This is a genomic window from Gimesia chilikensis, from assembly GCF_007744075.1.
Classification (GTDB): Bacteria; Planctomycetota; Planctomycetia; order Planctomycetales; family Planctomycetaceae; genus Gimesia; species Gimesia chilikensis_A.
Map to the genome: position 1 here is coordinate 2,182,501 of NZ_CP036266.1, position 115,343 is coordinate 2,297,843.

Annotated in this window: 84 protein-coding genes and 12 tRNA genes (1 of these 96 running past the window's edge); 60 read left to right on the forward strand and 36 right to left on the reverse strand. The window is 53.7% G+C overall.

The window, feature by feature from the left end; genetic code table 11:
• Positions 1-225: 225 nt before the first annotated feature.
• Positions 226-1,194 carry a DUF1559 domain-containing protein gene (locus HG66A1_RS08360; protein ID WP_315851635.1) on the forward strand — a complete coding sequence of 323 codons (969 nt, stop codon included), beginning with the start codon at positions 226-228 and terminating at the stop codon, positions 1,192-1,194.
• A gap of 169 nt (positions 1,195-1,363) precedes the next feature.
• Positions 1,364-1,768, forward strand: coding sequence for a carboxypeptidase-like regulatory domain-containing protein (locus HG66A1_RS08365; protein ID WP_145182034.1), 405 nt, complete (start codon positions 1,364-1,366; stop codon positions 1,766-1,768).
• A gap of 43 nt (positions 1,769-1,811) precedes the next feature.
• Here the strand turns inward: HG66A1_RS08365 and HG66A1_RS08370 are convergent, their stop codons facing one another.
• Both HG66A1_RS08370 and HG66A1_RS08375 read right to left on the reverse strand, forming a co-directional pair.
• Entirely contained in the window at positions 1,812-2,444 is a 633-nt protein-coding gene (locus HG66A1_RS08370; RefSeq protein WP_145182036.1) for a CDP-alcohol phosphatidyltransferase family protein, read from the reverse strand.
• 69 nt (positions 2,445-2,513) lie between these two features.
• Positions 2,514-2,804, reverse strand: coding sequence for a hypothetical protein (locus tag HG66A1_RS08375; protein WP_145182039.1), 291 nt, complete (start codon positions 2,802-2,804; stop codon positions 2,514-2,516).
• 202 nt (positions 2,805-3,006) lie between these two features.
• On the opposite strand from HG66A1_RS08375, the gene HG66A1_RS08380 reads away from it, so the two are divergent.
• From HG66A1_RS08380 to HG66A1_RS08390, 3 genes are all read left to right on the forward strand, one after another.
• Positions 3,007-3,942 carry a hypothetical protein gene (locus HG66A1_RS08380; RefSeq protein ID WP_232106778.1) on the forward strand — a complete coding sequence of 312 codons (936 nt, stop codon included), beginning with the start codon at positions 3,007-3,009 and terminating at the stop codon, positions 3,940-3,942.
• A 95-nt stretch (positions 3,943-4,037) separates the two neighbouring features.
• On the forward strand, positions 4,038-5,690 hold the full coding sequence (locus tag HG66A1_RS08385; protein ID WP_145182042.1) for a sodium:solute symporter family transporter: 1,653 nt from the start codon (positions 4,038-4,040) through the stop codon (positions 5,688-5,690).
• 6 nt (positions 5,691-5,696) lie between these two features.
• Positions 5,697-6,434, forward strand: coding sequence for a creatininase family protein (locus HG66A1_RS08390; protein ID WP_145182045.1), 738 nt, complete (start codon positions 5,697-5,699; stop codon positions 6,432-6,434).
• Positions 6,435-6,476: 42 nt separating this feature from the next.
• Here HG66A1_RS08390 and HG66A1_RS08395 read toward each other — a convergent pair whose 3' ends face one another.
• The 3 genes from HG66A1_RS08395 to HG66A1_RS08405 are packed head-to-tail and all read right to left on the reverse strand — an operon-like array spanning position 6,477 to position 9,520.
• Positions 6,477-7,271, reverse strand: a complete 795-nt coding sequence (locus tag HG66A1_RS08395; RefSeq protein WP_145182048.1) for a formyltransferase family protein — start codon at positions 7,269-7,271, stop codon at positions 6,477-6,479.
• Positions 7,268-8,209, reverse strand: a complete 942-nt coding sequence (locus HG66A1_RS08400; protein ID WP_145182051.1) for a polysaccharide deacetylase family protein — start codon at positions 8,207-8,209, stop codon at positions 7,268-7,270. Before HG66A1_RS08400 ends, HG66A1_RS08395 begins: the two co-directional genes overlap by 4 nt.
• 45 nt (positions 8,210-8,254) lie before the next feature.
• A complete protein-coding gene (locus HG66A1_RS08405; protein ID WP_145182054.1) occupies positions 8,255-9,520 on the reverse strand; it encodes a hypothetical protein in 1,266 nt (421 codons plus the stop codon).
• 376 nt (positions 9,521-9,896) lie between these two features.
• On the opposite strand from HG66A1_RS08405, the gene asnB reads away from it, so the two are divergent.
• The 14 genes from asnB to HG66A1_RS08475 all read left to right on the forward strand — a co-directional run bounded on the left by asnB (position 9,897) and on the right by HG66A1_RS08475 (position 25,633).
• On the forward strand, positions 9,897-11,735 hold the full coding sequence (gene asnB, locus HG66A1_RS08410) for an asparagine synthase (glutamine-hydrolyzing) (protein ID WP_145182057.1): 1,839 nt from the start codon (positions 9,897-9,899) through the stop codon (positions 11,733-11,735).
• A gap of 42 nt (positions 11,736-11,777) precedes the next feature.
• Positions 11,778-12,467: a sugar transferase gene (locus HG66A1_RS08415; RefSeq protein WP_232106779.1), complete on the forward strand. Its 690-nt coding sequence runs from the start codon at positions 11,778-11,780 to the stop codon at positions 12,465-12,467.
• Positions 12,468-12,672: 205 nt separating this feature from the next.
• Positions 12,673-13,995 carry an O-antigen ligase family protein gene (locus HG66A1_RS08420; RefSeq protein WP_145182060.1) on the forward strand — a complete coding sequence of 441 codons (1,323 nt, stop codon included), beginning with the start codon at positions 12,673-12,675 and terminating at the stop codon, positions 13,993-13,995.
• A 193-nt stretch (positions 13,996-14,188) separates the two neighbouring features.
• On the forward strand, positions 14,189-14,917 hold the full coding sequence (locus HG66A1_RS08425; protein ID WP_145182062.1) for an acylneuraminate cytidylyltransferase family protein: 729 nt from the start codon (positions 14,189-14,191) through the stop codon (positions 14,915-14,917).
• Between the two features lie 44 nt (positions 14,918-14,961).
• Entirely contained in the window at positions 14,962-16,113 is a 1,152-nt protein-coding gene (locus HG66A1_RS08430; protein ID WP_145182065.1) for a LegC family aminotransferase, read from the forward strand.
• The gene (locus HG66A1_RS08435) at positions 16,083-16,748 is read left to right on the forward strand and encodes an acetyltransferase (RefSeq protein WP_145182067.1); all 666 of its coding nucleotides are present in this window, start codon (positions 16,083-16,085) and stop codon (positions 16,746-16,748) included. Before HG66A1_RS08430 ends, HG66A1_RS08435 begins: the two co-directional genes overlap by 31 nt.
• Positions 16,745-17,752 carry an N-acetylneuraminate synthase gene (neuB, locus tag HG66A1_RS08440; protein WP_145038470.1) on the forward strand — a complete coding sequence of 336 codons (1,008 nt, stop codon included), beginning with the start codon at positions 16,745-16,747 and terminating at the stop codon, positions 17,750-17,752. Before HG66A1_RS08435 ends, neuB begins: the two co-directional genes overlap by 4 nt.
• On the forward strand, positions 17,749-18,909 hold the full coding sequence (gene neuC / locus HG66A1_RS08445) for a UDP-N-acetylglucosamine 2-epimerase (protein ID WP_145182070.1): 1,161 nt from the start codon (positions 17,749-17,751) through the stop codon (positions 18,907-18,909). The genes neuB and neuC overlap by 4 nt, the downstream gene beginning before the upstream one ends.
• A 76-nt stretch (positions 18,910-18,985) precedes the next feature.
• On the forward strand, positions 18,986-20,110 hold the full coding sequence (locus tag HG66A1_RS08450) for a nucleotidyltransferase family protein (protein ID WP_197997045.1): 1,125 nt from the start codon (positions 18,986-18,988) through the stop codon (positions 20,108-20,110).
• A gap of 40 nt (positions 20,111-20,150) precedes the next feature.
• On the forward strand, positions 20,151-21,152 hold the full coding sequence (locus tag HG66A1_RS08455) for an SDR family NAD(P)-dependent oxidoreductase (RefSeq protein ID WP_145182075.1): 1,002 nt from the start codon (positions 20,151-20,153) through the stop codon (positions 21,150-21,152).
• 29 nt (positions 21,153-21,181) lie between these two features.
• Positions 21,182-22,696 carry a murein biosynthesis integral membrane protein MurJ gene (gene murJ / locus HG66A1_RS08460; protein WP_197993892.1) on the forward strand — a complete coding sequence of 505 codons (1,515 nt, stop codon included), beginning with the start codon at positions 21,182-21,184 and terminating at the stop codon, positions 22,694-22,696.
• Positions 22,696-23,529: an aldolase/citrate lyase family protein gene (locus HG66A1_RS08465; protein ID WP_145182081.1), complete on the forward strand. Its 834-nt coding sequence runs from the start codon at positions 22,696-22,698 to the stop codon at positions 23,527-23,529. Before murJ ends, HG66A1_RS08465 begins: the two co-directional genes overlap by 1 nt.
• A 137-nt stretch (positions 23,530-23,666) precedes the next feature.
• The gene (locus HG66A1_RS08470; RefSeq protein ID WP_145182084.1) at positions 23,667-24,611 is read left to right on the forward strand and encodes a UDP-glucuronic acid decarboxylase family protein; all 945 of its coding nucleotides are present in this window, start codon (positions 23,667-23,669) and stop codon (positions 24,609-24,611) included.
• Positions 24,608-25,633, forward strand: coding sequence for an NAD-dependent epimerase/dehydratase family protein (locus HG66A1_RS08475; protein ID WP_145182086.1), 1,026 nt, complete (start codon positions 24,608-24,610; stop codon positions 25,631-25,633). Before HG66A1_RS08470 ends, HG66A1_RS08475 begins: the two co-directional genes overlap by 4 nt.
• A gap of 45 nt (positions 25,634-25,678) precedes the next feature.
• On the opposite strand, the gene HG66A1_RS08480 is transcribed toward HG66A1_RS08475, so the two are convergent.
• From HG66A1_RS08480 to HG66A1_RS08495, 4 genes are all read right to left on the reverse strand, one after another.
• Complete coding sequence (locus tag HG66A1_RS08480; RefSeq protein ID WP_145182089.1) at positions 25,679-26,500, reverse strand: purine-nucleoside phosphorylase; 822 nt, start codon at positions 26,498-26,500, stop codon at positions 25,679-25,681.
• A 152-nt stretch (positions 26,501-26,652) separates the two neighbouring features.
• Complete coding sequence (locus HG66A1_RS31890) at positions 26,653-26,931, reverse strand: hypothetical protein (RefSeq protein WP_197993893.1); 279 nt, start codon at positions 26,929-26,931, stop codon at positions 26,653-26,655.
• A 472-nt stretch (positions 26,932-27,403) separates the two neighbouring features.
• Complete coding sequence (arsS, locus tag HG66A1_RS08490; RefSeq protein ID WP_145182092.1) at positions 27,404-28,450, reverse strand: arsenosugar biosynthesis radical SAM (seleno)protein ArsS; 1,047 nt, start codon at positions 28,448-28,450, stop codon at positions 27,404-27,406.
• Positions 28,451-28,515: 65 nt separating this feature from the next.
• Positions 28,516-29,694 carry a methyltransferase domain-containing protein gene (locus tag HG66A1_RS08495; protein ID WP_145182095.1) on the reverse strand — a complete coding sequence of 393 codons (1,179 nt, stop codon included), beginning with the start codon at positions 29,692-29,694 and terminating at the stop codon, positions 28,516-28,518.
• Positions 29,695-29,929: 235 nt separating this feature from the next.
• Between HG66A1_RS08495 and HG66A1_RS08500 the strand changes: the two genes are divergently transcribed.
• Positions 29,930-30,673 (forward strand): TIGR04283 family arsenosugar biosynthesis glycosyltransferase, encoded by a 744-nt coding sequence (locus tag HG66A1_RS08500; RefSeq protein ID WP_145182098.1) that lies wholly within the window; start codon positions 29,930-29,932, stop codon positions 30,671-30,673.
• Complete coding sequence (locus tag HG66A1_RS08505) at positions 30,637-31,335, forward strand: TIGR04282 family arsenosugar biosynthesis glycosyltransferase (protein ID WP_145182101.1); 699 nt, start codon at positions 30,637-30,639, stop codon at positions 31,333-31,335. Before HG66A1_RS08500 ends, HG66A1_RS08505 begins: the two co-directional genes overlap by 37 nt.
• Here HG66A1_RS08505 and HG66A1_RS08510 read toward each other — a convergent pair.
• The 6 genes from HG66A1_RS08510 to tilS all read right to left on the reverse strand — a co-directional run bounded on the left by HG66A1_RS08510 (position 31,305) and on the right by tilS (position 39,136).
• Positions 31,305-32,156 carry a sulfite exporter TauE/SafE family protein gene (locus HG66A1_RS08510; protein WP_145182105.1) on the reverse strand — a complete coding sequence of 284 codons (852 nt, stop codon included), beginning with the start codon at positions 32,154-32,156 and terminating at the stop codon, positions 31,305-31,307. The two genes, HG66A1_RS08505 and HG66A1_RS08510, sit on opposite strands and share 31 nt — an antisense overlap.
• An 83-nt stretch (positions 32,157-32,239) precedes the next feature.
• Entirely contained in the window at positions 32,240-33,691 is a 1,452-nt protein-coding gene (locus tag HG66A1_RS08515; protein ID WP_145182108.1) for an MFS transporter, read from the reverse strand.
• 18 nt (positions 33,692-33,709) lie between these two features.
• A complete protein-coding gene (locus HG66A1_RS08520; RefSeq protein ID WP_145182111.1) occupies positions 33,710-34,660 on the reverse strand; it encodes a hydroxyacid dehydrogenase in 951 nt (316 codons plus the stop codon).
• A gap of 38 nt (positions 34,661-34,698) precedes the next feature.
• Complete coding sequence (locus HG66A1_RS08525; protein ID WP_145182114.1) at positions 34,699-35,928, reverse strand: threonine synthase; 1,230 nt, start codon at positions 35,926-35,928, stop codon at positions 34,699-34,701.
• Positions 35,929-36,213: 285 nt separating this feature from the next.
• Positions 36,214-37,779 carry an MFS transporter gene (locus tag HG66A1_RS08530; protein WP_145182116.1) on the reverse strand — a complete coding sequence of 522 codons (1,566 nt, stop codon included), beginning with the start codon at positions 37,777-37,779 and terminating at the stop codon, positions 36,214-36,216.
• 283 nt (positions 37,780-38,062) lie between these two features.
• Positions 38,063-39,136 carry a tRNA lysidine(34) synthetase TilS gene (gene tilS, locus HG66A1_RS08535; RefSeq protein ID WP_145182120.1) on the reverse strand — a complete coding sequence of 358 codons (1,074 nt, stop codon included), beginning with the start codon at positions 39,134-39,136 and terminating at the stop codon, positions 38,063-38,065.
• Positions 39,137-40,141: 1,005 nt separating this feature from the next.
• Between tilS and rny the strand changes: the two genes are divergently transcribed.
• Positions 40,142-41,689 (forward strand): ribonuclease Y, encoded by a 1,548-nt coding sequence (rny, locus tag HG66A1_RS08540; protein ID WP_145182124.1) that lies wholly within the window; start codon positions 40,142-40,144, stop codon positions 41,687-41,689.
• Here the strand turns inward: rny and HG66A1_RS08545 are convergent.
• Positions 41,686-42,309 carry an FMN-binding negative transcriptional regulator gene (locus HG66A1_RS08545; protein ID WP_145182127.1) on the reverse strand — a complete coding sequence of 208 codons (624 nt, stop codon included), beginning with the start codon at positions 42,307-42,309 and terminating at the stop codon, positions 41,686-41,688. The two genes, rny and HG66A1_RS08545, sit on opposite strands and share 4 nt — an antisense overlap.
• Positions 42,310-42,483: 174 nt before the next feature.
• Between HG66A1_RS08545 and HG66A1_RS08550 the strand changes: the two genes are divergently transcribed.
• Positions 42,484-42,849, forward strand: coding sequence for a cupin domain-containing protein (locus HG66A1_RS08550; protein WP_145182130.1), 366 nt, complete (start codon positions 42,484-42,486; stop codon positions 42,847-42,849).
• Positions 42,850-42,862: 13 nt separating this feature from the next.
• Here the strand turns inward: HG66A1_RS08550 and HG66A1_RS08555 are convergent, their stop codons facing one another.
• Positions 42,863-43,318 (reverse strand): VOC family protein, encoded by a 456-nt coding sequence (locus tag HG66A1_RS08555; RefSeq protein WP_145182133.1) that lies wholly within the window; start codon positions 43,316-43,318, stop codon positions 42,863-42,865.
• 212 nt (positions 43,319-43,530) lie between these two features.
• On the opposite strand from HG66A1_RS08555, the gene HG66A1_RS08560 reads away from it, so the two are divergent.
• A complete protein-coding gene (locus HG66A1_RS08560; protein WP_145182136.1) occupies positions 43,531-45,339 on the forward strand; it encodes an arylsulfatase in 1,809 nt (602 codons plus the stop codon).
• A 9-nt stretch (positions 45,340-45,348) separates the two neighbouring features.
• Here HG66A1_RS08560 and HG66A1_RS08565 read toward each other — a convergent pair whose 3' ends face one another.
• Entirely contained in the window at positions 45,349-46,227 is an 879-nt protein-coding gene (locus HG66A1_RS08565; RefSeq protein WP_145182139.1) for a MerR family transcriptional regulator, read from the reverse strand.
• Between the two features lie 248 nt (positions 46,228-46,475).
• Here HG66A1_RS08565 and HG66A1_RS08570 point away from each other — a divergent pair, with 248 nt between their 5' ends.
• The 7 genes from HG66A1_RS08570 to HG66A1_RS08600 are packed head-to-tail and all read left to right on the forward strand — an operon-like array spanning position 46,476 to position 53,117.
• A complete protein-coding gene (locus tag HG66A1_RS08570) occupies positions 46,476-47,423 on the forward strand; it encodes a sigma-70 family RNA polymerase sigma factor (protein ID WP_197997046.1) in 948 nt (315 codons plus the stop codon).
• 35 nt (positions 47,424-47,458) lie between these two features.
• On the forward strand, positions 47,459-47,869 hold the full coding sequence (locus tag HG66A1_RS08575) for a thiol-disulfide oxidoreductase DCC family protein (RefSeq protein ID WP_145182144.1): 411 nt from the start codon (positions 47,459-47,461) through the stop codon (positions 47,867-47,869).
• Positions 47,866-49,200 carry an NAD(P)/FAD-dependent oxidoreductase gene (locus tag HG66A1_RS08580; RefSeq protein WP_145182147.1) on the forward strand — a complete coding sequence of 445 codons (1,335 nt, stop codon included), beginning with the start codon at positions 47,866-47,868 and terminating at the stop codon, positions 49,198-49,200. The genes HG66A1_RS08575 and HG66A1_RS08580 overlap by 4 nt, the downstream gene beginning before the upstream one ends.
• Positions 49,116-49,913, forward strand: coding sequence for a DUF1365 domain-containing protein (locus tag HG66A1_RS08585; protein ID WP_145182150.1), 798 nt, complete (start codon positions 49,116-49,118; stop codon positions 49,911-49,913). Before HG66A1_RS08580 ends, HG66A1_RS08585 begins: the two co-directional genes overlap by 85 nt.
• Positions 49,910-51,220 carry an SAM-dependent methyltransferase gene (locus HG66A1_RS08590; protein WP_145182153.1) on the forward strand — a complete coding sequence of 437 codons (1,311 nt, stop codon included), beginning with the start codon at positions 49,910-49,912 and terminating at the stop codon, positions 51,218-51,220. The genes HG66A1_RS08585 and HG66A1_RS08590 overlap by 4 nt, the downstream gene beginning before the upstream one ends.
• On the forward strand, positions 51,217-52,011 hold the full coding sequence (locus HG66A1_RS08595) for a DUF1295 domain-containing protein (RefSeq protein WP_145182155.1): 795 nt from the start codon (positions 51,217-51,219) through the stop codon (positions 52,009-52,011). The genes HG66A1_RS08590 and HG66A1_RS08595 overlap by 4 nt, the downstream gene beginning before the upstream one ends.
• On the forward strand, positions 52,008-53,117 hold the full coding sequence (locus HG66A1_RS08600) for an SAM-dependent methyltransferase (protein ID WP_197997047.1): 1,110 nt from the start codon (positions 52,008-52,010) through the stop codon (positions 53,115-53,117). Before HG66A1_RS08595 ends, HG66A1_RS08600 begins: the two co-directional genes overlap by 4 nt.
• A gap of 10 nt (positions 53,118-53,127) precedes the next feature.
• On the opposite strand, the gene HG66A1_RS08605 is transcribed toward HG66A1_RS08600, so the two are convergent.
• From HG66A1_RS08605 to HG66A1_RS08620, 4 genes are all read right to left on the reverse strand, one after another.
• On the reverse strand, positions 53,128-57,261 hold the full coding sequence (locus HG66A1_RS08605) for a PAS domain S-box protein (RefSeq protein WP_145182158.1): 4,134 nt from the start codon (positions 57,259-57,261) through the stop codon (positions 53,128-53,130).
• Positions 57,262-57,550: 289 nt separating this feature from the next.
• Positions 57,551-59,851 (reverse strand): hypothetical protein, encoded by a 2,301-nt coding sequence (locus tag HG66A1_RS08610; protein ID WP_197997048.1) that lies wholly within the window; start codon positions 59,849-59,851, stop codon positions 57,551-57,553.
• Positions 59,852-59,974: 123 nt separating this feature from the next.
• A complete protein-coding gene (locus HG66A1_RS08615) occupies positions 59,975-60,313 on the reverse strand; it encodes a hypothetical protein (RefSeq protein WP_145182165.1) in 339 nt (112 codons plus the stop codon).
• The gene (locus HG66A1_RS08620; RefSeq protein ID WP_145182168.1) at positions 60,314-60,841 is read right to left on the reverse strand and encodes a DUF6790 family protein; all 528 of its coding nucleotides are present in this window, start codon (positions 60,839-60,841) and stop codon (positions 60,314-60,316) included. It abuts the gene before it with no gap.
• Between the two features lie 337 nt (positions 60,842-61,178).
• Between HG66A1_RS08620 and HG66A1_RS08625 the strand changes: the two genes are divergently transcribed.
• Complete coding sequence (locus HG66A1_RS08625; protein WP_145182171.1) at positions 61,179-62,555, forward strand: aspartate kinase; 1,377 nt, start codon at positions 61,179-61,181, stop codon at positions 62,553-62,555.
• Between the two features lie 17 nt (positions 62,556-62,572).
• Here the strand turns inward: HG66A1_RS08625 and HG66A1_RS08630 are convergent, their stop codons facing one another.
• Positions 62,573-63,337 (reverse strand): hypothetical protein, encoded by a 765-nt coding sequence (locus HG66A1_RS08630; protein WP_145182173.1) that lies wholly within the window; start codon positions 63,335-63,337, stop codon positions 62,573-62,575.
• Between the two features lie 306 nt (positions 63,338-63,643).
• On the opposite strand from HG66A1_RS08630, the gene HG66A1_RS08635 reads away from it, so the two are divergent.
• Complete coding sequence (locus HG66A1_RS08635) at positions 63,644-64,432, forward strand: hypothetical protein (RefSeq protein ID WP_145182178.1); 789 nt, start codon at positions 63,644-63,646, stop codon at positions 64,430-64,432.
• Positions 64,433-64,514: 82 nt separating this feature from the next.
• On the opposite strand, the gene HG66A1_RS08640 is transcribed toward HG66A1_RS08635, so the two are convergent.
• From HG66A1_RS08640 to HG66A1_RS08660, 5 genes are all read right to left on the reverse strand, one after another.
• Entirely contained in the window at positions 64,515-64,742 is a 228-nt protein-coding gene (locus HG66A1_RS08640) for a hypothetical protein (protein WP_145182181.1), read from the reverse strand.
• A 110-nt stretch (positions 64,743-64,852) separates the two neighbouring features.
• Positions 64,853-65,242, reverse strand: coding sequence for a hypothetical protein (locus HG66A1_RS08645; protein WP_145182184.1), 390 nt, complete (start codon positions 65,240-65,242; stop codon positions 64,853-64,855).
• A gap of 36 nt (positions 65,243-65,278) precedes the next feature.
• Complete coding sequence (locus HG66A1_RS08650; protein WP_145182187.1) at positions 65,279-65,629, reverse strand: hypothetical protein; 351 nt, start codon at positions 65,627-65,629, stop codon at positions 65,279-65,281.
• Positions 65,630-65,640: 11 nt separating this feature from the next.
• Positions 65,641-66,420 carry a hypothetical protein gene (locus HG66A1_RS08655; protein ID WP_145182190.1) on the reverse strand — a complete coding sequence of 260 codons (780 nt, stop codon included), beginning with the start codon at positions 66,418-66,420 and terminating at the stop codon, positions 65,641-65,643.
• Between the two features lie 102 nt (positions 66,421-66,522).
• Complete coding sequence (locus HG66A1_RS08660) at positions 66,523-67,572, reverse strand: hypothetical protein (RefSeq protein WP_232106780.1); 1,050 nt, start codon at positions 67,570-67,572, stop codon at positions 66,523-66,525.
• 178 nt (positions 67,573-67,750) lie between these two features.
• Between HG66A1_RS08660 and HG66A1_RS08665 the strand changes: the two genes are divergently transcribed.
• Positions 67,751-68,842 carry a prenyltransferase/squalene oxidase repeat-containing protein gene (locus tag HG66A1_RS08665; protein ID WP_145182193.1) on the forward strand — a complete coding sequence of 364 codons (1,092 nt, stop codon included), beginning with the start codon at positions 67,751-67,753 and terminating at the stop codon, positions 68,840-68,842.
• Between the two features lie 15 nt (positions 68,843-68,857).
• Here the strand turns inward: HG66A1_RS08665 and HG66A1_RS08670 are convergent, their stop codons facing one another.
• Both HG66A1_RS08670 and HG66A1_RS08675 read right to left on the reverse strand, forming a co-directional pair.
• Positions 68,858-69,757, reverse strand: a complete 900-nt coding sequence (locus tag HG66A1_RS08670; RefSeq protein ID WP_145182196.1) for a hypothetical protein — start codon at positions 69,755-69,757, stop codon at positions 68,858-68,860.
• Between the two features lie 78 nt (positions 69,758-69,835).
• A complete protein-coding gene (locus HG66A1_RS08675; RefSeq protein ID WP_145182199.1) occupies positions 69,836-71,188 on the reverse strand; it encodes a NosD domain-containing protein in 1,353 nt (450 codons plus the stop codon).
• 204 nt (positions 71,189-71,392) lie between these two features.
• Between HG66A1_RS08675 and HG66A1_RS08680 the strand changes: the two genes are divergently transcribed.
• The 13 genes from HG66A1_RS08680 (at position 71,393) to HG66A1_RS08730 (ending at position 73,793) form a co-directional block, all read left to right on the forward strand.
• A complete protein-coding gene (locus HG66A1_RS08680) occupies positions 71,393-72,139 on the forward strand; it encodes a creatininase family protein (RefSeq protein WP_145182202.1) in 747 nt (248 codons plus the stop codon).
• Between the two features lie 477 nt (positions 72,140-72,616).
• A tRNA-Glu gene (locus tag HG66A1_RS31895) sits at positions 72,617-72,689 on the forward strand.
• A 74-nt stretch (positions 72,690-72,763) separates the two neighbouring features.
• Positions 72,764-72,835 (forward strand) — tRNA-Lys (locus tag HG66A1_RS08685).
• Positions 72,836-72,855: 20 nt separating this feature from the next.
• Positions 72,856-72,928 (forward strand) — tRNA-Thr (locus HG66A1_RS08690).
• Positions 72,929-72,969: 41 nt separating this feature from the next.
• Positions 72,970-73,040 (forward strand) — tRNA-Gly (locus HG66A1_RS08695).
• Positions 73,041-73,054: 14 nt separating this feature from the next.
• Positions 73,055-73,129 (forward strand) — tRNA-Pro (locus tag HG66A1_RS08700).
• Positions 73,130-73,168: 39 nt separating this feature from the next.
• Positions 73,169-73,243, forward strand: a tRNA-Asn gene (locus HG66A1_RS08705).
• A 19-nt stretch (positions 73,244-73,262) separates the two neighbouring features.
• Positions 73,263-73,333: transfer RNA gene (locus HG66A1_RS08710), tRNA-Trp, on the forward strand.
• 13 nt (positions 73,334-73,346) lie between these two features.
• Positions 73,347-73,420 (forward strand) — tRNA-Leu (locus HG66A1_RS08715).
• A 14-nt stretch (positions 73,421-73,434) separates the two neighbouring features.
• A tRNA-Asp gene (locus HG66A1_RS08720) sits at positions 73,435-73,509 on the forward strand.
• Between the two features lie 9 nt (positions 73,510-73,518).
• Positions 73,519-73,596: transfer RNA gene (locus HG66A1_RS08725), tRNA-Leu, on the forward strand.
• Positions 73,597-73,613: 17 nt separating this feature from the next.
• Positions 73,614-73,694, forward strand: a tRNA-Tyr gene (locus HG66A1_RS31900).
• 16 nt (positions 73,695-73,710) lie between these two features.
• Positions 73,711-73,793 (forward strand) — tRNA-Leu (locus tag HG66A1_RS08730).
• Positions 73,794-73,796: 3 nt separating this feature from the next.
• Here HG66A1_RS08730 and HG66A1_RS08735 read toward each other — a convergent pair.
• Positions 73,797-76,310 (reverse strand): hypothetical protein, encoded by a 2,514-nt coding sequence (locus HG66A1_RS08735; protein WP_145182205.1) that lies wholly within the window; start codon positions 76,308-76,310, stop codon positions 73,797-73,799.
• A 21-nt stretch (positions 76,311-76,331) separates the two neighbouring features.
• The gene (locus tag HG66A1_RS08740; RefSeq protein ID WP_197997049.1) at positions 76,332-77,420 is read right to left on the reverse strand and encodes a peptidyl-alpha-hydroxyglycine alpha-amidating lyase family protein; all 1,089 of its coding nucleotides are present in this window, start codon (positions 77,418-77,420) and stop codon (positions 76,332-76,334) included.
• A 192-nt stretch (positions 77,421-77,612) separates the two neighbouring features.
• On the opposite strand from HG66A1_RS08740, the gene HG66A1_RS08745 reads away from it, so the two are divergent.
• The 4 genes from HG66A1_RS08745 to HG66A1_RS08760 all read left to right on the forward strand — a co-directional run bounded on the left by HG66A1_RS08745 (position 77,613) and on the right by HG66A1_RS08760 (position 81,382).
• A complete protein-coding gene (locus HG66A1_RS08745; protein WP_145182211.1) occupies positions 77,613-78,776 on the forward strand; it encodes a xylose operon transcription regulator XylR in 1,164 nt (387 codons plus the stop codon).
• A gap of 423 nt (positions 78,777-79,199) precedes the next feature.
• Complete coding sequence (locus HG66A1_RS08750) at positions 79,200-79,766, forward strand: 2OG-Fe(II) oxygenase (protein ID WP_145182214.1); 567 nt, start codon at positions 79,200-79,202, stop codon at positions 79,764-79,766.
• Positions 79,767-79,794: 28 nt separating this feature from the next.
• A complete protein-coding gene (locus HG66A1_RS08755) occupies positions 79,795-80,577 on the forward strand; it encodes a hypothetical protein (RefSeq protein ID WP_145182216.1) in 783 nt (260 codons plus the stop codon).
• Between the two features lie 28 nt (positions 80,578-80,605).
• Positions 80,606-81,382: an RNA ligase family protein gene (locus tag HG66A1_RS08760; RefSeq protein ID WP_145182219.1), complete on the forward strand. Its 777-nt coding sequence runs from the start codon at positions 80,606-80,608 to the stop codon at positions 81,380-81,382.
• A 72-nt stretch (positions 81,383-81,454) separates the two neighbouring features.
• On the opposite strand, the gene HG66A1_RS08765 is transcribed toward HG66A1_RS08760, so the two are convergent.
• Positions 81,455-82,894: a catalase gene (locus tag HG66A1_RS08765; RefSeq protein ID WP_145182222.1), complete on the reverse strand. Its 1,440-nt coding sequence runs from the start codon at positions 82,892-82,894 to the stop codon at positions 81,455-81,457.
• Positions 82,895-83,068: 174 nt separating this feature from the next.
• The gene (locus tag HG66A1_RS08770; protein WP_145182225.1) at positions 83,069-83,965 is read right to left on the reverse strand and encodes a LysR family transcriptional regulator; all 897 of its coding nucleotides are present in this window, start codon (positions 83,963-83,965) and stop codon (positions 83,069-83,071) included.
• Between the two features lie 317 nt (positions 83,966-84,282).
• Between HG66A1_RS08770 and HG66A1_RS08775 the strand changes: the two genes are divergently transcribed.
• The 6 genes from HG66A1_RS08775 to HG66A1_RS08800 all read left to right on the forward strand — a co-directional run bounded on the left by HG66A1_RS08775 (position 84,283) and on the right by HG66A1_RS08800 (position 96,603).
• On the forward strand, positions 84,283-87,420 hold the full coding sequence (locus HG66A1_RS08775; RefSeq protein WP_145182228.1) for a DUF1553 domain-containing protein: 3,138 nt from the start codon (positions 84,283-84,285) through the stop codon (positions 87,418-87,420).
• 78 nt (positions 87,421-87,498) lie between these two features.
• Positions 87,499-88,971: a DUF1501 domain-containing protein gene (locus HG66A1_RS08780; protein ID WP_232102166.1), complete on the forward strand. Its 1,473-nt coding sequence runs from the start codon at positions 87,499-87,501 to the stop codon at positions 88,969-88,971.
• 237 nt (positions 88,972-89,208) lie between these two features.
• Positions 89,209-91,452: a DUF1549 and DUF1553 domain-containing protein gene (locus HG66A1_RS08785; RefSeq protein ID WP_145182231.1), complete on the forward strand. Its 2,244-nt coding sequence runs from the start codon at positions 89,209-89,211 to the stop codon at positions 91,450-91,452.
• A gap of 90 nt (positions 91,453-91,542) precedes the next feature.
• Complete coding sequence (locus tag HG66A1_RS08790) at positions 91,543-93,816, forward strand: serine protease (protein ID WP_145182234.1); 2,274 nt, start codon at positions 91,543-91,545, stop codon at positions 93,814-93,816.
• A 2-nt stretch (positions 93,817-93,818) separates the two neighbouring features.
• Positions 93,819-95,243 (forward strand): DUF1501 domain-containing protein, encoded by a 1,425-nt coding sequence (locus tag HG66A1_RS08795; protein WP_145182237.1) that lies wholly within the window; start codon positions 93,819-93,821, stop codon positions 95,241-95,243.
• A 145-nt stretch (positions 95,244-95,388) separates the two neighbouring features.
• Positions 95,389-96,603, forward strand: coding sequence for an anion transporter (locus HG66A1_RS08800; RefSeq protein WP_145182240.1), 1,215 nt, complete (start codon positions 95,389-95,391; stop codon positions 96,601-96,603).
• 33 nt (positions 96,604-96,636) lie between these two features.
• Here HG66A1_RS08800 and cls read toward each other — a convergent pair whose 3' ends face one another.
• Positions 96,637-98,079: a cardiolipin synthase gene (gene cls, locus HG66A1_RS08805; RefSeq protein ID WP_145182243.1), complete on the reverse strand. Its 1,443-nt coding sequence runs from the start codon at positions 98,077-98,079 to the stop codon at positions 96,637-96,639.
• Positions 98,080-98,482: 403 nt separating this feature from the next.
• Here cls and HG66A1_RS08810 point away from each other — a divergent pair, with 403 nt between their 5' ends.
• The 3 genes from HG66A1_RS08810 (at position 98,483) to HG66A1_RS08820 (ending at position 102,450) form a co-directional block, all read left to right on the forward strand.
• Positions 98,483-99,190 (forward strand): hypothetical protein, encoded by a 708-nt coding sequence (locus HG66A1_RS08810; RefSeq protein WP_145182246.1) that lies wholly within the window; start codon positions 98,483-98,485, stop codon positions 99,188-99,190.
• A 125-nt stretch (positions 99,191-99,315) separates the two neighbouring features.
• A complete protein-coding gene (locus HG66A1_RS08815; RefSeq protein ID WP_145182249.1) occupies positions 99,316-101,124 on the forward strand; it encodes a cation:proton antiporter in 1,809 nt (602 codons plus the stop codon).
• Positions 101,125-101,265: 141 nt separating this feature from the next.
• Positions 101,266-102,450, forward strand: coding sequence for a sialidase family protein (locus HG66A1_RS08820; protein ID WP_197997050.1), 1,185 nt, complete (start codon positions 101,266-101,268; stop codon positions 102,448-102,450).
• Positions 102,451-102,471: 21 nt separating this feature from the next.
• Here the strand turns inward: HG66A1_RS08820 and HG66A1_RS08825 are convergent, their stop codons facing one another.
• Positions 102,472-115,343: the 3' portion of a Calx-beta domain-containing protein gene (locus HG66A1_RS08825; protein WP_145182255.1), read on the reverse strand. Its footprint extends 5,398 nt past the window's final position; only the last 12,872 of its 18,270 coding nucleotides appear in the window; its start codon lies off the right edge, out of view — the gene reads right to left on this strand; the stop codon is at positions 102,472-102,474.

Below are 115,343 nucleotides of genomic sequence, written 5' to 3' on the forward strand. Positions count from 1 at the left end.
CCATTCTTTCTTATTCGAGCAATAAAGACACTATCACGATTCTCTCATCAATTTCCATATTCCTCCGTTCTGGGCCAGCAATGGATTCTGCTCTCAGAACAGTCTCTGGAATATGCTGAAACTCCTGCAATTAACTCATAACTCACTGGAATGCGTCTCATTGATAAATTCAATCGAGTCCTGTTCCGCTAATTGCATTTAGCTTTTTTACTACAGGAGACTTTTGTGTTGAATTCTATGTCCCGTAAGCGTGGCTTCACCCTGATTGAGCTGCTCGTTGTGATTGCCATCATTGCGATTTTGATCGCGCTTCTGCTTCCCGCCGTACAACAGGCACGTGAAGCAGCCCGTCGCAGTACCTGCAAAAACAATCTGAAACAGCTGGGGCTCGCGTTTCACAATTATCATGATACGCACCGCGTCCTGCCCCCCGCAGCGATTAATCCTGGCAGTGCAAACTGCACGTCAGTTTTTTCCACTAATAACATCATGAATCACACCTGTTTCCAGATGATTCTGCCGTTCCTGGACCAGGCACCACTTTACAATCTCTATAACTGGTCGATTCCCAGTGGACCTGCCATGCATTCCAGCTGTGGACATACCGCGCCACCCACCACTGCCAATCAGTTTGGTCTGCTCGACTCAACGCTTTCGATTTTTATCTGTCCTTCTGAAAGCGGAAATCCCAAAGGCACCACGAGCACTGCCGGCAGCTACACGTCCAACGGTGCGCATCGCACCAGTTATGGTGTCGCCGCGAATCAGTATGACTCAGATAAAGTCAGCTCTTTCCAGGGAGACACCTATTCCAAAAAAGCCGCACTGGGCCTGAATGGATCAGCCAGAATTTCTGCGATCAAAGATGGAACCAGTAACACCATGCTGTTGATCGAAACTCCGTTTGAAAAAACGACCAGCGGATCTGACGTTTATGTCGGCTTCGGTCCTTACTGGGATACGTACACCCATACCAATTCCATCCGTCCCACCGGTCAGGGCATCAATCGTCCCCGGAATGCAGCCTATAGCCAGCGGGTTTATGGTTGGGGCGCTGGTAGTTCACACACCGGTGGCGTACATATTCTCCTGGCTGACGGAGCCGTCCGCTTCCTGAGTGAAAATGCCGACATGACTTCCGTCGTGCAATCGCTGATTTCTGCCAGCGGCGGTGAAGTCATCGGCGAATTCTAATATTCGAAATGCTTTATCAATGTCCCGCTGCACCGTTCTGATACGGAGGCAGCGGGATTTTCGATTCCACTCTCCCTGGACTGCCATGTTTTCGATGACTGGCACGAATCAACGACCATCGATCCGTTGACGAACGGGGAGCATATTCACTGAAAGACAGACGACAGTCATGAAACACAGAGCGATTGAGAAAAAAATCGTCGGCTGCCTGCTGGCAGTCGTAGCATTGACGGCTTGTTCCGGCGGCGAATCGCTGCCCGATCTGGCTACAGTAACGGGAACCGTGAGTCTGGATGGAAATCCACTGCCGGCGGCCAATGTACTTTTCCAGCCCCAGCAGGGAAAAACGGCCTTCGCGATGACCGATGAAAACGGAAAATTCGAACTGATGTATAACCAGGATGTCACTGGAGCAACTCCTGGAAATTATACCGTCAAAATTTCGAAAGAAAAAAATCCGGAAGAACCCGGCAATGAACTGCTTCCGGCCAAATACAACGAGAAGACGACTCTGACTGCCGATGTCAAAGCCGATCAGGAAAACGATTTTCAGTTTGATCTGAAAACCAAATAATCAGATTCGCGTTTCTATTTTTTACAGATCCGGATTCAGCTCGTCAGAGTTGTTTCCGGATTTTGTAAAATCCGGTGATCGATTTCCAGGCCAGGGGCAGCATGCATAACCAGAGCAGGTAATTCAGCGTGCCCGGCAGGAAGTAAACATCAATGGGAATCCATGCATAGACGATAAACCGGGGACGAACCAGCCAGCTGTAGGGAATGGCCAGCGAACTGCGAATCATCGCGAAAACCACGACCAGCGTATAAAACAGCAGATATAAGCCCCCGACAGTGGCATGGACCACATCAAAATGAATCAGTGTAATCGTCGTAAAAGCAACGACTAACTGGTCTGCGGTCGTATCGGTAAATGAACCGCGATTCCCCGCCGTTCCCATGAAACGGGCCAGGGGGCCATCAATGCCGTCCAGCAGCACATGCAAAAACAGCAGTCCCAGCGCAACCAGCCGCGCTCCTTCCCAGCTTTGCCCAAAAGTAAAGCAGAACCCGATGCCACACAGCAGTGAGAGGCCGGTCAGCAGATTCGGCGTGATCCCGGAGCGGACACACAGCTTCAAAATCGGCAGAAAAAAACGCTGCCTGCGTGCCTGTGACGCGTCCATCATTGATTGTTCGCCGCTGGCATAGACGGAGACGCGGGGCTGGGGGGCATTTTTATGAGAAATCATTTCTGTGCGTTTCCTGACCAGGTCGACATCACCCCCCTGGATTCTGTTCGCGCGATTCGATTCCCGGTTTCAGGTCTCCTCGCCTTCCTCGAACAGTTGATCCAGAGCGCCGGATGCTTTGACCTCTTCAAAATTACGTCGAAAAACTTTTTCAGATTCCGGGTCCAGCTGCGGTGGCTTGTCATGTTCCCGGATGTACTGGCTCATCTGCTCCAGAGTCGGATCCGCAAAGTAATGATCGCTCATGGCCAGGGACACAATCATTTCATCATCCGTCCGGGGCCGGGCCTGACACTGGTCGCAGGGCATGAACGAGCCAAATTTGATATGGCCGCATTGAAAGCAGACAGCTTTTGTCATGGAGACCTCAGACTTTCTCTGCTGGAATTTGAATTCAGGAGTGCATTGGGATGATAAAGGGAGCACTTAGTATAACAAAGTTCAGACAGAAATATCCTGAGATTTATTAAGTTTCCTTTTTATATGGTTCGTGTTTGATATGATAGATTCGTTTGAAGCGCGCAGAGATTGATATTTTTTTAATTTAAATTGAGAGGAAACCATGGATCCGCACTCGTTTCAAAATCGGGGAAAACGTCTGATCGTAGCGGCTCTGCTGCTGACACTCATTTCCGTTCCTGCAGGACAGGGACGGGCAGAAAAAAAGACGGAAACCAAACCATTTCCCGTCGTTCTCCAGAAACGCGTTGCCGATGACGCGGGAAAATATCGTCCTGTCAAAGAAACCTTTTACTGGAAACCGGAAGAGACCGCGATCATCGTCTGTGACATGTGGGACGATCACACCTGTAAGCAGGCCGCCAAACGGGTTGCCGAAATGGCGCCCGCGATGAACGAAACACTCAAAGCAGCCCGGGATAAGGGAGTCTTTATCATTCACGCCCCCAGCGGGCGCATGAATTTTTATGCCGATACCCCTCAGCGACAACGCGCCATCGACGCACCCTTTGCCCAGGCACCTCTGGATTTCAAATGGAAATACTGGAATGACGAAAAAGAAGGGCAGCCGCTCGACTTCGTCCGGGCAGGGGGCTGTGGTTGTAAAGTGCCCTGCAAAGGCTGGGTACCCGATGAAACCGGGCTCCGGCACTGGAAGGGTGAAAAAATTCCCTGGACCCGCCAGATCGCGACCATTGATATCGCCGACGAAGATGCGATCAGCGATAACGGCCAGGAAGTTTTTAATCTGCTCGAACAGCGGGGAATTAAGAATGTGGTTTTGATGGGTGTGCACACCAACCTGTGTGTCTGCGGCCGCCCCTTTGGATTAAGACAGATGGTCTACCAGGGAAAAAATGCGGTTCTCTGCCGGGATCTTACCGATTCGCTTTTCCAGCAGAATGATCCTCCCATCAGTCATTTCCGGGGGACCGAACTGGTCGTGGAACATATTGAGAAAAAAATCTGTCCGACGATTCCCTCAACTACGTTCACCGGCAAGTCAGAATTTCGCTTTGATGAAAGTGCCACTCACTGATTTCGTTGATGAGACGGCGGAATCCTGACTGGCAACCTCCCGGCAGCGAAACGAATCGCTGTCCTCCCTCCTGAATTTTCTGGACAGTCTGCAAGATGCATACGCTTGATTATGGTGTTATTCTGGCCTACCTGCTGGTCTCCGTGGGCCTGGGGATCTACTTCGGTCGCAATCAGACCCGGCAGGAATTTTTTGCCGCCGGAAATTCGATGGGCTGGCTGCCCGTCGGTCTGAGTGTGATGGCGACGCTGTTTTCCGCCAACAGTTTCGTGATGTACCCCTCCATCGCGTATGGCAGCGGTCTGCGGATCAGCCTGTTTCTGATTTCGATTTCACTGATGGCGCCGCTGGTGCTCTGGGTCTTCATTCCCATTTATGCCCGCCTCAAATGTCAGACCGCTTATGAATACCTGGAACGCCGCTATCATGTGTCGGTCCGTTCCCTGGCCAGCGGACTCTTTATTTTTCTCAGAATCGGCTGGATGGCTTCCGCAACCTATGCCGCCTCGGTTGTTCTGGCCAACGTGATGCAGGTCGATCAGACCATGGTCATCGTCGTCCTCGGTATCGTCTCCATTTTTTATACGATGCTCGGCGGTCTGCGGGCTGTAATGTGGACCGACGTGATGCAGTTCTTCATTTTCAGTCTTACAATTCTGCTGACACTCGGCCTGATTTTAAGCCAGACCGAAGGGGGCGTCTCGGGTGTCATTTCGACTTACTTCGAGGGACGCAGCAATGTGCTGATCGATTTCACCCCCTCGATGACACTCGAATACGGCAGTTGGGCGCTGCTCATCGGTCTCTTTCTGGAAGGACTTTCCGCATTTGGTGCAGACCAGGTTGCCGTCCAGCGCTACATCGCCGCCCGTTCCGAACGAACGTCCCAGATCGGTTTCATGATTAACATTCTCGGCATGTGGACCGTAGTCCCCGGCCTGCTGGCCATCGGGATCGGCCTGTACTCGCACTACCAGCACTTCCCCGAAGAGATGGTCTCGGTGCTTGCCACCGAACTGGATGGACAACTGCCCGACTGGCGGACTGATGGGGCACCCGGCATCTCGGTCCCCGAATACTATCAGTCGTATCCTCAATATGTGGCCGAAGACATTCGAGCCCTGAATAAGCAGGACCAGGCACTGCCGCAGTATGTCCGCCTGCATTTTCCTCCCGGGGTCATTGGTCTGTTTCTGGTAGCTTTGATGGCAGCCGTGATGTCGAGTATCGACTCGGGCATTCACTCTGTAACAACCGCGCTGATGGTTGATTTCCGCGATCGCCACCTGCCACACTGGAAACCGGAGAATAATAAAATCGAAGTTCTGCAGGACCGGGCACTGGTCGTGCTGATCGGAATTCTCTCGGTGTTCCTCGCCTGTAACGTTGGTGAGATGGGTGACGTGTTTGCGATCGGCAAAAAAATGACTGCCGGTTTTGGGGGACCGTTACTGGCGGTCTTCGTACTGGCCCTGTTTTTCAAGAATACGACGACCGCCGGCGTCTGGGTGGGAACCTTTGTAGGGGCGGTCATTACCATTGCCCTGATGTATCTTTACTCGGACTGGTTTTCGGTCTGGTACTGGCCCATCGGTTTTGGCTTGAGTCTGATCATCGGCCTGGGCGTGAGCCTGGTCTCCAACCTGATTCACGGATCTCCTTCCAGCAGGGACTCGGAAGAGGAACCGCTCACTTTTTGGAATGTTGTGCGAAGTCAACAGACGCTTTCTCAGGAATCCAGCGAGTAATCTGCCATGAAATTTCTAGAAATGACTGCCGTCGAACTCAAGAACGTGCCCCGCGAAGACACACTGGTGGTGCTTCCGATCGCCGCCGTCGAACAGCACGGCCCCCACATGCCGACCGGCACCGATGACTTTATCTGCACCGCGGTCGCGGAAGCGGTAGAACAGAACCTGCCTGAGTCGCTGCTGCTCCTGCCGACACAATGGCTGGGAGCCAGTCAACATCATCTTCGCTGGGGGGCAACACTGACACCCCGCGTGGAAAATTACGAAACGCTGCTCTACGAGATCTGCGAGTCGGTACTGAATGACGGCTTCCAGCGGATTCTGATTCTCAACGGCCATGGCGGAAATATCGGACCGATGCAGACCGCGCTGCGTCGTCTTCAGGTCCATTACCCGGACTGCCAGTTGCTCGCGGCTTCCTACTGGTCGATCGCCGAACAGGAAATTGCAGCGCTCATGGAAGGGGAATGCAAAACAGTCGGACATGCCTGCGAAGCGGAAACATCGCTGATCATGCATCTGCGGCCCGAACTCGTGCATACGTCCAAAATTGAGAATTTCAGCGATTACGAACTCGACCTGGTGGACGGCGTCTATCATTGTCGCGATATGTATCAGCGAACCAGCGCCGGGGCGACCGGCCGCCCCGATCTGGCCACACCGGAAAAGGGAGCCCAGATGTTTTCCGGAATCGTCGCGCGGGTGACTGAGGTAATCGCTTCCCTCACCGAGGTGCATTAACCGGGAATCTGTAAGCAGATTATATAACCTGATGGCTGACGTTCAGAACAGGTACGGGTGTAGAAAACGTTCCAGATCCCGCGCTGCCAACGCATGCGCTATGTCTGCTGCCGAGGGGGCAGCCTGTAGATAGGCAGCTGCCACTTCGTCGGTGAAATCACTGTTCCGCGTATATTTGAGCTCCAGCGATTTGTCCTGCACGACTGGCTCGAAATCGAAAATCTTGCCCGCCTGGAGATATTCAATCAGTCCGGTATGCGCGGCTTTGACGGCCCGCATGCCCAGTGGAAACGCTTCGATTTCCTGGGGCGCCGGCAGGGCATGAAACAGCATCGGTCCCGAGTCGAGCCCCTTGGACAGCATGTGAATCGTGGCGCCCACGTAATCGGGGTGCCCTTCCTGCAGTGCCCAGAAATTACAACTGCTGCCTCGGTAGTAAGGCGAAACACCCATGTGAATATTTAAAGCACGGTGATTGACCAGAAAATCGATCAGATCCCCTTTGATAAAACTGCTGCCAAACACCACGTAATAATCGCTCTCCAGCGCCGGCTGCAGGGTGGACATTTCCAGGCGGTTCAGGTCGCCCAGTTTCATGGACAGCGATCGCACGTTGGCTGGTGAAAAACGGGGCAGTCCGAAAATCTCCTTCTCGGCGGCGATAACATGGCTGAAGTATTCCTGCATCACTTCGGAACGTCGGAAAAAGTCCGCCACCTGTCCCGGGAAAATCGTGTTGCATTCCTGGATGGCAAAGACTTCATCTGCAATCGAAGCCAGGCCGGCGATCAGCGAAAGGTGTCGGGGCTGGTTACTGGTGAAAACCGTGATTTTCATGCTGCCATCTTTTCCATGATATTGGCGTGATCTTCGCGGGGAAATTCAAGCTGCGAAATCTGTTGCTCAGCCATGTTCGAACGGAAACCGACTTTGATCTGCAGGTCCCTGAGAATCTTAAGTGTTTCTGCGTTGTAGGAATTACAGGGATGTGACACGGTGTCCGGGGCTACTCTCAGGATCCGGTTCAGTGTTTCAAAGTTCGTCTGGTACTCCACCCGCTGCCCATCCGCGTCCAGCGCCGACAGTGCGGTTGGATGCGTATGTGAGTGCAGTCCGATCACATGCTGCTGCGCGTGCAGGTCGATCACCTGTTGCTCATTCATCCACAGGTCGCTGGTGAATTCCGGTAGATCAATCTTCTCCGCCTGCATCATCTGATCCAGCACTTCAGTGTAAATATTCGGGCCCAGAACCTGGTCCCGTACAAAGCGAAACTGCCGATCGGGTTCGGTATAGAAGGGGAACTGCTTGAGATACTCTTCGGGAATAAATCCTTTGAGTGCCGTCGCGACTGCTGACTGGTAAGGTGACTCGCAAATGGTCTTGTAAAAACACCGATAGAAATCATTGATCGTTTCGAAACAGACCGTGCGGAATTTACGATAGATCTCCAGCTTTTCATTGCCGCCGGTAATCACAGATGAGTATACAAACCAGAAAGCCGTCAGGTTAAAATGCTGTAATACGGGCAAAGCGACTTCGTACTGGCAGAGCAGGGCATCATCAAACGTCAGGCAGGCTTCGTGATCATCCAGCGTACCCTGATTTGCTTTTTCCAGCCATTCACGTGCAGGCAGGATCCGATGTGACTGCTGGTAAAATTCGATGATCTGAGCTAGTTCGTCGGCAGAGATTGCCCCCTGTCCCTGAATATGTTTTTCATTATGAAAATGATGAAACATGATGCCGTGTGGTCGGAGATCTGAAGTCTTCAAAGGTTTCCCATAATTCAATAATGAGTAGAATAAATATGACCGATATCAGGCAGCGTGGTGCTGCTGCCCCTCTGCAAGGGCTTGCGCGACAACGGCAGCGATCCGCACGTGGGACTGGCCATCGCAGTTCCAGGCAGCGCGTACTTTCGCACCGCGCTCGGCTTCTCGCTCCGGAGCTTCCTTTTTCCAGCGGGACAATGCTTCGATTGCCTCTGGCACGGAGATCGAAAACGTTCCCCAGCCAAACAGGTGTAAAGGGATTCCGTGCGTCGGGTAATCGTGGTTCGAATGCACCAGCGCGACCTGTTTACCCAACAGCGCCGCCTCCACTGATACCGTTGACTTGTGAGTGATCAGAGCATCGCAGGCAGTCAGTGCCTCTGACAATGGTGTGTTTTCATTCAGGAATGCGATCTCCGGCCCCAGTCTCTGAATCACATTCTGCGCGAGGACCGCGTCACTATTGGGATGCGGACGAACGACTACTTTCCAGTGCGGACGCCTGGGAAGCAATTGTTCCAGGCACTGGACGATCAACTCTTCGTGCTGATCCCAGTGGGGTTTCATCCCATACAGCACCAGCAGGTCACCTGGCTGCACGCCATGCCGACTCCGCCAGTCAGCGGACAGGTCTGCGCCGCCGATCAGTTCGTGGATCCAGTCAAAATTCGGGTTACCGGATACTGTGAGTGCTTCGGGTTTTAATCCCCGGTCTACGAGAATCGAAGTTGCCTGATGAAAAGGGACGCAGACCCGGTCTGCTGGAATGTCGTTATAAGGTTGCAGGCCGAACAGGTCGAGCACACCAACCGAAGGAATGCCCCGTTCAGCGGCAACTCGGATCGAGGCCAGTTCGGCACGAGGTGAATTTGTCGTCAGCAGCACATCCGGTTGAACCAGATCAAATAGTCGTCGCACAGGTCCCAGGGGGAGGAAGGCCTGTCTCCCTTGCTCGTTAAAAGCCTGTGCCGCTCCTCCCGCTCCATGCTGATCTTCCAGGTCAGCATAAGAGAGTCCGAGGTAAGCAATCGATTCTTCCAGGGAATTGACCTTGCTCCCCTGGTGCATCTCTCTTGCCAGTCGGGTGCCGTGTTCCTGTGCTCGGGTATCTTCCTCGTGGATCAGGTCTCGAAAGCCCAGAGGTTCAAAACCGGCTTTGCGCAACGATGCCGCGGCCGTGGTCAGGCCTGCGATCTTCACGTCGAAGCCCTGTGCTTCCAGCAGTTTGAGCACCGGGATCAGCATCAGCACATGACCGCCTCCATAGCAGACGGCCAAGATCCGTTTTCGTTGAGGAGGGGAGAGATTCATGGTTCATTCTGTCGCGAGAAGAGATCAGTCAGGTTGGCAGACAATGGATACCGGAACAGGCCCGGATTAACTGAGAAATAGCGATTTTTGTCAAGACGAGATCAGGGATGCGTGTGTTCAAAATCAGGAATGAGACGGATTTACGGGGAGCCCAAATGGGGAGCTTATACTGTGCGGATGAATATTTTCAAGGGAAGCATTCTACCTGGTACATTTACTTCTCATGAAAAATGCCTGATATCTTCGATAATCAGTCCGATATTCGCTTATTAGTGGAAAATTGATCTTTCGCTGAAACGCCACAATATCGAAAATACCTGACCATCATTTTTACAGGGAAGTATGTAGTCAGTAGCAGCAGACGAAAGGATTCGTAATGTGTGGGATTATCGGTGGGTATGATCGTGAGCGACGCCCATTCGGAACTGCATTAGCGGAACAGGCATGTGAACGGATGCGGCACCGCGGCCCCGATGATCGGGGCTGGTTCGAAGCAGAGGGCATGCTCGTCGGCAATCAGCGCCTCTCGATCCTCGATCTCGCGGGCGGACACCAGCCCATGTTTTCCGATGATCGGCAGATCGTCGTCGTGCAGAATGGCGAAATCTATAATTTCAAAGAGCTGGCCCAGGGACTGAACTGCAAAACCACCTGCGATACTGAAGTCATTCTGCGCCTCTACGAACGGGACGGGGAAGCTTTCGTCAAACAGTTGAACGGCATGTTCTCGATTGCCATCCTCGATCTCCGTAAACAGAGTCTGTTGCTCTACCGGGACCGCATCGGGCAGAAACCACTCTATTTATATGACGATGGCAAGCGACTGATGTTTGCCTCGGAAATCAAATCCCTGTTTGCGATGGGCGTCAAAGCCGAGATGAACTGGGAAGGTTTCGATGCCTACCTGACCTACAATTTCGTACCGCCACCGATCACACTCTATCAGAACATTACCCATCTCATGCCCGGGCAGATGCTCAAGATCAGCCCGCAGGGAACCGAACAGACTTGCTGGTGGAACCTGGCTGACAGCCCCGTTGAGTGTCGTACGGAAGAATCCTGGTGCGAAGAAATTATTGAAACCTTACGGTCGGCGGTTCAGATCCGCCTGCGGGCCGATGTACCTCTCGGGGCATTTCTATCAGGCGGTATCGACAGTTCTTCAGTCGTTTCGTTAATGAGTCGCGAACTGCCTCACCCCGTGCAGACCTTCTGTATCGGCTTTGACGATCCCCGTTTTGATGAATCCATTTATGCCCGGGAAGTGGCAGAACTCTGCGGAACCAGTCATACCTGTGAAGTGTTGAATCCCAACCTGACCGCCAGTTGGCCGTTGACCGTTTATCATAATGACCAGCCGCACGGAGATGTCTCCTTCATGCCGACACACCGCGTCAGTTCACTGGCCCGCAGATCGGTCAAAGTGGTGCTGACCGGAGATGGCAGTGATGAACTGTTTGCTGGTTACGACGTGCATCGCAATTTCTTCGCCGGACAGGACCTCACACTCCCCCGCGAACAGATTGAAAACGCGTATATCAGTGCGATCAGCCTGTTTCGTCCTTCGGAAAAACGGTCCCTGTATACCAGCGAAACAAGTCAGAAGCTTGCCTCCGCCGATGCGTCACAGTATGCCCGTACGCATCTGGCCGAGTTCCGTCATCTGGATCCCATCAGTCAGGCCCTGGCCCTCGATACCAAACTGCTGCTGCCCGGAAACAACCTGGTCAAACCCGACAAAATGGCGATGGCAGTCTCGCTCGAACCGCGGGCACCGTACCTCGATTATCGGATGGTTAACCTCGCCTTCCGGATTCCCGGTGCCTTGAAGCTCCGCAACGGAATGACCAAATCAATCCTGAAAAAAGCCTGCGAGAAAATACTGCCCCAGAGCATTATTTACCGTAAAAAACAGATGTTTACAGTTCCCATCGGCGAATGGTTCAAACGGGAACTGGCCCCCTTTGTGAATGAAGTTCTGCTCTCGCCACGTTCGCTGGAGCGGGGCATCTTTCAGCCGGATCGCGTCGGCGAAATGATCCGTGATCACCAGTCGGGGCGGATGAATCATACGCGCACGCTGCGGGCGCTGCTCGCGTTCGAAATCTGGCAGCGCACCTTTATTGATACCATGTTCGATCATGCACCGACGTATGCAGAACTGGGTATCCAGAGTTCGGTCGAGCTGGAGGCGGTACCTAAACAGGCCGCTTGATTCTCGTATTCAAACACCATTATTTCGGAACAGGTCAGACTCATGGATGAGCAACGCCTATCACAATCAACGAGTCACTCTGCTGCCCGCCAGTCAGGAGGTCCTCACTTTGATCCCCGAAACATGCCGGCAGAACCGGCCGTGGTTTCTCACGAGGTTCGCACGGGTTATTTCTGGAAACGCCCCGCAGATATCATGCTGAGTGGGCTGGCCCTGGTGGCATTGGCCCCGCTGTTTCTGGTGATCTCTTTGCTGATCAAACTCACTTCTCCCGGTCCGGTCTTTTTCCGTCAGCAGCGACTGGGGCTTAACGAACGACCATTCTCGATTTTCAAGTTTCGCTCGATGCGTGCCGGCTCCGATAAGACGGGAGCCCAGTTCACCTCTGCCAACGATGCCCGTGTGACGGGGATCGGTAGGCTGATTCGCAAGACCAGCCTCGACGAACTGCCTCAATTAATCAATATCTTTCGCGGGGAGATGAGCCTCATCGGCCCGCGTCCTTATATCGGATTTGAACTGGAAAACGCCACACCTGATGAACGCCGCAAACGGGCCAGTGTCCGTCCCGGAGTCTCAGGGCTGGCGCAGGTCTCCGGTCGCAGCAGCCTGTCTCAACAGGCGGTCATCGATTATGACCTGCAATACGTGGAGCAATGCAGTCTCAAGTTTGATATTCAGATCCTGATACAGACGATTCGCAAAGTGATTCGCTGTGAAGGAACTAACTGAGACTCGTAAAACGTTGATTACTGAGAAGAGCAGGATGCCGAGAGGAAGTTGTCTGCTGTTCAGGCGTGAAAAATTGGTATCGCACGGAATTTATATTCCTGCTATTGATAAATCTGAACTGCTGCAGACTATTGCCTCTCTGGACTTCTGGTGTGATTGTTCCTGATACGAAATTAATAGAAGCAGTCTGACGGAATCTGAATTTATGCATATTTTTGAGGGTCTTCCAAGCCAGTTGGACTCCAGTCCTGTGATGCAGCTGAAACGCTCTACGTTCCAGGAGCTCTCATTTCGCACCGGGCTCTGGTTCGCGCTGGGCGTCGGCTTTGCGATTCCGATCTCCACCAGTCTGACCTCAGCGTTCAGCGTGGGAGTTTTAATCTGCTGGTTTCTTTCGGGACAGTATCGGGTAACCTTCGAACTGCTCCGAACATACCGGGTCGCCACGGTTTCACTGATCCTGTTCTGCACCCTGGCAGTGGGTTTGCTCTACACGCCCCAGACCCTCTCACTGGCTACCAGGAACCTGTTTAAATACCGTCAGTTTCTGATGATTCCCATTTACCTCTCCTTCTTTCTCGACAGTCGAGTCCGCCTGCGCGGCATTCGCATGTTTGAGTTGGCCCTGCTGCTGACACTGGCCGTCTCCATGTTCTGCTGGATGTTCGGCATCGAATGGGATGTCCCTTCGCACGATCATGCGATCTTTAAAAACCGGATCACCCAGAACATTTTAATGTCCTTTCTGGTCTACCTTTCTGCCTGGCGATTTCTGGAGAAACCCCGCAAAAACTGGTTCTGGGGCGCTGTCCTGCTGATCGCGACCGTAAATGTTCTGTTAATCGTACCGGGCCGTTCGGGCTATCTGGCGGTCGGCGTGCTGATTGGCGTATTGATGTATCAGAAGCTGGGATACAAGGGGATTCTTCCCGCGGGCGCCTGCGTGCTGGTCATTGGCATGATCTGTTATCAGTCTTCGGACCGCTTTCAGAGACGCATCGATCTGGTGATTTCCGAGATCAGAAATTACCACCAGACACAGGATCATGCCAGTGGCGTTAACCTGCGGATAGAGTTCCTGTTAAATGGCCTCGAACTCGCGCAGTCCAGCCCGATCTTTGGTTCCGGGACGGGGAGTTTCGCCATGCGTTACCACCAGCTGATGGAGCAGAAGGGGCAGATGGTGACAGCGAACCCGCACAATGAGTATGTGATGCTGCTGGTCCAGAACGGGGCGATAGGAGTCGGTTTGTTTCTGCTGTTGTTCTGGTTTTGTTGGCGGTCTACCCGAGGCCTCTCCGGTCTGGAGCCAGCGTTCGCACAAGCGGTAGTGGGAGTGTACATGATCGTTTGTCTGGTAAATTCGCTGATGCTGGATACCACCGAGGGAGGGCTGTTCGGTTATCTGATGGGCCTGACCTGTGCAGCCGGGGTCTCCACGAGAGGAGCCAGCCTGGGAACGTCACCCGTTGAAACAGATGCCGACGCTCCGGACAGTCAGGCTGAAACCCTGCAAAATGCGGCCTGATCCCCGGCAAAACTCCTCTGCGCGACTCACGTCTCAAGCCGGGATCGTTTCCACCTTTACACAAAAAACAGGTTGAAATATGATCCCCGCGCAATGAATTCGCAGGAATTTTCAGACTGTCAGAGCCGTGGAATGGATGCAAAACACCGCGACTGCTCTGACTTGAAGCGCTAATCAGGAAGGGGGGCCAGGGATGGCCGGTGCAGTTGGCTTAATCACGGCTCGAGGAGGCTCCAAGGGAGTCCCCCACAAAAATATCAAGGAACTGGCAGGCAAGCCATTGATCGCCTGGACGATCGAGGCGGCGCTGGCCAGTCAGGAGCTGGATCGGGTTGTGGTCTCTACAGATGACAAAGAGATCGCCTCTATCGCGCGGCAGTATGGAGCCGAAGTCCCGTTTCTGCGACCGCTCAGACTGGCCCTCGATGACTCCAGCCACGCCGATGTGGTCTTACATGCGATTGACTGGCTCGAAGAGCACGACCAGTTCGTCGCAGAATATGTGGTCATGCTGCAGCCGACGTCTCCCTTTCGCATTGCAGCAGACATTGACGGGGCACTCGACTTCGCCCGGAAGAAAAACGCAAAATCCGTAATTGGAATGATGCACGCTCCCAGTCACCCGATCTGTCTGCGGGGGATGACTGAGGACGGACTGCTGGTCGAACTGACCGAACAACGGGATGAGTCACAGCTCCGCAGGCAGTTGCTGGAAGACGTCTATGCATTTAATGGCGCCGTGTATGTTGTCCAGACGGAAGCGTTTCGTGAATCAAAAACCTTTCGGCCGGAAGGTGAGACCTACGGTTACCTGATGCCGACCGAACGATCGTGGGAAATTGATACGGAGTGGGAATTCCTCGTCGCCAGCCTGTTGATGAAAAATCAGCTGCAGGTGGCACCCCGATCTAAAGCGGCCTGAATTCTGTTCTCCTCGCTGTTGCTTTTTTATGAATTGTGCGAGTCATGCGCGAAACGATTCCGTTATCGGTACCGAGCCTCACCGGCAATGAATGGAACTACCTGAAAGACTGCCTGGACACAGGCTGGGTCTCTTCAGTCGGCTCCTATGTGGATCGTTTCGAACAGTCGGTTAGTGAATACGTTGGAACGCAGTTCGGCGTCGCTACGGTGAATGGCACGGCGGCTCTGCATCTGTCACTGTTGGCATGTGGCGTTCAACGCGGTGATGAAGTGCTGGCCCCCAGCTTCACTTTTATCGCACCCATCAATGCCATTCATTACTGTGGAGCCGAGCCGGTTTTTATTGGATCGGATCCCGCGACCTTCAATCTCGATCCCGAAAAAGTACGGCAATTCCTGACTGAAGAATGTACCCGTGAGGCAGACGTTGTTTTGAACCGTCGCACCGGTCGCAGAGTCAGTGCGATTCTACCAGTGCACATTTTCGGTCATCCGGTCGACATGGACCCGCTGAATGCAATCGCAGCGGAGTTTCAACTGCCTGTCATTGAAGACGCCTCCGAAAGCCTGGGATCGGACTATCGCGAACGCAAAACGGGCGGACTTGCGAAGGTCGGCTGTTTTTCTTTTAACGGCAACAAAATTATTACCTGTGGCGGCGGAGGGATGGTCACTACCAGTGATGAAGCACTCGCCAGTCACATTCGGCACTTGAGTACCCAGGCCAACCGCAGGCCCTTTGAATACGAACACGATGAGGTCGGTTTTAATTATCGACTCACCAATATTCAGGCGGCGCTCGGAGTTGCCCAGCTGGAGCAGCTCGATGGCTTTCTGGAAGTCAAACGTCGTAATGCCTGTCTCTACCGTGAACTGCTGGCAGAAATTCCCCAGGTGGAACTGGCATGGGAAGAGCCCTGGGCGCGAAGCAACTTCTGGCTCTGTGCGCTGCTCGTGCCTCCTGCGGATCGAGGGCCGCTGATGGAGTATTTGCTCGAACGCCAGGTGCAGGTCCGGCCTGCCTGGAAGCTGATGCATACCCTGTCCATGTATCAGCATTGTCAGACATACCAGCTGGAAGAGACCGAAGCGGCCTATGCCCGCTGCATCTCGATTCCTTCCAGCGTGCAGCTCAGTGAAGCCGACATCCGGTATGTCGTGGAATGCATCAAAGCTTATTTCGAGTCGTCATGAACCAGAACCGCACACCACTCATTCTGCTCGGAGGCGGAGGACATGCCAGGGTCCTCATCGATCTCCTTCTGGAATGGGACAGCTATATGCCGGCAGGTATTCTGGATCCGGAACTCGCAGTGGGAAGTCAGATCAAAGGAGTCCCGGTGCTGGGAACCGACGAGGAACTTCGTACTCAGCAAGAGCAGGGGATCCAGCATGCCGTCGTGGCGGTCGGCAGCACACGCACGACCGCCTTACGACGCACTCTGTACGGTCAGCTCCGCGAACTCGGATTCGAACAACCCTCGCTGGTTCATCCCAGTGCGATTCTCTCATCGTCCGTGATCTTAGGCGAGGGAGCGCAGGTGATGGCCGGTGCGATAATTCAGACAGAGACCCGGATTGGAGCCGGGGCCGTGGTCAATACGGGAGCCCGCATCGATCACGATTGTGAAATCAAACAACATGCGTTTCTCGCGCCGGGAGTCATCCTCAGTGGTGGCGTCACCGTCGGCGAGAATGCATTCCTGGGAGCCGGTGCCGTGGTAATTCAGGGCACGCACATCGGTAACAATGCGGTCATCGCCGCAGGAGCCGTCGTGGTCCGGGATGTTGAGGATGGAGCCTTAGTAAAAGGAGTACCCGCGAAATGAGCGTATTCATCATCGCCGAAGCAGGCGTAAACCATAATGGCAGTGTCGAAACCGCGAAGAAAATGATCGATGCCGCCGTGCAGGCTGGCGCCGATGCAATCAAATTTCAGACCTTCAAAACGGAAAAGCTGGTCTGCAAATCAACGCCCCAGGCTGAATACCAGATGAAAAACAGCCTGAATGGGGAATCGGAGACCCAGTTTACCCTGCTCAAAAAACTGGAGATTAACCAGGAGACGCACCGCGAACTGTTCGATTACTGCGAGCAGTCCGGCATCGTTTTCATTTCGACCCCCTTCGATCTGGACAGCATCGATCTGCTGAAATCGCTGGGACTGCAGTTGATCAAGGTCCCTTCAGGCGAGATCACGAATTACCCCTACCTGAAAAAAGTCGCCCAGACATTTAACCAGGTGGTCCTCTCGACCGGCATGGCCGATCTGGGAGAGATTGAAGATGCACTCAATATTCTGATCAACAACGGCGTCTCCCGCGAAAACATTACCGTGCTGCACTGCAATACCGAGTATCCGACGCCCATTCAGGATGTTAACCTGCGGGCAATGCTCACCATCCGCGATGCCTTTGGTGTGAAAGTCGGTTATTCGGATCATACACTGGGCATTGAAGTCTCGATTGCCGCAACGGCCCTCGGTGCCACCGTGATTGAGAAACACTTCACACTCGATAAAAACATGGAAGGCCCGGATCATGCCGCGTCTTTGGAACCAGACGAACTGCTGATGCTCGTACGCGGGATCCGGAACACCGAAAAATCGCTGGGCAGTCCGCTCAAACGACCTTCTGCCTCTGAGTCCAAGAACAAACCAGTGGTCCGCAAAAGCATCGTCGCTGCCGGGGATATCAAGCAGGGAGACGTGTTCACAGAAGAGAACCTCTGCGTGAAACGACCGGGAACCGGAATCAGTCCGATGCAGTGGGATCAGGTCATCAACCAGGTGGCCCGGCGAGATTATGTCGAAGACGAAATCATTGAGTTATGAGTAACCGTGTCTGTGTTGTCACCGGATCACGGGCCGAATACGGTCTGCTAAGCCCTCTGCTGGAAGCGCTGCGCGCCGAGGAGAGTTTCGAGTTGCAACTGCTGGTGACCGGATCGCATCTGTCACCCGAATTTGGACTGACCTATCGCGAGATCGAAGCAGACGGATATACGATCGACGAAAAAGTCGAAGTCGTGCTCAGTTCCGATACCCCGGTCGGTATCTGTAAATCGATGGGCCTGGGACTGATCAGTTTTGCCGAAGCGTATGCCCGCCTGACCCCCGATCTGATTCTGGTGCTCGGCGATCGTTATGAAATATTCAGCGCCGTCTCCGCTGCACACATCAGTCGTATTCCCGTCGCTCATCTGCACGGAGGGGAAGTGACCGAAGGAGCATTCGACGATGCGCTGCGGCATTCGATCACCAAGATGAGCCACCTGCATTTCACCTCCACGGACGCCTATCGTCAGCGGGTGATTCAACTGGGAGAAGCCCCCGAGCGGGTTTTCAATGTAGGGGCGATCGGGTTAGATAATCTGCGTCGACTTCCTTTGCTCTCACGCGAAGATCTGGAACAGCAGCTGGGGTTTAAGTTTAATAATCACAATCTGTTATGCACATTTCACCCTGTGACGCTGGAGCACAATTCGTCTGAGCAGCAGATCCAGAGTCTGTTAAACGTGCTGGAGCAACAGGTGGATACGAGTGTCATTTTCACAAAGACAAATGCAGACACCGACGGGCGGATCATCAATCAGATGATCGATGATTTTGCCGCGAAAAACCCGGATCGATTCCATTCGCATGTTAGTCTGGGGCGATTGCGTTATTTGTCGATGATGCAGTTTGTGGATGCGGTCGTGGGGAATTCGTCGAGTGGCATCATCGAGGCACCTGGATTTCGAATCGGTACGATTAACATTGGCAACCGTCAGACAGGGCGGATCAAATCGGAACTGGTCATCGATTGTGAGCCCACGGAAACAGGTATAGCGTCGGCTTTTAAAACATTGTATTCTTCCGACTTCCAGAAGCGGCGTTCGCAGGCAAAGAACCCTTATGGAGCAGGGCAGACGACGTCGCAAATTATCAGTATTCTCAAGGAGCAATTTCCCCGTCGGACGACTCAGAAATCCTTTTATGATCTGGATTAAGCCCGACATCGAGAAGCTGGAATCAATCAGGGAGATGGAATCCCTGTTCGGATAAAGTGGGCCAGGGATGGACGTTATGAATGATTGTCTGATCAGCGCATCTGCAGATATCAAAGAAGCAATTCGCGCCATCGAGGCTGGCAAGAAGGGGATCGCCGTGGTTGTCGATCCCGCGCAAAAGCTGCAGGGTGTCATTACCGATGGTGATGTGCGTCGCGGTTTGCTGGCTGGTCTCCGCCTGCAGGATTCGGTGACCCGGATAATGAACTGCCGGCCGACCAGAGCCGATGTGGCTATGCCTCAGTCATCACTCGTGGAACTGCTCGACTCCAGCGGCCTGGAGGCAATGCCGCTGGTCGATGCCGAGAATCGTGTCGTCAAAGTCGTGCTCTCTGCCGAGCTGACCCGTCGGACCGACACCGGGCAGGCAACGGGATACAGCTGTGCTCTCATCATGGCAGGAGGAGAAGGGCGGCGGCTGTTACCACTCACAGAAAATCTTCCCAAGCCTCTGGTAGAAGTCGGTGGGATGCCATTAATCGAACGGCAGGTGCGTCGTCTGGCAACCGCGGGAGTGGAACGTATTTATATCGCTGTGAATTACCTTGCCGAGATGATCGAATCGCATCTCGGGGATGGCAGCCGATTCGGGACCGAGATCGTATTTTTACGCGAGCGGGAAAAACTCGGAACCGCGGGAGCCCTGTCTCTGATTGAAGAGACTCCCGCAGGACCTTTGCTGCTGATGAATGGCGATGTCTTTACGTCGATCAATTATCAGTCACTGCTCGACTTCCATTTGAAACATGAGTCACTGCTCACGGTCGCTGCCATCGATTATCACGTTGAAATCCCTTATGGCGTGATTAAGACAGAAGGACCTTTCGCAGTCCGCCTGGAAGAAAAACCATCCCAACAGTTTCTGTGTAATGCGGGAATCTATGCCCTCTCCCCGGAGGCCGTCTGTCAGGTCCCGCGAAATCAGCCCTATAACATGACCGACCTGATCGAGTCGAATCTCAACAGTCAACCGGGGGTCGCCGTGTTTCCGGTCCATGAATACTGGTCGGACATCGGAACTCATGCCGAGCTGGACAAGGCACGTACTGAACTCAAACTGGCCCGAGAAACCCTGGATGGGTCGGACCAGGATGACGAGAGTGCCGTCCATCTGCAGTTGAATCAGCGCCGGGCCGCCTGATCATCACCCAATCGTTTTAAACATCAAAAGAAACAAATCAATGTCAGAGTCGTTATCAGGAAAACAAACGCTGGTCACCGGCGCAGATGGCTTTATTGGAAGCCATCTGGTTGAGCAGCTCGTCCAGGCGGGAGCCCGTGTGCGTGCGCTCGTATATTACAATTCCTGGAATCAAATCGGCTGGTTGAATGATGTCGCTCCCGAGGTCCTGAAAGATGTGGAAATCATTCAGGGCGATATTCGCGATGCAGAACGGATTCAACTGGCAGTCGCAGACTGCGAATATGTGTTTCACCTCTCGAGCCTGATTGCAATTCCTTACAGCTACGTCGCCGCGCGGTCGTATGTGGATACCAATATCACCGGTGCCTTGAATGTGCTGCAGGCCTGTCGTAATTCAGACCGGCTCACACGACTTGTGCATGTCTCGACTTCCGAGGTCTACGGGACCGCTCAGACCGTTCCCATTGATGAGCAGCATCCCCTGGTGGGACAGTCACCTTATTCCGCCAGTAAAATTGGTGCAGACAAGATGGCCGAGAGTTTTTATCTCTCCTTCGAACTGCCCGTAGTGACTGCCCGACCTTTTAACACTTTTGGTCCCCGGCAGACCGCTCGCGCTGTGATTCCAACCATCGCCAGCCAGTTGCAGGCTGGTTGCAGTGAATTAAAACTGGGAGCCCTGACACCCACCCGTGATTTCAACTTCGCTACGGATACCGCGGCCGGCATGATCTCGCTGGCACTCTGTCCGCAGGCGGAAGGTGAGGTGGTGAATATCGGCAGTGGCGAAGAGTGGTCGATTGAAGAGACCGCGCAAATGCTGATGGAAGTCACGGGGAAAGAAGTTCCCATCATCTGTGACGAAGATCGGATTCGCCCCGAAAAAAGTGAAGTCAATCGCCTGCTGGCGGACAATTCCAAAATTCAAAAACTGACCGGCTGGCAATCGCAGGTCTCATTTAAAGACGGTCTGGCCGCGACCGCAGAATGGATCGGACGCAACTTACAATATTTCAATGCGGAACGTTATTCCATTTAAGTAATTCACCTCTTTCAGATAAGAAGACTATGTCACGTTCTGTTTCCATCTCAGCACTGTTTGTCGCCATCGCCATGATTCTCGGGCGGTTGACCGGCCTGCTGCGCGTGCTGGGACTGGCCACGGTTCTGGGGGTTTCCTATGCCAATGACCTGGCCGTATTGATTATTTCCGTACCAGACTTTTTGAATTCCATGCTGATTGGCGGGGCGATGGCAGCGGTTCTCGTTCCTGAAATTCATCGGCGAAATCAGGCGGACTCCGGTCAGACAGCCAGCCAGTTGATTGTACAGACGATGGTCGTTGTCGCTGCTATTTCCGGAATCCTGGCGCTGATTCTGGCAGCTCTGGCTCCCTGGTTTACCCAGGGGCTCGCATCCGGATTTTCGGTAGCGCAGATCAGTCAGGCCAGCCCACTGATTGTGGTCGTCTTGTGGGCCTTCCCGATCTCGGCGGTTACGGCGGTTACCGGCGCCGTCCTGCAGTCTCAGCATAAACCTCTGGTACCCGCGTATGGCAATCTGTTTTTTAACCTGATCGTCATTCTGGCGATTCTATTCTGGGTCAACGCGGATCAGCTTCAGATCCTGGCCTGGGCGGTGGTGGCCGCGGCCCTGTTCCGCCTGGTGACACAAATGGTTCCCTGTCTGTTCCAGGGCACCCTGCGGGGCGGGTTACAGAATTTACTGAAATTCGAAACGCTCGACCGCCGACTACTGGTCAAATATTTTCAGGCGCTGACCGCCATTGGTCTGGTGATCGCGTTCCCCGTCGTTTCACGCTCCTTCGCTTCTGCCTACACGGGGGGGATCAGCCTGTTCGAATATGCCCAGAAACTGGTGGAATTACCGCGGGGACTGCTGGGAGCAATTCTGACAATGGTCATTTTCCCTCGGTTAAGCCATGCTTTTGCTGAAGGGAAGTCAGCCGACGGTTCCCGCATGATCAGCCAGGCCTCGGGTCTGATCCTGCTGATCTCAATTCCAGTGACAGTAGTGATTTACGGCTGCGCTGAACCAATGATCTCTTTTCTGTTTCAGCGTGGTCAGTTCTCCGCATATGATGTCGCACGGACAGCAGAATTATTGCAGATCGCAATTTTAGCGATGCCGGCCCTGATCATGTCTATTTTGACGATGGATGTCTTCTATGCCCGTCACGAAACCATGATTCCTTTCCGGTTCAGCCTGATTTCTCTGGTATGTCTGGTGGTATTTTCGCTGATTTTACGTACTTTTATGGGGATTTCCGGCGTCATGCTCGCGTTCGTGCTGACCAGCTGGTTTCATTTTCTGATGCTGACCGTCGGGCTGTATCTGAAAATGCGGGTTTCTGTCATTGAAGGGGTCAATTTGAAACATTGTGCCGCATTGGTTCTGCTGACATTCTCAGGAATCACCTTTTCCGCTATGATGTTAAGAGTGATTACGGAACCGGTAATGCTGGTTATCTATTCGGGATTCGTGGGATTATTCTGCTTTGGGGCCGTGTTGGTGATCCTGAAGAATCACCTCCCGCGTTTCCACAGGAAGCTGTCTTTATAATGAAGTATCTATATATCACCGATTGCCCTGAGATCGCAAAGTACGTAGATCAGTGCGGGGTGGATCGTATATTCATTGACCTGGAACTGCTCGGCAAGGTCGATCGACAGGGAGACAGAGATACTGTCATTTCACATCATCGCGTGGAAAATATCTCTCGCGTAAAACAGGTGGTAAATCAGGCGGAAGTTTTGGTCCGGGTCAATCCGTTGAATCCCAATTCTGCCGAGGAGATCGAGCAGGTCATCGAGCAGGGAGCCGATGCCCTGATGCTGCCCATGTTCCGCTCGGTAGAAGAAATCGAGTGGTTCTGTGATCGCGTCAATTCACGGGCTCAAGTTGTGCCGCTCGTGGAGACCGTTGGTGCGATGGACCAGCTCGATCAGATCGTACAATTGCCGGGGGTCTCTCAGGTACACATCGGTCTGAATGATCTGCACCTCGACCTGGAGCTCAATTTCATGTTTGAGCTGATGTCCAATGGCATGGTGGAAGAAATGGCAGCCATCTGTCGCGAGGCGAATGTCCCCTTCGGAATTGGTGGGATATCGACCATGGACACCGGCCTGGTTTCCGGCCGCCTGGTATTATCCGAACATGCCCGCCTGGGTTCAGAGTGGGTGATTCTGTCCCGTTCATTTCATCAACTGGCGCACAGCCTGCAGGAACTTCAGGAAAAGATTGACCTGCCTCTGGAGCTGGAGAAAGTGGATCAGCATTTTGCAGAGCTGCTCAAGCGGTCTGATTTTGAAATTGAACAGGATAAACAGACACTTTACCATGCGATCAATCAGGTGGCACGCGATGAACTGTCCGAGCGAAACGCCTCCTGAGAGAGACTCACTCGCATGCTCCGCGAGTTGAAAATGTCACGTGCAGCAAAATTCGCCCCAGCCGGGGTTTCAACAAATCTGTGAACCTCCAGGTTCTCTAAGCAATTCCCATTCAAGCTGAAGGATGATAGCGACTGATGAATTCCGTATTAGTAACCGGCGGTGCCGGCTTTCTGGGAAGCCACTTGTGTGACCGGCTGATCGAGATGGGGAAGAATGTTATTTGTGTGGATAATTTCTTCACGGGTAATAAACGGAACATCGCTCATCTGATCGGCCATCCCCGATTTGAAGTGATCCGCCACGATATCGTGCATCCGATCTACCTCGAAGTGAATGAGATTTACAATCTCGCCTGTCCCGCTTCTCCGGTTGCCTATCAGTATAACCCCATCAAAACGATCAAAACCTCAACCGTCGGCATGGTGAACGTGCTCGGTCTGGCGAAACGCTGCCGGGCCAAAGTCCTGCACGCTTCCACGTCTGAAGTCTACGGTGATCCAACAGTGCATCCCCAGGTGGAAGAGTACTGGGGCAATGTGAATCCCCTCGGGCCGCGGAGCTGTTATGACGAAGGGAAACGCATCGCGGAATCCCTGTGTGTCAACTACCATCACGCCCACAAGGTTCCGATTCGCCTCGTTCGAATTTTCAATACGTATGGACCGCGGATGGATCCCAATGACGGTCGCGTGATCTCCAACTTCATCAACCAGGCTTTACGGGGCGAACCGATCACAATCTATGGTGACGGTCAGCAGACCCGTTCCTTCTGTTACGTCGATGACCTGATCAGCGGTTTTCTGAAGATGATGGAGCAGGAAGAGACCACCGGTCCGGTGAACCTCGGTAATCCGGTAGAGAACACAATGCTCGAACTGGCCGAAGCGGTCCTGGAACATGTGGATTCTTCTTCCAAACTGATCCATGAACCACTGCCTCAGGATGATCCCAAGCAGCGCTGTCCTGATATCACAAAAGCCAAATCGTTTCTGAAATGGGAACCGCAGGTTTCTCTGAAAGAAGGCCTGGGTAAAACCGTCGAATATTATCGGCAACTGATGGATCAGGAATCAGCATGAGTCAGATTCTGGTGACAGGTGCGGCTGGATTCATCGGATTCCATGTCACGTCTCAACTGCTCGCGCAGGGACATCAGGTTACGGGCATTGATAACCTCAACAGTCACTATTCAGTGCAGTTGAAGCAGGACCGTCTCCAGGTCTTACAGAAGTCCGATCAGTTCGAGTTCGCTGAAATTGACCTGGTTGACGTTGCCGCCTTTGATCAACTGTTTGAGCAGCAGCAGTTTGATAAGGTGATTCACCTGGCGGCAGAAGTCGGGGTCCGTAATTCCCTGCTCAAACCGCTGGAGTATGTTCAGAGTAATGTAGTCGGGTTTGTGAATCTGCTCGAGCATTGTCGTAAAGGTCAGGTGCAGCACCTGGTCTATGCCTCGTCCAGCTCGGTCTATGGTGCGAATAAAAAGACGCCGTATGCCACGCACGATCCGGTTGACCATCCGGTCAGTCTGTATGCCGCTACCAAGCGGGCTGATGAACTCATCGCTCACAGTTACAGTCATCTGTATGATCTGCCCACAACCGGCCTGCGGTTCTTCACCGTTTACGGACCCTGGGGCCGTCCCGACATGGCAGTGCACATTTTCACGAAAGCCATTCTGGAAGGCACACCAATCAAGGTTTTCAATCACGGGAACCTGAAACGCGATTTCACCTATGTCGATGATATCGTGGCCGGTGTCCTGGGCGTACTCGAACAGATTCCTGAACGCAGCACTTTTGCAGCAGAGCCCACTCCCCGGGAACGGGACCGGCAGACCGAAGCCCCTTACCGACTGTATAACATTGGTAATCACCAGCCGGTCGACCTGTCGCGACTCATCGATGTGATTGAGCAGCGTGTAGGGAAACCGGCGATTCGTGAAAATTATCCGATGCAGCCCGGCGATGTTCTGGAGACCTACGCTGATATTTCTGAGCTGCAGCAGGCGACGGGTTTCGCCCCTGCGACTTCCATTGAAGCAGGCATCGATCGCTTCGTGGAATGGTACCTGTCCTATTATGACACTCCACAGGGATAGCAGTTTACCGGGCGATCAGATGCAGGTCAGACGCTTCGCGTCAGTCTAGATCTGTTCGATAATCCGTGGAATCAATCGGGCGAGTTTTGCGCCACCCTCGGCAGCCACAGACAGAATCTTGCTGATGTCGACCGGCTCCAGGGCATCGGGCAGACACAGGTCCGTCACAACAGACAATCCCAGCACCCGCATCGATGCATGATTGGCCACGATGCATTCCGGCACAGTTGACATGCCGACACAGTCCGCTCCCATCAACCGCAGCATCCGGTATTCAGCCCGCGTTTCCAGGTTCGGCCCTGCGACCGCCACAAAGACACCGGTCTGCGTACGGATCTGCAGTTCCAGCGCTGTCTGCTCGGCGACCTTGATCAGTTCCTGATCGTAGGGAGCAGACATGTCCGGAAAGCGAATGCCCAGCCGGTCGTCGTTCACGCCTCTTAGAGGATTGTCACCCATCAGGTTGATCTGATCTTCGATGATCATGATGTCAGCCAGCCGGTACTGAGGATTCATTCCGCCGGATGCGTTGGTCACGATCAGTGTGTCCACTCCCAGAGCCTGCATCACGCGGACCGGGAAGGTGACTTCCTTCATCGAGTAGCCTTCATAGAAATGAAAGCGGCCTTCCATCGCCACCAGCGGTTTTCCATCCAGGCTTCCAAACACCAGCTGCCCGGCATGCGATTCAACTGTCGAACGCGGGAAGTGTGGGATTTCTTCGTAAGGAATGGTGACGTCCTGTTCGATCTGTTTGGTGAAGTCGCCCAGGCCGGTACCCAGAATCAGACCGATGCGTGGTTTTTGACTGATCCGGGTATTAAGAAAATCGATGGCATCGTTGACTTGTTCAACCAATCCCTGCATGTCATGTTCTTTCGGTGAAGGTCTTGAGGAGGCCGATTGAAGCGACGAAACTCGCAGGCTGATAGAAGAGTCAAATGCGTGCCGCTCTCTGGAAGGTAGCAGAGCCAGGCTCGCGGATCAACCACGAGCCTCCCAGCTGATTCAGAAACGACTTAGAACATATCGTCGTCATCATCGAAATCATCGTCTTCGAAGTCGTCGTCTTCGAAATCATCGTCTTCTTCATCATCGAAGTCGTCGTCTTCCTCTTCTTCATCGTCGTCGTCGAATTCATCATCGTCATCGAATTCATCGTCGTCGATATCTTCGAGGTCATCAAAGCCAATGTTTTCTTCATCATCGTCTAGCGAAAAGAAAACGAAGGGGAGCTTATCCGAGAACGTTTCAAGCTCTTCAGGGGATTCGGTATGAAGGGAATCAGCTAATAACACAGTTACATCCTCGTGATTTCGTTGTATGTGCTTTCCAGGTCTCTAAACGATTATTTAACGGTTGGGGGTCCGTTGTGAGTTACCCCCGGAGGGAGCAAGTCAACACACGGAAGTGCTGAACTGGCAGCGATTCTACGAAATCTGCCGGCCGCAATTATTCCCTTTATTTTATTTATTTTGCTTTGTCAAGTGCGAAAAAAATGAACTGAAAATATATAGAATTATTTCCGTCTGAGTGGTGGAATCACATGAGGAAAAAATCGTCGATTTGCACCTTCAGACCAAAAAATATGGCCCGGATACTGCCAGTTTCCGGGCGGGGAATCTGTAGTGATAACATGAATAGCGGGCGAAGCAGACCCTCCGTCAGCGGGGCCTGGATTCATCGAATCTTCAAATGAATTTCATACCCGTCTCCAGGCATGCTTTTGCCAGGCAAATCCGGTCGGGGGAGGTCTCGAGGACCCCCGTTTCAGCCCGGATTCAGAGCCCCGCCACAGCTCGATCCCGCCCCGGCCGTACAGCCAAAACAGTGCCGCTGAGTCACGATGGGGCGTTTCTCCAGAGATCCATAATCAAAATCTCGGATATGTCTCTGTCGGGGCGGTGAGACGGGAAGCGCAAGCATCTGGTTGAAATCACAGTCGTAGAGATAACCCTCCCAGTCGACCGAGATCAGCGAGCGGCACATGACCCCCGGGACTGTCTCCGGGTTAAATGCCTGGACCAGGCGAGACATGTACTCTTCCAGTCGCTCTTGTGCTACCAGATCACTTAAATACCGGCTGATAGGCATGTTGGTGATCGTAATCAGGTTCGTAAACTCGATGCCAAACCGCGATCGCAGTTGCTCCCGATAGGCGGATTCGAGCTGTCCCTGATCGGGGGGCAGGGAGTGCCCGACCGGGTTATAGACCAGCGTGAGTTTCAGGGGGGATTCGGGAGCCCCATAACCCACTTCATTGAGGCGTTTCAGGGCCTGGATCGATTTCTGAAACGCACCATCGCCCCGCTGAGCGTCGGTATTCTCTTCGAGGTAGCAGGGCAGGGAGGCGACAATCTCGACTTCGTGCTCCGCCAGGAATTCCGGCAGATCCCGATAGCCCGGCGCGAGCAGAATGGTCAGATTGCAGCGATCGATGATCCGCTTGCCCATCTCACGTCCACGTCTGACCATCAGCCGAAAATGGGGATTCATCTCCGGGGCGCCCCCCGTCAGATCCAGGGTCTGGAAGCCGGGATGTGCCAGGGCGCGTAGACAGTGCTCGATATTCTCAATCTGCATAATCTCCCTGCGGTCCGGACCGGCGTCCACATGGCAATGCTCGCACGTCATGTTGCACAATCGCCCGAGGTTGACCTGCAGCGTTTCCAGTGTCTGGGCCTGCAGCAGCGGGAGTTGATGCGATTCAAGCTGCGCATCAAACGTCGGCACCTGGTCCTGAGCAGCGAGAATCTTTAACTGCTCGCGCGGATCAGCCAGTTTGCTCTGTTGTCGCAGCAGGGTGAGTGAAGGCATAAACGTTCCCGATCTTCCGTTTTCGTCTCTGGGTTATATCTTCCATGGAGCAAGTCATCAGCCGCTCAGCAGCAGCCACCGTCCGGGGTACAGCAGGAGTCCAGAATCTGGGTGGTCAGGTCAAAACCCTTGCCTTTGGTTTCCCGGGGATCCCGAATCGCATTCCGACGACAGTCCATCTCGGTCGCCTGTTCCAGTGGAATATCCTGGTACGGTTCCACCGGCAGAAACTGTCCCGTATAAGGGGCCTGCTGCAACAGATTGAATGTTTTGTCGCAGACCGCGATCCGCTGTCCGCGGAAATAGAGATGACCGTCGTCGTCTTCCACTTTTTTGAACGGACCGCGATAAATCAAAGCCTGGTTACGCTCCAGGCAGGGCCCTTGTTTTCCTTTATAAGCAGAGACGGTGACCGAACGGAACTCAATTCCGTTGACGGTCTGCCAGGGCTGCTCTTCGCGTTTGAGAATTTCTATCCCATGGAAGCCAGCCGCTTCGAAAGCCGCCAGGAACGCATCTTCCCGAAACGCGCCCGAGATACAACCCGACCAGAGCGTCGGATCATCGCGCATCTCCTGGGGCACATCTTCATCGCAGACGATATCGCTGATGACCGCTTTCCCGCCCCGCTTCAATACCCGAAAGACTTCCTGCAGCAACTGAGCCCGGTCCGCTTCCCGCACCAGGTTCAACACGCAGTTGGAGACGACACAGTCGACACTCTCGTCCGCGATCAGGGGCGATTCACTGCGCAGTCGCTGTTCCAGGTCACGCAGTTCCAGCCAGCGTGCCTGGCTATCGATGGGGCTGTGGGCCAGTTCCTGGTTGAGCAGGTCGAGGTCCAGCTGCAGATCCTGAATCAGGCCGCAGCGAAATTCCACGTTCGCATATCCCAGTTCTTCCGCGACCGGCTGCTGATACTTTCGCGCCAGCGCCAGCATTTCTGCATTGCAGTCCACGCCGATCACCCGTCCCTCCGGGCCGACAATCTGGGAAGCGATATAACAGATCTTACCGCCCCCCGATCCCAGGTCGAGGACCGTGTCTCCCGGAGAAATGTAGGGTGACGGATCTCCGCAGCCGTAATCTTTTTCGAGAATTTCTTCCGGGATGATCGACAGGTAGGCGGGGTTGTATTGTACCGGACAGCAGAGTGATTGCTCGAGTTCCTGGGCGGCACTGGCATAGCGATTGTAAACCGATGCCTCTTCGGTTGACTGCTGTCGCGCATTGACTGAGTTCATAGCGTTGCGTTTTCCTTTCCGGTTCGCTGAATCAGCGAGAGGAAGTTCCAATCAGGGGGTGTACCTGTTTCTCAGGCTCCTACAGTATAATCGACGGCGGGAAATCGATAAACATTCCCTTTCCCCTCAACAGGCGACTTCTGGATGTTTCCAGCATGGACTATGATGACGTTCCGGGCTGTGAAGCACCTCACATTTTCCGATTCCTTCTTCAAAAAAGGGTTCATTCCGCACCATGGATTCTGCAGCAGCGCTTTCCGTCGTGATCCCGATACTCCAGGGGGATGCAACCTGGCGTGACCTGCTGCCCGATTTGAGTGCGTTTCCGGATTCAACCGAGTTTCTGTTTGTCTCAAATGGGCCTCCACCCGCTGACTGGGAGACGCTACTGCAGGCATTTCCACTCCGGCAGCAATGTCGCTGGCAGCAGACAGCAATCGGCCGAGCGGTGCAGATGAACCAGGGAGCCGCGCTGGCTCAAAAGCCCATTCTGCTGTTCCTGCACGCCGATTCACGTCTCTCTCCGCGTAGCGTTGAGAAACTGTTCGAGTCCCTGCAAAAGGCCCCTCAGGCACTACATTATTTTAATCTGCGGTTTGAGGATCAGAGCTTTTTCCTGATGCACGCCAATCGCTGGGGCGTCTGGTTTCGCTCGCATCTTCTGGGCATGCCCTTTGGAGATCAGGGGCTTTGCCTGGGGAAGGAAGTCTTTCATTCGCTGTGCGGATTTGACGAAACAGCGGCCTATGGTGAAGATCATCTGCTGGTCTGGAAAGCCCGTCAGGCGGGACTGCGATTGAAATGCACGGGGGCAGACATTGCCACGAGCGCCCGTAAATATCGGGAGCGGGGCTGGCTCAAGGTCACACTCCAGCACCTCTGGCTCACGGCCTGCCAGGCGACACCCCAATTCTATTTACTGATGAAAGCACGGATTCGAGCATGGTTTCACGGCAAGGCGCAATCGCCGTCTTTGTAAAGACTCCGGGGTATTCCCCCTTAAAGACGAGGCTGGCCGCCGACATCGGGCAGCAGTCAGCCGAGCAGTTTCATACACGTTCCGCCCGGGCAGTGCAGGCAGTGGTAGCAGCCGTCTCAAAGGAAAGACAGGTCGTTCCCTGCTGGGCGGTCGCGGAACCGACGGCTTGCGACGCGCCTCTCTGGAACGATTTCACAACCATCCCACAGGGAGCAGGGGGGCTCGGAGACAGACTGGCCCACATCAATCAGAGCTTGCTGGAGCAGCACGCGTTCGTGATTTTTCTCGGTGCAGACGCGCCCCAGTTATCGAAAGAGATCCTGCTGGAAGCAATTGATCTTCTCGACCAGCCTGCAGAACCTCCCCGGTTCGTCCTGGGACCTGCCGCAGATGGGGGCTTCTATCTGTTTGGGACGCGGGTCTGCCTGGACGAACAACTCTGGAACAGTGTGCCTTACAGCGTTAACGAGACCTCGTCAGTTCTTTGTGAACGACTGCAACTTTTGGGGGCCGTGCATCAACTGTCCCGGTTGACCGATGTGGATACGGTTACAGACCTGCCTGCGCTCATTCAGGAACTGTTGCAGCTGGAAACCCGGTTGCCTGCCCAGCAGCAGCTGCTGGAGTGGCTTCAGGGAGACGATTTTTCCGGGAAGGTCTGAATCTTCGGTTGTCCATCGCCCGGTTCAATGATTTCGACCATCGGAGGTTCATCTTCCGTAGGAACCGCCGGCTTGCCCTGGATCAGCATATACAGCGAACTGACCGCCAGCAGTAAGAGCAGGCACCGCTTAAACAATACCGGGTTAATTTTAGGCCCCAGCATCAGGCCCAGTTTGGTTCCCAGAAAGACAAAGGGAACAATCACCGCGGTCGTCACCAGCACGGGGAGTGTGGCGAAGCCCATCAGAGCCAGACCGATGGCCCGCGAAATGGAAATCATTATGAAGAAGCCGAAGATGAATCCCTTGTATTGTTCCTGCGTCCACGGCTGACGAATCGCATAGATCACGATCGGCGGCCCCGCGATACTCGTCGATCCTGCCAGGAAACCGCTGCAGAACCCGGCGAATGTGCTCCACACCGAAGAGGCTTTCTGCGGCCCTTCGTCCACGTGGGGGGCTTTCTGAAAGAAACCGTCGACCACGATCAGCAGGATCACCAGCCCGGTGCCTCGCACCAGGTAATCCAGATCAATCAGGGTGAATGTCAACAGCCCCAGGGGCAGTCCCACCAGCGAACCGATGATGGCTCCCGCCAGCAGTTTCAGGTTCGAATGCCTGCGGTAAGCCCAGAACGTCCAGATTACCGGCAGCACAATACTGTAAGCCACGAGCAGATTGGCTTCGCGAAAATTGAGCAATAGAGGCAGCACCGCCATCGCTACGATGGCATAACCGAAGCCAATAATTCCCTGGATCAATGCAGAACAGAAAACAGCAAGGAGGACGAATAACCACAACTGTGGATCAGAAAACATCATTAGATTTAGCTACGTAACAATGAGCCATGCTGCCAGCATGGCTCTGTCAGGCAAGAGTGAGCGCAGGCAGGGAGCAGACAGAACTATTCCAGCAGCTCGCTGCCTTTGGTTTCACGGGCAAAGTAGGGCAGAATCGCACCGACGATGTACAGCATGCTCAGAATTGTTGCTGTCTGTGCCAGTGAATAGCCCCAGTCCTTCTGCATCCAGCCCCCGATGAAAAGGATTGGTGCAGCCAGGATACGACCGGCATTAAAGCAGAAGCCGGTACCGGTGCCCCGCATGCGGGTGGGATAAAGTTCGGGGAAGTATATCGCATAACCGGCGTGCATGCCGAGTGTCAGAAAACCAAACACAGGCAGGAAGCAGCCGATCACGGTCGCATTATGAAATACCTGGAACAGCAGTAAGGAACTGATCAGCCCGCCTACGTGAAACAGGAAAAATGCCCCTCGGCGTCCGACCCATTCGCAGATCGGTCCGAATGCCAGCAGCCCCAGTCCACCGCCAGTCGTCGCCAGGAACATTCCCAGCATCTCCCAGCGTTTGAGGGGCGCCTTGATCGTTTCCAGGTATGCCTTGCTTTCATCGGGAGAGATTTCAGCCTGTCCGGGGAACTGTTCAGCCAGGTAGTCCGCCTGAACGGCATTCAAAAACGCATTCTTTCCATAGATGTGCACACCCCAGAACGTGGCCAGCCCGATCGCGGCCAGCAGCACCCCGATGCAGGTCCCCTTAACATACTCGGGTAACATCAGGTCCATGATGGAGCCCAGCTTCTTGCCTTCACCGTCGTGCGAAGCCTCCTGGGCCTGTTGCCAGGATTCCGGCTCGTGCATCGAACGACGGATCCAGATGATCAGGAATGAAGGCACGACCCCGAGTGCAAAACCAATCCGCCAGGGAAGACTGGGGTGACCTGCATTTTCGGCATAGGCCTGAATACTTTCATTCCCGATGATAAAGGCCCCCGCCAGAATCGCGAGGTAGGTTCCCAGCACACTGGAGGCGTGAAAGATACTCCCCACACGGGCGCGCGCTTTCGGGGGAAAAGTTTCCGCAACGAGGGTACTCGCCACCGCCCACTCGCCCCCTACACCGAGGGCCACGAGAAAGCGGAACCCGGCCAGTTGCCACCATTCCTGTGACAACGCCGAGAGACAGGTAAAGAACGAATAGAACAGAATCGTCAGCGACATCGTCTTTTTACGGCCGATGCGGTCGCTCAAAGCGCCAAAGGCAATCCCCCCCAGCGCACCACCGATCAGGAAGGCGCCGAGCGCGATATTGTTATAGAGCGCCTTCCGCCCCGAGATCTCTTTCTCGTGTGCCTCTACTTTCTGGGGATTCTGGAGTTCCTCCTCACTCAAAGGCTCAACCCGGATCAGTGAAGGCATCGCCTCGTTCATACTGGCGACGAAGATCTGGCCTTCGAACACATCGAATACCCAGCCCAGCGAGGCAATAATCAACACGAGCCACTGGTAACGGGAAATGCCGTGATACCATTTGTCTTCTTTGAGTTCGTCTTGCATCAGGCTGGTACTCTCAGTTTAAGATTGAAAAACATTGACGGCCGGTTTGCCGCTCAGTACGAGTCGGACGTCTTCGCAGACCGCGTCTACCACCCGCTCCTGGGCTTCCAGGGTGAAGGCGGCGATATGCGGTGTTAAGATCACGTTCTCCAGTTGATTCAGGGCGCTCTGGTGTGGAGGTTCCATTTCCCGCACGTCCAGTGCCGCACCGGCCAGCTTATGTTCCAGCAACGCCTGGGTCAGTCCCCGTTCGTCGACGACTTCTCCCCGCGAGGTGTTGATGAAACAGGCCGTCGGTTTCATTTTACTGAAATGCTGATAGGTCAGCATCCCGCGCGTGTCCGGTGTCAGCGGGCTGTGACAGGTAATCACATCCGCCTGTGCCAGCAGCTCATCCAGCGAAACCAGTTTGCCGTTGAGCTCTTTCAAATGCGGTGCGTCGGCAGCAAGATACGGGTCGGCGGCGATGATCTTCATGCCGAAGGCCCGGGCCCGGGTTGCGGTCAGCGTGCCAATCCGCCCCATGCCAATCAGGCCCAGTGTCTTGCCATTCAATTCGGTGCCGGTGAATTTAACGCGGTTCCAGCCGCCGGTCAGTGTATCCTGTCGGGCGTCGGGAATCTTACGGAGCAGGGCCAGCATCAATCCCAGCGTTAACTCTGCGACAGAGAGTGAGTTCGCATCGGGCGTGTAACTGACGACGATGCCTTTCTCTTTCGCGTAAGCGGTATCGACGTTGTCCAGGCCGGCCCCCGCGCGGGCAATGATTTTCAGGTTGGGGGCTGCATCAATCAGCTCCTGGTTGACTTTCGTCTGATTCCTGACAATCAGTGCCTGGGCATCTGCAAGCTTCTGCTTCAGCAGATTGACGTTCTGCCAGAGATAGGCGTCAAATTCGACATCCAGATCTTTCATCAGCTCGATCATGGATGCCCCTTGAATATTTTCGGTCACCAGCACATCGCTCATGGCTTACTTCCTGCTGCTCTCAGTTCGTGGCGTGGGTATTAGTCAAACATCGAGTAGTCAACGGGTTCGTTGATATCGATCGACTGGTCTGCGGGAGGCAGTGGGTATTTCAATCCGGTCGCACAGTTAAACAGGACTGCACTCTCATCTGGGCTGACCCGACCAGATGCCAGTTCCTGTTTGTAGGCGGCATAGGTCGCTGCCCCTTCGGGACACATCAGGAAGCCTTCCTTCTGCGAACATTCATCGAGGGCGGCTGAGATTTTGTCATCATCGACGGCGGTCGCAAACCCGTTGCTTTCCCGGACTGCACGCAGAATCAGGAAGTCACCCACGGCGATGGGAACCCGGATTCCTGCAGCGATTGTATGGGCATTCTCCCAGAGGGGCGCGTGTTCTTCACCCGCTTCGTAGGCCTTCACCATCGGAGCACAGCCGGATGCCTGGACGGCCACCATGCGGGGCAGTTTACCGGTGAGCCAGCCCATCTCTTTGAGTTCGTTAAAGGCTTTCCACATGCCGATCAAGCCTGTACCGCCGCCGGTCGGGTAGAAAATCACATCGGGAACTTCCCAACCCATCTGATCGGCCAGTTCCAGGCCCATCGTTTTTTTACCTTCGATGCGGTAGGGTTCTTTGAGTGTGGAGAAGTCGAACCAGCCGACTTTCTCTTTCCCCTCGCCCACAATTTTGCCGCAGTCGTTGATCAGTCCATTCACCCGCCAGACATTCGCCCCTTGGGCGGCAATTTCACGGACATTGATTTCCGGAGTATCACCGGGACAGAAGATGTAAGACTTCATGCCGGCCCGGGTACCATAGGCGGCCAGCGCGGCACCTGCATTCCCGTTGGTGGGCATCGCGACTTTGGTGACGCCCAGTTCTTTGGCCATCGAGACTGCCATGCACAGACCTCGGGCTTTGAACGAACCAGTGGGCAGACGACCTTCGTCTTTAATCCAGACCTGACCCTGTCCTCCCTGCAGACGCGGCACGGGAATCAGTGGTGTATGAATTTCACCCAGGCTGACGATGTTTTCCGATTTGCGAACCGGCAGGAATTCGCGATACCGCCAGAGAGTCGCCGGCCGGGCTGCCAGGTCTGCCTTACTGACCGACTGCTTGATGCCGTCCAGGTCGTATTTCACCAGCAGGGGTTTGCCCGCTTTGGACAGGCCGTGCAACTGGTCGGCTTCGTAGTGATCATGCTCCATGCCACATTCAAGGTGGGTGACAAAGGTGGGAGACTCGGGGAAAGCGTCTTGCATGGGAACGTACCTGCTATTTGAAAGAAGAATCGGTAAGACGATGTATTAGATTTCAAGGCGGGGAATACGCGTATTTATAGTTCTGTTATCCAGCTATCAGTCAAAATGTCAACCCATCGGCACTGTTGAATGGTTTTTTGGCGATCACTTGACAGCACAAGCTGAGCAGGAAGTCTGGTTCCACTCCGACGTTCCTGGAGAGAGGCACTTTCCTGTATCCGAAAAAAAGAACGACCACCCGAAATGAGTGGTCGTTCATGAACTTCAACGGACACCCGGCGAGCCTTACTCGACGGGACCTTCAACACCACCGGTGTAGTGTTCGCCGTCCGGTTCTTCACCGTGCAGAACTTCTGCCTTGTAGCCACCCTTCATGTAGAAGTAGATCACTAGAATCAGGTAACCAATGGCCATGACCAGCGGAACCAGGGCTGTGCACTTCAGTGCCATCCGACCTCCGTAGATGCCGGCTTCGTCTACCGGGCCGATATCTTCAGGAGCAAACGCTTCCGCTCCCTGCCACCAGGTATTGAGGTTGGAAATGTATGCATCCGATTTCCCCTCTTTATCAAGTTGTTCTACCTTCTTCTCCAGGTCCTGGCCATCATTGTTCAAGACACTGACCTTGGAACCATCGAGACCTTTGATCTTGGGGAGAAACAGGAAGCCGTTCGCTTCCGCAACGGAGTAGCGTTCGTAAGTTTGAGGAGCAATTTCCTCGAGCTTTTCAGTCGCATAGTAATCCTGGTTGTAACCGATACCAGGACCACCCAGCAGACCGGCTGAGAGCATGCCGATGCCTCCCATGGCGCCCATGGTGATCGCCCCCCCTTTGGGGAACAGTTCGCCAACCACACCCAGCATGGTCGGCCAGAGGAAGGTTTTACCCAGACCATAAACAGTCACGGCGATCCAGACCCAGACGACTCCCTGTGAAGAACCGATCATGTACAGACCGATGGAACCGAAGCAGGCACTCATGAAGAGCAGGCCCAGCGGATTGATTTTTTCTACAATCGGACCGGCGAAGAATCGCAGCACAAACATAATCGAGGACGCGTAGATAAACAGATACAGCCCCTGACCCTCTCCCGTCTTTTTCAGGATCGATTCCGTAATATTGGCGATCCAGCTGTCGGTTCCCAGTTCGACATAACCGACGCAGGCATGCAGCAGGAGCAGGAACAACAACAGCGGGCTGGCAAAGGTCATCAGCATCTGACCGAAACTGACGCCGGCCGACTTGGCTTCCGATTGCGGGAACTCCTGCTTGATTACAATGAAACCGTAAATCAGGGTCGGGACCAGAAAGACCGCCATCGGATATTCCCACCGCAGGCCGGCAACGTCGCCCTTCATGTTCGTATAAATCGCAGCGATGATTCCACCGACGATCAGTCCGCCGGGCCAGCCGGCGTGCAGAATGTTGAGATAGTGCGTTTTCTGTCGAGGATAAAGTGTCGCGACCAGCGGATTGATGACTGCTTCACACAAGCCGTTCGCCACCGCGAACATGAACATCCCGATGTAGAGACACCAGTAAGTCGCATCTTTCCCCATGCTGTTGAAGATGGGAGTCGCCGCAAAGGTGACCAGGGCTGACAGCACATGCAGAATGAACGCCAGCAGCAGGATCGGTTTGTAGCCGACATTGTCGGTGATCAGACTGGCCAGCAGAATCACGACCCCGAAACCCACCAGTCCGCCTCCGGTGATCGTTCCCAGGTCGAACTTGGTGAATCCGTACTGGGCACCCCAGTCTGCGAGGATCCCGCCGCGGATGGCGAATCCGACGCCGGCGGCGATGAGAGTCATAAAACTCGCAATAAACAGCGGTTTGTTATTGTTCATGGTTGCGACTTCTTTGTTTGATTGAGGGCGAGAATATCAAGTGCAAGGTGTGGTTCAAGTATCAAACGTTTCAAAGCGAAACTGGAAGATGCTGATCAGGAATGGATACTTCGAAAGGTCTTGAGCACACGACGACGACTTAGCACAACCGGCTGCCGGAAAGGCAATGTTTCGAGCGGACGCTGGTTGCAGGTTGATCAGCAACGCCAGATTCTAACCAACCCCGATTGAGATTTCCACAATACGTATGCAGGAATGCGAATGTTTGTCAGATTCCTGAATCTTAAGTCTCGGTGCGGTCAGGCAGCCTGCGTAAAATCAGCAGACGTTCCCGCCGTTCCGCTTCAATCTGGTCGGGCAGGTGAATTTTCTGGCCCTCCCGCGTCAGTTCGAGCAGTCGCTGCCAGTGATCGAAGCCCATCCGCTTCCGCGACCAGTGCATCTCCTGCCAGATCTTGAGAAAGCACTGTTTGACCAGATAATCGGGAGTATCGAGCAGTTGATCACAGTCCAGCCGCCAGGTCTCCCGGTTCCGATCGAGGGTCGCACGATTTAGAATCTGTGTCACATCTGCTGAAATCACTTCGGTGACTTCTTCTGCCTGTTGAGATAGCCGTTGTAAGGCTTGCACGACAGCGGGATTGAACTCTGTTTTCAGGTAAGGGAGTAACTCATGACGAATGCGATTGCGGGTAAAACGCAGATCTGTGTTCGACGCATCGGTGCGAAATTCCTGGCCACATTCCTGCAGATAATGCACAACCTCTTCGCGACCGAGATCCAGTAAGGGACGTACGAGATAAAGGTTTTCCGCCAGTAAACGAACACGGGGGATGCCTTTCAGGCCGGAGATTCCAGTGCCGCGGATGATATGATGCAACACGGTTTCGGCCCGATCATCGCGGGTGTGGGCCACTGCAATCCGCGTGCAGTCTTCTGCGTGGGCTGTCCGGATCAGAAATTCATAGCGGGCCGATCGACTCAGTTCTTCCAGGCCCGTTGAGGACCCCGTCTGTTGCGACGTCAGCTCCTGTTTTTCCAATACGAGAGGCAGATTCAATGCCCGACAGGTCTCGGTCAGCCAGTCTGCGTCCGCATCGGAATCTGCGCCCCGCAGTCCGTGATTCAGGTGGGCGACGACCAGGGAACCGGGGCGGCAGTCGTGCTCTGTCGCTGAGACCAGTTCCATCAGGGCGCGGAGCAGTGCGACGCTGTCTGCACCACCGGAGACCGCAACCAGGGTTCTTTCTGATTGTGCTGCAGGTGGACTCATGTCTGGTAAATGCGTTTGCCCGGCTGCAATCCGCTGCTCGCAGGCGCGCCAGCCGCGATTCACTGCTGAGACAAACTCATTCATAAGGGCAATCGTTTCTTTCACAGACGGGAGACACGCAGGCAGGTCTGACGCATGAGAGCGAGATGGGAAATTGAACCAATATTTCTCACAATATACTATCGCATCCGGAAATCTCTTGTTACCATGAATCGGGAAATTTGCGAGAAGTTTCCTCTGTCATTCGAGTTACAGACAGATTCATCTCTTCGATTCCTTAAAGAACGAACTTTGGGAATCGGCTGATGTTTCCTGTTTTTTTCTGGATGTTCTGGAGTGAGCTTTTCATAATAGTTTCATTGTATTTTATTTTTAAGTTTCCTTTCGGCATTTCCTGGCTTGATCGGGAGCATTGTCACAGAACTGTTTACGACACGGAAACTGAGCTTCAGCTGCTGTGTCAAAGCAATCTCTGTGCAGTACGAGTTTCTAAAGTAGTATCAGGTACAGTTGAATTGGAGAATCAACAATGTTTGGCATTCTCAATGAGACAATCCTTGCAATTTATGTTCTGTTCACAAAAGTGGCGAAACGATTGCCGACGCTGATTCGTTCACGGAAAACCTCTCCCTGGACGGAAGAAAGCTCTTCCCCTGCACATGTTCAGACACAACTGACGGGGCAGCAGGAGTGGGTGCGTCAAATTCTGTCTTATCTGGGGATCGAATTACGGTCGAAGGTACCCGTCCCGGTGCGCACAGACCGGAGATACTTTCGACGGCGTTAGCAGGCACCTGCACGGGCCATCTGTTTGTTGTTCAAATTCACCAAGTTCCAGACTACTGCTGAGTTAAAGCTGTTATTTGAATTTCATATCTTTATTCAGACATCTTTAGATCGATCAGAAACTCCCGGACGCTCCTGTCATTCTGAGAAATTCCTGACAACCTGCATCGTACACATTCGGCCTGATCTCCAGGACTGGAGATTAAGGATTTGTACGGTATTGTCTCTGTTAAATGTTAACGCCAAATAGCATTCTGCAGGAAAGGGACTTTTCACCAAAGGCGCATAGGAAGCACCTGGAATATGTTAACAGAAGTCGCTATTGGAGCTACTCTGGCGCTCATTGTCGGGGCCTTCATCGGTTATTTCATTGACCGGATTCGCCGTGGATCTGCCTATCAGTCTTATCAGCAGATCCTGAAACAGGCCGAACTCGATGCCGAAAACCTGCTCAAAAGCCAGAAGCTGGAAGCCAAAGAAGAGCTGCTCAAACGCCGCGAATCTCTGGAAGAAGAAGTCAACAAGCAGCGCGAAGAGCTCTGGTCCGTTGAGAAAAAGCTCAGCAAGCGTGAGAACGCGCTCGAAGATCAGCAGGCCGATTTCCTCAAAAAGGAATCCATGATTCAGGCTACCCAGTCCAAACTGGCCTCCCGTACCAAAGCGGTCGAAGCCCGGGAACAGGAACTGGAGCGGGCTCTGAAGAAGCAGCAGGAAGAGCTGTTCAAAATCAGTGGACTGGATCGCGAAACCGCATCCCAGATGCTGCTCGACCGGCTGGAAAACGATCTCAAGAGTGAGACCGGTGCCCTGATTATGAAGTATCAGAGCGAGCTGAAACAATCGTGTGACAAGCTGGCCCGCGAGACCATCGGCATGGCCGTTCAGCGGTTCGCTTCCGGACACGTGGCCGAGACCACCGTCTCCACAGTGGAACTGCCCGAAGAGGAAATGAAAGGGCGGATCATCGGTCGGGAAGGTCGCAACATCCGCGCCTTCGAAAAAGCGACCGGCGTGGACGTGATTGTGGACGATACGCCCGGCGTGGTCGTTGTTTCCGCCTTCGACAATGTCCGCCGGCAGATCGGTAAAATGTCTCTGCAGAAACTGGTCAACGACGGACGCATTCATCCCGCTCGCATCGAGGAAGTCGTCGAAGAGACGCAGAAGGAACTCGAAGAATACATCCAGACCATGGGGCAGAATGCCTGTCAGGAAGTCAATATTTCCGGCGTGCATCCCAAGCTGATCGACCTGCTGGGCCGTCTGCACTTCCGTACGAGTTACAGCCAGAATGTATTGCGACACTCAATCGAGGTTTCCGCGTTGACCGGCATCATGGCAGAACAGCTCGGTCTGGACGGGACACTTGCCCGCCGCTGTGGTCTGTTCCATGACATCGGTAAAGCAGCCGACCACGAAATGGAAGGGGGCCACCCCGCCGTCGGTGCCCAGCTGCTTAAGCGGTACGGCGAATGTCAGGAAGTCGTGCATGCCGCCGCCGGTCATCACGATGACATCCGCCCCGATTACATCTACACGGTACTGGTTGCTGCAGCAGACGCCTGTTCTGCTTCGCGTCCTGGTGCCCGCCGCGATACACTGGAAAAATATGTGCGTCGCCTTGAAGAACTGGAAACGCTGGTTTGCGGCTTCCCGGGTGTCGATCACACCTATGCGATTCAGGCCGGTCGTGAAGTTCGTGTGATCGTCGATTCCGATCAGGTCAACGACCGCGAAGCAGCCAAGATGTGCAAAGACATCGCTAAAGCGATTGAAGAAACCCTGACCTACCCGGGGGAAATCCGGGTGACCGTGATGCGCGAGTCACGTACGGTCGAATACGCCCGCTAAGCGGGTAGATCTGCTTCCATCAGAGCAGCGATGGCCCAAGCGTCTTCGCTGCTCTGTTTTTTTAACGCATCGATCACTTTCTTCCGCCGCTCTTCGGGATGGTTCTGGCTCAGTTTGAATTTGCCTTCGATGCGTTCAATCTCAATCCGAAAGCCGACGATTCCCTTGAGCAGTCCCTCGGTGAACTCGGCTTCCGGAGTCTCGATTGACCAGGACTCAGGCTGCGAGGCTTCATAAAACTGCACGGTTTCTGCGATGACCGCTTTCAGCTCTGCGTCATCAGTGATCCGGGAATACCGACCGTATACATGCACCGCCTGATAGTTCCAGGTGGGGACTGTATTTTGAGAGGCATACCAGGTGGGTGAGATGTAAGCATGCGGCCCATGAAAGATAGCCAGCACACGCTGATTATCTGGAGTCTCGGCTTGCGGATTCGCCCGGGCAAAGTGCCCCAGCAGGCACCCATTCTGTCCCACCTCACGCTGCAAAAGTAAAGGCAGGTGGGAAGCAAACGGCTCCTCTCCCTGATTGCTCACCAGAGTGGCGAAGCTGTGTTGCTCGATGAACGGGTGCAGTCGGCTGACGTCGGTTTCGGCAAAAGCGGCTGGTACATACATGGAATCAACTGGTCCTCGGGAAGAGTGCAGGGGGCGGAATGTACATTCAGTTCTGACAGCGGTTCCGGTTCGCAGGTTCGTCAGACTATCAATTCCAGGATCATTTCTTTAACTTGAAGTGACTGCCATCATTGTGAGGCGGAAACCACTCTCATGCAAAGGAGTTCCGAAATAATGCCCTTTATTGATATCGATTCCGTCAAGCCCCTGGAAGTCCTGCCTGGCTGTAAAATGCGGACCCCATTCGGGGAAAATCTGATGCTGTCTTACCTGGAAATGGAAGAAGGGGCCATTGTGCCCATGCATCATCATCCACACGAGCAGGGGGGGATGCTGCTCAAAGGGCGGTTGGAACTGACGATGGGAGACGAAGTGCGAACTGTCGAAGCAGGGGCGATGTTCATTATTCCCCCCAATACTCCGCACCAGGCGGTTGCCGTTGATGGGCCTGCAGTAGTTTTGGATGTATTCAGTCCGGTCCGCGAAGACTACGCGGAGCTGTTTAACAAGTACATCCCGACAGAGTCAGACGAAAGCTGATCGCGTCAGTTTACTACTGGTGTTGCTGCTGGCTTTGCAGCTGTTTGAATTCGTCAGCCCTGCGGAGCAGCTCTTCTTTGGAGAGCACTTCCGTCTGGGTGGCGATATGCCATTGAATGCCGAAGGGATCTTTCACCGAGGCACTCCGCTCGCCGTAAAACTGGTCTGCCGGTCCGCGCTGGCCCAAAGCTCCTGCTTCCAGGGCTCTCTGATAGGTGAGGTCGACATCTGGTACATAAACATGTAAAGCTGCAGAGGTGGGGCCCCATTCCTCACAGGCATCGGCCAGTTCAACCATGGAATCGCCGATTCTCAGTGTCGCATGGCCGATCTTGTCATCGTGGTATGAGATTAACTCAGTTGTCGCATCGAAGACGAATGTCACAAATTCAATCAGTCTCGCTGCCCCTTCTACCAGCAGATAGGGAGTGACTGCGTGGTAGCCATCGGGGGTGTAGTGGGGGGCCATCTTGATTTCTCCTGAAATGCTGGGGACTGGAGGCGAAACAGGACCCGCAATACAAACCATATTTGAACTGATTATGTGACCATTATACAATGGAATCTGTTTCAGGAATAGCAATTCATGTAAACTATTTTTCCCCTGTCAGAAACACTTGAAAACAAGCGTTTTTTATCAGTTGGACTCTTACCTTCACGCGAAATTTCGGGGAAAATCCGATGCGACTGCTGCTCATTACTCTGTGGCTGTTTTCAGGGCTCAATCCGGTTCTGGCCGCCGGTCAACCCAATGTGATCCTGATTATGAGTGATGACCAGGGTTACGGTGAACTTTCCTGTCACGGAAATCCTCTGCTCAAAACTCCCCACCTCGATCAGCTGGCCTCCGAGAGTGTCCGTCTGACCGACTTTCACGTCGCCCCGATGTGTACCCCGACCCGGGGGCAACTGATGACCGGGCAGGACGCGTTTCGCAATGCCGCCATGAATGTCAGCAGCGGGCGGACGCTGCTCAGACCCGAACTCCAGACCATGGCCAACCAGTTTCAGGTGGCCGGTTATCGCACCGGCATGTTCGGAAAATGGCATCTGGGAGACAATTATCCCTATCGTCCGCAGGATCGTGGCTTCCAGGAAACACTCTGGTTTCCCTCATCGCATATCAGTTCTGTGCCCGATTACTGGATCAACGATTATTTTGATGATACCTATCTGCAAAACGGACACCGCGTAAAACAGAGCGGTTATTGCACGGATGTCTTTTTTCGTGAAATGCAGAACTGGATCCGTACCCGTGATGAATCCCTTCCGTTTTTTGCCTACCTGCCTCTGAATGCGCCCCACGGACCGTTGTATGTCCCCGATCATTATCGGCGACCAGTCGAAGCAGCACTCCGGGAGCATCCCGAGGTAGTGCAACATCTCAAACCCCAGCGCAGAAAAGCACTGATCAGCTACCTCGCGATGTGCGCTAACATTGATGAAAACATCGGCAAGCTGGATCAGTTTTTGAGCGAATCGAAACTGCGCGACGATACGATTGTCATTTTTCTCACCGATAACGGCAGTACGATGGGCCCTGATTACTTTAACGCTGGCATGCGTGGCAGGAAGGTGACGCTCTGGGAGGGCGGCCATCGTGTTCCCTGTTTCATCCGCTGGCCACACGGTAAGCTGGGCCCGGCGCGCGACCTGAATGATCTGGCCCACGTCCAGGATCTGCTCCCCACATTGGCCGAGCTCTGTGAGCTCCCTCTGCCTGAGCAGCGACTGGACGGGATCAGTCTGGCGCCGCGCCTGCGGGGAGATGTCAAATCGCTGCCGGACCGCATGTTGGTCGTCAACTACAGCCGCATGCCCATCGTCGGCAATAAGAAAAACATGTTCCTCGCGAAGCCCCGTAAAGAAGGAGCCGCCGTCCTCTGGAAACGCTGGCGCTGGCTGGAGAACCGGGAACTGTATGATCTCACCAGCGATCCGCTTCAGAAACAGAACGTGGCAGAGCAGCATCCGGAAGTCGTCGCCCGGATGCAGGCGCACCTCGACCAGTGGTGGAAAGAGCTACAACCGCACGTAGCCGAGCCGCAGCGCGTGATTATTGGCCATGCGGCGGAGAACCCTTCAATGCTCACTGCCTGTGAATGGCTGGACGTCTTTGTCGATCAGCAGGGGCAGGTGCGTCGTGGAATCCGCCGCAACGGCACCTGGCAGCTGACGATTGCCGAGGCGGGCAACTATGAATTCGAATTGCGTCGCTGGCCCCGCGAAAGTGGATTGAAGCTGAACGCGGGCACGCCGGCTATCAAAGTAACCGATGGCCAGCTCGCCGAAGGAGTGGCGCTACCAGTCGCGAAAGGCCGCCTCAAAATTGGCAGTTTCGAAGCGACGGCCAAACCGGATGCCGATGGGGAGTCGATTACGATTGAGACTCCCTTGAAGCCCGGACAACTGGAACTGACAACCTGGCTCCTGGATAAGCAGGGACGGGAAATCTGTGGTGCCTACTATGTCTATGTGAACCGGAAGTGAGAGCAATTGCTACTTCGGTTCTTTTTCAGAGGCATTGAGCAGTGTCTGAGCAAATGATTCCAGATGGCGGATATTGTCACAGAAGGCGGCATACTGCATCTGCTGCCGGATTGGCTCTTTAAGAGCCCGTCCGCCGACGACAAAGGCCACATCCATACCGAATTCATCATACAGTTCGGCATAGTTTTGCAGGAATTCCTGTTCGTTACGGATGTAGCTCACGCTCAGCCAGAACATCCGCGGCCGTTGTTGCTCGATCGCCGCGGCCAGGGTGGAGAAGGGGAGGTTGGTTCCCAGTGAAGACGCATTCCATTTAATGTCACGGAGTACCAGTTCAACCATCGTGGTCGCCAGACTGTAAAGATCCCCTTCCACCGCACCACCGAAGGCGACGGGGGCATCAAGTGGGGGATTGGGAATCAGTGTCCGCAATTCGTGCAGCAGCCGCAGGGCCAGCTCGCAACCTCGTCGTTCCTGGTAGACCTCCGCTTCTCCACACTCCCAACGATCGCCGATGGTCACAAACGAGCGACCGATCACCAGATCACAGATGGCGCTGATGCTGTGTTCCGCCAGATAGAGGTCCAGCACAATCTGACGGCAGAGGTCTTCTTCGCCTCTTAATAACGCCTCGGTGAGCTGTTCCTCAGCACGATCAATCACCCGGCTGGTCTGTCCGGTGGTGGCTGGGAGTCCCAATACTTCAGGGCGTACCAGGTCATATTTGCTGGAACGTAAAAATTCGATCAGATCCGGCAGGGCAATCCGACGGTGCCCCCCAGCCGTGTACTGGGTGGGGATTACTCCTTTATCGCACCAGCGTTTGACGGAGGATTCACTGGCCTGGATGGCACGGGCTACCTGTTTAGACGTCAGAAATTCGTGCATTTGACTTGGTTCTGAAGTGGACGATCTGGTCGTTATAGAAAAAGGACATAAACATTCAATATACAGATACTAGTTCGGAAACTGTAACCTGACAAGTCACATAATTATAAGTTCCTCAATAGTAACAGGATACATTCAGTTTTGCTGAAATGAACGTTTTGGACGAATTTATGGTTGTTTTTGTTTTCCTGAATGCATATAAATGATGTAGACGAAATGAACGAATTTCGATTTTCAGGAATATGAAAATGATAGTGTGTTCAAAAGATCATTGTAAGCAGTCATCTCAGCAGCTGGCAGAACGTGCCCGTAAGATTCTGCAGGCTGAAATCGATTTTATTCCGAATCCCAGCTTTCAGGATTCAGATGCGGACGAAGTGATTCTGGGGCAACCCTTGCCTGAGAGTAACACTGAGATTACAGCTGCTGCCTTTACGAAACCGGGCAGCCGCGCACTCTCGACTCAAATCGCCCGTCTCTGTCGCTCAGAAGTGCTGTCAGCAGCTGACGAGCAGGATCTGTTTCGCAGAATGAACTACCTTAAGTTCAAAGCCAATATGCATCGTTGCAAACTCGACCCGGAAGAGGTCGAACCCTGCGAACTGGAGCGAATTGAAACTCTGCTCCAACAGGCAGAGCAGGTTCGCGATCAGATCTTTCGCAGTAACATGCGACTGGTGGTCTCGATCGTCAAGAAATGCGTGACTCCAGGTGTGTGCTTCGATGAGTTACTCAGTGACGGCTGCCTGACGCTGATGCATGCGATCGAAAAGTTCGATTATGCCCGGGGTTTCCGCTTCAGTACTTACGCATACCACTCCATTTCGAATTATGCGTATCGCAAAATTGCCAATCGCCGCAAGGAACGCAACAAATTCAAACAGCTGGGTGAAGAACGCACTCTGGAAGAACTGCAGGAGCAGAAGAATCCAATGATGGTCCGCGCGGTCTGGGATGAGCTCTCCGACCTGCTCAAGCAGACGATTGACACCCTCGATCAGCGGGAACAGTTTATTGTCCGCAGCCGGTTTGCTCTGGGCAAGCATCGCAAGATTCAGACCTTTCAGAAACTGGCCGATGAACTGGGAATCTCCAAAGAACGGGTGCGTCAGTTGGAACAGCGGGCGGTTGCCAAACTGAGAGCACTCGCAGAAGGGTCCCGTCTGGATGCAATTCGTGAACTGGTCGGCGGCTGAATTTGACGTTTATTCAATGACAAGAACGGTGAAGTATGGATCGTGAATATTGTGAAATCGAAGCTTTCTATGATGGCGACTGCCCGCTTTGCCGGCGGGAGGTCAACCTGCTGAAGCGATTCGATCGCCGCCACAAGATTCATTTCACCGATATCGCCGCAGATGACTTTGATCCAGACGTTTATGGAAAAACACAATCTGAATTTATGGAAGAGATGCAGGGACGTCTCCCCGACGGTTCCTGGGTCAGTGGAGTTGAAGTCTTTCGCCGTCTCTATTCTGCGATAGGACTCCGTTGGCTCGTGGCTCCGACCCATCTGCCCGGTATTTCACATAGTCTCGATTATCTCTACAGACATTTCGCCCGTCACAGGTTAAAATTAACAGGGCGCTGCCAGCAGGGGCAGTGTACAGTGAAGCCGCCTCAAGATAAGGTCCATTCATGAAAATTGCCATCATTGGTAGCGGCATTTCCGGTTTGACGGCTGCCTGGTTTCTGCATCGACAGCACGACGTCACGATCTTCGAAGCGAATAACTACATCGGCGGACACACCAACACGATCGAAGTCGATCTGGAAGGCGAGCAACATCCCGTCGACACCGGGTTCATCGTTTTTAACCATCAGACCTACCCGAACTTCACCCGCATGTTGGACCGACTGGGAATCACATCACAGCCGACCCGCATGAGTTTCAGCATGAAGTGTGAACGAACCGGGCTGGAATACCGGGGCGCCGATCTCAATGGCTTTTTTGCCCAGCGCAAGAATCTGTTCAACCCTCGCTTCTACAAACTTCTGAGTGATATTTTTCGCTTCAACAAACAGTCGCTGGCCCTGCTGAATTCCGATAATGATACCTTGACGGTCGGCGAATACCTCAAGCGTGAGAACTACTCCCGCGAATTTATCGATCAGTATTTTCTCCCCATGGGGTCGGCGATCTGGTCCTGCCCGGTAGGCACTTTCGAACAGTTTCCCATTCGCTTCATCGTGGAGTTCTACCGCAACCATGGCATCCTGGCGATCCGGGAGCTGCCTGAGTGGCGTGTGGTTTGTGGTGGTTCACACCAGTATGTGAAAGCGATCACCGCCGACTTTCGAGAGTCAATCCGTCTGCAGACCCCCATTCACGCTGTCAGGCGTCTCGAGGAAGGTGTGGAAGTGACTCCAGTCAACGCTGCTTCTGAAGAGTTCGATCACGTGATTTTCGCCTGCCACAGCGATCAGGCTTTGCGAATTCTCGGTAGCGACGTAGACCCGGTCGAACGCGAACTGCTCTCTGCATTCCCCTATGAACCGAATATCGCCCAGCTGCATACCGACACAAGCGTTCTGCCCCGCAGCGAACGGGCCTGGGCCTGTTGGAATTACTTTATGCCCAGGGGCGAGAATCGCAAAGCAACAATTACCTATAATATGAATCAGCTGCAGAGCCTCGACTCGCAGCATACGTTCTGTGTGACACTCAATGGTGAGGAGCGGGTCGATCCTTCCAGGGTCATTCGCCGTATCGAATATGCCCATCCCATTTTTACGATCGAGCGGGCTGAGACCCAGCGCCGTCACGCGGAAGTGATCAATCAGCGAAATACATCGTTTTGTGGTGCCTACTGGGGCAACGGATTTCACGAGGATGGCGTTAACAGTGCCCTGGCGGTCTGCCGAACTTTACTGGAAACAGAAGATATATGGAAAGCGGAATCTACACCGGCTGGGTTCGACACAGACGACTTAAACCCGTCGAACACAGCTTTCGCAATCGAATCTACCTGATGTACCTCGATCTGGATGAACTCGATTCCGTGTTCGAGGGACGCTGGTGCTGGTCTACCCGTCGTCCGGCTCTCGCACGGTTTCGCAGAGCCGATCATCTGGGCGATCCAACCCAACCACTGGGAGAATCGATTCGCGACTTTGTGGTAGAGCAGGGCTATCCCCGACCCGAGGGGCCGATTCGGCTGCTCACGCATCTGCGGTATTTCGGATTTGTGATGAACCCGGTCTCTTTCTACTACTGTTTTAATCGTACAGGCACAGATTGGGAAACCGTCGTCGCGGAAGTGAACAACACGCCCTGGGGAGAACGGCACTGTTATGTGATTTCGCGGAAACAACTGGAAGCAAACCGGGACGATCAACTGATGCAGAAGGTTTTTCATGTTTCTCCCTTCATGCCTCTGGACATGCAGTATGGCTGGAAACTGACAGAGCCCCATCAAAAACTGACCGTTCATATCGATAACTATCGTGAAAGTGAAAAAGTATTTGACGTGACGATGCAACTGGAACGACGGGAGATCACAACCCGCAACCTGTGGCAGGTCCTGCTGACTTATCCGTTGATGACCTGGTACGTGTTTGCGGCGATCTACTGGCAGGCACTCCGCCTGTGGTGGAAGAAGGTTCCCTTCTATCCCCATCCCAGACATCTCTCGACCACAGACAATCAAATTACAGGCACAGAGCCCAACGCGAGGACCTCATGAGTACCATCAACGATTCCCCTGAGCTGACCTGGAACGCATCTGCGTCTGCCGGTCTCATGGACACGACCTGCCGCACACTTTTATTAAAGAAATTACAGTCGATGCAGCACGGCCGGATAACCCTCATCGATGGAGAACAGGAGCAGCATTTTGGCGATCCGGATGCCGGCTTACGAGCCGTTGTCCTGGTGCAGAATCCTCGCTTCTACCGTCGGGCTGTCCTTGAGGGAGGCCTGGGCATTGCACAATCACTGATCGACGGTGACTGGTCCTGTCATAATCTGACGGCACTGGTGCGGATCTTCATTCGCAACCTGGAAGTCACCGATCGCTTTGAAGGGGGCATGGCCTGGTTCCGACAGTGTGCCGCCCGGCTCGGGCACTGGCTCAGACGGAATACACGCCTCGGCGCAGCCCGCAACATTCATGCACACTACGATCTGGGGAACGATTTTTACCGCCTCTTCCTGGACGATACCATGAGCTATTCCTGCGGCGTCTTCGAACAGGAGACCGACACCATGCAGGAGGCCTCTTTGAATAAGCTGGACCGCGTCTGCCGGAATCTGAATCTGAAACCGGGCGATCATCTGCTGGAGATCGGCACGGGCTGGGGAGGGCTGGCCGTGCATGCCGCCCAGTTTTATGGTTGTCGGGTGACGACCACCACCATTTCGCAGGAGCAATACAACCTGGCTGCCGAGCGTGTGGACGCCGCCGGACTGACGGATCGCGTGACACTCCAGCTGAAAGACTACCGCGATCTGGAAGGACAGTACGATAAACTGGTTTCAATCGAAATGATTGAAGCGGTTGGAGCCGAGTTCTTCGAGACTTACTTTCAGAAGTGCTCGGACCTGCTCAAGCCGGACGGCATGATGTTGCTGCAGGGAATCGTAATCAAGGATCAGCGGTTCAAAGAATATCTCAAAAGCGTGGATTTCATCCGCCGCTACATTTTCCCGGGAGGCTGCCTCCCTTCGGTGGCTGCGATCCTGGAAACAACATCCCGGGTAACCGATTTCCGCCTCCTGCAACTGGAAGATATCGCTCCTCATTATGCCCAGACACTCCGCTGCTGGCGGGAAGCCTTTCATGAGCGGATCGACGCGGTCCGCGCGCAGGGCTATTCCGAGTCGTTCATTCGCATGTGGGATTATTATTTCTGTTACTGCGAAGCCGCTTTTGAAGAGCGGCAGTGTAACACGGTGCAGATGCTGCTCGCCAAGCCGGCGTGTCGCTTCGATCTCGTACGTCATCATGCACTTCGCGACTTGACCAAAGAGGCTGAGGAGGTGCTCGCTTGAATCCCTGGTGGATGATTCTGATCGGCGGCGCAGGCATGTCGGCTGTCATGGGACTGCTCTGGTTGCTCCAGAAACGGACCGGGGATGCAGGCATTGTTGATGTCGCCTGGGGCATGGGCGTCGGCTTGCTCAGTCTGTTTTTTGCCTGGGGAAGTGTGGAAGGCGATTTGATCAGGCGGATCATTGTCGCGGCGCTGGCTCTGCTCTGGTCTTTAAGACTCAGTGGTTACATACTCTATCGCGTCTTAACCATGCCCGAAGACGGGCGTTATCAGACCCTCAAAGAAAAATGGGGAACCGCCGCCCAGGGGAAACTTTTCTGGTTTTATCAGCTCCAGGCAGTGGGAAGTCTGCTCTTTGCCCTCCCGATGTTGCTGGCGGCCCGCAGTACGGCACCTCTGGGGTTTCTTGATTATCTCGGAATCGCAATCTGGTTTGCTGCGATCTCAGGGGAACTCATCGCCGATCAGCAGCTGTCACGATTTCGCTCAGATCCGCACCAGACGGGGCAGGTCTGTCAGCGCGGACTCTGGCACTATTCCCGGCACCCGAATTACTTTTTTGAATGGCTGCACTGGTGGGCCTACGTCTGTCTGGCCATCCAGGCGCCCTGGGGCTGGCTGACAATTCTTGGTCCACTCCTGATGCTGCATTTCATCCTCAATGTGACGGGGATTCCTCCTACGGAAGCCCAGGCCATCAAGAGCCGGGGCGAAGCCTATCGCGAATATCAGCGGACCACGAGCGCCTTCTTTCCCTGGCCTCCTAAACCCAAACAGGTGACAACATGAAAACTGACATGCTGGTGAATCTGGCCATTGAATGTGTGGAGCGGGGCTGGGTTCCCGACAGTCTGGTCCGGCGTGCCATTCGCAGACTCTGCAGCAAACGGCTCGACAGTCTGGATGGGGGGAGTCCGGCCGCGGATGCTGAAAATCGACGTGCTTTCGTCGAGGCTGCCCTTAAGAGCCCGATTGCCCTGGTTCCGGAAAAGGCGAACGAACAACATTACGAAGTGCCTGCCGCCTTTTATGAGCAGGTGCTCGGAGCGCGGCGGAAATACAGCTGCTGCTACTGGCCGGAGGGGGTAACGACTCTTGACGAAGCCGAAGTTGCGGCTTTGCAGGAGAGCTGCCTGCATGCAGAACTGGAAGATGGCATGCAGATCCTGGAACTGGGCTGCGGCTGGGGTTCGCTGACGCTCTGGATCGCCGAACATTATCCTCAAAGTCACATCACCGCTGTTTCGAATTCTCATTCTCAACGGGCTGCGATTGAACAAATGGCGCGGGAACGGGGCTATGCAGACCGCGTGAATGTGATCACTGCAGACATGAACGATTTCGAACCCGAGCAAAAGTTCGACCGCGTGGTCTCAGTAGAGATGTTCGAACACATGCGGAATTATGCCCGCCTGTTAAATCGCATTTCCGACTGGCTGGTCGACGATGGAAAACTCTTCGTGCACATTTTCTGTCATCGAAACTATGTCTACGAATTCAGTGACGAGAATGCAGACGACTGGATGGCCCGGCATTTCTTTACCGGGGGAATCATGCCCGCGGATGACTGGTTTTCCCACTTCCAGGAAGACATGCAGGTCGAACAGCAGTGGCGCTGGAACGGTCGTCACTATCAGCTGACGTCCGAGGCCTGGCTGGAAAATCTGGACCAGCGCAGTGCGCAAGTCCTGCCGATCCTGGCAGAAACTTATGGGACGCAGCAGGCTCACCGCTGGTGGATGCGCTGGCGTCTGTTTTTCCTCGCGGTCGCGGAACTGTTCGGCTACCAGTCCGGGGAAGAGTGGTACGTCTCACACTATCTGTTGAGTAAAACAACAGTGCAGCATGATGCCCCGTCACCTCCTGGCAAAGTGACGGAACATTCTCTGTATTAAAACAGGGATATTATTCGCCCTCTGTGGACATCCCCTGCAGATCTTCTCTGACTTGGGGAAGTTCCTGCAGACAACGTTGCATTTCGGTGGAGAGTTCATCGATCAATGCATCAATATTTTCCAGGTGGTCCTCTGTGCCGGTTTGCTCGATTTCCTGTGATAACTGTTGCAGGGACGCTGCACACAGAATACTGGTAGCTCCCTTGAGTGAGTGTGCTGCTTCAGCCACGCCTCGCGCATTGCCCTGATCTGCATGCTCGCGAATATGTGCCACACGCATTTCGCCCGAGGATTCCAGTTCATCCAGCAGCGATTCAATCAGTTCCAGATTGCCGCAACAAAGATCCATCAATGCAGCTGTATCTATGGCGCGGTCACTGTCGATTTCTCTATCAGAAGAGACGATCGTTTCAGTTTTCGCAGATATCGTATGCTGGTGTGATGCTTTCCGGGCATGGTACTGATCGAGCAGCTTTCTGAGCTGCGCTTTCTGCACGGGTTTACTGATGTAGTCATCCATGCCGGCTTCCAGACACCGCTCCCGATCTCCTTTGATCGCATTCGCAGTGAGTGCCACAATGGGGAGATGCCCTTCAAGCTCCCCTTGCTGTTCCAGTTCACGAATCTGGCGAGTGGCTTCCAGCCCGTCCAGTTCCGGCATCTGACAGTCCATCAGTACCAGATCGTAATTGTGTTGTTTGACTGCTTCGATTGCCTCCAGACCATTGACTGCTGTATGACACAGGCAGCCGAACTGCTTCATCAACTCGGTAACGTACATCTGGTTGATGTTGTTATCCTCTGCGAGCAGAACCGTCGTTGCCGACAGCAATGCGTGTTCTTCAGGCTCCTGATGCGTATCGAGATCCTGTATGCGAGGCGGGTTGGATTCCTGTTGAAACAGGTTGCAGAGTACCTCATACAGCTTGTGTCGATTCAGCGGTTTGTGTAACAGGGCAGCAACGCCACTCTCCTGCAGTTCACTCTGGCTCAGATGTGTTTCCGGCGAACGGGAGATCAGAATGACCTTGGGATCTGCGTCCTTGAGTTCGTGAGCCAGAACCCTTCCACTCAGGTCCGGCAGTTCCAGATCGGTCAGTACGAGGTCAATGATCTCCTGGTTGTCGTGTGCCCGTTCCAGAATCGAAAGTGCTTCCGCGACAGACACGGCGAGGTCTGTTTTCAGTCCCCATTCTTTGGCGAAATCGTGCAGGATCTGCAGGCACTTCTGATTGTCATCGACGATCAGGGCCCGTTTCCCAGCCAGCGGTGAGCGGATCGGGAGTGCCACCGAAGTGGGCGAGATGATTTCAAAGGGAATCTCAAACCAGAAGGTTGAACCTGCGCCTGCCTGGCTCTCGATGCCAATCGAACCACCCATTAATTCGACCAGATTGCGGGAGATGACCAGCCCCAGACCACTGCCGCCATAGTTGCGTGTGGTCGAAGCATCGACCTGTGTAAACGACTGGAACAGGCGGTCCAGTTTGTCTTCAGAGATACCAATGCCCGTATCACTCACTGTGAAGCGGATCGTGATCTGTTCGGTCTCCTGTTCGATGGCTTCCGCACGCACGGAAACTTCACCTGTTTCGGTAAACTTAATTGCATTACCAACGAGGTTCACCAGTACCTGACGCAGTCGATAACTGTCTCCCTTAAGAATCAGTCGCGTGGCGGGATCAATAGAACAGGGGAGCTCCAGATCTTTCTCAGCGGCTCGCCAGACCATGGTGCTCATGGTGTCCATCAACAGCTTTTCGACGTCGAACTGATGCAGGTCCAGGTCCAGTTTGCCGGCTTCGATTTTGGAGAAGTCGAGAATATCGTTGATCAGGCCCAGCAGCGATTCACCACTGTTCCGGCATGCATCGACGAAGTCCTGCTGCTGTCGGTTCAGGTTTGTACCGGCCAGTAATTCTGTCATGCCGATCACTCCATTGAGTGGCGTACGCAGCTCGTGACTCATGTTGGCCAGGAAATCACTCTTGGCCCGGCTCGCTTCCTCCGCGGCCTGTTTGGCGTCTTTCAGTTTTTCTTCGGTCTCTTTCTGCGCGGTGGCATCCAAAACGAAACAGAGACAGAGATCCTCCGCTTCATCCAGGCGCGTCATACCCAACACTACGGGAACGCGGCTGCCATCTTTACGGTAGTATTCTTTTTCGATCGGTTTTGCTGCACCGGTTTCCAGCATTTCCTGCAGTACTTCCTGATCACGCTGCTGCCACTCTGTCGGCGTCAGCTCCTGGCAGTTGATTAACCCGGCTTCCAGGTCGTCGGCGGTATAACCCAGAATGCGGAGCAGTTCGTCATTCGCCTGTTCGACACTGCCGTCAAAGCGACAGGTCATGATTCCCAGGATGTCGGCCTGTCGCAATTTGCTGAACTGTGAGTTGGCCATTCGCAGGGCGAACTCCGACTGCTTGCGGGCCGTCACATCGACCTGGGTGGCGATGAAGTTCAGCAGGATATCATCGTCATCAAGCACAGGATCGATCTTGAGTTCGATCCAGTACTCGCGTCCCTCACGATCATAATTCACGATTTCTGTAGCGATGCTTTCTTTTTTCTGCAGGCTGTTTCGGATGCTGGTAATCGTATCTGAGTTCGCTTCCGGACCACGTAAAATATCACAGAGGTGCTGTTCCATCACCTCGTTGAGCGTGTAACCACTCAGCGAAGTAAAGGCATCATTGACCCATTCAATATAGCCCTGGGCGTCGGAGATGATCACCGAATGCTTGGTTTTACTGGCGACCAGGGACAGTTTTTTGACTTTCTGGTGATACATCTGTAATGCTTTTTCAGCTTCTTTGCGCCCCTGGATATTTTCGATCAGGAAGATGAAGTGCCGTGGTTCTCCAGTTGGCAGACGGACCAGTGAAACGGTCATATTCGTCCAGACAACCGCTTGATCCTGTGTAAGGTATCGTTTTTCAACCGAGTAGGAGTCGATTTCGCCTGCCAGTAATTTCGAGATCTGGACAAGGTCCGCATCCAGATCGTCCGGGTGAGTGAGGTCCTGCCAGTTCTGTTCCAGCAGTTCCTGATCTGTGTAGCCCAGCAGATCACACAACCCTTGATTGAACCGCAGCCAGCGACCATCGGGAGACACGTGGGCGATTCCCATCGCGACCTGCTCAAAGGTGCTGCGATAGTTCTGCTCGCTTTCGGAAAGAGCATTTTTCTGGATCTGTTGTTCTGTGAAATCGTGGCAGACGCCGACAAACAATTTCGGCTCACCAGTTTCATCAAAGACGGCATGTCCCTGAGCATAGATGTAATGTACCGAGCCATCCCGGTAAATCACGCGATATTCACAACTGTAAGGAGTGCCGGTATCGACGCTGTGATTAAAACAGGTTTCGACGCGTTCCCTGTCAGCGGGATGCAGCCGTTTGCTGAAATCTTCAAAGTGCAGTTCCGTTTCCTCGGGAGGAACATCGAACATCTCTCGCGTCCGTCGGTCCCAGTTGAGCTGGTTGGTTTTCAAATTGAGTTCCCAGACGCCGATCTGTCCCGCTTCCAGTGCATAATCCAGCCGTTCCTGGCTTTCCTGCAGTTTCGTACCTAACAGCGCTGCGGAGGGAAGTTTGAGTGCTTCGGGAATCAGACGAATTAATACGAAGACCGTAATCCAGGAGACAATCGCGGTACTGGCTTTAATCAGCCCCGAAAAACGATAGACGGGCCACCAGAAGATGCCCGCCTCGATGAGGTGTCCAAAACCACAGAACAGAATAAAAGCGGCAAACAGCCAGATAATTCGCGGGAAGGGGAGATCTTTGCGCTGTAACAGGAAGTAGAGCAGCATCACCGGAATGGTGAAATAAGCACCGAAGATGGCAATGTCAGACAGGATATGCAGCCAGCCCACATCACTCGACCAGGTACCACAATACCAGCGCTGCGGATAATCGTTGGTGTCGAACAGTTTCGAGAAAAACGTAACCGGCCCTTCGGCTTGCAGCTCTGGTTTGGCAGCTGCTTGCGCACAATGACCGCCAGCACAGCTTTTCGCAGACGTGGGCGCGGTTGTATCTGCAGCGATTGCAGAGGCCATCATCCCCGGCAGCAGTGCACATAACAGGCAGAGAATCCAGAGTTTTCTGGCGCGAACTTTGAGTACAGTTTCCGGACGCATAATCTAATCTCATACTGGAAAGAGAAGAGCCGGCGATTCTGAAGTGCCAGACAAAATCGCTGCAGGCAGGTGATCGGATCCCCACGGGACGTATCAACGACCATTGAAATCTAGGTCAGGAAGATTGCAGGTGAGTGAAAAACCGCAGGCTTCCCTCAAGTTGCAGGGAAATTCCTCACGCAGCGGATGGCGGTAGAGTCGTTACGACCGTTGCAGAGAATCGAGCCACTAGAAAGAGAGAATTCGTTCCTGAGCGGTCACATCAAAGCTGGATCAAGTAGTAATGCTGTTATTCGAGTGGTTTCAACTCTCCTTGTGGAGACGGATTTACAGTTTGGTCGGCCTCTTCAATCAACTGCTGTTCAATCTCTTTAATTTGCAGCCCAAATGACTGCATTTGTTCTGGTTCCTCTTTGATCTCCGCCTGGATACGATCCACTTCCTGCAGGGGTTCAAGCAGGTTGAGTAGAGCCTGAGATCGTTTCTGGTAATCCTTGTTTTCCGCCTTGATCACAGAGGGCAGGGCAGCTAGATAGACCATTGTCACAACCAGCAGGGCGACCAGACTGGAACGCCTCAGCAGGAGAACTCCCTCTTGCCAGATCTGCGAATCCGAGGCATTCGACAAACGAGACCGGCGCAGGAGAGACCAACTGAGTAGAATTGACAGAGACAGCAGGGTGGCGAGTCCTTCTCCATGATGTGACGTCCACTGCGGATAAATCCAGATCCATGCGGGGATCTGTTTTTGCGGTTGCCGGTTCCGGGCGGCCAGCGCGAGAAATGGATTCTCATCATCCATGGAACTATCACTGCCGAACCAGGTTTGTATTTCTGCTGGATTCAGTGAGCCTCGAAAAACCATAGAACCGGCGGGAACGATCAATAGAGTGACCAGAAAAACGAGACCACAGACAGTCAGCTTGCGACGTGCAGACCACCCGGGGGAACATAAAAAACGAATCACGATGAAGACCGCCGTTCCATAAAGAACGGCGAGCAGTAGTGAAACCGGGATGAAGTGTGCCAGGGAAGCGTGTAGCCAGTAATGTTCCACGATTGTCTGCAGGGAACTGTATTGAAAACTGATCAGGACAGGAATCAAGAGAACCAGTAGCAGCGAAATTAATGCGATCCAGGTAAGGTTTCCTTCCTTGCGGATCATTCGCAGAGAACAGGTTAATATCAGAATCAGACTGATCCAACCGAGAGTCAGTAGCAGGATGTTCCAGACACGTTCCGGAAGGGCATCCGCCGGGATTACTCCCGAGAGAAACAGGCTCAGACTCACTCCAGAAAACCAGGCAACCAGGGTTCGCCACCATCCCGGTCGAGGAGCGGTATCAGTTTCATGCCAGCCAACCCAACGAACTGTCATCTCCAGCAACAACGACAGTAGAAACAACAAAAGAATAAAAGGTTGACTGAGTTCAGCAAGCGTTGTTGCGAGGGGCGCCACGAATGCTGGTTGTGCGTCCTGCTGAGCATGATAACGCTTCAGGGCTTCCATAAAGATCTTTCGCTGCAGCCAGGCCTGATGCAGATCCTGCTTCAGTTTGGCTGCTTCCTCAGGAGTGAAGGACTCCGGATGTGTCTGCAGTACCTGGAATGAATGTCCCAGTCCCAAAGTGTGGAAGCTGTATTTAAATATTGTAAGTTCATACAGATTGTCACGGCCCGTCAATTGCTCTGCGATCCGCAGTTCACGGTCTGCATTCCGTATCACAGCGGCGTACTTTTTTTGCCGCAGATCGGATTTGCAGGCATTGTCCAACCAGCGTAGCAGCCGAATGACAATCATTTCAGCGGGATAAATGGCATTCCGCCCTTCTGCCGCTTTGATCTGTTCGCCCCGCGGGAGTGATGTCTGTTCTAAAAAGGCCAGGGTAGCCGACCAGGTAATCGCTCCCACATCCAGGGTTGGTTTTTTCTGTCCCGCTTCCAGTCGTTGCTCAGCCTGTGCATAGATTTTGGGATTCGCAATTTTTAGAGTCAGACGATAGTCGTCATCCCAGACCGGTTCGGCGGACTGCTGATAGAACCTGATCGCTGCGAGGTAGTCGTAGAGTGCATTCTCCGGATCGTGGACCGCACACTCAGCCAGCAGCGACAGCCAGTCCTCCGTGGGATGCTCCCACTCTGATTCATCGCTCAGCACAAACAGCAGTAAAGCGCGCTGTCTCCAGAAATCGACATCTTCCGGGGCAAGTTGTGTGGCGATCGCAGCCTGTTCCAGACAGGCATCGCGACACAGAGCCTGATACTCTGCTTCGGCCCGATTCCTGAGTTCAAACAGGTTTCCAGAAAGTTCCCTTGCGTCTTCAGTGGTTAATATGTCCCGCTTGAGGAACCCGTACTGCGGCTCGGTGAGCATCCAGGCTGCCCCCAGCGCGACCTGGGCGTCGGTCCGGGTTGCGGGGATTTGCTCAACCTGCTGCAACCAGTATTGTGCCTGTTTCTCAGGTAGTTCCTCGCTGACCGACGTCGTTTGCCCCAGCAGACGCCAGGCCTCCGCTTTCCAGTCATACCACAGCGAATGCCAGCCTGAAGCGGACCCGCTGACGACAGTAACCAGGCGCAGGCTGAGCACTACGATGACCACGCACAAGATCAGCCGGGGCCATTTTGATTTTCTTTGCCGGTCTGTTTCCGCTGAAACGCTTTGCATATGGAAAGACTAACGTCTGTTATAGCAGAGAGGATCAACGGGTTCTTACTGTTTTCCCCGTGATTTCAGGATTTCTTCAATCAATGTCAGTTTCTGCTGCTGATATTTGAGTAAACGTCCATCGCCATACAGGCAGAGTAGTGATATGGGAAACACAATCAGGGCACAGACGGCCATCCAGAGGGGGATCCAATCCAAAAGCAGATGCAGGCTGACAATGCCTGCAGCTACGAGTGCCATAATCAGGTGACTGCGAACGCGTAGTTGCTGAATGCGAATCTGCTTCCGGACCTGTGGCGCCACTCGTGCCGGGTTCTTTCCGGCCAATTCCTGTTCAATGTCGATTTCCATTCGGATCGCTTCATCCTTCCTGGAACAGTCCATTTAAGTCCGGACTTCAGTCTGTTCCCTGCGCTGACATCGATACTGCATGCCCAGCAGGACAAATCCGATGATGGGCAGCACGATGTCCGTGTAAAAGATCACCCCGGCATTCCCGGGAGCAAAGTTATGGGCTGTGATCATCTGGTAGACGTGTCCGCCTGCAGCGCCCAGTAGAAACATCGACGGCCCGACGACCGCTGCGGCCCGCATGCCCAGACTGCCACGGAATGCCAGAAAGCCCACCACTGCATAACCCAGACTGGCGGTCCCCACTTCAAACTGAAACGGACTCTGGGACCAGCCGATGAAACTGGCTGCCATCTCGCCAAAAAACGAATGCATGATGAAGTTATAGAAGAAAGAACAGCCTATGGAAAAGAATAGAAACCAGGCAAACAGGGACTCAACAATGTTCGCTCGTGACAATGGTCGCGGTTTTCTCAAGAGAGAAAATCCGGAAACGATCAGCCCCAGGATCAGAAAGCTGAGAGTAAAATTTTCCATGACAAATTGAATCAGCTTACCCATAGATCACTCTCTGTTGGAGAAAGTTGTGATAATCACATTAGTTTACATCGTCTCAGCATTTATACAGTTGTTATCTATCGGCTATTCTATTAGGGTTGCTAAGCATGAGCCCGGTTTTTGAGAAATCAATAGCGATTTCACAGGAATCAGGCAGCGAGGAAGGTAACTGAGAATGCGATCTAAGCATAAAGATCACAGTTACTTAAGAAAAATTTATTCAATCTGATTGAAAAACGAAGAGGAAGCCACGAGGAAGCCCCCCGAGTTTGTTAACCGCGTGCAGGCTGCATTGAAGCCCGCCGGGTGAGAACTCATAAAACAGGGGGGAACATACAATATGACAAACAGTGTAGTCTGTAAATTTGGTGGAAGTTCCGTAGCGAACGCTACTCAAATCGAAAAAGTCCGTCGCATTGTCGCCGACAATCCCCAGCGACGGTTTGTGGTGGTCTCGGCTCCGGGGCGAGTCCAGAAAAACGAAGAAAAGATCACCGATCATCTGCTCAATATCGCGACCCGGGGGCAGCACTTTCGCGACTCCCGCAAGTCGATCTCCGCAACCGAGAGCAAACAGGCGGTCATCGATCGCTTCAGCGGCATCATCTCCGACCTGGAGATCGAAGGCAACGACCTGATCGAGTCGCTGAAAACCGATCTGGAGCCGAACCTGGATGGCGATAAACGGATCGCGTTCCTTGCTTCGCGGGGCGAGCACTACAATGCCAGGATCATCGCGCGGTATTTCCAAAGAAAAGGTATGGAAGCCCGGGCCTGTCTGCCTGAAGAGTTCGGCTTCCTGGTGACCGACAGTTATCTCGATGCGAAGGTGGAAGAACCTGCCTACGAAAACATCGCCGTCCTCGATCAGGAAGAGACCGACATGGTCACTGTCATTCCCGGGTTTTACGGGGTGACTGAAGCAGGAGAGATCGCCGTCTTCTCCCGAGGCGGTTCCGATCTGACCGGAGGCGAAATTGCCTACGCGATCGATGGCGACAAGTACGAGAACTGGACCGACGTGAGTGGCGTGCTCGAGTCTGACCCTCGCATCATCTCTGCCGCCCGGGCGATTCCCCGTCTGACGTTCAAAGAGATCCGTCTGCTCTCCTCCAAGGGAGTGAATGTCTTTCATCTCGACGCGATGCTCAACTGCCGCAAACGCAAAATCCCGATTCATGTCCGCAATACAAATCACCCCGAAGCCGCCGGTACGCAGATTCTCAACGAGCGCGTACCGGAAGAGGGCGTGGTCGGCATCGCCCGGCTGGACAACATGGCCTACATCTACCTGGAGAAGGACATGCTCTGCGAAGAGGTCGGCTTCACCGCGACCTTGTTGAAAATCTTCCAGAGTTACGGGATCAACACCTACCATTATCCGACCGATAAAGACGACATCGCCGTTCTGGTCAAACAGGACGACCTCAAAGGGAGCATCAACGACTTGCGGCGGGCCATTGAAAAACAGCTCAAGCCCGATTTTATGGATGTGGTCTACAATCTGTCAGTCATCACACCGGTCGGCCTGGGGCTCAAACGCAACTCCTATCCGCTGGTCGATGCGATCAACGCACTGGGTGAGCACCATATCCCGATCGAAATGATCGATCAGAGTCCTTCACAGATCTGTTTCCATATCGGCGTCAGCCAGGCCGTCGCCGATGATGCCTTGAATATTCTATATCGGGTCCTGATTAACGACACCCGTGCTTGAGGCCGGTCATGCCTGCTTCAGTATCCGGGAGGGAACTGTCCCTCAAGGGCTTCCGCCACCAGTTCATTCAGCACCTGATCGTTAAACTCGTAGCGCACACGGCCTGCAAAGGCCCGCGCTTCGGGACTGTGATCGTTGTGAATTAACAGAGCAATCAGGACAGCGAATTGCTGGCACATTCCCAGACTGAGCACGCCATGATTCCGAAAATCGAATCGTGATTTCTGATTAAGCTTCTGTGGCAGATTCGTATGAGAAGGCTGCTTCCGCATAATATCCCAAGACATCAGCTGGATTTCCAGAGTATGTTCAGGATCAATATATTTCCCGCACACCTGATATTCACCCGCGCGAATCAACGGTGACTCGGCATAGATATAACACTTTCGCGCCAGTTCAGGGCGGTGTTTATCCAGCCAGAGAAACAGTTCCACTGATAACTGCGCTTCGTCTAGCTTTCGATTGATGCGTTCGAAATCGGAAAATGAGTGAGTGACATTGTTGCCGTTCAGCAGATTGTCTTTCGCCTGATCGCGAAATTCCTTGAGCTTTTGCAGGGCAGGGGGATAAACGTTCGCCAGTTCCCGCCAGTCAGTTAGTGCAAATGATGGACGTACCGCATTGCACAGTTCATTCTGATGGAACCAGACATGCTTGGCCAGTGCTGCCGCATAGCGACCGGCACGTCGGTCTGCCTGGGCTTCCCTGAGAACATCCCGCGACGACCAATCGTCGGGAGGCTGCCAGTTCTCGAAATCATCATCTGCGGAAGCGTCGGTCATGATCACGTTCCTCGCATTGCAGGTCAGGGTTCAACCTGGATCAGCTTACCATAAATGGACTGAAATGTAATCCACCGGATATCCCCGAAGGCAATTCGGGGTTTTCCAGGGCGACAGGAAACTGTCAGGGCAGACAGATAAATCAGCAAGTCAAATCCAACCCTTTAGAAGTAGAGAGGCCATATGTTGGCCTGCCTGATGAGTAATGAAACAGTTTTTCGTTACTGGAATCTTTGTTTATGTTACACTTACAGCCAAGCCATAGTGACCTTTCTCTGTCCACTTCGATAATTCAAGAGTCAGAACATGATCTTCTCACGAAATCTAATTCTTTTAACCTTCATGTTTGTATTACTTGCAGCGCCTGCAATCGAGTCGAGTGAGCAGAAGGAGAATGCACAGAAGGACAAGCCCTTTAGTATCCCGGAAAAAATTAAAAAGAAACAGGTTGGTAAGTGGGAAGCTTCGAAAGCCATGTTACTTCGGTCTGGTAAGCAGCTGGCGGTTGTTATCAATGCGAAAAGAACGAATTACGAATTAAGTGATGGTTCAGAAAAAATTACGACACCAGTGACAGTATTCTCCGATTCAGAATCAGGGAGTATCTGGGCGGGACGTGAACAGGTTGGATACCTGGAAACTGATAATAAAATTCTGGGTTTTCAGATCATCGAATATATGATTTTTTGGTCTGAAAGTAGCCTGAATCATGACCCGAAATCGACTTCACCTGATATTACCAATCGTTTCGAGAAAGATATCACGGGCGGCTCTTTTTACCTGGATATGGACGCAGCTAATGAAGGACAGACAAATCTGAAAGATGTGATCAAAAACCCAGAAATGTGTTCCAGGGGTTCTGGAGGTTCGACCCCCATTGTGACAGGATTTCAATGGGACAAAAATTTATTAAAGCTTAGGTTAATAGACCAGACAAAACAGTATGAAGCGACTGTATGGATTGATATGAAGTCCCGAAAGGCTAAGAAAGCCGAGGAGAAACGGACTAAGTATGGTGAAAAGATATTCCAGGAGCAAGTAGAGGCAGCAAGAGTGAGAGCGGACAAAATGGCAAAAGAGAAAAATAATCAATAACAGAGTTCAGCATGCCTGTCGTTCACAAGCATCCCTGATTCGAAAATAATTAATGTGAGATTCTGGTTCCGCACGTAGCAGGTCAGGGTTCTACCTGGATCAGTTTACCATAAATGGACTGAAACGTAATCCAGCCGTTGATCCGGCCGATGTTATTGCCGATCTGAAAGCGTTTGCCCTGGATGGCTTTGATCAGATGCAGGTATTGACTGCCATTCACTTTGCAGAGCACGATGTCCCCCTTCTGGAGCTTATCTTCCAGAACGGGGGCGACCGTACAGAGCTGCCCGGATTCGATTTTCCCTTTCATGGAATTCCCCCGCGGACGAAAAGAGACGGTCTCACCTGCCTGCAGTTGTTCAATGTAGTGTGTGGCCCAGCCGATGGGAGGCTCTCCTTTATTACAGCCTGGTCTGCAGGTCAGACACCGCTTACAGGTGGAACTGTGATTGATCTGCTTTTTCTGATACGTCCCCGGTCCGGTATCCCGAGATCATTAATCCATTGGACAATTTTAATGAGCTCTGGTTCGCTCAGACAATGAAAATCAAACTGCACCCGGATGTAGAGGTGGTCTCGCCACTGTGAGCGGAGATAGTGTATGCGTGCTTCTGGCTGACTTTCCAGCGTGATCAGCAGCAGGTCGGTTCCATTGTGAATCCAGAAATCAAACTCGTCGCCGGTTTCAATCTGGTCCGGAATCTGATGCACCGATTCGATTCTCAAGCGTCCCGCCTGAAATTCTCCCGCGCCATAAACGTGGCTGAATCTCCGCCATTCTTTTTTTCGGATCCGCGCTCGCACGCTCATCTGTTTCTCTGTGAATTATGTTGCATGTTGCCGGTTTCAATAGACCGGTTGCACATTCTCTGCGATTTCAATGCCGCCATCAGAAATGATAGTGACGTCGGCCTCTGCGTCATAGATGACGTAGTGACCGTCGGCGTTGAGTTTCACCTCCAGGTTTGCAGGAGACCATTCCACCGAACCACAGATATGGACCGGGCTGAATGTGAGGTGCAGATTCCCTATTACATCTGTCTTTTCCACTCGGATAGTGAGACTGCGGTGGCTGTCCGTGAGATTGTAAAGACGGGCACGACCGCCGTGCCAGCGATGCAGCAGGGTCGGAAAGTGCCGCAGTATAGGATGGGATCTGAGCGATTCATTGTCGTATTTCGTATCAGGAAGTGTCATGGATCCCGCTGCTAATACGGCCACGAAGGTGGCACTGTTCCGGTCAGGGCGGAATCAAGGGCTTTGTGGAAGTCGGCATTATCCCACTCTTTGCGGGCCTTTTCTGCGATGCTCCGCGCTTCTTCCCGACGGTCATTGACTACCAGCAGGGCGACCAGGATGGCGGTCTGGTTCGAGAAATGCTTATCGGAGAACTCCAGAATGCCAGGGCCGATCTGTGGGTTTTTAGCTAACTGCTGATTGGCTTCTCTTGTGCGAACCAGTAGCTGGTAAGATTTTTCCGGTTCCAGATACTCGCCACAGATTTTGTACTCTTTCGCTTTGAGCAGTGCCGGCTGAGCCAGCCTGTATGCAAGTTTTGCCTTTTCGGGATGCTCTTTGTGGAGCAGTAAAAACGTATCGACCGTCATGTTGTTTTGATCGAGCGTGCGGTTCAGAGCTTCCAGTTCCTGGAATGAAGTCGCGACATCCTTTCCATCCAGCACCTGTTTTGTAGTCTGGTCACGTATCTCTTTCAGTTTTTCCAGTGCGGGGGGATAGACCTGAGTCAATTGATCCCAGTAAGCCAGAGCAAAAGAGAGCCGGACCCCTGTGAGCGCGGAATTATGTTTGAGTGCGTTCTCATGGAACCAGACGTGTTTGGCGAGAGCGGTCTGGTAGTCTTTCGCCTGCACATCACTGCGGATGCTTTGCAGAATCTCCTGCGGATTGGGATTCTGCGGTGGCTGCCAGTCCGCTGCGGGGACCGTTACGGGAATCAGGCACATTAATACGAAAAGCATCAGTTTCATGGGACTAAACCTGTTTTAAAGAAAAGTGCGGAGTGCCTGCACGTTTTTGATTATACAGCTTATGATTGAAATTGATACCGCTAACGCAAGTACATGCCCGTTTCACGGTGCGACGGTAAACTTCTGAATGCGGTGGTTATAGGCATCGACCACATACAGGTCTCCGTGGCTGTCGAACGCCATTCCGTGGGGGGCGTAGAATTCGCCTGCAGCGGTCCCCTGTTTTTCACCACAGCCGCGGAGATACTTTCCTGCTGACGAAAACTGCTGCACGCGGCCGCTGACGGCGGAAATCCAGAGACGATCTTTCTGATCGATACAGACGGCGATCGGGCCGGTGAGACTTTTCACCGGCTGACCACCAAAGCCGCTGAAATAACCACCCAGCCCGCCCGGGGTGTCGGCGTCGGTCCCCCAGTGCTGGAGCAGCTTTCCTTCCGCAGTAAACTGCTGGACGCGGCAGTTGGCGCCTTCGGTCGTCCAGAGGTTCCCCTCGGAATCGAAGGCCAGGAACTGCGGACCGCCGACCCGCGAGTTGGGATTCGCTTTGCCTCCGAATTCGCCCGGCTGACTGCCGTATTTACCCCACTCAAACAGGAACTGGCCCGTGGGATCAAAGACTTGCACCCGGTGGTTGGTCTGGTCGGCGACATAGATGCGACCATTATCCGCCACCGCGATGCCTCCCGGGCAGTTGAATTCTCCCGGCCCTTTTCCCGGCTTCCCCCATTGGCGAATAAGCTTACCTTGAGGGGAATAGATCGAAATTCGATCGCCGATTTTATGCTTGCTCGATCCCGAAGCCACGATGTGCGAGATCACCAGATTCCCCTGTTTGTCGAACGCGAGCCCACCCGGATTGGGAAGTACGGGAAACTGTGCTAACAACTTGCCTGTACGATCGAATTTCTGTACGCGGTCATTCAGGTGATCGGTTACAAAAATTTCATCTTGAGCGTTAATCACTATATCGATCGGAAAATGGAACTCGCCCGGCTGATCTCCCTGCTGACCCCAGGTTTTCAGGAACCGGATCGGAGCGGGTTCTTTTGCGTTGCTGATCGACGGATCTATCAGAGCGTGTGCTATCAGAAGACACAGGCAACAGAGCAGGCCGTTTCTCAAAATCTGATTTTTCAATGAGCCAGGCAATTCTAATACCTTTTAGATCAGGAAAGCGATGGGGCATCTTTCGATCATAGCCAACTTGTTGATCTCAGGCAAAGAGATTCGGGGACCGCTGAATTTCCTGTAAATAATTCTGCAGCGCAGTAGCCTGCCGGTATAGAATAGAGACAGACCTGAATTTTCCTGAAAGACAGTATCACGAATGGCAACGCGCGAACCTGAATCCCCGTCCGAATCCGAGTTGTCCCGTCGCGGAGTGCTGGGGGCTGCTCTGGGCAGCGCCCTGGCGGTTCTGCGCCACTGGTGGCATGGAACTCCGCTGCAGGCGGGGCTACCTGCGTCTCCAGAGCATGTCACCCCGCAGACACAGGCAGCCATCGCAGGCGGCTTGAACTGGCTCGCATCCCGGCAGGTCGCGGATGGCGGATTTGGCAGCCGGGGTTCGTATGCGCGGAACGTGGGAGTCTGCGCACTGGCGGGGACCGCATTTCTGGCACACCGCGGCATGACAGGCCGGTATCGTCGCGCGATTCAGGAGTGCATTCGTTACCTGCTCGCAAGGGCACAGGAAAATGGATTCATCATCGAAGCAGAGATCCGCACGCACGCGACGCTGTATGGTCACGGATTTGCAACGCTGTTCCTGGGACAGGTCTTCGGCGAATCACACGATCCCCGAATCCGCAAAACGCTGAAAGCGGCGACTGAGTTGATTCTGAATCTGCAGGACGGGCAGGGGGGCTGGTGTTATACGTCTGACCCGAAAGACGCGGATGTTTCGATCACCACCTGTCAGCTGCTGGCCCTGTTTTCGGCCCGGCAGGCGGGCATCGGCGTGTCGCGGGAAGCGATTGAGCGGAGTGTCGATTTTCTCAGGCGAGCCCAGAACGAGGACGGCGGTTTTCGATATCGGCTGGATGATCCTCCCGAATCACTGTTTCCCCGCTCGGCGGCCGCGGTGGTGGCACTCACCTGTGCCGGCCTGGGACAGGATCCCGCGGTGCAGCGTGGACGGGAATACTTACAGCAGCCACATCCTCCGCTGGAACTCTCCCCGGGCCAACTGGCCGAGTACCATTTCTACGGACGTTTCTACGCGACACACGCCGCCTGGCAGGCAGGGAAAGCAGCCTGGGATCGCTGGTACACGATCGTCCGCGATGAACTGCTCGCACAGCAGTCAACCAGTGGCGCCTGGCACGACGCCAACATCGGCGATGAATACGCGACCGCGATGGCGCTGATCGTACTGCAGTTCCCCTATGGTAATGTCCCCCTGCTGGCGATGCGCTAAAGCCGTTGCGATCTCTCAGCCGATCCGGGTGATCATGCCCGGAATAATCGCAGGCGGTGGCGGTTCAGGGAGTGAGAACGTCCAGTTGCCGACGGCAATTTTACCTGCAGACAGAATCTCTTCCAGCGACACCGGTTCGACTGATTCTCCCTCTGCCTGAAACAACTGGCAGCGATCGCTGATCAGGATTCGTGCCCGGCCCTCGACTGTGGGGAATAGCGCCGAATCGCTGTTTTCTATAGTGAGACTGCCAATGATCTCGTACTCCATGATCGTCTTCTGAACGGTTTCCGCTTCGAGCACCGTTCCCTGAAAGACTTCATTCGTGAGATGATAAGGATCCTCGTCCACGACCTCCTCGGTGAGCTCTGCATACACTTCTTCGAATTCTTCGATCTCATTCCGCAACTGGTCAAAAATGGCTTTGAGCTGCGCATTCTGTTTCAGTTCCGGCAGCAGGGGCTGCATGCAATACAGTTGTGCCTCGTAGCGGATCTGAGGGAAGTTGGTTTTGATTTCCGCGAGGATCTCGTCGGTCCGGATGCCTTCAGCGGCAAAGCGGAGCAGGAGTTCGATCGCGTTTCCCTGCGTCCAGTCATATTCGCCCCAGGCGATTTCTCTAATGAAAGGAAGGGCGTCTGCACCCAGGTTATAGATCAATTCAAAAATCGCGAACTGACATGCACTTAACCAGCCACCCAGGCCATGCTGCTGCAGGTCGTAGGCATCAGACTGTGGCGGCGGATCATGAAACATGTTTCTGAGCTGATCCAGTTGGGCGATGGATATCTGCCGAGCTTCTTCGCGTGCCAGTTCACGAAACTGGTTATCGATTCGATGCGTGAGCAGATAGTCCGCCAGCCGGGAGATGATCGCATTCAGTTCCTCTGGTGTCGTTGAGTGTTTCGTATTCATAATTGGTTTTCGAGTGAAAGCGTGAAGTTGAGTTTTCGATCAGGACAATCGGTTGAGCAGGAAGGTTCTCGAGAACATTTATCGGGCGCCCAGATTCACCGTCGAAGAGGAAGACCGGTCAGGATAAAACGAGGTTAACTCATTCAGCCTGATTCCAGTGTTTTTTGCGGGGGAGAGCGGACGCAGATCATAGTCCTGTCTCTGCAGCCGGCCAGCATTCTTAAACTGCGGGTTCGCGCGAATATCCCCCGTTCCCCGGACCGCTGGTTCAGGAACACCGCCGTACCAGAGATTGTGATCGAACTCGATCTGGTCCACCGGGCCTGCGACGTCTGTCAGTGAGGCACGTCCGGTCTGCTGAAAGATGTTGTTGACGATTCGCGACTGCCGATGTCCGCTGTCGGCATCAATGTGGAGCAGGGGACCGGTCGAACCACTGGCCGTGTTATGGGCAATCAGGGTCTGCTTCAGTCCGCCTCCCCGCTGATAGTTGCCTGAATAAATGGCATAGTAATTATTCACCAGGATATTGCCGACGATGGTATTATCAGCACTGGGATTTTGATAACCGCCATAATTTTCATTGGCGATCTGGATTCCAGATGCAGGCTGATTGAACCGATAGAATTCCCGCTTACCGGTAGAATAGACCAGGTTGCGACTGACGAGTGTCTGCGTTGTGTTATCGAGATAGACGTTAACAGAAAAATTGTCTGAGACGGTGTTCCCCTCAATTGTCCCTTTATCTGATAGATAAAGACCGATGCCTTCCCCATAGCAGCGTGAAACGGTGTTGTTTCTGATCGTCACATTCTTCGCCAGCCCGGCACCAACGCCGAAACTCCACCGCTGATGCGGTTCTCTTTGATTCGACTGCACACAGTCAGTGACGGTGTTGTCTTCAAACAGTAGATCATGAACGGGATCATCCAGGCGATTATAACCGGCGTAGATCCCACTGCTTTGACAGTTCTGAATCTGGTTGCCTGAGACCGTGACATGATGAATTCGACTCCCCGGCCCCCAGATTGAGATACCGATTTTCTGTGCGTTCTTGATTGTCAGTCCCTGAATCCGGACATGATGCGCGAGGACATTGATCAGACTGGAGTCAGCGGGAGTGCCGCGTCCGTCAATCACAGCCGTTTCACCCTGCATCGCACGTACGGTAATCGGGTTCCCCTGAGTCCCCGAAGAAATCAGATTCAACGGGCGGGACTGCGGATAGTTACCCGCGCGGAGAATCAGAGAATCCCCTGGCTGGCGGGCGAAGTTCAGACCGCGGGCGATACTGCGAAAAGGCTGATTCAGCGTGCCGGGGTTCTGATCGTTGCCATTTGGTGCGACATAATATTCGGCAGCAGTCAGCTTTCCGGCAGACAGCATCAACAGCAGGATGGCAATCGACGGTAAGCGAGCGAATGAATACACGGCAGAACCTGTTGTGAGAAGGGAGTCAGAGAAGGTGATTATTTTACTCTCAGATTAGTCTCCCCTTGTCAGAAATACAAACAAATAATCGATCAACTGTTCCTGAATTGTGCGCCCGGGGTGTTCTGGTATGCTGTATGATAAACGTGTCTGTGAGACTTTTGACCGGGGCATCGTCATTCCTTAAAACGAGAAACACGCTCGATGAAAATATTATCTGATCAACACACCGCTTTTGAACTGGAAGCACACCGGCCGGAGCTGGCGTTTCTACCCATCGGGGCGACAGAACAACATTCACGGCACCTCCCACTTGCCACGGATACGATACTCGCCGATCAGCTTTCGACAGCCATCCTGGAACAGCTCGACTGGCCCGGACATGTTTTCCTGCTGCCGACATTGCCTGTCTCCTCATCCGAAGAAAATACCGGCTATCGCGGGACAATCAGTTTTACCCCGCTGACCATGCGAAGTATTGTGCGAGATATCTGGGACTCACTTACGCGGGTCGGAATTCAGAAGTTAATCGTCTGCCCCTGGCATGGCGGCAATTTTATTCTCAAGCCCATCATCCGGGAAATGAATTGTGAGAAACAGCAGTGCCACCTGTTTTATCTCAATCCCTGGGAACAGGTGCCCGCTGCCGTTTATGATCAGTTCGCTCACGGTTTCGAAGTGCACTGCGGCGATGTGGAAACATCGTTAATGCTCGCGCTGAATCCGGAGTATGTCAAAGCGGAACGGGTGGATAATCCAACGCCCCACTTCAAGGCACCGTTGCAGGACATGTGGTCGATGAAAACGCTTTCCGGCGGAGAAGGGCATACAGGGCATCCGACTCAAGCGACTGTAGCTAAGGGGGAGATATTCAAACAGGCGGTGATTGAGAACTCGGTGCGTTATCTCCAGGAATTATTAGAACTGTCGCAGCAGTATCCTGAGTATTGATTAATATCGATCATCGCCTTTGTCACATTTCTCCAAAAATCAAAATGATTTCAAAAAGTTCACAATTAGAAGAAATAAATCTCGTTCCTGGCGCATCTGAAAAGATATAGAGATTTTTCAAAAAACTGCGAACCGTTTTTAGGGAAACGCCTCTTAGTTAACAGTCAGTTTAACTGACAGACACGTTGGCATATTTTTAATCACATTCAAAAACGGAAGTTTACTCCGATGGTTTCTTATTTGTGGACAATCAGTTTCAAAGGCAAACCCGCAGGCAATCTCGAAGCCGGTCTCCCGGCTGAAGATACGCTCGCGCTGAATTTACGCTGTTGACATCTGGTTGATCCTCAGGTCTCTGAAATCACCCGGTGTCGTCAGACAGCGGGTTTTTTTGTGTATTCACCAAATCCAATGATTAATTTACTGCAGTCAGGTGCCGTTCTTTTGGCCTCGCGCTCAGGGTACGCACTTTACTTTGGCCCGTTCAACTTCTGGTGAGGTTACCGGTCTTTCAAGCCGGGCAGGTCGGGTTCGAATCCCACACGGGTCATTTATTAAATATTGAAGGAGCTTTTATCATGGTGAGTTTAACACGTTCTAAACGCACGGCCCCCGTTTCTTTCCGGGGTCGTGGTGTAACGGTTGCATTGCTGGCTTTTAACCTTGCAGGTGGGGGTTCGAATCCCTCCGGCCCCATTCGTAATGAATTTTGAAACGCACCGGTCGTCTAACCTGGTAAGACGCTGCCTTTGTAACGCGGTGATGTGGGTTCAAATCCCACCTGGTGCTCTCAGAACGGAAATCGCAGAAGCTGAAACAACAACCAATATGCGCCCATGATGTAACGGTAGCCTACTGTCTTGCCATGGCGGAAGTGCGGGTTCGATTCCCGCTGGGTGCTCTTTTTAAACAAAACAGGGTGTGGGGAAGTCTGGTTAACCCGCGTGCCTTGGAAGCACGAGATCACTGGTTCGAATCCAGTCACCCTGACTCCGCTTTGAGCGGCACAGTGTTAGAAAACTGATTTACTGCGGTGGTACTCGTGTTGGTACGGGTGGGCGACTGTTAATCGCTTTGACGCAGGTTCGATTCCTGCCACCGCAGCTTGAAAACACAACCATTCACGCCTCTGGTGTAACGGCAGCATGACCGGTTCCAACCCGGTCGATCGGGGTTCAAATCCCTGGGGGCGTGCTTTTTTCAATCTGGCTCGGTAGGCAACTGGCAGACCACTTTGGCTTAGAACCAGAGATGCTGTGGGTTCGAATCCCACCCGAGCTACTGAAATTCATTACGTCCTCGCGGAGCAGTCCGGAGTGCTCACCTGCCTGTCACGCAGGAGATCGTGGGTTCAAATCCCATCGGGGACGCTTACAAACGGCACGGTATGCAAACTGGTAAAGCAACGAAACTTAAAATTTCGTGATTGTCTGCGGGTTCGACTCCCGTCCGTGCTACTGGATAGAAGACACACGCGTTGGCTGGGCATTGGCGAGCCCCGGTGGCTGTAACCCACCCGCTTACTGCTGTGGCGGTTCGACTCCGTCCCAACGCACTTTTTTAAACCACCCGGCCAGGTGGCGGAACTGGTAGACGCGCGACTCTCAGAAAGTCGTTCCTTCAAGGAGTGCGAGTTCGACTCTCGCTCTGGCCACTTTTACTTTTCTGCTGACGTCACTTTATCCGAGTTCAGGTAACGATGAGGATCATAAGCCGGCAGGTAATAGATCCAGTCAGCCGCTTCATAGAGAATCACTTCTTTAATCGATTCCTGCTTGAGTAAATCGTCGATGATCTCTTCCCGTCGACGTGTGGCCTCTGTTTTATCCCGGGCACGCAACGATTCCTGTGCCTCGTAGAAAAAACTCTTAGGTCCCCGAAATGTCGACCCATGATTGTCGGACTGATCTGCCAGATACGTCTCCCGTTGCAGCTTCGCAGGCCCCGAGTCAGGCAACAGCCGAAATCCCAGCAGGGCCGGTTCCACGCGCAAACCATGTAAATCGAGCAGCGCAGTACCTTCTGTGATGGAAGGGATCTGATTCAGCCCGCTGGTCAGGTAGCGGTAGTAGCTCGCGTCATAGTGTCCCGCTTCCGGATGTTTCAGTCCGGGAAGTGCCGCGGTTACCTGCTGTTCAACGGCAGCCCTGGGAGGAATCACGGCACGGATTCGTGTTTTCGGAAACGTGTTTTCCAGATCCTGCAACAGGGCACGAAGTCCTTTGGAGACAGTAACGTTCCGGGCGTACCGCCAGACATATTCCGTATCGGGATTCTGACAGGTCTCTGTCCATTCTCCGGCTGGCCAGGTGGTAATCTTTTCTACCAGTTTGGGATCATCCGATTTAAGCAACGGTTGCAGACCATCCAGCTGTGCTGCTGAGACGGGAGCATAGGCGCGATCGAGAGTGAGCCGCCGGAACGATTTGCCTTTCCGCCGATAATGTCCGGTGGTCTGCACGCCAGACTCACCATCGCCTGAAGTCCCGGCCAGATGCGTGTGCGAACGAGTATTGAGCATGATTTCGTCAAAGGCGGGCTGCAGGAGAATCGTCTGCAGCTGCTTGACGAACATCGCCCGCGTCGCACTCTGGTTCAGGTCCATAATCTCGGGGAGCCAGTCCGGTCCAAAGTCGATGATAATTTGATCCTGGCCCAGGGGACGCACCGCAGGTCCGTTACCGACAATGCGAAAACTGTTCTCGATCGTTTGAAAGTCAGTGCGGTATCCGCCCGCGGGAGTGATACCGGCAATGCGGGTCGTCGCGTTTTCCGGACTGGTTTCCTCCAGTGCCCAGTACGCATTGAAACGACTCACGCGGTTGCCTGCTTTCGCATGCGCCGTGATCGGTAACTCTGCCGGCAACTGGACCTTTCCGGAAAACGGACTCCCCGACTCAATCACCAGATAACGGCTGCCCTGCGGTCGCTGAAGGCCGTCGATCTGAATCGCGCCATCTTTTAACACGTTCAGTGTCCAACCCTTGAGCTCCCGCCGTTGCGCTGTCACCCGCTCAGCGATGGTGGCGTAGGTCTGCAATTCAAATTCACCTTTCGCATTCCGCACGAGCACAAACGAATCGTTCGCGATCGGCGGCGCGTCAGTTGCAAAAATCTTCAAATCGTCTTTCGTCAATTCCTGCGGCTTCGATTCGGGAACACTCTCGAAGGTCAGACTCACGACTTCAGCTTTGTCCGCATTCCCTGCCGCTTCAAATAGTTTGCGGTAATGCGCGAATGCCGTTGTCTCGGGACTGAAATTGGCGGTCGGTGTCGCGTAGGGCAGAAAGTTCCAGAGAAACGCGCCCTGCTCATCGAAGGCAGGGATGACCAGATATTTCATGAGTCCCTGCTCAAAAGGCCTGAAGGTGGCGGTCAGGGAGATGCCGTGGTCCGCAGCGCTCTGGGCATACCAGTTTCCCCATTCGGGATGCAGCCGAAACTGCATGATGAAACCGTGCCATTGATACGCCACCCGATGCCCGCGGCGACCATACATGACCCGGTTCAACGCTTCACAATTCAGGATGGCCCGCGCCTGTTTCGCATGCAGTTCCCAGTCGGCGGCTCGATAATTGTCAGGGTTTTCAATGACAGGGTAAGCACCCAGCCAGACAATCAGCCGAGAGACTCCGTGTGCCTGCAGGCGGCGGAAGTATTGATCAAAGGCACTTTTATCGACAGGTTTCCACTGATTCGTCTCATTGTCCCAGAAGATGCGAATCAGATCATCCAGCTGATCGGACAGATAACTGATGGGGCGGTCGGGCGGAGCAGGGTAGACCTGAAGCGTCTGTCTCTGCACGATCTTTTCTTGCTGTTTCAGTATGACGGTGAGCTGAAATGAGTCTTTGTCGGCAGTGTTGGCAGAGGTGATGTGGAGTCTACCATCTGTGGAGACCGAGATTGTATAGCCCTCGAACTCCAACTGGGGGCCTTCCGCCAGCAGTTTGCCTTTCTGTTCTGCCTTGAGCAGGATCTGATTGTCCGCGGTCAGCTTGCCTGAGATCAGCGGCCAAGTACGCTGGCCGCCGGCCCGGTAACAGAAAGGTGCTTCGATGTTCCGCTCGGAGAGCCATGCCGCCGGTTTTCCCGCTTCTGCATTTGTGGCGGAGGCAATCAGTAGAAGCAGGCAGATCAGTTTCAGGACTAATTCAGTAGCGATACGCATTCTTCGATTCTCCATCTCTCGTTACTGTGGTCCAGGATCGGTACTGTCTGCTTCTTCAGAGCGTTTGGTAATCGGAATGAATTTCTGTGCCCGTTCGCCATAGATGTCTCCAACATAAACGTTGCCTTTCGAATCCTGGGCAATGCAGTGCACACCGACTGCTTCGCCGGGCTTGAGCTGTGAGACTTTGGGGTTATTTTTATCCTCGCCGATATCTCCCAGGGGAATCGTCCACAGGCTTTTCACGTGTCCGTCGTTTGCGAGTTTCAGGAAGAGCTGGTCCTTGTACTCCGGGTATTTACCATGTCGTTTCCACCAGTGCGGTGATGAACCACAGATCCAGAGATGGTCATCCGCAGTCACCGAAAGTCCCCAGGGCATCAGCAGGCCACTCCACTGGTCGAGGAATTGACCCTCTTGATTGAAAATCTGGATACGGCCGCTATTACGATCGGCGACATACAGCTTACCCTGGGAATCAACGACGATCGCATGAGGCAGAATGAATTGACCCGGTTGGGAGCCATACTCTCCCCAGGCTTTGATGAACTTCCCGTTTTTATCCAGGTGTACGATCCGCCGGTTGCCGTAGCCGTCCGTTACGAAAATGTCGCCTGACCTGGTGATGGCCATATCGGTCGGCATGTTGAAGTGCGTTTCATCCTGTCCTTTCTCGCCCCGCACACCCAGCGTCATCAGCAGTTTTCCTTCCGGAGTATATTTCTGGACGATATGCAGACCGAAGTCGGTGATCCAGATATTTCCTGCATGATCGATGCGCAACTGATGCGGGTTAACAAAATTGTCTTTGCCCCAGGTGCGTACAAACTTGCCGTCGGCGGTATAGACCTGTACCGGATCCGGGCCTTTTTTGAAGAACCAGACCTGATCCTGATCGTCGACAGCCAACCCGGACACCCAGCCTTTTTTACTGACATGGTCGGGGTAATGCGGCCAGGCGGGATCGACATCGTATTCGACAATTACCGGCTCTTTGGCAAAGCCGGGATTCTGAGCGAACAGTTCAGACTGACTGACAACAGCGAGGCAGAGGATGAACGTACTCAGAAAAAAGAAGTGCAAACCGGTTCGAGGACGAAGCTGGAACATGGCGAATGAAGGTCCTTTCTCTTCAGTTAGAAGCAATGCAGACTCAGTGGTTCTGAAACTGCTGGAGCGAGGAACAGACATCAAAAAGTCCCGCACTCCGGTTAATTCACACTAGCCTATGGCACTACCTGATCTCTATGATAAAATGCGCAAAAGTCTTTAGGATATGCGCAGTCAGCAACAGGTGACGACATGAGTGCGGCTCCCCGCGTGGCATTGCAGATTAATACGTCGACCGGTTTCAGCTCTCAGTTGATTCGAGGCGTGGTGCAATACGCGCAGGAGCATCAACGCTGGAGTCTGCTCGTCCAGCCACGCGGCGTGCGGGAACGCTGGCGGATTCCACAGCACTGGAAGCCGGACGGCGTGATTGCGCGGGTGACCCAGCGTTCCCAGGCCCGTGAATTGCAGAAACTGGGTGTGCCGGTGATTAACGTCTCGCGAAGTGTGGTTTCCGGTTTTCCTTTTTCTCAGGTCGTTGCGGATGAGCATCTGGTTGGTGGCTGGGCCGCGGATTATCTGCTGGAACGCGGCTTCAGTCATTTCGCCTACCTGGGACTGGTGACACAACCGCATTACACCGATACCTGTGGTCTGGGATTCACGGAACGCTTGAAATCACACGGACATACCTGTGCCATGTTGCACACACTCAGTGCAGGCGGACGGGCACGCAAACAGCCGACATTTGCTGAAATGAAACGCTGGCTCACTTCGCTGCCGCTGCCAGTGGGCATCTTTGCCGCTGATATCGAGAGTGCCTACGCAGTGACCGATGCCTGCTGGTCGTGCGGTTTGAATGTACCTGAATCGGTAGCAGTACTCTGCGGGGAAGACGATCCGCTGCTGGCTGAGATTTCGAATCCGCCACTTTCCTGTATCGATGCCGATCCTCGACGGGTGGGGTATGAAGCCGCAGAGCAGCTTGATCTGTTATTGAGTGGAAAAAACGTCTCTCGTTCGGTCCGGCTGGTTCCAGCACTGGGTGTGGTCGAACGCAGATCGACAGATACGGTGGCCTTCGACGATCCACTGCTGGCCGAAGCAGTCCGTTATATCCGGGAATCCGCGACGACTCCCATTGATGTTTCCGACGTACTCAAAAAAGTGCCTGTCTCACGACGTGCACTGGAGCAGCGTTTTCAACGTCACCTGGGGCGTACGCCTGCCGCTGAGATCAGGCGTATTCGGCTGATACGCGTGCAGGAACTGTTGCGTGATACCGACTGGCCCATGCCTCGTATCGCGCGAGCTGCGGGATTCTCCAGTACCGAAGTCATGAATCAGGTCTTCCGTCGCGAACGGGATCAGACTCCTACACAGTACCGGCGTCAGTCACGTTCCCACGCTGATTGAAAATTAATCCTGAAAATCTGCCACAGCCTGCGAACCTGAAAGTGTGTCCCTGCGTCTTTCTGCTGGATTCTGAACAACCCGCGTGTTGTTTTGATTTCCAGCCTGTTGTTCGTTGTGGGGTCTGAGAGCCACTCTGTTCCGAATTCCTGTTCTCTTCTGGCGAGTTGCGATCTTCATCGAGACTGATTCATCATGATCACGCACATTGACGCAGAGGGGCAGGTGCCCGGCCGACTCTCATAAGGTTGGAATACCCGGTTCGATTCCGGGCTCTGCTATTTCTATTTCCAGGGCTGGCATGTACCAAGGGCGGCGATGGACTTTTGCAAAGTCTATGTGATGGGTTCGATTCCCCTCCGGTCCATTCTTTATAAAATAATCAGAGCCCATTCACCGATCGAGAAAGCAAAATGAGAGAGACCGATGAGACGCATTATCCAGGTAAGAAACTTCCTCAGCGCGACTGAATGTGCTGCGCTCATCGAACGTCTGGAACAGCAGGGCTTTAAAGAACAGCTCTCTGGCGATCGAGACCGCGTGGTCCGCGCCCGTTGCGTCTTCACGGATCAGGAACTGGCAGACACTTACTGGCAGCGTCTGCAGCGGCATGTTCCCGCTTTGACAGACGTTTATACGGATGGATTCACCCCGTATCCGCATCTGAGTTCACCCCTGGCTGAGTTTCAGCCGTGCGGTCTGAATGAAGTGCTGCGCTGTTACAAATATCTGCCGGGCGAACAGTTCCGTCGGCATGAAGACTTTGCCTACGAATGGAGCGAAACCCGTCGGACATTTTACACGGTGCTGTTTTATCTCAACCACGAGTATACGGGTGGGGAAACCACGTTTGATCACAATCAGGTCGTTCCGGAAACCGGGCTGGCCGTGATCTTTCCGCACGAACTTTATCATTCAGGTAACATGGTGCAGACGGGCAACAAGTACGCGCTGCGTTCGGATGTCATCTTTGCTGCGCCTGAAGTCAGTTAATTCCACTGCTGTTATCAGGGACATTACGATGCAGGAACACGTCTGTCTGATTGGATTCGACGAACCCGAAATAACCGTTTTAAAACAGCAGATCTCTGGTCGCGTCACTGCACATCCCTCTCTGCCCGATTACCGCGTTGAGGACGGGCAGCTGTACGTCGATAACGAACAGGGGGGCTGGCAGTCCCACGTAGATCGTGTGATTTTTCACGGAATCTTCGAAGAGGATCAGGAACTGTTTGTGGCGCTCGCTCTGTGGGGCGGCCCCTGTTTTCCCAATCCATTGGGAATGCTTGCCTGCCGTGATAAACAGGCCTGCCTGGTGCGTGCGCTGTCACAGACACGCTATCCCGGCAGGGGGCGCGGTTATGTCCCCGCGGGAAGTGTGGTGAATCTGCAGTCAAAGCAGGTAGCCAAGTGGGGCAACTGGCATTGCGGTGAGAATAAGGCGCGAATCCAGGGAGAGTGGCGGGCCGAATTCAGCAGTACGCTGGAACCCTTTTATCCGGGGGACGCGGTGCGCGTGGTCCTGCTGGGCGAAGAAGTGTTACAGATTCGACTGGCAGGCGACGACTGGTTGAAATCGATCCACGATCCAACGGCCGACTTCATGGAAGTCGACGTGGAACTCGCGGACGACACCCGGGCACTGGCCCGGTATTTCGATCTCCCCGTGATTGCCAATGATTATATTGTTGGTGATGACGGACAGAAGTACCTTTTGGAAGTGAATCACATTCCGAATGTCACCCGCTTCCCGCTCATCTGGGAACGGTATGCGGCACTGGTCACTGACTGGTGTCAGACATGAAATAAGCAAAAACCAAACAGGAAGTAGCATGCGATCAACACGCGAACTGGATCTGACGAAACTGAACAGTGCGACAAAGTACCCTTCGATCCCCACGTATCATGCGCTGGGAGAACGGGGTGCTCTGTTGCTAGAGACTGTCGACTTCAACGGAGAACCGCTGATCGCGACAGAAAAAGTGGACGGCACCAACAGCCGGATCATTCTGATGCCCGATGGATGCTACCTGATTGGCAGCCGCGAAGAACTGCTGCATGCGCGGGGCGATTTGATTCACAACCCCGCCTTGGGGATTGTGGAAACACTCAAGCCGACCGCGGACCGGATCGTCGAGAAGGTTTCCACCCCAGCGGATGTCATCACCGTCGTCTATCTGGAAACGTATGGCGGTAAAACGACCGCGGCTGCGAAACAGTATACGAGTCAGTGCGAGTATGGTTATCGGGTATTCGATGTAAGCCGGATCGCGATGGAGCACCTGGATGCCAGCCGTGAAGCGATTGCTGCCTGGCGCGAGAACGGTGGCCAGCCGTTTCTAGCGGAACCGGAACTGGCCGATCTGGCAGCGTCACTGGAACTGCAGCTGACGCCGCGAATCGAACTGCGGGAACCACTGCCGACATCCATTTCGGATACGCATATGTGGCTGGAATCAATGCTTCCCACGACGCTGGTCGCTCTGGACACAGACGCCGGCGGCAGCCCCGAAGGCCTGGTGGTGCGTACTGCTGACCGCGACCGGATTGCCAAAATCCGTTTCGAAGATTACCAGCGGCATCTGAAACGGGCGGCTGGGAAAAAGTAAATGGCATAAAAAACTCCCCTCCTGAAGGGAAACCATCGGGAGGGGAGTTTCTGTTTTATAGACAGTTTACTATCAGGAAGCGTTCAACGCGTCCCGCACACCGGCAGCATACGCCGGGGCGACCAGTTCGAAGTGTTTGAGCTGGCGGTCGACAATTTCCTGGGGCACACCCTGCATGGCGGCGGCGATGTTGGAGAACAGTCGCGATTTCTGTCCGTCGTCGAACAGTTGGAACAGCGCGCGGGGCTGTGAGTAATCGTCGTTGCCTTCGCGGTGATCGTAGCGGTCTGCATCTCCCGAAATCTGCAGAGGCGGCTCGGCGACATCGGGACGCTCGACCGGTCCGTTGAAGGAGTTCGGTTCGTAATAGGCGTCCACGGGGCAGCCGTTCGATTTGAAGTGCATTGCGCCGTCTTTGTGGTAGTGATGCACGGGGCACCGCGGCTCGTTGACGGGCAGGGCTTCGTAATGCGTTCCCAGGCGGTGCCGGTGGGCGTCCGCATAGGAGAAGACGCGGGCCTGCAGCATTTTGTCGGGGGAGTAGCCAATTCCGGGCACCACGTTGGATGGAGAGAAGGCCGCCTGTTCGATCTCTGCGAAATAGTTTTCGGGATTGCGGTTCAGTTCCAGCGTACCGACATGGATCAGCGGGTAATCGCCGTGTGGCCAGACTTTTGTCAGATCGAACGGGTTGTAAGGCGTTTCATCCGCATCGGTTTCCGGCATGATCTGGACCTGGAAATTCCATTTGGGAAACTCACCCTGTTCGATGGAATAAAACAAATCTTCCTGCGTGCTTTCGCGGGTCTTGCCGACTACCTCTTCTGCTTCCTCATTGGTCCAGTGCTTGTGTCCCTGCTGCGTTTTGAAGTGGAACTTGACCCAGAAGCGTTCGTTTTTCTCGTTGATGAAACTGTAGGTATGGCTGCCGTAACCGTTCATGTGCCGTACGTCGGTGGGCAGACCCCGATCTGAAAACAGAATCGTCACCTGGTGCAGCGATTCGGGTGAGAGTGACCAGAAGTCCCACATCGCGGTGGGAGACCGCAGGTTTGTTTTGGGATGCCGTTTCTGGGTGTGGATGAAATCGGGAAACTTGTAGGCATCGCGTACAAAGAAAACCGGCGTGTTATTGCCGACCATATCCCAGTTCCCCTCTTCGGTATAGAACTTGAGGGCGAAGCCGCGGACGTCCCGTTCCGCATCAGCAGCGCCAGTTTCGCCAGCCACCGTGGAGAAGCGGGCCAGCATTTCGGTTTTGGTGCCGGGCTGCAGTACCTTGGCTTTCGTATATTTGCTGATGTCGCCTTCGATGGTCAGTGTGCCATACGCACCCCAGCCGTTCGCGTGTACGACGCGTTCGGCGATCCGCTCCCGGTTCTGGTGCGCGAGCTTTTCGAGCAGCTGGTAGTCCTGCAGCAGCACTGGTCCGCGCGGGCCTGCGGTGAGGGAATTCTGATTATCGGGAACAGGGGCACCGCCGGTGGTAGTCAGCGTCGGCTTCTGATTCATCGTGTCACTCCTTGAAAGGATTTGGATAGCAATTCTTCTATGAGACGGCGCTCAACACGCTTTGGCAGAGCTCTCATTACTGAACTATAAGGGGCGGCGATCAGCATGTCTAATACTATCTGCGTATAGTTGCGATAACCGGCGTGCATGATGTGTTGTCTGAGGTGAATGCCTTTAACTGGGACAGGCATCCTGCTCTCTGGCGTATGTTCTGAGACGTTCCTGGAATGCCTGCAGCAGGCGACTCTGAAAGCGATACGGGTTCCAGACCATCGCAATTTTACGCACCGGTTTGATACCGCTCATCGAACGATAGACACGGCGATCACTCTGATCCAGTTTGCGTGCCATCTGCGGGACCATCGAAATGCCATGCGAAAGCGAGACCAGTTCCTGCACCATTGCCAGCTGGCTCGTCTGTTCGACGGCCACCGGATGAAACGAACGCTGCCGACAGAACGAGACAATATTGTCCGACAGGCAGTGCGCTTCATCTAGCAACACGAACGGGAGCGCTTTAATATCGTTCAGACGAATTTGCGGTTTGTTGACCAGTGGATGATTAGGGGGCAGAACCAGCAGCAGTTCTTCCTGAAACAGCTCTTCGACCTCCAGATATTTCGCCGGCACTGGCAACGCCAGGATGGCCAGGTCGATTTCTCCCTGGGTACACCGCTTCAGTAAATGGTCTGTGGTGTCCTCCTGCACGATAATCGAGGCCGCCGGGAATTCGGTGGAAAACTTTCGCAGCAGGTCCGGTAAAAAGAACGGGGCGATGGTCGGGATTGCCCCGATGCGAATCTGGCCACTGCGGCCATCGTCGGAGATCTCGGCTTTGGTATCTTCAATCAAAGCCAGAATCTGCTGCGCTCGTGACTGGAGCAGGGTGCCGGCGTCGGTGAGGGCGACCGAGCGGGTCTTGCGTTCGAAGACCGGCTGGCCCAGTTCTTCTTCCAGTTTCTGGATCGAGCGGCTCAGGGCCGGCTGAGAAATATTCAGTTCTTCCGCCGCCCGGGTAAAATTTCCGCGCTCTGCGACCCTCAGAAAATAGCGTAACTGATCGACTTCCATTGATGCATGTCTCCGCAAGTTAATGTTATATTCGCATTGTATGGTATGTCGACTATGAATGAAATGCATGACGAACCGGCTGGATCTCAATCACTGGTAAACCGGGCGAACTTTCCGGAGGGAACTGCATAAATCATGGTATAATAGTATGTTGAGGTTCGATTCCTCTGGGGAAGTTCGTCGATATTAATGGATGGTCTGCAGCAGATGAACATATCAAGATCATTGCATGTTATCCGTCTGTGAATTACTATTAATAGAGAGATCCCACCTTTCGTAAGCGAGTTCCCACCATGCTCACTCCAACGGAGTTATTGATGACTACTGGATTGAAACGCATCTGTCTCATTCTGCCATTACTGACGGCTCTGGCGACGACCGTTTCTGCAGAGACAACGCAGCCGGAGCAGCTGACGTACGAAGAACACATTCGACCCATCTTCCGCGCCCACTGCTATGACTGTCACGGCGCGACTAAGGATCTCAAAGGGGGCCTCGATCTGCGGCTCGTCCGTTTCCTGATCAAAGGCGGCGATTCGGGAGAATCGATCATCCCCGGGAAACCGGATGAGAGCTACCTGATGGAGCGTATTGAAAGTGGCGATATGCCGCCTGGCGAAGCCCGCGTTCCGAAACACGAAATTGAAATCCTCAAGCGCTGGATTGCCGCCGGTGCGAAGACCGCGCGTCCCGAACCCGAGTCGATTGGGGTCGGGTTAGGCATCACACCTGAAGAACGTGCCTACTGGGCCTTCCAGCCGATTAAACGTCCCGAGCTCTCTCAGGAAGTAAAAGAGAATCGCCGTGTGCGGACTCCCATCGATGCGTTGCTCTTACAGGCGATGCCCGAGGGACTCACTTTCTCGCCGGATACCGATCGTCGCACGCTGATCAAACGGGCTTATTTCGACCTGCTGGGATTGCCCCCCAGCCCCGCGGAGATGCAGAAGGCACTCGCGGATCAATCGGAGGGCTGGTATGAACGTCTGCTGGATGAACTGCTCGCATCGCCTCACTACGGGGAACGCTGGGCACGTCACTGGCTGGATGTCGCCGGCTATGCAGACTCGGAAGGCTACACGGTTAAAGATGATGTCCGTCCCTGGGCCTGGAAGTATCGCGACTATGTCATTAAATCATTCAATGAAAACAAACCCTTCAATCAGTTTATCACCGAACAGCTGGCGGGAGACGAACTGGCGGGCAAGCGGGAAGGGGACCTGACTCCACAGCAGATCGAACTACTCAGCGCGACCGGCTTTCTGCGGATGGCCGCCGATGGGACCGGGAGTGGCAGTAATAACCCGGAAGCACGCAACCAGGTGATCGCCGATACGATGAAGATTGTCGGTTCCTCGCTGCTGGGGTTGAGTGTGGCGTGTGCACAGTGTCACGATCACCGCTACGATCCCATTCCGCAGTCCGATTACTTCGCTCTGCGGGCGATCTTTGAACCCACCTTTGACTGGCAGAAATGGCAGACACCACAGCAGCGACGGATCTCGCTCTACACCGCAGCTGATCGTGCGGAGGCAGCCAAGGTCGAGGCGGAAGCACAAAAGGTGCTGGCCGAGAAAAATGAAGTCCAGGCCAGGTATATGGCACAGGCGCTGGAGACGGAGCTCAAGAAATATGAATCACCGCTCCGCGAACAGCTGAAGGCTGCCTACGATACGCCTAAAGACAAGCGGACCGCAGAACAGAATGAGCTGCTCAAGAAACACCCAAGTGTGAATATCACGCCCGGCGTGTTGTATCAGTATATTCCGAAGTCCCGAGAAGAGATGCAGGAGTTCGACAAGAAGATCGCGGAGATTCGCCAGAAGAAACCGGTCGAAGAATTTCTGCGGGTCGCCGTTGAGCCTCCAGGTCATGTACCGGTGACAAAGCTCTTCCATCGGGGCGATTATCGTCAGCCTCAGCAGGAGATCAAACCGGGAGGTTTGAAAGTGGTTTCCCCGCCGGATCAACAGCAGATGTTCCCCGAGAATGATGCGTCTCTTCCGACGACGGGACGGCGTCTGGCCTTTGCCCGCTGGCTGACCAGCGGCGAACATCCTCTGGTGGCCCGCGTTCTGGTAAACCGTTTCTGGATGCATCACTTTGGACGGGCGATTGTGGCGACCCCGGGTGAGTTCGGAAAACTGGGAGCAAGTCCCACCCATGAAAAACTGCTGGACTGGCTGGCTGCTGAGTTCATGACTCAGGGCTGGGATCTGAAGAAACTGCATAAAACCATCATGCTCTCCACTGCGTATCGTCAGGCAGGAGCCCCCGATCCCAGTAAGGAATCGATTGATCCGGACAACCATTACTACTGGCGGAAGCCGATCCTGCGACTCGAAGCAGAAACGATCCGCGACCGGATGTTGAAGGTCACCGGTCAACTTGACGAGCAACTGTATGGTGCGCCGGTCAGTATTAAAGAAGACGACTTCGGCCAGATCGTGGTGTCGGGCGAGCAGCATCGCCGCAGCCTGTATGTCATGGCCCGCCGCAGTCAGCCGGTCGGCATGCTGCAGACCTTCGATGCGCCTGTGATGGAAACCAACTGCGAGCGTCGCTCCAGTTCGACCGTGGCGACTCAGTCGCTGATGCTGATGAACGGGAGCTTTATCCTGTCACAATCCGGCAAGCTGGCGGAAAAACTGGCCAGTGAAGCACCCGAACTCAAACCGGAAACTCTGGCACAGCTGCCGGCACTCCCCGCGACGGCAAAGCCCGTCTGGAGTTATGGCTATCGCAGTCTGGCCGACACGAAATCGCTGACCAGTGAATTTACGCCACTGCCACACTGGACCGGATCCAGCTGGCAGGGAGGTCCCAAATTGCCCGATCCGCAACTGGGGTGGGTGACGTTGAATGCCGGTGGGGGGCATCCCGCTACGAAATATGCCGCAGTTCGTCGCTGGACCGCGCCTGCAGCGGGCACACTGTCAGTCACAGGCAAGCTGCAGCATGGAAATGAAAACGGGGACGGCGTCCAGGCGCTGGTTCTCTCCAGTCGTTCCGGTCTGGCTGGTGAGTGGAAAGTGTTTCACAGCGCCGCCGATACGAACGTGGCTTCACTGGCTGTGCAACAGGGAGACACGATCGATTTCATCACAGGCTGCAATGGTAATACCGGCTTTGACTCTTTCTCCTGGGGGCTGCAGCTAACCCTCAAGGCTGAAGGCGGTCCGACTTTCAAATGGGATTCGGCAGCCGAGTTTCGCGGGCCGGAGCCACCACAGAAAAGTCTCCCCGCGCAGGCTTCGTATGCGTTTGAGCTGGCTTATTGTCGCAAGCCGACTGACGACGAATTACAGATGGTGATCCGCTTCATTGGAAATCAACTGGCCTGGCTGCAGCAGCATCCCGATCAGTTGCCCAAGGGAGTCACCCCGGTTCGGCAGACGATGACCAATCTCTGCCAGACTCTGATGAGCTCCAACGAGTTTTTATACATCGATTAGTAAACTACCGGTGCATCGCGGTACATAATGTTCGCGCGATGCCAGTACAGATACTTCTTTGATTCAGGTGAGTTACTGATGACACAGTTTTTCAGCAGACGACAGTTTCTGGCAGAAAATGCAATGGGGATTGGCTCGGTCGCTTTGGCCTGGCTGTTGAACCAGGAGCAGGCCCAGGCCCGCCCCAAAAGCGTGACCGCGGAGCAGGAACATTTCGACCTGAAGCCAAAACCCGCACCAATGGCACCACAGGCTAAAGCGATGATTTCGCTGTTCCAGCACGGCGGACCGGCGCACATGGATCTGACTGATCCCAAACCGGAGCTGTCCAAGTACAGCGGCACCGATTTTAAAGGGGATATTCACTACAGCTTCGTAAATGAAGCCAGTAAGAAGCTGCTGGGCAGTCCCTGGAAATTTCGCAAACATGGTGAATGTGGCACCGAGCTTTCAGAACTGCTGCCGCACCTGGGAGAGGTTGCCGACGATATCTGCCTGATTCGTTCGATGCACACCGGAGCCAATGGTCACGAAGTTTCCATCCGTTATTTTCACGGTGGCATTCCCGGCGTTGTCGGGCGACCGAATCTTGGGTCGTGGCTGGTATACGGTCTCGGATCGGAATCGCAGAACCTGCCTGCGTATATGGTACTCACCGATCCGGGCGGACTGCCTGTGGACGGCGTGACCAACTGGTCCAACGGGTTCATGCCTTCGTTGTTTCAGGGAACCGTACTGCGTCCCAAAGAGCCACGGATTCTGAACCTGGATGCGCCCGCGCATCTGCAGGGAGATCTGCAGGCTCAGAACCTGGAACTGCTGCAGTCTTTGAACCGCAAACATTATGAGCAGCATCCGCATGAGTCCGATCTTGAAGCACGCATTGCCAGCTACGAACTTGCAGCCCGGATGCAGACCGCGGCCCGCGAAGCGCTCGACCTGTCACAGGAAACGCAGGCGACTCAGGAAATGTACGGCTTGAACAATCCCAAGACCCGCGACTACGGTACCCGCTGTCTGATTGCCCGCCGACTGGTAGAGCGGGGCGTCCGTTTCGTGCAGCTGTTCCTGGGAGGTCAGCCGTGGGACAATCACAGCAGTATCATTACCGGGCTGCCTGCGATCTGTGGTCGCACCGATCAACCGGCGGCGGCACTCGTTAAAGACCTCAAACAGCGCGGGATGCTGGATTCCACACTGGTCCACTGGGGAGGCGAAATCGGTCGTCTGCCTGTGACTCAGGATCATGGGGATCCCAAGAAAGCGGGACGCGATCACAACGGGCAGGGCTTCAGCATCTGGCTGGCCGGCGGCGGAATTAAGCCGGGGATGACCTTCGGCAAGACCGACGAATTCGGGCACAAGGCAGTCGAGAATGTGGTCACCCCCAACGACTTCCAGGCGACCATCATGCGGCTGTTTGGTCTCGATCATCAGAAGCTCTTGTTCTTCTATAACGGACAGGAGCAAATGATTACTAATCACCGTCCAGCCCGCGTCGTATCCGAAATCCTGAACAAACCGGTGCCAACTGTCGGAGGAGACGCCTGAAGCTGAGGCCTTTCGGCAACATCTCGTTAAATCCATACGTGAGCGGAAATATCGATCAGCGGGTCGATTTTTCCGCTCATTTTCCGTTTGCCTCAGTGACGGAAAGAGGGGAAAGTTCAAGTACTTAATTAAACTTAAATATTGACAGTGTCGATTCACATTAGTAAGGTTTTATATAGAGATAGCGCTATATTAAGCATCCCTCCAACACTCAATCCCACCCCAATCAGAGCCGCCATGAATATCTTGCCTCAAGCAGTATCGACGCGTCGGTTATTTTTCGGTTTGACTCTTCTGCTGGCCTCACTTTATCTCAGTAATGCCACCCGTGCGGAAGACGTAAAACAGCCGGTCAGTTTTGTGAATGATGTGATTCCCATCCTGACGAAAGCAGGCTGTAACATGGGAACCTGTCATGCGAAAGCGGGGGGAGGCCAGAACGGTTTTCAACTCTCGCTGCTGGGATTCGAACCGCTCGAAGATTACGACAGCCTGGTTAAGGAAGCACACGGACGACGTCTGTTTCCTGTTGCTCCGACACAGAGTCTATTGCTGACCAAAGCGACCAACGAAACACCCCATGGCGGCGGCAAGCGGCTGAATCGGGATTCCGAAGGTTACCAGTTGATTCAGCGCTGGATTGAAGAAGGCGCGCAATGGAAGACCGGCGCTGAGCCGGAACTGGTCTCCGTCGAAGTGCAGCCCGAACGCGGCCTGGTTGAGATGGGCGAAAAACAGCAGCTCAAGGCCATCGCCAAATATTCCGACGGCTCGACCCGTAACGTGACACACACTGCGTTATATGAATCCAACATTAAATCGATGGCGGACGTCGACGAAGAGGGACTTGTCAAAGTCAAAGATATCCCGGGGAAAGTCGCCATTATGGTTCGTTACCAGGGAAAGATCGCGGTCTTTACCGCAGCGATCCCCCTCAATGCCCCGATTCAGAAAGTACCCAGCGAAAAGAATTTCATCGATCAACATGTGTTTGCCAACCTCAAAGAGCTGGGCATTCCTCCTTCACCAGTCTGTGACGATGCAACCTTCCTCCGCCGGGTGACGATTGATATCTGTGGTCGTTTTCCCACAGAAGAAGAAACAAAAACATTCCTGGCCAGCACCGCAGCCGACAAGCGGGACAAACTTGTAGAGCGTCTGCTGCAGAGCCCGAACTATGCGGATTACTTCGCATCCAAATGGACTCCGCTGCTCAAAAACCGTCGGGATGCAGCCAGCGATATTACTCCAAACTTCGCTTTCCACGCCTGGATCCGCGACAGCATGCTGGCCAACGTGCCCTACGATCAACTTGTTCGCGAACTGCTGGGCGCAACCGGAACCGTCGTCAGCAATCCCCCAGTCGCCTGGTACAAACGGGTTAAGGACCCCAAGGAACAGCTCGAAGATATCGCCCAGCTGTTTCTGGGAGTACGCATGCAGTGTGCTCAGTGCCACCACCATCCGTTCGAACGTTGGAGCCAGGACGACTATTACGGTCTGGCCGCGTTCTTCTCACAGATTGGTCGCAAGCCCACCGGCGTTCAGGGGGAAGACCTGATCTTCCATCAGCGGGGTGTGGCTCAGGCAAAGAATGTCAAGTCAGGTGAAATGCTGAAACCTGTCGCCCTGGGAGATTCGGTAGGTGAGATTTCACCCGATGAAGATCCCCGTCTGAAACTGGTCAACTGGATGAGTTCCCCGGAGAATCCCTTCTTCGCGAAGGCCCTGGTGAACCGCTACTGGAAGCATTTCTTCAAGCGAGCCTTGATTGAACCCGAGGATGACATTCGGGATACCAATCCCCCTTCGAACCCGGAACTGATGGCTGCTCTGGAAGAACATTTCATTAAGTCCGGATTCGATCTGAAGGCTCTGGTGAAAGTGATTACCCAGTCGCACACGTATCAGTTGAGTTCGATGCCCAACGAATACAATCTACATGATCGCCAGAATTATTCGCGGTTCTATCCACGACGTCTGCAGGCCGAGGTGATGCTCGATTCCATCGATGACCTGGCCGGGTCGACAAGTTCGTTCGCGAACCTGCCGCCGGGGACGCGGGCGATCGCCTTACCCGATAACAGTTACACTAATTCCTCAGCGTTTCTGAAAGTCTTCGGTCGTCCCAACAGTGCATCCGTCTGTGAATGCGAGCGGGAACAGACCTCCAGCCTGGCTCAGAGCCTGCACCTCATGAATTCGAACGAGGTCAAGTCGAAGCTGGCAGCCGGTGGTGGCCGGGCCGCCCAACTCGCGAAGGAAGACGAGCCCATCGAAGCCCGGGTGAAAGAGCTCTACATGGCTGCTTTTTCGCGTGAGCCTCGTCCCGAAGAACTTCAAACCGCGATCGAATTTTTGACGACTCCGGTTGAAGACGGAAAGACCAAAGCGGATGCAAAGAAAAAACCGACCAACAAAGATTTCCAGGATCTGATCTGGGCCTTGATGAACACGAAGGAGTTTCTGTTCAATCACTAGGCAGCCGATTTTTATCAACTGGTAATCTGTCAGCAGCGCGACCTGAAAACGACAAATCAATTAAAACCTTCTATCCAGAGGCTGTGAATCATGAAAGCTCTTCGACCGCAACTTTCTCTCGTTGTGGGGATCTGTCTCATCACGCTGGGGCTGACTGCTTCCACCGCGAACGCACAGTCCGTCTGCCTGCCCGCACCGCGTCTGCTGACCACGATGCCCATGGGCGGACAGGCCGGCACAACGTTCGAAATCAAAATTGCCGGTGAAGATATTGATGATGCTGAAGAGCTCAACTTTTCCCATCCCGGTATCACCGCGGAACCCAAGCTGGATAAAAATGGCCTGCCGATCGCCAATCAGTACGTGGTGACAATTGCCAAAGACTGTCCGGTGGGTGTTCATGAAGCCCGCGTGATGACCCGGCTTGGCCTCTCGACGTCACGTGCCTTCAACGTGGGAGACCTGACCGAAGCCGTTCAGACTCCCGGCAAGAACGATTCACTCGAATCAGCGATGCAACTGGATCTGAACTCGATCTGTAATGCCATCATGACCAGCCGTAAGATCGATTACTACTCGTTTGAGGCCAAAGAAGGGCAGCGAGTTGTCGTCGATTGTGCTGCCAAGGGCATTGATTCCAAACTGAATCCGGTCGTCATCATTGCCAATGAACGCGGCATGGACCTGGTCGTTGAACGTCGCGGCGGCATGCTCGACTTCAAAGTTCCTCAGACTGGAAAATATGTGATTAAAGTGCACGGCCTGACTTACGATGGCGGTCCGCATCACTTTTATCGTCTGGCTGTCAAAGCAGTACAGCCTGATGAGCTTGTAAAACGACTGCCTTCGATTCAAGCGGTGAGTGCGTTTTCCTGGCCACCCGCCGGTCTGACCGATGCCAATATCCGTCCCGAAGCGGAACCGAATAACAAACACACCGAAGCCCAGAAAATCACCCTGCCGTGTGACATTACCGGCAGCTTCTATCCCGCAGCCGACGTCGATACCTTCGAGTTCAACGCGAAGAAAGGGGAAGTCTGGTGGGTGGAAGTTGCTTCCGAACGTCTGGGGCGACCTACCGATCCTTCGATCGTCGTTCAGCAGGTCACCGGAACCGGCGCAGATGAGAAACGGACCGACCTGGTCGAACTGAAAGACATTCCCAGTCCGGTCAAAGTCTCCAGCAATGGCTATTCTTATGACGGACCTCCCTACAACGCTGGTTCTTCCGACATCCTCGGTAAAATGGTCATTAAGCAGGATGGCGTCCATCGGCTGCAGATTCGGGACCTGTTCGGGGGAACCCGCAACGATCCGAAAAACATTTACCGCCTGGTGATCCGCAAAGCGGCTCCGGACTTTGCAATTGTTGGCTGGGCGTTGCATATGAATCTGCGTAATGGAGACCGCAACGCGCTCTCCAAGCCCATCGCCCTGCGGGGGGGAGCGACGATGCCTTTCGAAGTGGTTGTGGTACGCCGCGATGGCTTTGATGGTGAGATCGAACTTTTCATGGATAACCTGCCTGAGGGAGTGACCGCCAGTGGAGTGAGAATTCCCAAAGGTAAGTCACGGGGTATCATGCTGATTACGGCTGAAGAAAATGCACCCCAGGGATACTCGAGTGCCAACTTCTATGGTAAAGCGACCATTGATGGAAAAGAGGTAACCCATCCCTGTTACCTGGCTTCAATGCAGTGGCCGGTCAAGAACGCCTGGAGTGAAATTCCCAGTCCACGGCTCATGGCCGACGTTCCGGTTTCGGTGACCGAATCCGAACAGGCCCCGATCACGATTACCCCCGCGGAAGACAAAGTCTTTGAAGTCACCGCTGGCGAAAAACTGTCCATTCCGCTCAAGCACATTCGTCGCAGCGATTTCTCGGGGGCAAATATTACTCTGAAGACCTTCGGCGATGGCTTTGAAGGCAATCCCGCCTTTGATGCCACTCTGAAAGGAGACAGTTCCGAAGCCGTGCTGGATCTGGCAAAACTGAAGCCCGCTCCCGGCGAATACAACATTGCATTTTACGGTTATGCAGTTGCCCGCTATCGGGAAAATCCGACTGGCGTCGCACTTGCAGAAGCAGGACTCAAACAGGCGAAACTGGAAGCGGAAGCTCTGTCCGCCAATGCAGATAAACTCGCAAAGATTGCCGAGTCTGCTCCCGATGCCGAACGTCCCGGTGCGAATTCTGCAGCGAAAGAGGCGGCAGCCAAAGCAAAAGCAGCTCAGAGCGACATCACAAAAGCCGATAAACAGTTAAAGGCAGCCGTTGCTCGCGCCAAGCCCAAAGATATCGTCGACATCATCGTCTCCACCCCGATTCGTGTTCGTGTCAATCCAGCTAAGAAGGCCCAATAGAGATGACAGACAACTTTTATGCTTCATCGATTCAACCCTGTCCGGGACCGGTCAATCGTCGTGGCTTTCTCCGCATGGGACTCGCTGGCTTTGCTTCACTGAGCCTGCCTGGCATTCTGCGTCTCCGGGCCGCCAGTCCGGTGCAGAAGAAAAAAGATAACACGGCCGTCATCATGGTCTGGCAGCCGGGTGGATGCTCGCACATTGACACGTACGATCCGAAACCGACTGCTCCCGTTGAGTATCGTGGTCCGTTCAATACGATCCGTACCAGCGTTCCGGGGATTGATTTCACCGAACTGCTGCCGATGCAGGCGAAGATTGCGGACAAATTCACCGTGCTGCGTTCCATGCGTCACGGCAGTCCGGGCCATCCCGCGGGAACGCTGAGGATGCTGACCGGCGATACAGACATTCGCGACAAAACGAATCCCAAGTATCCGGACTGGATGTGCGTCACGAATTATCTGCGTTCCAAGCAGGGACCGCGGGATAATCCGTTGCCACCATATGTCGGCATCAACTTCTCTTCGCAGAGAGTCGGGGCCGCTTACCTGGGCGATGCCTACGGACCGTTTACGGTATCCGGAGATCCGAACAGACCAAATTTCAGTGTGCCTAATATCGGTCTGTCCAATGCTTCAGAAGTGAAGCAGCTGGATCGACGAGCCGATCTCCGTGCAAAACTGGATACGCTGGAACGCTCCTTCGACCAGGCCGGGGAACTCGAAGCACTGGATGAATTCGAAGCCCAGGCGTTGACTCTGCTGACCAATCCCAAGGCAAAAGACGCGTTCGATCTCAGTAAGGAGGATGACAAGACACGTGATCGCTACGGTCGTAACTCCTGGGGACAGCAGCTGCTGATGGCGCGTCGTCTGGTAGAAGCGGGCGTCGATGTGATTTCGACCAGCCTCAGTGGTCCCCTCTGTGGTCGCGTCAATAACTGGGACGACCACGCCGTGAATCACCACGTGTTTGATGCCCTCCGTTTCCGTTCACAAGCTTACGACCAGGCCGTCTCGGCTCTGATCGAAGACATCTACGACCGGGGCCTGGATGAACGCGTGCTGGTTGTGGTGACAGGTGAATTTGGCCGGACTCCCAAGGTGAACTACCAGCCCAGTACCGGGGAAGGAAACGCCAGTGCTCCCGCCGGAACCAAGCAGCCCGGTCGCGATCACTGGCCACGTGCGTTCTCCAACATCTGGGCCGGTGGCGGTATCGAAACCGGACGCTTCATCGGTGCCAGCGACAAGCTGGGTGAAGATTCCATCGAACGCATCTGCGGCGCAGGCGATTTCCTGGCGACGATTTACCACCATCTGGGCATCGATTCCTCGAACGTCTTCATCGAAGATTTCAACGGACGTCCGACACCCATTATCGCCGACCAGGGCAAACCGATCCCGGAACTGCTGGGTTAGTTCCCTGTCAAAGTATCCTATCGCTGGAACTGCGCGTTCTTCGCGAAGTAGCGTCTGCTGACCCTGTCGCCAGTCCTGCGCAGTGGGTAGACTTGCGACTTGTGATCATCCTCTCTTCACTGTCCTGAGGAAATCGACAAGTCGTATGATTGCCTATGTTATTCTCGTTTACATCGCCGTCTATTTAAGCATGCTGCTGGGAGGTATCCCCGGCCTGCGCGTTGACCGTACTGGAGCTGCGCTGCTGGGAGCGATTCTCCTGCTGGCCGGGCAAGGCATTACGGAGCAGCAGGCGCTCAACTCGATCGACGTACCAACACTGGCGTTACTTTTCGGATTGATGGTCGTCTCTGCCCAGTTCCAGCTGGGAGGCTTTTACGGATATGTGTTGCAGCGCGTGGTGCTGTATGACATGGCGCCCGCGACACTGCTGGCTGCAGTGATTGCTCTAACCGGGGCACTCAGTGCGATTCTGACGAATGATGTTGTCTGTCTGGCAGTTGCACCACTGCTGTCTCGTCTGTGTCTCAACAAACGGCTCAACCCCGTCCCGTTTCTGCTGGCCCTGGCTTGTGCAGCGAATATCGGCAGTGCAGCCACGTTGATTGGCAATCCACAGAACATCCTGATTGGTGAATCACTTCAGCTGTCCTTTAATCGATATCTGCTGATTGCAACGCCTCCTTGTCTACTCGGCCTGGCACTGGTCTGGTGGGTTATTGTCAAAGTATATCGGGATCAATGGACGGTCGCACCTGGGGAGAGCAGTCCGTCTGAGGAGCCCCCTTTCAATCGCTGGCAGACTCTGAAGGGAACCGTGATTCTGTTGCTGTTGGTTGTATGCTTTATGTTTGCTCCCTGGCCGCGGGAACTGTTGGCACTTTGTGCGGCCGGCGTCCTCCTGCTCAGCCGTACTTTTTATTCCCGGAGCGTGATGGGACTGGTCGACTGGCCTTTGCTGGTTCTGTTTATCAGCCTGTTCATTGTCAATGAGGCATTCCAGCTGGCGGGAGGCATGGACTGGTTGATGTCTCATACCGCAGCTGCCGGGATTTCGCTTTCCGAACCGGTGCCGCTGTTTGTGGGAACGGCCGTGTTGAGTAATCTGGTTTCCAATGTCCCGGCAATCATGTTGCTGTTACCGGTCGTGGAAGGCAGCAGTATGGGGGCGTTACTGGCCCTGAGCAGTACTCTGGCGGGTAACTTCATCATCGTAGGAAGTGTAGCGAATATCATTGTTGTGGAAGCAGCCCGGCAGGTGGGAATCAAAATCAGTTTCCGCACACATGCGAGAGTCGGGATACCGGTCACGCTGGGCAGTCTGCTGATCGCGGGAGGCTGGCTCTGGCTGGTGACCTGAACTGGGGTAGCTTCCCAGTAATTCAGCCGACATTCATAAAACGGGGCCCAGCATCGCGACCGAGTTGTTCCAGAAGCGACGCGGTAATGACCAGTTGGTGACATCTTCCAGGGTAATTTCTTTGGCGCCCGCCAGGTACTCTTCCTGGCGCTCCCGGACTGCGGTCGTCAGTTTCGGATCGTAGAGCAGGATGTTGTTTTCGTAATTCAGATCGAAGCTGCGTCGGTCCATATTCGCTGATCCGATCAACGTGATCTCCCCGTCGAAGGTCAGGGTCTTGGCGTGCAGCAGACCGCCGGTATATTCGTAAATCTTCACTCCTGCCTCCAGGAGTTCCCGGTAATAACTGCGACTGGCGGCGGCCACGAAACGGGAGTCGTTGTGAGCCGGGAATATGATGCGGGTATCGACGCCCCGATAGGCGGTCGCGCACAGGGCTTCCTGCAGCGGTTCGTTAGGCACGAAATAGGGGGTCGAGATAACCAGTTCGCGGCGTGATGTGTGAATCAGGGCTGTGAACATTTCGGGCATCGCCGAATTGCGCACGGTCGGACCGGTGCCGATCACCTGGGCAGGAAGACCGTGTTCGAATGAGGTTACTGGTTCTGAGAGCAGGTCAGACAGGTCTTCATCGACATAGGTCATCCAGTCACTGAGAAACAGGTACTGGTTTTGTCGGGCAATGGGACCTTCAAAGCGGACGACCGCATCGACCCAGGGAGCAAATTTCGCTTTGATCCGAAATTCCGCATCGGAACAGTTCTGGCTGCCGCAGTAGGTAATGCCTCCATCGATGACGACGATTTTGCGGTGATTCCGGAGATCGATGCGGCCAATCAGCATGCGCTTCAAGGGATTTCCAATGGGCAGGGCTACGGCCACATGGACGCCCGCCTGGCTCATTTCGCGCCAGTGCGCAGACTTGATCATCAGGCGAGAACCCAGACCGTCCGCCATTGCCCGGCACTTCACGCCCCGGGCGGCTGCCCGCTTGAGGGCTTCGACGACCTTGCAGCCGTTATTGTCGGGGAGCCAGATATAAAACAGCAGATGCACATGATCCTCGGCAGCGTCGATATCGCGGATCATTTCATCAATGACCGTATTCGAGTCGGGCAGCAGACGGGCCTGGTTGCCTTCGGCCGGTTCAAAATTGCTGATGGAACGGCCCACGCGGAACAGATGCTCGTAGCGTTCGGGGACAGAAGGCAGTACCGGATGATTACAGGTGTCTTGGGGCGCAGAATAATGGGGAAGACCCGCGAGTACCCGCTGCATACGGGCGACGCGGCGGTGACCAATGTTAACTTCACCGAGGAGCAGATAAGCCAGGATGCCGCCGACCGGTATTGTGGCGATCACCACGATCCAGGCCAGGCGGGACGTTGGTTCGCGATGCGGTCGCAGAATGACGCGAATGATCACCAGAATCTCGATCAGGATGTGAATCTCCACCACGATTCCGGTGATGCTCATCGGTGTCTCTTTCTCTCAGAGGTAAGTCAGTCTGCGCGTCGGGAAAGGCATGACCGCTGTCGGTCACATCTGGACAGGCACAACTTACCGCATTCAGGGCAGCAGATCAAGACTCGACTCCTGTCCGAGGATATTGACAGATTAGTGAGAACGTGGCCTTTGAATCTGACTGCTCGAGCAGGTACTGATCTGCCAACTTAGACAACTACCCGGAAATCCACTATGATCAACGGGTATGCTCGGGTGTTCAAACTGAGTTGTCTGATTGATTCGTCCTGGAGAATGGTTGATGTTGTCACCTCGATTACTGTCTCGCTCTATTTGTTTACTGCTTTGTCTCATCGTCTATGAGGGCGACGCGCATGTCTTTGCGAGTGAACCACGGGCGCAAGGACTAGTGGAGTTGAAACGATTTCCTGCCCGCGAAGCACATCAGGCTGTCGCCGTGGATGAGCATGCGTTTTATGCGATTTCCAGTCGCGAGATCGGCCGGTACGACAAACAGAGTGGGCAGAAACTGAAGCTCTGGTCTCCGCCGCAGGATTCGCATATCAAGCATCTGAACAGCGGGATTGTGATCGACGGCAAGCTGTATTGTGCTCATTCAAACTGGCCCGTATCCCCGTTAAAAAATACGATCGAAGTCTTTGACGCGGCGAGTCTGCGTCCGCTGCAGACATTGAAGTTCCCCAAGACAACCGGAGCGATCAACTGGGTTGATCGCCGGGAGGGAAAGTGGTGGGTGGTCTTCGCTTTTTACGGAAAAGCAGAGACTGTTAAGCAGACCCGACTGGTACGCTACAACGATCAATGGCAGCCGGAAGCGGAGTGGACCTTTCCGGAACAGGTGGTGCAACGCTTTTTGCCTAACAGTAATTCCGGCGGGGCCTGGGGACCAGGAGGTCTGCTCTTCACGACCGGTCACGATCATGGGGAGCTCTATGTCTTGCGGGTTCCCGAGCAACCGGGAGTGATGGAGTACGTAGAGACGCTGGCTGCTCCCCTCGCGGGGCAGGGAATTGCCTGGGATGCGACAGATGCAGGTGTCCTGTATGGCATCGTTCGCAAGCAACGCGAAGTCGTCAAAATGCGACTCAAGCAGGCTGAATGAGGGAACGCAATCACTTCAGGCTGCATTCAGGGACCCGTCTACTTCAGACAAGTTGACTGACTTGCACAATCGGGAGTGACTCAGGACAATAAGCGGCCCTTACGTAAATGAAGTCTGGAGTCCCCATGAGTGAACACATTATTTTATCCCTGTCCTTTATTCTGCTGGCCGGAATTGTCTGCCAGTGGCTTGCCTGGCGGGTAAAATATCCCGCGATTATTTTCCTGCTGGCCACAGGGATTTTCGCCGGCCCGGTGATGGGTTGGCTGGATCCGGATGAACTGTTTGAAGATCTGCTGTTTCCCTTCGTTTCGCTGGCAGTGGCGGTGATTCTGTTCGAAGGAAGCCTGACTCTGAAGCTGCAGAACATACCGGGGCTGGAGCGGGTCATCCGCAATATGATTACCATCGGTGCCTTCATCACCTGGATGGGAACGACCCTGGCGACGCGGCTGCTGCTCGATTTTTCCTGGAACGTTTCGTTTTTATTCGGTGCCCTGATGGTGGTCACCGGGCCGACCGTCATTACACCGCTGCTGAGGACCGTGCGCCCCAAAGAGAACGTCGCCCATATCCTGCAGTGGGAAGGGATTCTGATCGATCCCCTGGGAGCGATTCTGGCGGTTCTGGTGTTCGAATTTATTCTGGCTGGAGGCGCTGAAGGGGGCTTTGCCGCGGGGCTGGTTGTGTTCGGTAAAATGGTGCTGATCGGGGTACTGTTTGGCGCAGTAAGTGGTTACCTGTTTGCATTCCTGCTGAAGAAATACTGGATCCCTCAGTATCTGCATAACTTCGCCTCGCTGGCTTTGGTGTGTGTCGTGTTTGCTGTCTCCAATATGTTCGAGGCGGAATCCGGTCTGCTTTCGGTCACAGTTCTGGGAATCTGGCTGGCAAATACCAAAGGCCTGGATCTGGATGACATTCTGGATTTCAAAGAAAGCCTGAGTATCCTGCTGATTTCCATGCTGTTCATCATGCTGGCAGCTCGTATGAATCTGAGCTCATTTCGTGATTTAGGCTGGCCTGCGGTGGCGGTCTTCGCGGTAATTCAATTTGTGATTCGCCCGGTGAGCGTGCATCTTTGTGCCTTGGGATCCAAGCTGTCGATGAACGAGCGGCACCTCCTGTCGTGGATTGCTCCGCGCGGGATTGTCGCAGCAGCAATCTCGGCCCTGTTTGCCATTAAACTGCAGGCGGTTGGCTATCCATTTGCTGCAGCGATGGTTCCCCTGACATTCATGGTGATTGTAGGGACGGTGGTGTTACAGAGCACGACTGCCGGCCCGCTGGCCCGCTTTCTGAAAGTCGCCGAGCCTGAACCGAACGGTTTTCTGATTGTCGGTGCAAACCGTCTGGCACAGGTGATTGCCCTGGAATTGAAGAAAAACGGCATTCGGACATTTCTGACCGACCAGAACTGGTCTTCCGTGACTGAAGCCCGACTGAAAGGGCTGCAAGCATATTGGGGAAACCCCGTGTCGGAACATGCGGAACGGCATATCGACCTGATCGGCATTGGGCACCTGCTGGCGGTCTCCCCCCAAATGGAACTGAATGCCCTGGCGGCGCATTATTATCGACTGGAGTTTGCCAAGGAGAATATCTTCACGATCCGGATTTCAGAACCTACGGCTGGGAAGGCCGAAGCCAAGACTGCTTTTAAGTATGGTGGCCGCCCCGTGTTTAGTGAATCGCTGAACTATCAGGATCTGAGTCGGATGCTGGAGCAGGGGGCGGAAATGAAAACGACTCTGTTGTCAGAAGAATTTACCTTTGAACAATTTCAGAACCAGATCGACGCCAAACGCATCCCATTATTCGCCATCGATACCAATCATCGTGTGCAGGTCTTTACAGCAGAGCCTGATTTTCAACCTAAGGCGGGCTGGAAGATCATGAGTCTGGCGGAGAAGGTACCTGTCGAAGCCGAATGATTGCTTCAAAAGGCCGCTTTTGCCCCAGACTCTCTGTGCTGAGATCAGTCTGGATCGACAGCACAACACTGCTTTACAATACGATCTCAACAATCTTTGTTTCACAGCTGATTTCCATGTGACAGAATGTGGAGAGTTTGTATGAGCGTTCATCGCCGCGAGTTTCTGAAACAATCTCTGGCCTGCACATTGGCGGGAAGGGGGACCGGTTCACTGTTACAGGCGCAAGTGAAAGCGGCTGCTGAGAAACGTCCGTTGTTGAAGCCGGTTCATGAGTCCGTTGTCTGCCCCTGGACCCCAGAGCATCCGCGGCACGATCATCAGTTGATCTTCCCGTTGGATGAGCGGCGGCTACTGCTGGTCTGGTCTGAATATTACAGCCGGTCTAAGCAGCCAGCGCAAAAGAAAGGTTTTTCGGGAATCGGTGATCATGTTGCCTGTCAGATCAGTTCGATGACCTCCGATGATCGGGGCCGTAGCTGGGGGAATCGACGGGTGTTGCAGACCAATGAGTGGGCGCACAACGTTAAACATCCCAATCTGATCCGACTGTCCGACCAGGAAATTCTATTCTCATATGTAGGTTGGGACAGCCCCCGGGCGCGGAACGTTTTTATGAGACGTTCTAACGACAACGGCCGGACCTGGGGACCACAACAGCAGATTTCGGAACCGGGCTGGTACTGCTGTAACGCCGACCATGCTTTACGGCTGAGCACCGGCCGTGTTTTGATTCCGGCCCATGGGCCGGCTGCGGACAATTATGTTGGTGGAACAGCATATAAAGGGGGAGATCTGCACTCATTTGTCTTCTACTCTGATGATGGCTTTCAAACGTGGAAGCGGAGTGCAAACAGTATGACTGCCCCGGGGCGGGGCTGTCACGAACCGGCGATTGTTGAACTCAAGGATGGCAGACTACTCTGTTTTCTGCGGAATACGAATCAGTGTCTTTATCAGTGTTATTCCGAAGATGGTGGTGTCCATTGGAGTAAACCGGTGCCTACTGAGCTGCCTTCCCCGGAAGCGCCTTCCATTATAAAACGAATTCCATCCACGGGGGACTTGCTGTTGCTCTGGAATCATGTGGCCTCACCCCGGAACTGGCCGCGGACACCGCTGACAGCAGCGGTTTCACAGGATGAGGGTAAAACCTGGCGACACTTCAAGGATATCGACAACCGGACCAATTATGACGCCGCGTATCCATCTCTGACATTCGTCGGGGACGAAACGCTGATTGCCTACTATTCTCGTTCGACCGACTGGAAACGTGATTCTGAGGTTTCGCTCAAGATTTTCCAAACCGATCAGTTTTATGCCTGACGTGATCGGTCCTTCAGTTGATCAGAGGATAATGCTCATGTCGTCGCTTAGATCGGTAAAGAACTGATCGGCTTCGGTTTCCCAGGCCGGTAACTTGCGGACTCCGGGAACCAGGCTGTCTTCCATCCATCCACTTTCTTCGTGATCGTAACCCAACAGGTGCCCCAGTTCGTGCATGATCACCGACCAGAGATCAACTCTCTCGGCGGCATCGCTGTCCGGCAGGGCGATCAGTGTCAGGTCAGAGGATTCAGTGAACTCGTCGTGACTGGTGGGAGTCGCATCAATGAACCAGCCATACCCGGCGGCATTGCTGTCGATATAGATGGTGTTACCAGCAGCTCGTCCCAAGGTGTCGCCGGCCAGGTCGGTTACCTGAATATTGATCGATTCCAGTTTCTGACTTTCGACTGGTGAAACCTGAGAACTGACGTCTTCGACTGCACTGTCGAGCATACTCTGAGCAGTCGTCTGTTTGAGAGGCTCGACGATCAACGGGGGTTCAGCCTGGGACTCGACCGTCAGAAGATTATTCCAGACCTCGGGATAGCTTGAAGCATAGTTGACCTGATCTCTGCCTTCCCTGGTTTTATTGTAATTCGAAGCAAAGAGGAGTAAGTCTTTGAATTCGACACGATCATTCTGGTTCAGGTCTGCAAACCAGGCGTAGTCTGAGTCAGATTGACTGGGGATTGAATTGTAGACGCTGGCAAACAGCAGCAGGTCGCGGAAGTTAATTCGATTATCGTCATTCAGATCGTAGGGGTTTGCCCAGATTTCTGTTCCAGCGAATGCTGCGGGAACCGTGTCGAGAGCGATATCATCTACTAACGTCACCTGTGGTGTATTGATTTCGAATTCCAGATCATACGGTCCGATACTCTTGTTTTCCAGGTCGAGTAATACCTGGTCCTCGCCTGCGGGTTCGAACTTGATACGTGCGAAGAGCAGATACCTGTCCGACCCTCGTTGTGTCTCGGTGGTTTCCGCGTGAAGGTTACTGATAATACCACTTGCGTCATCGATCAGTCCCGTCTGGTTTTGAGTAAAGGCTCCTCCAAATTCAATTTCACTCGCGGAAGTGTATTGTGTCTGATAGCTGAAATCCAGACTGGTGGAGAAGATGCCCTGGGAGGTTGGGTTGAGTGCATCGACCCAGATTTCAACCCAGTAGGTAGACCATTCATCAACCCAATCCCGACCTGCGGGAAGAGTCAACACCTCTCCTGCGCTCGTCGTATTCGATGGCTGACTCACAATTCGCAGGTGCAGCTCTGCAGTCACGCGGTCATCATCCCTGATGGTGACCTGACCCTGGCTATCCGTCAGGATGACATTCCGACCAGCCGACTGCATTCCAGAGAGATTGACGAGCAATGTTTCATGTGCTTCGATCAATGGGGAATCGACGATGGGGATCGTAATTGTTTTGCTGAGCTCACCCGGATTGAAAGTGAGCGTGCCGGTGGTGTTCTGGTAATCGTCGGGGGCACCAGCTGTCTGGTCGGACGTGGCATAATTGACGGTCACAGTGGTGTCGACTGGTTGGTCGAGGGAGACGGTGAGGGTGGCGGTGCCTGCATCTTCGTCTACTGTCACATCATCGATGGTCATGGCGGCCTGGTCGTCGTCCTGAATGGTGACCTGCGCCTCGGAGTCAGAGATGCTGACGTCACGTCCACTTGCCTGAAGTGCAGAGAGAGTAACCAGGAAGGTTTCATCGAGTTCGACGAGGTTTGAATCGACGATGGGGATGGTGATTGTCTGACTTAGCTCTCCCGGATTGAAGGTCAGTGTGCCTGCGGTGCTTTGATAATCATCGGGAGCACCGGCACTCTGGTCGGAAGTTGTATAATCCACAGTTACAGTGGTGTCGATGGGTTGATCGATTGAGACGGTAAGGGTGGCAGTACCAGCGTCTTCGTCGACGGTCAAATCATTGATGGAGATGGCTGCCTGGTCGTCGTCCTGAATGGTGACCTGGGCCTGCGAATCAGTGATAATCACATCGCGTCCGCCCGCCTGGAGACCTGAGAGTGAGACCAGGAAGGTTTCATCCAGCTCGATGATGTTAGAGTCGATAATGGGGATGGTAATCGTCTTGCTGAGCTCACCCGGATTGAAGGTGAGTGTGCCGGTGGTGGTTTGATAATCATCGGGAGCACCGGCGCTCTGGTCGGACGTGGCATAATTGACGGTTACAGTGGTGTCGACCGGTTGATCCATCGAAACGGTGAGGGTAACAGTGCCGGCGTCTTCAGCAATGGTGACATCATCGATGGTGATAGCGGCTTGATCGTCGTCCTGAATGGTGACCTGAGCCAGGGAGTCCGTGATGATGACATCACGTCCGCCGGCCTGAAGAGCTGAGAGAGAGACCAGGAAGTATTCATTCAGCTCAATTGTGTTTGAATCGATAATGGGTATCGTAATCGTCTTAATCTGTTCTCCCGGATTGAAGGTGAGTGTGCCCGAGACGCTCTGGTAATCGTCAGGGGCTCCTGCAGTCAGGTCGGAAGTTGCATAATCGATATACACATTGGTGTCAACTGGCTGATCCAACGAGACGGCGAGAGTGACAGTGCCCGCATCTTCGTCGACAGTGACATCATCGATGGTCATAGCCGCCTGGTCGTTGTCCTGAATGGTGACCTGGGCCTGCGAATCGGTGATGCTGACGTCACGTCCGCTTGCCTGAAGCGCAGAGAGCGTGACCAGGAAAGTTTCATCGAGTTCGACGCGGTCTGAATCGACGATGGGAATGGTAATCGTCTTGCTCTGTTCTCCCGGATTGAATGTCAGTGTTCCGGTGGTGGTCTGATAATCGTCGGGGGCACCAGCTGTCTGGTCCGAGGTGGCATAATCGACGGTTACTGCAGTGTCGACGGGTTGGTCCATGGAGACGGTGAGGATGGCGGTGCCGGCGTCTTCAGCAATGGTGACATCATCGATGGTGATGGCCGCCTGGTCATCGTCCCGAATGGTGACCTGTGCCTGGGAGTCAGAGATGATGACATTCCGTCCGCTTGCCTGGAGTGCAGAGAGCGTGACCAGGAAGGTTTCATCGAGTTCGACGCGGTCTGAATCGACGATGGGAATGGTAATTGTCTTGCTTTGTTCTCCCGGATTGAATGTCAGCGTACCGCTGGTGTTCTGGTAATCTTCGGGAGCAACGGCTGTCTGGTTGGAAGTCTCATAGTCAATGATCACAGTCGTATCGACGGGGTGATCCATCGAGACGGTGAGCGTGACGGTGCCCGCATCTTCATCGATGCTGGTATCGTTAATGGAAATGGCGGCCTGGTCATCATCCTGGATCGTGACCAGAGCCTGATCATCGGTGAAGACGACCTGGTGTCCATTGGATTGGATTCCCGACAGGGTTACCAGAAATTCTTCATCTACTTCAACCACTCCGTTATCGACCAGCGGAATGCTGATATTCTTGAGTTGCTCACCAGGATTAAAGGTCAAGGTGCCGAAAGTGGTGAGATAATCGTCGGGGCTGTCGGCAGTCTGACTGACTGTTGTGTAGTTGACCGTGATGGTCGTCTGAACCGATTTATCAAGAATCACGGGGATGACCACTGTGCCATTGTTTTCGTTGACGGTCCGGTTTGAAATCTGGAATGTAGCGACATCATTATCAGCAATCGTAACTGTACCAGTATCCTGGATGAGGCTGGCTTCGACGGAGGGGTTCGAAATTACAACCGAAAAGGTTTCCGTGGCCTCGACATTGGTATCACCGATGATGTCAATCGAGATGGTTTTTGTTTGTGTGCTTGAGGCCGCGTTATTATCAAACAGGATAGTGCCAGAATATGCCAGGAAGTCGGAGCCTGCCAGAGCAGATCCGGAGAGGGTGTCGATGTCGAGCGAAATAGGGTCGGCGTGCAGGCCCGGGATGATACCGGTGGCAGTGACGGTGAGTTGGAGTGTCTGAGTACCGTTGTCATTCTCGGTGATGGTTGCATTGTCGATCGAGAAGGTCGGGACCTGTCGATTGAAGCTGAATACGTTCCCTCTGTTGTCGTATTCATTATACAGAGCTGCTACTACAAGATTGTTGTTATTCAACGCAACGGTAGCACCAAATCCAAGCCCGAGCAGATCAGAGGAGGCGGGATAGCTGAGTTTGGTTTCATGATAGAGATCCCAGCCGGCAGAACCATCGAAGAGGAACACTGAAGTCTTATTCGTTCCTACGGCAAGCAGATTGCCATCCAGAGCGAGACTGGAACCGAACAGGAAATAACTGTTCTGATCAGCTTGTGTCAATTTGATTTCTGATGGATTAGTCCAGCCACCACTGCCATCAAACAGGTATACGGCTCCTGATTTTTCGTTTGCTCCAGAATGGTAAGGCGCAGAGACGGCAATCGTATTTCCATCGATGGCAACGGAGGAGCCGTAGCGATCTCCGGTTTGCAGGTCAGAGGCGTCGAGGATGGTTTCTATTGCCGAATCCCAACCGGTGACGCCCTTTTCATAGAGATAGGCCCCACCCCGATTTTGTTTCGCTTCAGCACCGACGACCAGTTTGTCACCATCCAGGTCGATGGAATAGCCAAAATGGTCTTGCGCACTTCCGTCAGAAGCTGCCAGAATCGATTCTGTGGGCAGGGAAGTGGACCAGTCAGATCCGTTTCTCGTGTAGACATAAACCGCTCCGGAGGAGGGGGCGTTCCCGTTTGCCACAGTACCACTGACCACGATGGTATCGCCCTGGATCGCTAATGCCGTGTTGGCCGTAATTGAGTCCTGGGGAATCGAACGCGACAGTCGTGATAACAGGGGAGTGACTGTCGGGGCGGTGGTAGTCCAGTCAGAGCCATTCATTTCATAAATGTAAACCTCTGCTGTGGAGTCATCCATAATGGCATTAATGAGAATTGTACTGCCATCGATGGCGAAGGTTTCGCCGAAGAGACGAGTCTGCTCAGGATCTGGTGCGGTCAATGCCGTGGTGTATTCCCAGAAATCATCGTTTTTATCCGCAGGAGTTCCTGCGTCGTTCCGGGTATAGAGGAAGACCACTCCCTCGGGAGAGAGGGGGGAATCGGAACGTGGTGCCGAGATCAACATGTATTGATCTGAAGTCACAATCGATTCTCCGAAGAAATCGCCAACATTGTGTGCGGTCTGGGAGTCGGTAGGACTGAGTTCACTTGCCAGCGTCCAGGTGTCAGGGGCGGACGACTGGTAAACAAATACGGCACCACTTTCTATCCCATCCCGACTGATTCCTGGAACTCCCGCCGCAATTGTACTACCAGAGATCGCCACCGTATCTCCAAAACTGAGCGACTCTGTAGAGTTGATGGATTCCATCGTCACGGTCATGGTGCTGGTGTCCCAGTCGGCGCCACCTTTGGAATAAATGAAGATAGAACCTGCATCACCGGCGCCGGGAGAGCCGACAACCAGTTGCTGATCGGAGAGAGAGACCGAAGTCCCGAAATAATCATAAGCGGCTGAGCCTGTGAGTTTGATTTCGTCGGGTGGAAGGCTATTCCAGTCGGCTCCATTACGGGAATAGAGATAGGCGGCGCCGGTACCGGTGCCAAATTCGTGAGCCTGATGTGAGCCAACTACGATTTCAGAACCATTGGTACTGACTGAGCCTCCAAAATATGTGTTGCTGCTGGCATCAGAGGCGGTCAGTTTTACTTCAATCGGAGGACTGTCGATCCAGTTGTCCCCGCTTCTGGTATAGACGTAGGCGGCACCTGAGTTGGTACCATTGGCCCCATTACGGGAATCACCTACAACAATCAGGTCGTCATAAATGGAAACTGCGACTCCAAAATCCGTATTGGCAGCCGAATCAGAGGGAATCAGCTTGCGGACATCTGCCGTCGACCAGTTACTGCCGTTCTTTTCGTAAATATAAGCGGCGCCACCACTGGAAGCACCGGAGCTGTCTCCCGGAACGCCGACAACGATTGTGTTTTCGTAAATCGAGACGGCATCTCCAAAGTAAACGGCATTAGTATTGATCGGGTCTGCCAGAATTTCCATTTCTGGCGCTGCGGTTTTCCAGTCAGAACCAACTCTCGTATAAACGAAAACCGCTCCCGTGTGATAATTATTGAAACTGGCCTGCCGGGCACCAATCACGATCGTGTCACCGTCGATGGCGACGGAGGTTCCGAAGCGTGCCCCAACCGAGTAATTCGTGAGCTGTGACATGTCGGGAAGTATGCTGGTCTCGTATTCCCACGTGTCATCGCTCTGGTCTGCCGGTGTGCCCTGCTCGTTTCTGATATAGATATAGACCGCACCGTTGTCTTCACCGCTTGCTGAGTTCAGTGACGATCCCACGACCATTACATCTCCATCAATGGCGATGGCATCATCTCCCAGGCGGTCACGTGTATGATTGCTGAAATCGGGGGGAGTGAGGAAATCCTGGTTGAAGCTGAAATCGGAATCATCGTTGATGAGTACCGCTGTGCCATCCAGAACAGCAACGTCACCAGCCAGAGTGCTGCCACCTGTCGGATTGGTCAAACGTCCCAGGATGGTTTCTGACAGTTCTTTAATTGTGTCCGCGTTCACGGAAACCAGGGTTGAAGCGGTCTGCTCCAAGGCGGTCGGACTGGCTGAAAAATTAAAGGTATAGGTTTTGGGAGTGTAATCTTCGCCGGCAGTCGCTGTGCCATCGGCGGTGGTAAAGCTGACCGAAGACGCAAAATTCAGGTCACCGGCTATGCTGCCGGTCCGGGTGATCACGAAGCGGACGTTGCGGGTCCCTGAATCTCCTTCGAAGAATAACTGATCTCCCGTGATACTGAATACAGAATCAGGAGGATGATTGATAATTGTTACAACCCCCTGACTGTCGCCTATGATGACATTGCGTCCCTGATTTTGCAGATTGGTCAGGTTGACGACAAACGTTTCCTCGGGTTCGAGCAGACCAGCATAGATCAGGGGGACGGTGATCGTTCTCGTTGATTGTCCCGGATTAAAGGTGAGCGTACCTGAACGGGTCTGGTAGTCCTCCGAACTGACAGCGGTCTGATCGACGGTTGCATAATTTACGCTGATCGCGGTGTCGACCTCTTTGTCGAGAGAGACGGTGAGTGTGGCGGAGCCGGCATCTTCGTCTACCGTAACATCGTCGATCGTAAGCGATGCCTGATCATCATCCTGAATGGTGATCTGGCCCTGAGCATCGTCAAACACAACGTTCAAATTAGGGGCCTGTATGTTTGACAGGGTGACCAGGAAGTTTTCATCTATTTCCACCAGGTCAGAATCAATGATGGGAATAGTGAAGGTTCCCGACAGATCACGCGAATTGATAATCAGCGTGCCGGATGTCGCCTGGTAATCTTCAGGACTGCCGGCCGTCTGGTCCGATGTTGTATAATCAATACTGATCTGCCCATCCACCAGTTGGTCGAGGGTGACGGTAAGCATAGCGGTGCCAGCGTCTTCATCTACAGTGACGTCATTGATCGAGATCCGTGCCTGGTCATCGTCGAGGATGGTGACTTCGATCGTATCTTCAGGGATCAGGACATCTCGACCACTGGCTTCCAGACCACTTAAGATCAGATAGAAGGATTCCGTCGTCTCCACATTAGCGGAATCGACGATGGGGATGGAAATGGTCTTTTGTACTTCACCCGGGTTGAAGGTGATCGTGTTGACGGTGAACTGGCCGATGAAATCATCGCTGTCATTCGTCGATCTGTCATACAGGGAATAATTGACAGTGACACTGGTATCTACGGGTTGATCGAGTGTCACAATGACCTGTGCATTACCGACATCTTCATTAACAGTCAGATCATTGAGCAGAATGCGTGCCTGATCGTCATCCTGGATTGTGATTTCTCCCTGGCTGTCAGTGATGACGACATCGCGTCCATTTGCCTGTAATCCGGAAAGATTCACCAGCAGACTCTCATTGAGTTCCACGAGATCTGTATCGATAATGGAAACCGTAATGGACTGGGACTGCACTCCCGGGTTAAAGGTCAGGGTACCTGCGGCGGTTGTATAATCATCCGGGCTGACCGCGGTCTGATCCACCGTGGTGTAATCGACGGTTATGGTCGAGTCGATGGGATTGTCGAGCGAGACGGTGAGCGTGGCGGTACCGGCGTCTTCGTCTACTGTCACATCATCGATTGTGATCGCCGCCTGGTCATCGTCCTCGATGGTGATCTCGCCCTGGCTGTCTGAAATGACGACATTTCGTCCAAAAGCCTGCAGACCGGAAAGATTGACCAGCAACTTTTCATCGATTTCGACCAGATTCGAATCGACAATCGGGATCGTAATGGATTTAGACAGTTCTCCGGAATTGAAAGTCAGCATGCCGGAGGTGGGCTGATAGTCCTGGGATTCCAGCGCCGTCTGATCTGCAGTGCTATAGTTGACACTGATGGCGGTATCAACGGCAACGTCGAGAGTAACGGTCAGGGTTGCGGTATTGGCGTCCTCGTTAACTGAGACATCATTGATGGAGATGTTCGCCTGATCGTCGTCCTGAATCGTGATGATCTGTCCTTGAGAGTCAGAAAAGACGACATCCGCTGTACCAGCCTGGATGTTGCTGAGATTGACCAGCAGAAATTCGTCTAACTCCACGAGTTCCGAATCGATGATCGAGACCGTAATGGTTTTTGATAGATCGCCTGGATTGAAAGTCAGTATACCTGATTTTGCATGGAAGTCGTCCGGGCTGTGGGCTGACGCGTTGACGGTTGTGTAGTTGACGGTAACCGTGGTTGCCACAGGCTGATCAAGCGAAACCGTGAGTGTGGCGGTCCCTGCATCTTCATCTACAATGGCATTGTTGATCGACAATGCGGCCTGATCATCGTCCTGAATGGTGACCACTGCCTGATTTCGAGAAATTATGACATTGCGACCATTGACCTGCAGCCCGGAAAGGCCGACCAGGAACGACTCATCACCCTCTACCAGAGCAGAATCGACGATGGCTACCTGGATCTCTCTGGTCTGTTCACCCGGGTTAAAGGTCAGTGTCCCCGAGGTTCCCAGGAAGTCATCGTTGAGGGCGGCACTTTGTGCGGCGGTATTATAATCAAGGCTGATAACAGTATCGACGGGGTGATCCAGCGAGACGGTCAAGGTGGCGATCCCTGCGTTCTCATCGACGCTGATGTCAGCGATTGAGATGCCGGCCTGGTCATCGTCTGTAATCGTAACTGACCCCTGGGTGTCGGAGAGAATCACATTGCGACCCACGGCCTGCAGGTTGGAAAGATTGACAAGCAAGCTTTCGCTGCCTTCAACGAGATCTGTATCGGTGATCGGAATTGTAATGATCTTTAACTGTTCTTCCGGATTGAAAGTCAGTGTGCCTGAGGTCGCGGTATAGTCATCGGGGCTGATGGCAGACAGATCTGCGGTTGCGTAATCGACGCTGATGGCAGTATCCACGGGTTGATCGAGTGAGACGATCAGGATGGCGGTACCGGCATCTTCATCTACTGAGATGTCATTGATCGTGATCGCGGCCTGATCATCATCCTGGATGGTGACCTGGCCCTGGGAATCCGTGAAAATGATATTATACGCAGGCCGAATGTTGGTCAGGCTGACCAGGAAACTTTCATCGAGTTCGACCAGATCCGAATCGATAATGGGAATGGAAATGGTCTGGGTGGATACTCCCGAACTGAAGCTCAGGGTGCCGGAGGATGACTGAAAATCAGTCGGGCTGCTCGCAGACTGGCTGGTGGTATAGTAATCTACCTGGACGGTACCCGAGACTTGTTCATCAAGTGTCACGGTCAGTGTGGCGGTCCCCGCATCCTCATCAACGGAAATGTCGTTGATGGAAAAACGGGCCTGGTCATCATCGTGGATTGTGATTTCAGCATAACCATCGCTGATAATGATATCTCGCCCTTTCTTGTCCTGTACACCGATGGAGAAGCTAAAGCGTTCGTCCGCCTCGACGAGTGCGGAGTCGATGATTGAGACTGGGACCGTTTTCGACAGTTCACCGGGATTAAAGGTGATGGAACCGTTGGCGTAAACGTAGTCGAGCCCTTCAGTGGTATTGATTTCCATTGTGATATAGGTCACGTCGATCGCAGTGTCGATGGGTTTATCGAGCGTGATGACGACAAACGCGGTTCCCACATTTTCGTCAACCGCTAAATCAGTGACTTGAAAACCAGCCTGATCGTCATCTTGAATCGTGATCTCGCCCTGGCTGTCAGCGATGACGACATCGCGTCCATTAGTCTGTAATCCGGATAGATTGACCAGCAGTTTCTCGTCCAGTTCCACCAGATCGGTGTCGATGATGGAAACGATGATTTCCCGGGACAATACACCGGGGTTGAATGTCAGAGTGCCTGAGGTCGCGGTATAGTCATCGGGACTGACTGCAGACAGATCTGCGGTCGCGTAATCGACACTGATCGCTGTATCAACGGGTTGGTCGAGCGAGACCGTCAGCGTTGCGGTTCCAGCGTTTTCATTAATGGAAATGTCGTCAATGGTCAGCGCAGCCTGATCGTCATCCTGAATGGTGATGGTCGCTTCTGCATCAGAGATCCGGGCGTGTCCCGTGACGTTGAACAACTCGATTCCGAAGGTTTCGTCTGCTTCGACAAGCAAATCACCAAAGACGCGGATTGATATGGTCTGTGTCTGGCTGGTTGCCGTCGGTTCGCTTGCAAAGGTGATCGTGCCGGTGGTGTTTTCGTAATCGCCTCCCACGATGGTTGCGAGGCCATCGATTGTGCGGAAGTCAACGGTCGCACCATAGACCAGATCACCGGGTTTCGTGGCTGTGCGGGTCACAGTGAGAGTGACCATGTGGGAACCATTGTCCGTTTCAGTGACGCTGGCGTCTTCAATGGAAATGGTTGGATTCTGAGGCAACCCATAGACATAGATTGAACCTGCATTGGGCGAATAATCATCGTCATACTTGGCTGCAATCAAGATTGTGTCATTCGAGACGGCGAGGTTACGACCAAAATTAATTCCGGTCGTGGGAGACGGATCACTGAATTTCTGTTGTTCAACCCAGGTCTGATTCTCTTGTTGGAACAGGTAGGCGGCTCCGTTGTAGAGAACTCCGGTTGGATCGCTGGAGCTACTGATAAAGATCTGGTGATCCTGGATTTTTACACTCACGCCGAATAATGAATCCGCGGCGGCATCAGAAGCCGTCAAAGTCTGGATCGGGTTCCATAAACCGCTGTTGTGATCGAGTTGAAATAGAATGGCCTTGCCGGCGCTTGCCGGCTGACCCGGTATGGAGATCGCACCAACCAGCAGCAGATCTCCTTCCAGGCTGACCGAGGTACCAAAGGTTCCCTGATCGACAGGAGTGGGGTCTTTCAGTTTCTGAGTCTGTGTCCAGTTTCCATCCTGTTCATTAAAAATATAAACGGCACCACTGCGGTATTCCGTTTCCGAGTCTAAACGGGCACCGATGACAATTGTCGAATTTTCAATATCGACTGAACTGCCAAAGTTGGCGACAGGAGCAGCGTCGTTTGCGACCAGTTTTGCGGTTTGCGTCCAGACGTTGTTTTCACGTTTGAAGACGTATGCAGAGCCGGTATAAACATCGGTAGATCTGGCGCCAACTACGATGGTGTCGTTCTCGATGGCAACCACATCGCCGAAATAGCCGTTGCCGATCGTATCTGCTACGTGCAGTTCCTGCTGGAATGACCAGATTCCATTCGAGCGGGTGAATACGAAAACGGAGCCTGCGTTCTCTGCGGTTTCATCGCCATAGAGGGCTGCTACTACAGCGGTATCACCACTGATGGCCACCACGTGTCCAAAGCGGTCTGAAGTGTTATTGTCGGCATCCGGTGCGAGTAGCGTCGCCTGATACTCCCAGGTGTCATCGCCCGTGTACTCGGGAGTTCCCTGATCATTTCTGACATAGATAAAGGCGCCTCCCTGGTCGGAATAGGTCGCATCCCAGCCCGGTGCACTGGAAATCAGCGTGTCACCATCTACGGCGAGACTGAAACCAAAATGGTCATCAGGATGTCGTGATCCGATGGAATAAATTTGGGATTTCAGTTCATAGTCTCCGATGTCGTCATCTTTGATGGTGACCGTAGCCAGATCGTCTGGCAGGAAAACATCAAGTCCGCCCGCCTGCAGATTACTTAACTGGACGAGGAACGTTTCCGGCAGCTCTACCGGGGTGCTGTCGACCAGATCAATTTCGATGATTTGTGACAGCTCACCCGGGGTGAAAGTCAGACTGCCGGTCTGGCTGAGATAATCATTCGTCGCGGTGGCACTCTGGTCAACTGTAGTGTAATCGAGGGTGACAGTTGTGCTGACAAGCGCATCGAGAACCACTGTTAAGCGTGCCTTTCCAGCCGCTTCATTAACGATGACATCATTGATTGAGATCGTGGCCTGGTCATTGTCCTCAATCGTGATCTGCGCAGTATCGTCATCAAGGCGACCGTAACCGGTGAGGTTGGAAAGAGTGACAGAAAATTCTGCGTCGAGCTCGACAATTCTGTCGCCCGGAATTTCGATAGTGATGATTTTTGTCTGTGTGAGGACCGTAGGATCCCCATTGAAGGTAAGGGTGCCGGAACTGGCCAGGTAATCATTTCCGGCCGCGGTTGCGGTTCCATCGGTTGTGGTAAAGTCCACCGTTGCCGGGAGCAGGAGGTCTCCCGCAGTGACAGCGGTCCGGGTGACTTCCAATGAAACAAAACGCGAACCGTTATCGCCTTCCGTAATTACAGCATCACTGACAGTGATGGCGGGGGCCTGGGGAGCGTAATAATAGATGGATCCGGTATTATCTGCCCCTTCATCATCATAGTAGGCACTGACGAGCAAAGCACCATCTGTGACGGCGAAGGCCTTTCCAAAGTAATCATCGTCGGCGGCAT

Coding starts and splice junctions, on each gene's coding strand:
- HG66A1_RS08365 (WP_145182034.1), top strand. CDS start 1,364: ATGAAACACAGAGCGATTGAGAAAAAAATCGTCGGCTGCCTGCTGGCA.
- HG66A1_RS08370 (WP_145182036.1), bottom strand. CDS start 2,444: ATGATTTCTCATAAAAATGCCCCCCAGCCCCGCGTCTCCGTCTATGCC.
- HG66A1_RS08375 (WP_145182039.1), bottom strand. CDS start 2,804: ATGACAAAAGCTGTCTGCTTTCAATGCGGCCATATCAAATTTGGCTCG.
- HG66A1_RS08380 (WP_232106778.1), top strand. CDS start 3,007: ATGGATCCGCACTCGTTTCAAAATCGGGGAAAACGTCTGATCGTAGCG.
- HG66A1_RS08385 (WP_145182042.1), top strand. CDS start 4,038: ATGCATACGCTTGATTATGGTGTTATTCTGGCCTACCTGCTGGTCTCC.
- HG66A1_RS08390 (WP_145182045.1), top strand. CDS start 5,697: ATGAAATTTCTAGAAATGACTGCCGTCGAACTCAAGAACGTGCCCCGC.
- HG66A1_RS08395 (WP_145182048.1), bottom strand. CDS start 7,271: ATGAAAATCACGGTTTTCACCAGTAACCAGCCCCGACACCTTTCGCTG.
- HG66A1_RS08405 (WP_145182054.1), bottom strand. CDS start 9,520: ATGAATCTCTCCCCTCCTCAACGAAAACGGATCTTGGCCGTCTGCTAT.
- asnB (WP_145182057.1), top strand. CDS start 9,897: ATGTGTGGGATTATCGGTGGGTATGATCGTGAGCGACGCCCATTCGGA.
- HG66A1_RS08415 (WP_232106779.1), top strand. CDS start 11,778: ATGGATGAGCAACGCCTATCACAATCAACGAGTCACTCTGCTGCCCGC.
- HG66A1_RS08420 (WP_145182060.1), top strand. CDS start 12,673: ATGCATATTTTTGAGGGTCTTCCAAGCCAGTTGGACTCCAGTCCTGTG.
- HG66A1_RS08425 (WP_145182062.1), top strand. CDS start 14,189: ATGGCCGGTGCAGTTGGCTTAATCACGGCTCGAGGAGGCTCCAAGGGA.
- HG66A1_RS08430 (WP_145182065.1), top strand. CDS start 14,962: ATGCGCGAAACGATTCCGTTATCGGTACCGAGCCTCACCGGCAATGAA.
- HG66A1_RS08435 (WP_145182067.1), top strand. CDS start 16,083: ATGCATCAAAGCTTATTTCGAGTCGTCATGAACCAGAACCGCACACCA.
- neuB (WP_145038470.1), top strand. CDS start 16,745: ATGAGCGTATTCATCATCGCCGAAGCAGGCGTAAACCATAATGGCAGT.
- neuC (WP_145182070.1), top strand. CDS start 17,749: ATGAGTAACCGTGTCTGTGTTGTCACCGGATCACGGGCCGAATACGGT.
- HG66A1_RS08450 (WP_197997045.1), top strand. CDS start 18,986: ATGAATGATTGTCTGATCAGCGCATCTGCAGATATCAAAGAAGCAATT.
- HG66A1_RS08455 (WP_145182075.1), top strand. CDS start 20,151: ATGTCAGAGTCGTTATCAGGAAAACAAACGCTGGTCACCGGCGCAGAT.
- murJ (WP_197993892.1), top strand. CDS start 21,182: ATGTCACGTTCTGTTTCCATCTCAGCACTGTTTGTCGCCATCGCCATG.
- HG66A1_RS08465 (WP_145182081.1), top strand. CDS start 22,696: ATGAAGTATCTATATATCACCGATTGCCCTGAGATCGCAAAGTACGTA.
- HG66A1_RS08470 (WP_145182084.1), top strand. CDS start 23,667: ATGAATTCCGTATTAGTAACCGGCGGTGCCGGCTTTCTGGGAAGCCAC.
- HG66A1_RS08475 (WP_145182086.1), top strand. CDS start 24,608: ATGAGTCAGATTCTGGTGACAGGTGCGGCTGGATTCATCGGATTCCAT.
- HG66A1_RS08480 (WP_145182089.1), bottom strand. CDS start 26,500: ATGCAGGGATTGGTTGAACAAGTCAACGATGCCATCGATTTTCTTAAT.
- arsS (WP_145182092.1), bottom strand. CDS start 28,450: ATGCCTTCACTCACCCTGCTGCGACAACAGAGCAAACTGGCTGATCCG.
- HG66A1_RS08495 (WP_145182095.1), bottom strand. CDS start 29,694: ATGAACTCAGTCAATGCGCGACAGCAGTCAACCGAAGAGGCATCGGTT.
- HG66A1_RS08500 (WP_145182098.1), top strand. CDS start 29,930: ATGGATTCTGCAGCAGCGCTTTCCGTCGTGATCCCGATACTCCAGGGG.
- HG66A1_RS08505 (WP_145182101.1), top strand. CDS start 30,637: ATGGTTTCACGGCAAGGCGCAATCGCCGTCTTTGTAAAGACTCCGGGG.
- HG66A1_RS08510 (WP_145182105.1), bottom strand. CDS start 32,156: ATGATGTTTTCTGATCCACAGTTGTGGTTATTCGTCCTCCTTGCTGTT.
- HG66A1_RS08515 (WP_145182108.1), bottom strand. CDS start 33,691: ATGCAAGACGAACTCAAAGAAGACAAATGGTATCACGGCATTTCCCGT.
- HG66A1_RS08520 (WP_145182111.1), bottom strand. CDS start 34,660: ATGAGCGATGTGCTGGTGACCGAAAATATTCAAGGGGCATCCATGATC.
- HG66A1_RS08525 (WP_145182114.1), bottom strand. CDS start 35,928: ATGCAAGACGCTTTCCCCGAGTCTCCCACCTTTGTCACCCACCTTGAA.
- HG66A1_RS08530 (WP_145182116.1), bottom strand. CDS start 37,779: ATGAACAATAACAAACCGCTGTTTATTGCGAGTTTTATGACTCTCATC.
- tilS (WP_145182120.1), bottom strand. CDS start 39,136: ATGAATGAGTTTGTCTCAGCAGTGAATCGCGGCTGGCGCGCCTGCGAG.
- rny (WP_145182124.1), top strand. CDS start 40,142: ATGTTAACAGAAGTCGCTATTGGAGCTACTCTGGCGCTCATTGTCGGG.
- HG66A1_RS08545 (WP_145182127.1), bottom strand. CDS start 42,309: ATGTATGTACCAGCCGCTTTTGCCGAAACCGACGTCAGCCGACTGCAC.
- HG66A1_RS08550 (WP_145182130.1), top strand. CDS start 42,484: ATGCCCTTTATTGATATCGATTCCGTCAAGCCCCTGGAAGTCCTGCCT.
- HG66A1_RS08555 (WP_145182133.1), bottom strand. CDS start 43,318: ATGGCCCCCCACTACACCCCCGATGGCTACCACGCAGTCACTCCCTAT.
- HG66A1_RS08560 (WP_145182136.1), top strand. CDS start 43,531: ATGCGACTGCTGCTCATTACTCTGTGGCTGTTTTCAGGGCTCAATCCG.
- HG66A1_RS08565 (WP_145182139.1), bottom strand. CDS start 46,227: ATGCACGAATTTCTGACGTCTAAACAGGTAGCCCGTGCCATCCAGGCC.
- HG66A1_RS08570 (WP_197997046.1), top strand. CDS start 46,476: ATGATAGTGTGTTCAAAAGATCATTGTAAGCAGTCATCTCAGCAGCTG.
- HG66A1_RS08575 (WP_145182144.1), top strand. CDS start 47,459: ATGGATCGTGAATATTGTGAAATCGAAGCTTTCTATGATGGCGACTGC.
- HG66A1_RS08580 (WP_145182147.1), top strand. CDS start 47,866: ATGAAAATTGCCATCATTGGTAGCGGCATTTCCGGTTTGACGGCTGCC.
- HG66A1_RS08585 (WP_145182150.1), top strand. CDS start 49,116: ATGGAAAGCGGAATCTACACCGGCTGGGTTCGACACAGACGACTTAAA.
- HG66A1_RS08590 (WP_145182153.1), top strand. CDS start 49,910: ATGAGTACCATCAACGATTCCCCTGAGCTGACCTGGAACGCATCTGCG.
- HG66A1_RS08600 (WP_197997047.1), top strand. CDS start 52,008: ATGAAAACTGACATGCTGGTGAATCTGGCCATTGAATGTGTGGAGCGG.
- HG66A1_RS08605 (WP_145182158.1), bottom strand. CDS start 57,261: ATGCGTCCGGAAACTGTACTCAAAGTTCGCGCCAGAAAACTCTGGATT.
- HG66A1_RS08615 (WP_145182165.1), bottom strand. CDS start 60,313: ATGGACTGTTCCAGGAAGGATGAAGCGATCCGAATGGAAATCGACATT.
- HG66A1_RS08620 (WP_145182168.1), bottom strand. CDS start 60,841: ATGGGTAAGCTGATTCAATTTGTCATGGAAAATTTTACTCTCAGCTTT.
- HG66A1_RS08625 (WP_145182171.1), top strand. CDS start 61,179: ATGACAAACAGTGTAGTCTGTAAATTTGGTGGAAGTTCCGTAGCGAAC.
- HG66A1_RS08630 (WP_145182173.1), bottom strand. CDS start 63,337: ATGACCGACGCTTCCGCAGATGATGATTTCGAGAACTGGCAGCCTCCC.
- HG66A1_RS08635 (WP_145182178.1), top strand. CDS start 63,644: ATGATCTTCTCACGAAATCTAATTCTTTTAACCTTCATGTTTGTATTA.
- HG66A1_RS08640 (WP_145182181.1), bottom strand. CDS start 64,742: ATGAAAGGGAAAATCGAATCCGGGCAGCTCTGTACGGTCGCCCCCGTT.
- HG66A1_RS08645 (WP_145182184.1), bottom strand. CDS start 65,242: ATGAGCGTGCGAGCGCGGATCCGAAAAAAAGAATGGCGGAGATTCAGC.
- HG66A1_RS08650 (WP_145182187.1), bottom strand. CDS start 65,629: ATGACACTTCCTGATACGAAATACGACAATGAATCGCTCAGATCCCAT.
- HG66A1_RS08655 (WP_145182190.1), bottom strand. CDS start 66,420: ATGAAACTGATGCTTTTCGTATTAATGTGCCTGATTCCCGTAACGGTC.
- HG66A1_RS08665 (WP_145182193.1), top strand. CDS start 67,751: ATGGCAACGCGCGAACCTGAATCCCCGTCCGAATCCGAGTTGTCCCGT.
- HG66A1_RS08670 (WP_145182196.1), bottom strand. CDS start 69,757: ATGAATACGAAACACTCAACGACACCAGAGGAACTGAATGCGATCATC.
- HG66A1_RS08680 (WP_145182202.1), top strand. CDS start 71,393: ATGAAAATATTATCTGATCAACACACCGCTTTTGAACTGGAAGCACAC.
- HG66A1_RS08735 (WP_145182205.1), bottom strand. CDS start 76,310: ATGCGTATCGCTACTGAATTAGTCCTGAAACTGATCTGCCTGCTTCTA.
- HG66A1_RS08740 (WP_197997049.1), bottom strand. CDS start 77,420: ATGTTCCAGCTTCGTCCTCGAACCGGTTTGCACTTCTTTTTTCTGAGT.
- HG66A1_RS08745 (WP_145182211.1), top strand. CDS start 77,613: ATGAGTGCGGCTCCCCGCGTGGCATTGCAGATTAATACGTCGACCGGT.
- HG66A1_RS08750 (WP_145182214.1), top strand. CDS start 79,200: ATGAGACGCATTATCCAGGTAAGAAACTTCCTCAGCGCGACTGAATGT.
- HG66A1_RS08755 (WP_145182216.1), top strand. CDS start 79,795: ATGCAGGAACACGTCTGTCTGATTGGATTCGACGAACCCGAAATAACC.
- HG66A1_RS08760 (WP_145182219.1), top strand. CDS start 80,606: ATGCGATCAACACGCGAACTGGATCTGACGAAACTGAACAGTGCGACA.
- HG66A1_RS08765 (WP_145182222.1), bottom strand. CDS start 82,894: ATGAATCAGAAGCCGACGCTGACTACCACCGGCGGTGCCCCTGTTCCC.
- HG66A1_RS08770 (WP_145182225.1), bottom strand. CDS start 83,965: ATGGAAGTCGATCAGTTACGCTATTTTCTGAGGGTCGCAGAGCGCGGA.
- HG66A1_RS08775 (WP_145182228.1), top strand. CDS start 84,283: ATGACTACTGGATTGAAACGCATCTGTCTCATTCTGCCATTACTGACG.
- HG66A1_RS08780 (WP_232102166.1), top strand. CDS start 87,499: ATGACACAGTTTTTCAGCAGACGACAGTTTCTGGCAGAAAATGCAATG.
- HG66A1_RS08785 (WP_145182231.1), top strand. CDS start 89,209: ATGAATATCTTGCCTCAAGCAGTATCGACGCGTCGGTTATTTTTCGGT.
- HG66A1_RS08790 (WP_145182234.1), top strand. CDS start 91,543: ATGAAAGCTCTTCGACCGCAACTTTCTCTCGTTGTGGGGATCTGTCTC.
- HG66A1_RS08795 (WP_145182237.1), top strand. CDS start 93,819: ATGACAGACAACTTTTATGCTTCATCGATTCAACCCTGTCCGGGACCG.
- HG66A1_RS08800 (WP_145182240.1), top strand. CDS start 95,389: ATGATTGCCTATGTTATTCTCGTTTACATCGCCGTCTATTTAAGCATG.
- cls (WP_145182243.1), bottom strand. CDS start 98,079: ATGAGCATCACCGGAATCGTGGTGGAGATTCACATCCTGATCGAGATT.
- HG66A1_RS08815 (WP_145182249.1), top strand. CDS start 99,316: ATGAGTGAACACATTATTTTATCCCTGTCCTTTATTCTGCTGGCCGGA.
- HG66A1_RS08820 (WP_197997050.1), top strand. CDS start 101,266: ATGAGCGTTCATCGCCGCGAGTTTCTGAAACAATCTCTGGCCTGCACA.